Source organism: Gordonia sp. ABSL11-1, from assembly GCF_030315685.1.
In the GTDB taxonomy this organism is placed as follows: Bacteria; Actinomycetota; Actinomycetes; order Mycobacteriales; family Mycobacteriaceae; genus Gordonia.
In genome coordinates, this window is sequence record NZ_JASXSI010000022.1 from 1 (window position 1) to 86,797 (window position 86,797).

At 67.8% G+C, this 86,797-nt stretch carries 86 protein-coding genes and 3 tRNA genes; 56 read left to right on the top strand and 33 right to left on the bottom strand.

Annotated features, from left to right (window positions below; all coding sequences use genetic code 11):
- Positions 1-649, top strand: a 649-nt coding sequence (locus QSJ19_RS20565) for an endonuclease domain-containing protein (RefSeq protein WP_286322863.1), incomplete at its 5' end; no start/stop codon positions are given.
- 187 nt (positions 650-836) lie between these two features.
- Positions 837-2,186: an aminotransferase class I/II-fold pyridoxal phosphate-dependent enzyme gene (locus tag QSJ19_RS20570; RefSeq protein ID WP_286322864.1), complete on the top strand. Its 1,350-nt coding sequence runs from the start codon at positions 837-839 to the stop codon at positions 2,184-2,186.
- Between the two features lie 51 nt (positions 2,187-2,237).
- On the opposite strand, the gene QSJ19_RS20575 is transcribed toward QSJ19_RS20570, so the two are convergent.
- Genes QSJ19_RS20575 through QSJ19_RS20585 form a run of 3 tightly spaced genes read right to left on the bottom strand, consistent with a single transcriptional unit; the run spans position 2,238 to position 5,397 of the window.
- The gene (locus tag QSJ19_RS20575; RefSeq protein WP_286322865.1) at positions 2,238-3,215 is read right to left on the bottom strand and encodes an LLM class flavin-dependent oxidoreductase; all 978 of its coding nucleotides are present in this window, start codon (positions 3,213-3,215) and stop codon (positions 2,238-2,240) included.
- A complete protein-coding gene (locus tag QSJ19_RS20580) occupies positions 3,212-4,519 on the bottom strand; it encodes an NtaA/DmoA family FMN-dependent monooxygenase (RefSeq protein ID WP_286322866.1) in 1,308 nt (435 codons plus the stop codon). The genes QSJ19_RS20575 and QSJ19_RS20580 overlap by 4 nt, the downstream gene beginning before the upstream one ends.
- Complete coding sequence (locus QSJ19_RS20585) at positions 4,516-5,397, bottom strand: sulfurtransferase (protein ID WP_286322867.1); 882 nt, start codon at positions 5,395-5,397, stop codon at positions 4,516-4,518. Before QSJ19_RS20585 ends, QSJ19_RS20580 begins: the two co-directional genes overlap by 4 nt.
- 171 nt (positions 5,398-5,568) lie before the next feature.
- Between QSJ19_RS20585 and QSJ19_RS20590 the strand changes: the two genes are divergently transcribed.
- The 8 genes from QSJ19_RS20590 (at position 5,569) to QSJ19_RS20625 (ending at position 13,314) form a co-directional block, all read left to right on the top strand.
- On the top strand, positions 5,569-6,444 hold the full coding sequence (locus QSJ19_RS20590; RefSeq protein WP_286322868.1) for a sulfurtransferase: 876 nt from the start codon (positions 5,569-5,571) through the stop codon (positions 6,442-6,444).
- Positions 6,441-7,394, top strand: coding sequence for an ABC transporter permease (locus QSJ19_RS20595; protein WP_286322869.1), 954 nt, complete (start codon positions 6,441-6,443; stop codon positions 7,392-7,394). Before QSJ19_RS20590 ends, QSJ19_RS20595 begins: the two co-directional genes overlap by 4 nt.
- Positions 7,391-8,245 (top strand): ABC transporter permease, encoded by an 855-nt coding sequence (locus QSJ19_RS20600; protein WP_286322870.1) that lies wholly within the window; start codon positions 7,391-7,393, stop codon positions 8,243-8,245. Before QSJ19_RS20595 ends, QSJ19_RS20600 begins: the two co-directional genes overlap by 4 nt.
- Positions 8,242-9,822 carry an ATP-binding cassette domain-containing protein gene (locus QSJ19_RS20605; RefSeq protein WP_286322872.1) on the top strand — a complete coding sequence of 527 codons (1,581 nt, stop codon included), beginning with the start codon at positions 8,242-8,244 and terminating at the stop codon, positions 9,820-9,822. The genes QSJ19_RS20600 and QSJ19_RS20605 overlap by 4 nt, the downstream gene beginning before the upstream one ends.
- A gap of 95 nt (positions 9,823-9,917) precedes the next feature.
- Positions 9,918-11,426, top strand: a complete 1,509-nt coding sequence (locus QSJ19_RS20610; RefSeq protein WP_286322874.1) for an ABC transporter substrate-binding protein — start codon at positions 9,918-9,920, stop codon at positions 11,424-11,426.
- Between the two features lie 16 nt (positions 11,427-11,442).
- On the top strand, positions 11,443-11,604 hold the full coding sequence (locus QSJ19_RS20615) for a hypothetical protein (protein ID WP_286322875.1): 162 nt from the start codon (positions 11,443-11,445) through the stop codon (positions 11,602-11,604).
- A gap of 52 nt (positions 11,605-11,656) precedes the next feature.
- On the top strand, positions 11,657-12,646 hold the full coding sequence (locus tag QSJ19_RS20620) for an AfsA-related hotdog domain-containing protein (protein ID WP_286322876.1): 990 nt from the start codon (positions 11,657-11,659) through the stop codon (positions 12,644-12,646).
- Positions 12,643-13,314 carry an HAD family hydrolase gene (locus QSJ19_RS20625; protein ID WP_286322877.1) on the top strand — a complete coding sequence of 224 codons (672 nt, stop codon included), beginning with the start codon at positions 12,643-12,645 and terminating at the stop codon, positions 13,312-13,314. The genes QSJ19_RS20620 and QSJ19_RS20625 overlap by 4 nt, the downstream gene beginning before the upstream one ends.
- Positions 13,315-13,336: 22 nt before the next feature.
- Here the strand turns inward: QSJ19_RS20625 and QSJ19_RS20630 are convergent, their stop codons facing one another.
- Positions 13,337-14,731: an FAD-dependent monooxygenase gene (locus QSJ19_RS20630; RefSeq protein WP_286322878.1), complete on the bottom strand. Its 1,395-nt coding sequence runs from the start codon at positions 14,729-14,731 to the stop codon at positions 13,337-13,339.
- Positions 14,732-14,854: 123 nt separating this feature from the next.
- On the opposite strand from QSJ19_RS20630, the gene QSJ19_RS20635 reads away from it, so the two are divergent.
- Together QSJ19_RS20635 and QSJ19_RS20640 are read left to right on the top strand one after the other, a co-directional pair.
- Entirely contained in the window at positions 14,855-16,195 is a 1,341-nt protein-coding gene (locus QSJ19_RS20635) for an MFS transporter (protein ID WP_286322879.1), read from the top strand.
- Positions 16,192-17,406 (top strand): cytochrome P450, encoded by a 1,215-nt coding sequence (locus tag QSJ19_RS20640; RefSeq protein ID WP_286322880.1) that lies wholly within the window; start codon positions 16,192-16,194, stop codon positions 17,404-17,406. Before QSJ19_RS20635 ends, QSJ19_RS20640 begins: the two co-directional genes overlap by 4 nt.
- A gap of 41 nt (positions 17,407-17,447) precedes the next feature.
- Here the strand turns inward: QSJ19_RS20640 and QSJ19_RS20645 are convergent, their stop codons facing one another.
- Positions 17,448-17,789 carry an ArsR/SmtB family transcription factor gene (locus tag QSJ19_RS20645; RefSeq protein ID WP_286322882.1) on the bottom strand — a complete coding sequence of 114 codons (342 nt, stop codon included), beginning with the start codon at positions 17,787-17,789 and terminating at the stop codon, positions 17,448-17,450.
- A gap of 297 nt (positions 17,790-18,086) precedes the next feature.
- Here QSJ19_RS20645 and QSJ19_RS20650 point away from each other — a divergent pair, with 297 nt between their 5' ends.
- The 9 genes from QSJ19_RS20650 to QSJ19_RS20690 all read left to right on the top strand — a co-directional run bounded on the left by QSJ19_RS20650 (position 18,087) and on the right by QSJ19_RS20690 (position 26,762).
- Positions 18,087-18,956 (top strand): ABC transporter permease, encoded by an 870-nt coding sequence (locus QSJ19_RS20650; RefSeq protein ID WP_286322883.1) that lies wholly within the window; start codon positions 18,087-18,089, stop codon positions 18,954-18,956.
- The gene (locus QSJ19_RS20655; protein WP_286322884.1) at positions 18,953-19,720 is read left to right on the top strand and encodes an ABC transporter ATP-binding protein; all 768 of its coding nucleotides are present in this window, start codon (positions 18,953-18,955) and stop codon (positions 19,718-19,720) included. The genes QSJ19_RS20650 and QSJ19_RS20655 overlap by 4 nt, the downstream gene beginning before the upstream one ends.
- A complete protein-coding gene (locus QSJ19_RS20660) occupies positions 19,698-21,329 on the top strand; it encodes an FAD-binding protein (protein WP_502876293.1) in 1,632 nt (543 codons plus the stop codon). Before QSJ19_RS20655 ends, QSJ19_RS20660 begins: the two co-directional genes overlap by 23 nt.
- Positions 21,326-21,685 (top strand): 4Fe-4S dicluster domain-containing protein, encoded by a 360-nt coding sequence (locus QSJ19_RS20665; RefSeq protein ID WP_286322886.1) that lies wholly within the window; start codon positions 21,326-21,328, stop codon positions 21,683-21,685. The genes QSJ19_RS20660 and QSJ19_RS20665 overlap by 4 nt, the downstream gene beginning before the upstream one ends.
- A 113-nt stretch (positions 21,686-21,798) precedes the next feature.
- Positions 21,799-22,836: an ABC transporter substrate-binding protein gene (locus tag QSJ19_RS20670; RefSeq protein ID WP_286322887.1), complete on the top strand. Its 1,038-nt coding sequence runs from the start codon at positions 21,799-21,801 to the stop codon at positions 22,834-22,836.
- 34 nt (positions 22,837-22,870) lie between these two features.
- A complete protein-coding gene (locus tag QSJ19_RS20675) occupies positions 22,871-23,959 on the top strand; it encodes an LLM class flavin-dependent oxidoreductase (RefSeq protein WP_286322888.1) in 1,089 nt (362 codons plus the stop codon).
- 306 nt (positions 23,960-24,265) lie between these two features.
- The gene (locus QSJ19_RS20680) at positions 24,266-25,207 is read left to right on the top strand and encodes an ATP-binding cassette domain-containing protein (protein WP_286322889.1); all 942 of its coding nucleotides are present in this window, start codon (positions 24,266-24,268) and stop codon (positions 25,205-25,207) included.
- Positions 25,204-26,004 (top strand): ABC transporter permease, encoded by an 801-nt coding sequence (locus QSJ19_RS20685; protein ID WP_286322890.1) that lies wholly within the window; start codon positions 25,204-25,206, stop codon positions 26,002-26,004. The genes QSJ19_RS20680 and QSJ19_RS20685 overlap by 4 nt, the downstream gene beginning before the upstream one ends.
- Positions 26,001-26,762, top strand: a complete 762-nt coding sequence (locus QSJ19_RS20690) for an ABC transporter permease (RefSeq protein ID WP_286322891.1) — start codon at positions 26,001-26,003, stop codon at positions 26,760-26,762. The genes QSJ19_RS20685 and QSJ19_RS20690 overlap by 4 nt, the downstream gene beginning before the upstream one ends.
- A gap of 124 nt (positions 26,763-26,886) precedes the next feature.
- On the opposite strand, the gene QSJ19_RS20695 is transcribed toward QSJ19_RS20690, so the two are convergent.
- From QSJ19_RS20695 to QSJ19_RS20705, 3 genes are all read right to left on the bottom strand, one after another.
- A complete protein-coding gene (locus QSJ19_RS20695; protein ID WP_286322892.1) occupies positions 26,887-27,159 on the bottom strand; it encodes a GlsB/YeaQ/YmgE family stress response membrane protein in 273 nt (90 codons plus the stop codon).
- A 118-nt stretch (positions 27,160-27,277) separates the two neighbouring features.
- Positions 27,278-27,475, bottom strand: coding sequence for a CsbD family protein (locus tag QSJ19_RS20700; RefSeq protein ID WP_286322894.1), 198 nt, complete (start codon positions 27,473-27,475; stop codon positions 27,278-27,280).
- A 68-nt stretch (positions 27,476-27,543) separates the two neighbouring features.
- On the bottom strand, positions 27,544-28,542 hold the full coding sequence (locus tag QSJ19_RS20705) for a zinc-binding metallopeptidase family protein (RefSeq protein WP_286322896.1): 999 nt from the start codon (positions 28,540-28,542) through the stop codon (positions 27,544-27,546).
- A 289-nt stretch (positions 28,543-28,831) separates the two neighbouring features.
- On the opposite strand from QSJ19_RS20705, the gene QSJ19_RS20710 reads away from it, so the two are divergent.
- Positions 28,832-29,068 carry a hypothetical protein gene (locus QSJ19_RS20710; RefSeq protein ID WP_286322897.1) on the top strand — a complete coding sequence of 79 codons (237 nt, stop codon included), beginning with the start codon at positions 28,832-28,834 and terminating at the stop codon, positions 29,066-29,068.
- On the opposite strand, the gene menE is transcribed toward QSJ19_RS20710, so the two are convergent.
- The 5 genes from menE to QSJ19_RS20735 all read right to left on the bottom strand — a co-directional run bounded on the left by menE (position 29,065) and on the right by QSJ19_RS20735 (position 32,686).
- Positions 29,065-30,225: an o-succinylbenzoate--CoA ligase gene (gene menE / locus QSJ19_RS20715; protein ID WP_502876296.1), complete on the bottom strand. Its 1,161-nt coding sequence runs from the start codon at positions 30,223-30,225 to the stop codon at positions 29,065-29,067. The two genes, QSJ19_RS20710 and menE, sit on opposite strands and share 4 nt — an antisense overlap.
- Positions 30,222-30,617: a DUF3349 domain-containing protein gene (locus QSJ19_RS20720; protein ID WP_286322898.1), complete on the bottom strand. Its 396-nt coding sequence runs from the start codon at positions 30,615-30,617 to the stop codon at positions 30,222-30,224. The genes menE and QSJ19_RS20720 overlap by 4 nt, the downstream gene beginning before the upstream one ends.
- A gap of 113 nt (positions 30,618-30,730) precedes the next feature.
- Entirely contained in the window at positions 30,731-31,039 is a 309-nt protein-coding gene (locus QSJ19_RS20725; RefSeq protein ID WP_286322899.1) for a DUF3349 domain-containing protein, read from the bottom strand.
- 57 nt (positions 31,040-31,096) lie between these two features.
- Positions 31,097-31,375 (bottom strand): hypothetical protein, encoded by a 279-nt coding sequence (locus QSJ19_RS20730; RefSeq protein ID WP_286322901.1) that lies wholly within the window; start codon positions 31,373-31,375, stop codon positions 31,097-31,099.
- An 81-nt stretch (positions 31,376-31,456) separates the two neighbouring features.
- Positions 31,457-32,686: an inorganic phosphate transporter gene (locus QSJ19_RS20735; protein WP_286322902.1), complete on the bottom strand. Its 1,230-nt coding sequence runs from the start codon at positions 32,684-32,686 to the stop codon at positions 31,457-31,459.
- Between the two features lie 202 nt (positions 32,687-32,888).
- On the opposite strand from QSJ19_RS20735, the gene QSJ19_RS20740 reads away from it, so the two are divergent.
- Positions 32,889-33,956 (top strand): LLM class F420-dependent oxidoreductase, encoded by a 1,068-nt coding sequence (locus QSJ19_RS20740; RefSeq protein WP_286322903.1) that lies wholly within the window; start codon positions 32,889-32,891, stop codon positions 33,954-33,956.
- A 478-nt stretch (positions 33,957-34,434) separates the two neighbouring features.
- On the opposite strand, the gene QSJ19_RS20745 is transcribed toward QSJ19_RS20740, so the two are convergent.
- Together QSJ19_RS20745 and QSJ19_RS20750 are read right to left on the bottom strand one after the other, a co-directional pair.
- A complete protein-coding gene (locus QSJ19_RS20745; RefSeq protein WP_286322904.1) occupies positions 34,435-35,634 on the bottom strand; it encodes a polysaccharide biosynthesis protein in 1,200 nt (399 codons plus the stop codon).
- 31 nt (positions 35,635-35,665) lie between these two features.
- Positions 35,666-36,619: a glycosyltransferase family 2 protein gene (locus QSJ19_RS20750; protein WP_286322905.1), complete on the bottom strand. Its 954-nt coding sequence runs from the start codon at positions 36,617-36,619 to the stop codon at positions 35,666-35,668.
- A gap of 205 nt (positions 36,620-36,824) precedes the next feature.
- Here QSJ19_RS20750 and QSJ19_RS20755 point away from each other — a divergent pair, with 205 nt between their 5' ends.
- Both QSJ19_RS20755 and QSJ19_RS20760 read left to right on the top strand, forming a co-directional pair.
- Positions 36,825-38,162, top strand: a complete 1,338-nt coding sequence (locus tag QSJ19_RS20755) for an O-antigen polymerase (RefSeq protein WP_286322906.1) — start codon at positions 36,825-36,827, stop codon at positions 38,160-38,162.
- Complete coding sequence (locus QSJ19_RS20760; protein ID WP_286322907.1) at positions 38,159-39,640, top strand: tyrosine-protein kinase domain-containing protein; 1,482 nt, start codon at positions 38,159-38,161, stop codon at positions 39,638-39,640. The genes QSJ19_RS20755 and QSJ19_RS20760 overlap by 4 nt, the downstream gene beginning before the upstream one ends.
- Here the strand turns inward: QSJ19_RS20760 and QSJ19_RS20765 are convergent.
- Both QSJ19_RS20765 and QSJ19_RS20770 read right to left on the bottom strand, forming a co-directional pair.
- Entirely contained in the window at positions 39,609-41,207 is a 1,599-nt protein-coding gene (locus QSJ19_RS20765; RefSeq protein WP_286322908.1) for a glycosyl hydrolase family 28-related protein, read from the bottom strand. The genes QSJ19_RS20760 and QSJ19_RS20765 overlap by 32 nt on opposite strands.
- Positions 41,204-42,361, bottom strand: a complete 1,158-nt coding sequence (locus tag QSJ19_RS20770) for a glycosyltransferase family 4 protein (RefSeq protein ID WP_286322909.1) — start codon at positions 42,359-42,361, stop codon at positions 41,204-41,206. Before QSJ19_RS20770 ends, QSJ19_RS20765 begins: the two co-directional genes overlap by 4 nt.
- A 266-nt stretch (positions 42,362-42,627) precedes the next feature.
- Here QSJ19_RS20770 and QSJ19_RS20775 point away from each other — a divergent pair, with 266 nt between their 5' ends.
- Positions 42,628-43,755 carry a glycosyltransferase gene (locus QSJ19_RS20775; RefSeq protein WP_286322950.1) on the top strand — a complete coding sequence of 376 codons (1,128 nt, stop codon included), beginning with the start codon at positions 42,628-42,630 and terminating at the stop codon, positions 43,753-43,755.
- Between the two features lie 102 nt (positions 43,756-43,857).
- Here the strand turns inward: QSJ19_RS20775 and QSJ19_RS20780 are convergent, their stop codons facing one another.
- Positions 43,858-45,900, bottom strand: coding sequence for an Rv1355c family protein (locus QSJ19_RS20780; RefSeq protein WP_286322951.1), 2,043 nt, complete (start codon positions 45,898-45,900; stop codon positions 43,858-43,860).
- 191 nt (positions 45,901-46,091) lie between these two features.
- Between QSJ19_RS20780 and QSJ19_RS20785 the strand changes: the two genes are divergently transcribed.
- Entirely contained in the window at positions 46,092-46,808 is a 717-nt protein-coding gene (locus QSJ19_RS20785) for a hypothetical protein (RefSeq protein ID WP_286322910.1), read from the top strand.
- Here the strand turns inward: QSJ19_RS20785 and QSJ19_RS20790 are convergent.
- The gene (locus tag QSJ19_RS20790) at positions 46,784-47,962 is read right to left on the bottom strand and encodes a GGDEF domain-containing protein (RefSeq protein ID WP_286322911.1); all 1,179 of its coding nucleotides are present in this window, start codon (positions 47,960-47,962) and stop codon (positions 46,784-46,786) included. The two genes, QSJ19_RS20785 and QSJ19_RS20790, sit on opposite strands and share 25 nt — an antisense overlap.
- 269 nt (positions 47,963-48,231) lie before the next feature.
- On the opposite strand from QSJ19_RS20790, the gene QSJ19_RS20795 reads away from it, so the two are divergent.
- From QSJ19_RS20795 to QSJ19_RS20820, 6 genes are all read left to right on the top strand, one after another.
- Positions 48,232-49,620: a sugar transferase gene (locus QSJ19_RS20795; RefSeq protein ID WP_286322912.1), complete on the top strand. Its 1,389-nt coding sequence runs from the start codon at positions 48,232-48,234 to the stop codon at positions 49,618-49,620.
- 49 nt (positions 49,621-49,669) lie between these two features.
- Positions 49,670-50,890 carry an EAL domain-containing protein gene (locus tag QSJ19_RS20800; RefSeq protein WP_286322913.1) on the top strand — a complete coding sequence of 407 codons (1,221 nt, stop codon included), beginning with the start codon at positions 49,670-49,672 and terminating at the stop codon, positions 50,888-50,890.
- A gap of 176 nt (positions 50,891-51,066) precedes the next feature.
- Positions 51,067-52,332, top strand: coding sequence for a class I SAM-dependent methyltransferase (locus QSJ19_RS20805; protein ID WP_286322914.1), 1,266 nt, complete (start codon positions 51,067-51,069; stop codon positions 52,330-52,332).
- 13 nt (positions 52,333-52,345) lie between these two features.
- Complete coding sequence (locus tag QSJ19_RS20810; RefSeq protein WP_286322915.1) at positions 52,346-53,134, top strand: sugar phosphate nucleotidyltransferase; 789 nt, start codon at positions 52,346-52,348, stop codon at positions 53,132-53,134.
- Positions 53,131-53,781 carry a PIG-L deacetylase family protein gene (locus QSJ19_RS20815; protein WP_286322917.1) on the top strand — a complete coding sequence of 217 codons (651 nt, stop codon included), beginning with the start codon at positions 53,131-53,133 and terminating at the stop codon, positions 53,779-53,781. The genes QSJ19_RS20810 and QSJ19_RS20815 overlap by 4 nt, the downstream gene beginning before the upstream one ends.
- Before the next feature lie 2 nt (positions 53,782-53,783).
- Entirely contained in the window at positions 53,784-54,812 is a 1,029-nt protein-coding gene (locus QSJ19_RS20820; protein ID WP_286322918.1) for an NAD-dependent epimerase/dehydratase family protein, read from the top strand.
- On the opposite strand, the gene rfbC is transcribed toward QSJ19_RS20820, so the two are convergent.
- Positions 54,796-55,350 (bottom strand): dTDP-4-dehydrorhamnose 3,5-epimerase, encoded by a 555-nt coding sequence (rfbC, locus tag QSJ19_RS20825; RefSeq protein ID WP_286322919.1) that lies wholly within the window; start codon positions 55,348-55,350, stop codon positions 54,796-54,798. The genes QSJ19_RS20820 and rfbC overlap by 17 nt on opposite strands.
- 14 nt (positions 55,351-55,364) lie before the next feature.
- Here rfbC and QSJ19_RS20830 point away from each other — a divergent pair, with 14 nt between their 5' ends.
- From QSJ19_RS20830 to QSJ19_RS20840, 3 genes are all read left to right on the top strand, one after another.
- The gene (locus tag QSJ19_RS20830) at positions 55,365-56,480 is read left to right on the top strand and encodes a methyltransferase domain-containing protein (RefSeq protein WP_286322920.1); all 1,116 of its coding nucleotides are present in this window, start codon (positions 55,365-55,367) and stop codon (positions 56,478-56,480) included.
- Positions 56,473-57,828: a glutamate-1-semialdehyde 2,1-aminomutase gene (locus QSJ19_RS20835; protein ID WP_286322921.1), complete on the top strand. Its 1,356-nt coding sequence runs from the start codon at positions 56,473-56,475 to the stop codon at positions 57,826-57,828. Before QSJ19_RS20830 ends, QSJ19_RS20835 begins: the two co-directional genes overlap by 8 nt.
- Before the next feature lie 192 nt (positions 57,829-58,020).
- Positions 58,021-58,869: an endonuclease domain-containing protein gene (locus tag QSJ19_RS20840; protein WP_286322922.1), complete on the top strand. Its 849-nt coding sequence runs from the start codon at positions 58,021-58,023 to the stop codon at positions 58,867-58,869.
- 112 nt (positions 58,870-58,981) lie between these two features.
- On the opposite strand, the gene QSJ19_RS20845 is transcribed toward QSJ19_RS20840, so the two are convergent.
- On the bottom strand, positions 58,982-59,944 hold the full coding sequence (locus QSJ19_RS20845; protein WP_286322924.1) for a 1,4-dihydroxy-2-naphthoyl-CoA synthase: 963 nt from the start codon (positions 59,942-59,944) through the stop codon (positions 58,982-58,984).
- A 125-nt stretch (positions 59,945-60,069) separates the two neighbouring features.
- On the opposite strand from QSJ19_RS20845, the gene QSJ19_RS20850 reads away from it, so the two are divergent.
- From QSJ19_RS20850 to QSJ19_RS20865, 4 genes are all read left to right on the top strand, one after another.
- The gene (locus QSJ19_RS20850) at positions 60,070-60,255 is read left to right on the top strand and encodes a hypothetical protein (RefSeq protein ID WP_286322925.1); all 186 of its coding nucleotides are present in this window, start codon (positions 60,070-60,072) and stop codon (positions 60,253-60,255) included.
- A gap of 23 nt (positions 60,256-60,278) precedes the next feature.
- On the top strand, positions 60,279-60,938 hold the full coding sequence (locus QSJ19_RS20855; protein ID WP_286322926.1) for a PaaI family thioesterase: 660 nt from the start codon (positions 60,279-60,281) through the stop codon (positions 60,936-60,938).
- Between the two features lie 100 nt (positions 60,939-61,038).
- Entirely contained in the window at positions 61,039-62,949 is a 1,911-nt protein-coding gene (locus QSJ19_RS20860) for a hypothetical protein (protein WP_286322927.1), read from the top strand.
- A 5-nt stretch (positions 62,950-62,954) separates the two neighbouring features.
- Positions 62,955-63,239: a hypothetical protein gene (locus tag QSJ19_RS20865; protein ID WP_286322928.1), complete on the top strand. Its 285-nt coding sequence runs from the start codon at positions 62,955-62,957 to the stop codon at positions 63,237-63,239.
- On the opposite strand, the gene QSJ19_RS20870 is transcribed toward QSJ19_RS20865, so the two are convergent.
- From QSJ19_RS20870 to QSJ19_RS20880, 3 genes are all read right to left on the bottom strand, one after another.
- The gene (locus tag QSJ19_RS20870) at positions 63,164-64,513 is read right to left on the bottom strand and encodes a saccharopine dehydrogenase family protein (protein WP_286322929.1); all 1,350 of its coding nucleotides are present in this window, start codon (positions 64,511-64,513) and stop codon (positions 63,164-63,166) included. The genes QSJ19_RS20865 and QSJ19_RS20870 overlap by 76 nt on opposite strands.
- A 46-nt stretch (positions 64,514-64,559) precedes the next feature.
- Complete coding sequence (locus tag QSJ19_RS20875) at positions 64,560-65,690, bottom strand: AbrB family transcriptional regulator (RefSeq protein WP_286322930.1); 1,131 nt, start codon at positions 65,688-65,690, stop codon at positions 64,560-64,562.
- A 114-nt stretch (positions 65,691-65,804) separates the two neighbouring features.
- The gene (locus QSJ19_RS20880) at positions 65,805-66,425 is read right to left on the bottom strand and encodes a class I SAM-dependent methyltransferase (protein WP_286322952.1); all 621 of its coding nucleotides are present in this window, start codon (positions 66,423-66,425) and stop codon (positions 65,805-65,807) included.
- Between the two features lie 87 nt (positions 66,426-66,512).
- On the opposite strand from QSJ19_RS20880, the gene menD reads away from it, so the two are divergent.
- A complete protein-coding gene (gene menD, locus QSJ19_RS20885; protein ID WP_286322931.1) occupies positions 66,513-68,180 on the top strand; it encodes a 2-succinyl-5-enolpyruvyl-6-hydroxy-3-cyclohexene-1-carboxylic-acid synthase in 1,668 nt (555 codons plus the stop codon).
- A 9-nt stretch (positions 68,181-68,189) separates the two neighbouring features.
- Here menD and QSJ19_RS20890 read toward each other — a convergent pair whose 3' ends face one another.
- From QSJ19_RS20890 to QSJ19_RS20900, 3 genes are read right to left on the bottom strand one after another with little or no spacing between them, the layout of a single operon-like run.
- A complete protein-coding gene (locus tag QSJ19_RS20890; protein WP_286322932.1) occupies positions 68,190-68,531 on the bottom strand; it encodes a type VII secretion target in 342 nt (113 codons plus the stop codon).
- Positions 68,532-68,554: 23 nt separating this feature from the next.
- Entirely contained in the window at positions 68,555-68,899 is a 345-nt protein-coding gene (locus QSJ19_RS20895) for a hypothetical protein (protein WP_286322933.1), read from the bottom strand.
- A 47-nt stretch (positions 68,900-68,946) separates the two neighbouring features.
- Entirely contained in the window at positions 68,947-70,203 is a 1,257-nt protein-coding gene (locus QSJ19_RS20900; RefSeq protein ID WP_286322934.1) for an amidase domain-containing protein, read from the bottom strand.
- Positions 70,204-70,273: 70 nt separating this feature from the next.
- Here QSJ19_RS20900 and QSJ19_RS20905 point away from each other — a divergent pair, with 70 nt between their 5' ends.
- Positions 70,274-70,774: a DUF3592 domain-containing protein gene (locus QSJ19_RS20905; protein ID WP_286322935.1), complete on the top strand. Its 501-nt coding sequence runs from the start codon at positions 70,274-70,276 to the stop codon at positions 70,772-70,774.
- 223 nt (positions 70,775-70,997) lie between these two features.
- Positions 70,998-71,786: a class I SAM-dependent methyltransferase gene (locus QSJ19_RS20910; protein ID WP_286322936.1), complete on the top strand. Its 789-nt coding sequence runs from the start codon at positions 70,998-71,000 to the stop codon at positions 71,784-71,786.
- 105 nt (positions 71,787-71,891) lie between these two features.
- On the opposite strand, the gene QSJ19_RS20915 is transcribed toward QSJ19_RS20910, so the two are convergent.
- Positions 71,892-72,503, bottom strand: coding sequence for a Type 1 glutamine amidotransferase-like domain-containing protein (locus QSJ19_RS20915; RefSeq protein WP_286322937.1), 612 nt, complete (start codon positions 72,501-72,503; stop codon positions 71,892-71,894).
- A gap of 328 nt (positions 72,504-72,831) precedes the next feature.
- On the opposite strand from QSJ19_RS20915, the gene QSJ19_RS20920 reads away from it, so the two are divergent.
- From QSJ19_RS20920 to QSJ19_RS20930, 3 genes are all read left to right on the top strand, one after another.
- Positions 72,832-74,187, top strand: coding sequence for a cytochrome P450 (locus tag QSJ19_RS20920; protein ID WP_286322938.1), 1,356 nt, complete (start codon positions 72,832-72,834; stop codon positions 74,185-74,187).
- A gap of 99 nt (positions 74,188-74,286) precedes the next feature.
- Entirely contained in the window at positions 74,287-75,444 is a 1,158-nt protein-coding gene (locus QSJ19_RS20925) for a glycosyltransferase family 4 protein (RefSeq protein ID WP_286322939.1), read from the top strand.
- A gap of 59 nt (positions 75,445-75,503) precedes the next feature.
- Positions 75,504-76,202, top strand: a complete 699-nt coding sequence (locus tag QSJ19_RS20930) for a demethylmenaquinone methyltransferase (RefSeq protein WP_286322940.1) — start codon at positions 75,504-75,506, stop codon at positions 76,200-76,202.
- Between the two features lie 58 nt (positions 76,203-76,260).
- Here QSJ19_RS20930 and QSJ19_RS20935 read toward each other — a convergent pair whose 3' ends face one another.
- Positions 76,261-77,235: an oxygenase MpaB family protein gene (locus QSJ19_RS20935; RefSeq protein WP_286322941.1), complete on the bottom strand. Its 975-nt coding sequence runs from the start codon at positions 77,233-77,235 to the stop codon at positions 76,261-76,263.
- Between the two features lie 26 nt (positions 77,236-77,261).
- Positions 77,262-78,560 carry a geranylgeranyl reductase family protein gene (locus QSJ19_RS20940; protein ID WP_286322942.1) on the bottom strand — a complete coding sequence of 433 codons (1,299 nt, stop codon included), beginning with the start codon at positions 78,558-78,560 and terminating at the stop codon, positions 77,262-77,264.
- Between the two features lie 123 nt (positions 78,561-78,683).
- Here QSJ19_RS20940 and QSJ19_RS20945 point away from each other — a divergent pair, with 123 nt between their 5' ends.
- The 4 genes from QSJ19_RS20945 (at position 78,684) to QSJ19_RS20960 (ending at position 81,371) form a co-directional block, all read left to right on the top strand.
- Positions 78,684-79,703 (top strand): polyprenyl synthetase family protein, encoded by a 1,020-nt coding sequence (locus QSJ19_RS20945; RefSeq protein WP_286322953.1) that lies wholly within the window; start codon positions 78,684-78,686, stop codon positions 79,701-79,703.
- Between the two features lie 117 nt (positions 79,704-79,820).
- Positions 79,821-80,684, top strand: a complete 864-nt coding sequence (gene htpX / locus QSJ19_RS20950) for a zinc metalloprotease HtpX (RefSeq protein WP_187589943.1) — start codon at positions 79,821-79,823, stop codon at positions 80,682-80,684.
- Between the two features lie 32 nt (positions 80,685-80,716).
- The gene (locus QSJ19_RS20955; protein WP_286322943.1) at positions 80,717-80,950 is read left to right on the top strand and encodes a hypothetical protein; all 234 of its coding nucleotides are present in this window, start codon (positions 80,717-80,719) and stop codon (positions 80,948-80,950) included.
- Complete coding sequence (locus QSJ19_RS20960) at positions 80,943-81,371, top strand: TA system VapC family ribonuclease toxin (RefSeq protein ID WP_286322944.1); 429 nt, start codon at positions 80,943-80,945, stop codon at positions 81,369-81,371. The genes QSJ19_RS20955 and QSJ19_RS20960 overlap by 8 nt, the downstream gene beginning before the upstream one ends.
- Before the next feature lie 166 nt (positions 81,372-81,537).
- On the opposite strand, the gene QSJ19_RS20965 is transcribed toward QSJ19_RS20960, so the two are convergent.
- Both QSJ19_RS20965 and QSJ19_RS20970 read right to left on the bottom strand, forming a co-directional pair.
- A complete protein-coding gene (locus tag QSJ19_RS20965; RefSeq protein WP_187589929.1) occupies positions 81,538-82,029 on the bottom strand; it encodes a YajQ family cyclic di-GMP-binding protein in 492 nt (163 codons plus the stop codon).
- Between the two features lie 72 nt (positions 82,030-82,101).
- A complete protein-coding gene (locus tag QSJ19_RS20970; RefSeq protein ID WP_286322945.1) occupies positions 82,102-82,239 on the bottom strand; it encodes a hypothetical protein in 138 nt (45 codons plus the stop codon).
- Between the two features lie 131 nt (positions 82,240-82,370).
- Here QSJ19_RS20970 and QSJ19_RS20975 point away from each other — a divergent pair.
- From QSJ19_RS20975 to QSJ19_RS20995, 5 genes are all read left to right on the top strand, one after another.
- A tRNA-Tyr gene (locus QSJ19_RS20975) sits at positions 82,371-82,451 on the top strand.
- Positions 82,452-82,579: 128 nt separating this feature from the next.
- Positions 82,580-82,652 (top strand) — tRNA-Thr (locus tag QSJ19_RS20980).
- 20 nt (positions 82,653-82,672) lie between these two features.
- Positions 82,673-82,746 (top strand) — tRNA-Met (locus QSJ19_RS20985).
- A 94-nt stretch (positions 82,747-82,840) separates the two neighbouring features.
- Positions 82,841-83,008 carry a 50S ribosomal protein L33 gene (gene rpmG, locus QSJ19_RS20990; protein ID WP_003929651.1) on the top strand — a complete coding sequence of 56 codons (168 nt, stop codon included), beginning with the start codon at positions 82,841-82,843 and terminating at the stop codon, positions 83,006-83,008.
- A 264-nt stretch (positions 83,009-83,272) separates the two neighbouring features.
- Positions 83,273-84,355, top strand: a complete 1,083-nt coding sequence (locus QSJ19_RS20995) for a fused (3R)-hydroxyacyl-ACP dehydratase subunits HadA/HadB (RefSeq protein ID WP_286322946.1) — start codon at positions 83,273-83,275, stop codon at positions 84,353-84,355.
- On the opposite strand, the gene QSJ19_RS21000 is transcribed toward QSJ19_RS20995, so the two are convergent.
- Positions 84,348-85,340 carry a DMT family transporter gene (locus QSJ19_RS21000; protein ID WP_286322947.1) on the bottom strand — a complete coding sequence of 331 codons (993 nt, stop codon included), beginning with the start codon at positions 85,338-85,340 and terminating at the stop codon, positions 84,348-84,350. The two genes, QSJ19_RS20995 and QSJ19_RS21000, sit on opposite strands and share 8 nt — an antisense overlap.
- Here QSJ19_RS21000 and QSJ19_RS21005 point away from each other — a divergent pair.
- The gene (locus QSJ19_RS21005) at positions 85,339-86,769 is read left to right on the top strand and encodes an aminotransferase-like domain-containing protein (protein ID WP_286322948.1); all 1,431 of its coding nucleotides are present in this window, start codon (positions 85,339-85,341) and stop codon (positions 86,767-86,769) included. The two genes, QSJ19_RS21000 and QSJ19_RS21005, sit on opposite strands and share 2 nt — an antisense overlap.
- The last annotated feature ends 28 nt before the right edge of the window (positions 86,770-86,797 follow it).

Consider the following 86,797-nt stretch of genomic DNA (forward strand, 5'->3'; position numbering starts at 1 on the left):
CTGTGGACGAATGGCTGCGTGGTGGCAGGGCATCGTGGACACGCCGCCGCCGGTGATCACGGTGTCCGCGCCGCGCGGGCACCACGGTTCGGTGAAACCGGGAACGGTGATCATCCGCCGAACGCTGGATCCCGTCGACATCGTCATCCATGACGGACTGCGCACGACGTCGAAGGCGCTGTCGGTGCTCGACGCTGCGGTCGAGAGCGGTATGGAACCCATCGACCGCGGACTCCAAGGCGGGTTCGTGACCGTCACACAGCTGACCGAGACCTTCGAGCGCCGTCGGAAATGTGTGGGCGCGACCGAGATGGCGCGCATGGTCGCGCTCGTGGACTCCGGCGCCCGATCGGAGGCGGAACGGCTGACCGTCAACCTCTTTCGCGACGAACACATCACCGGCTGGACCGCGAACCATCCGGCTGAGGGGTACGAGATCGACTTCGCGTTCATCGCGATGATGCTGGCGGTGGAGATCGACGGGCTCGCCTTTCACCGCGACGCGGTCACCTTCCAGCGTGATCGCACCAAGCGCAACGCCCTGATCGAGGTCGGGTGGACGGTCCTGAACTTCACGTGGAGCGACCTCGTCGAGCGGCGCGAGTACGTGGCCGCGCAGGTCCGTCGCGCGTTGTCGGCGGCGGCGTGACCGGTAGATGACGGGGAACGTATCGGTGACCGTTACGTTTCGCGTCGTTTGGGTGTGGTGGTGGTGGTCGCGCGTCATCTGTGAGCTCGTCCCTGCCGGGCTATTGATCTTCAAATGACTGCAATCAAAAACTCGACCTGCGGTTACATAAGCGACATACTGGTCGGGTGAGTTCTTGGGTGGTCCGATGACCGTCGCCGATGACGCGGATCTGCTTGTCGCCTCGCTCGCGGAGTACCGACCGCGAACGTCCGACGAGGTACGCGATGTCACGGCCCGGCTGATCCGCGACGGTTCGCTGGCGGTCGGTACCCGGCTACCGCCGATCCGCGAATTGACCCGCCAGTCGGGACTGAGCACCCGGTCGATCGTGTCCGCCTGGGGTGCCCTACGACGACTCGGGCTCATCGAGACAAACCGGCGCGGTGGCACGGTCGTCGTGAACGGTGCCACGTCTGCCGCCGGGTGGGCCGACCGGGATCTGCTCACCGGAAGCCCGGATTACGACCTGCAGCCTGATCTCGCCAAGGCGTTGTCCGCGGGCCTGCGGTCCGAGCAGCTGAATCGCCCGGGTCGCGAGTACATCACCGACCGTCTGCGCGATGCGGTGATCGACGGGTGGCCGTTCCGCTCCGCGTCTTTCGTGGCGGCCAGCGGAGGCTCGGAGGGGCTGCTGCTCGCCGTCGAGGCTGCCGCAGCGCCCGGATCCCTGGTCGCGGTCGAGCAACCGGTGATGCCCGGCTTCCTCGACACCCTCGCGGAGGTCGGTTACCGGGTCGTCGGCATCGACTCCGATGATCAGGGAGCTCGTGCCGATTCGCTCGCCGAGGTGCTCCGCGACGAGCCGGCCGTGGTGGTCTTGCAGCCCGAGGGAGCTTACTCGGAGTCGGGCGCGCTCACCTCCGAACGCGCCGACGAGCTCGCTGCGGTGATCGAGAGCGCGCAGAACCGGCCGTGGATCGTCGAGGACGATGCGGTGGGGCCCCTGGCGCGGGCGCAAGCGCCGTCACTGGGCAGCTCCTTCCCGAACGAGACCGTCCGAATTCGCAGTTACTGCAAGGCGTTCGGGATGGATATCAAGACCTGCGTCATCGGTGGCAGCAACGAACTCATCGACCGGGCCATCCGATTACGCGTGCACGGGATTGCCGCGAACAGCCGGATCCTGCAGAACGCGCTCGCGCATCTGGCCACCGACCCGGACACGGACGCCGTCGTCGATACCGCACGCGCGCGGTACGGAAGCCGCCGTTCGGCGTTGGTCGACGCCCTCACCGAGCGCGGTGTCTCCGCGAGATCGGGCCCGAACAGCCTGGTCCTGTGGATCGACGTGCAGGACGAGACCGGCGCGGTGATCGAGTTGGCGCGCAAGGGCATCAATGTCGGTGCGGGAGCGCGGTCGTTCGTGCGGCCGGTCGGCCACGGATTGTTGCGGATCGCTGTGCCCCAGTTGCCCGACGAGCGTGGTGCGATCGCCGAGCTGGCCGATGCGGTCGCCGACATCGCCGGAACCGTCCACCGGGAGTTCCTGGACTGACGCAGGGAGCCCGCGGCGGACGGCTCGTCCAGCGCTGCTCGACGGTGCGGGTCAGGAGTGTGCCGGTTCCAGCGAGCGCAGGTGCGGCACGATGTCGGTCGCGATGCGCTCGAGACATTCGGTGTACCGCGGGTGATGGAGTGCGAGCGGCACGTGAAACAGCCAGTCTGTTGTCGCCGCCGGAACCGGTGAACCGAGGATCTCCGCCACCAGGCGGTCGGCCGAAGCGCAGTGGATGGAGAGTCCGCGACGGTAGGCGTCCGCCCCGCCACCCAGTTTCCCGCCGTAGTAGTCGGGGCTCAGTGTGACATCGGCGTCGAAGATGGCACGTGCGTCGTCGTCGGTGCCGCCGGGGACGAGTGCCACCGTGGAACCGATGCGCGGCACGCCGCTTCCGAGATCGGCGAGATAGGCATCGACCAGCCGGTGTGCGTCCCCGTCCTTTCCTGCCTCCGAATTGGGATGGGGGAGAAGGCCATCGCCCGCTCGGGCCACGCGACGGGCGGTTCGGGTGTTGCCGGTGGACTGCCAGACGCGGTGCCGAAGCGACGTGGGATCCGGATGGATGGGTATCCCGGGTGCTACCGTCCCCTCCTCCAGCAGTGAATGCAGGGTGGCGAGCCGAGACGCGTACAGACTCTCTCGATCATCCTGCGCGAGTCCGAATCCGGCGTACGTCGTCGCCGACAATCCGAACCCGAGGCCCTTTCCGACGCCGAGTTCCAACCGGCCTCCGCTGAGTTCGTCGGTGACCGCGGCGTCCTCGACCAACCGGACCGGGTTCTCGAACGGCAGCGCGACGACACCGCTGCCCAGACGGATGCGCGAAGTGTGCTGGGCGACCGCAGCCAACAACGGGAAGACCGTCGGAAGGGCGGCGTGGTGGGCCGCGAAGTGGCGGGTGGCGAACCAGATCGTGCCGAACCCGAGACGCTCCGCCGCGACCGCCGCCTCGATGGCCTGCCGATAGGTCTCGGCGGGCTTCGTGCCGGTTCGCACCTGGATGAACAACGACGGTGGCATGGTCATAGGCCGTAGTGCCCGCGCAGAGTGGTGGTCGCGTACTCCGTGCGGAACAGCCCGCGGCGTTGGAGAAGTGGTACCACGGTGTCGACGAAAGCCTCCAGACCGGAGGGCAATTCGTCGATCATGAGGTTGAAACCGTCGCACGCTCCGGTGCGGAACCAGGTTTCGATGTGATCGGCCACCTGCTCGGGTGCGCCGACGATGGTGTTGTGGACACCGCCGCCGGCCAGCAGGCGGGCGGCCCCGCGGGTGTCGAGATCCCGGTCGCGGACGAACTCCAGGAACACCGCCCGCTGGCCGCGTGAGCCGTCGGCGGACTCCTCCGCGGGTACCCGGTCCCAGGGGATCGGGGCGTCGAGGTCCAGGTCTTCCTCCCGCATACCGAGCCGGGCCGCGAGGTTCGCGACCTGGACATGGTCGGGAATGAGATCGGTCAGTTCGCGTTCGCGTCGGCGGGCACCCTCCTCGGTGTCGGCCAGGATGACGATCAGGCCGGGCAGTAGTTTGACGGTGTCCGGGTCGCGGCCCGCGGCAGCTGCGAGCGCGCGCACCTCGGCGCGCCGGCGTCGCGCGGAGTCGATGTCGGCGTGTGCGGTGTAGATGGCGTCGGCCGTACGTGCGCCCAACTCCACCCCGTGAGTCGATGCCCCGGCCTGGATCAGGACCGGCCTGCCGTCGTCGAGCGGCGGGGCCTTCAACGGTCCGGCCACCCGGAAGTGCTTGCCGTCGTGGGAGATCGGATGGATTCGACCGGGATCGAGGTAGCGTCCGGTGGCGCGGTCGGCGACGAGGGCGCCCGGTGACCACGAATCCCACAGCGCGGTCACGACGTCGAGGAACTCGGCGGCGCGCTCGTAGCGTTCGGGTTTTGCGGGAGCCTCGTCGAGCGAATGGTTCCGGGCGGCAGCGTCGCCCCCGGTCACCACGATGTTCCACCCCGCTCGGCCATGAGACACCGCAGCAAGTGCGGCGAACTGACGGGCAAGGTTGTACGGATCGTTGTACGAGGTGGTCGCGGTGACGATCAGACCGATCCGCTCGGTGTGCGTCGACAGCACCGACTGGGCGACGATCGGGTCGAGCAGCCGGCTGGGCGCATTCCAGTCCTTCGCCTGGATGTCCGGTGAATCGGCCAGGAAGACTGCATCCAGCAGCCCGCGCTCGGCCACCCGCGCGACGTCGGCGTAGTGCTCGACCGTGACGAAATATGCACCGTCAGAGGAGGAGCGTCGCCAAGGGCTCCCGATGGTGCCGCCGGGAATCAGATTCGCGTTGAGGATGACGTGCGGTCCCTCGGGTGTGCTCATGCGCTGATCACCGGCCCGGGTTCGACGGTCGACAGGGTCTCGCGGATGACGATCCGTGCGGGGTCGGACACCCACTGTGACAGCGACCCCGGATAGAACGCCGACTCGACACCGACGGTGGCCAGCACGAGTACCTGAAGTGCCGCGGCCACACCGCTGCCGCAGTAGGACGCGGTCGCGATGCCGGCGTCCAGGGCCCCGAGTGCGCGATACCGGGAGCGCAGCGCGGCGTCGTCGAGCACACGGCCCTCGTCGTCGAGATCGTCGAACACCGATGCGCTCACCGCGCCCGGGATGTGTCCGGACGCGCCGTTGCGACCCAGGTAGTCGTCGACGGGCCGGGCATCGAGCAACAGGCCGTCCCGTGCCAGGCGCGCGACGTCGTCGGTGCCCACCACCGGGAGGGCGCCGGGCCGGATCTCGACCGGCGCGATCTCGATGTTCTCGCGGTCCTCGGGCCGATCGCCGGTCTCCAGCGCCCCGCCGGCCCCGGTCCATGCGCGCAGTCCACCGTCGAGGACCCGGACATCGGCGATGCCGGCCCAGCGCAGGACCCACCAGGCACGGGCAGCGGCGGTCGATCTCGAATCGTCGTAGACGACCACCGGACTGGTGGGTGTGATCCCCCACCGCCGTGCGGACGCGGCAAGCCGGTCCGGATCGGGAAGCGGACGCGCCCCCGACCGTGCGGTGACCGTTCCGGCCAGATCGGCGTCGATGTCGACGAAATGAGCGCCGGGCAGATGTCCGCGTCGATAGGCGTCCCTGTCGGCGCGACCGCCTGCGTCGACGCGCACGTCGAGCACCACCGGGGCCGGGTGGCCCGAGCGTCGGAGTGTCGCGGCAGAGGAGAGGTGATCGGCTCGTGTGCCCGTCATCGATAGGCGCCCTTCGTTGTCGAGGAGGTAGTACTGCACCAAGTTATGTACTCACGATCTATGGAAACATAATTGGACCCGGCGTGATTTTTGTGTTCACGTTCGGCCGGTCCGCTGCATATGTTTCATCTGCCCGATCGGGATCCGCCCGACGCGATTCAGGAGGACTGCGTGTCCACACCCACCACCGAGGCCGGCGAGGCCAGAACCACCGCGTTCGTCAGCGCGCAGTGGCTGGAACGTCATCTGACGGATCCGCGGGTGGCCGTCATCGAGATCACCGACGACCCAGCACATGTCGACGCGCCGGGAACGATCCCGGGCGGGCGCGCGGTGTACTGGAAGAACCTGCTCTGGCATGCCGAACGTCGCGAGTTCGCCTCGGCAGCAGAACTTTCCGACCGCCTCTTGGCACTGGGCGCCGGCACGGGGCACACTCTGGTCTTCGCCGGTGAACCCACACAGTTCGCGGCCTACGCGCTGTGGGTGGCCAGGGTGGTGGGTGTCGGCGGGGACCTGCGCTACCTCGACGGCGGACTCGAGGCGTGGCGGTGGCGGGACTCCGGGTCGCCCGACACGCCTGTCGAGGCCCAGTTCATCCGCCCGTACTCCGCACTGCCGGTGTCGACGCCCCAACCCGAGCATGTGATCGATCGAGACGGCGTCCGGCAGGCACTGGACTCCGACACCGTCGTCGTCGATCTGCGGTCACCCGAGGAGTTCGCCGGCGACCGCGTGTCACCCGCGACCGAGCCGATCGATCACGGCGCCCAGCGACACGGACGGATACCGGGCGCCCGATCGCTGCACGTCCGCGAGTTGCTCGACGACGTCGGTCGAGTTCTCCCCGCCGACGCACTGCGCGAACGGATCTCGACACTCGACGCCGAGCAGGCGCCCGAGCTGGTGTTCTACTGCCGGCTCTCGCACCGTGCCGCCCTCGGGTGGCTCGTGTTCACCGACATCCTCGACGACCCGCGCGTCCGGGTCTACGACGGATCCTGGACCGAGTGGGGGAGCATCGTGGGCACCCCGATCGAGCGATGACCGCGTCGGTACGCCGGTGGGCGCCGGCCCGGCGGAGTTCGGGGGTGGCGCTCTCGGCGATCGTGATGGCCTGGGCCGCGGTCACCCTCGCCTTCCTCGCCATCCACCTCGCGCCCGGCGACCCGGTCACGGCAGTGATGGGAGAGTCGAGCAACCCGGATCTGCGTGCACAGGTCGAGCAGGACTGGGGGCTCGACCGTCCGCTGGCCGTCCAGTACGTCCGGTACCTCGGCGACCTCCTGCACGGCGACATGGGCTATTCCTACGTCCGCGGAGAACCGGTGACACACATACTCTTCGGTGATCAGCTGAGCGCGACCGCACGTCTGGCAGGCGTGGCCCTGGTGTTCGTGGCCGTCCTCGCGCCCACACTCGCCGTGCTGACCGCGGGTCGACGGAACTGGTTCTCGCGCAGCGTGAGCGGTCTGGAGCTGTCGTTCGCGTCGGCGCCGACGTTCTGGATCGGACTGATCCTGATCTGGGTGTTCGCCTTCACACTGCGGGTCCTACCGGTGACTTCCGGCAACGAGTTCCAGCGTCTCATCCTGCCCGCGCTCACCCTGGCGCTGCCCATCGCAGCAGTCCTCTCCCAGGTGATGCGCGGCGGCATCGAGAAAGCCCTCGAGCAACCCTTCGCCGTCACCGCCCGGTCACGGGGGATCGGAGAGACCTCCTTACGCCTGCGGCACGGACTGCGTCACTCGATGCTGCCCGCCGCCACACTCGCCGGATGGGCGGTGAGCGGACTGCTCACCGGCACGGTGGTCGTCGAGGAGGTGTTCGGCCGCGCCGGGCTCGGCACGGTCACCGTCGAGGCCGTGACCTACAAGGATCTGCCGGTAGTGCTCGGCGTCGCATTGCTCACGGCCGCCGTGTATCTCACGGTGACGGTGGTCATCGACATCGCCTACGTGTGGATCGATCCGCGACTCCGGGAGGCCACCCGATGACCAGCCTCACCGTCACCGGTCTCCGGCTGCGATCGCCGCTGCGGGCCCGATCGATCGGACTCCGGGTATCAGCGGTCTTTCTGCTGCTGATCGTGGTCGCCATCGTCTGGCCCGCGGTGTTCGCACCCGGCGACCCGCTGCACACCGACCTGTCCATCGCCCATCAGGCGCCGTCGATGTCGCATGTGTTCGGCACCGACCAGCTCGGTCGTGACGTGTGGATCCGCGTCGTCCACGGCGCGCGCCTGTCGGTGTTCATCGGTGTCGCGGCGACGGCAGTCGCGGTCGCGATCGGTGTCCCGCTGGGGCTGGCCGCCGGCCTCGGCAACCGTTTCCTCGACACCGTCCTGTCTCGCTTCTTCGACCTGCTCGGTGCGTTTCCGGAGATCCTGCTCGCCCTGGTCCTGATCGCCATCACCGGAACCGGCACGACCAACCTGATCATGGCCATCGGCGTGGCGTCGGCACCGCGGTTCGCTCGCGTGATGCGGGCCGAGACACGGCTGGTCGACCGCGCCGAGTTCATCGCACAGGCGGGACTGCTGACCCGCTCGCGGTGGCGGATCGTGCTGCGGCACACGCTGCCCAATGCGATCGGCACCCTGCCGGTCCTGATCACCCTCGGCCTCGGCACCTCGATCCTCGGTGCGGCCGCCCTCAGCTTCCTCGGATTCGGTCCCCAGCCGCCGACGCCGGAGTGGGGAGCGATCCTCTCCGAGGCCCGCGACGACCTCCGGATCGCCTGGTGGACGGTGTTCTTCCCCGGTGTCGCCATCACGGCGACGGTCATCGCGACCACGGTGGCCGGCCGCGAGGCGCAACGCCGATTCGAGCGAAGGACGACGACATGACGCTCGCGGCCACACCGCCGGACGAGATCACCGACACCGAGACGCTTGTCCGGGTCGAGAACCTGCGCATCGGCTTCGGCGACAAGGACGTCGTCGGCGGCGTCGGATTCGAGCTCCGTCGAGGGGAGGTCCTCGCCGTCGTCGGTGAGTCCGGCTCCGGCAAGTCGGTCACCACCCGAAGTCTCGCAGGACTGGCCGGTGCCGGGGCGCGCGTGCGGGCCGACCGGTTCGACCTCTTCGGCACCGACGCGACCGGATATGGCGAGCGGGACTGGCGACGTCTGCGCGGCAACAGGATCGGTCTGATCCTGCAGGACGCGCTGACGGCCCTCGACCCGTTGCGCACGATCACCAAGGAGATTTCCGAAGGGCTGCGCGACACCCCGCGCCGCGACCGGCCCGCCCGGGTCGATGCGCTCCTGAGAACCGTGGGCATCGACGATCCGGAGACCAGACGACGACAACGCTCCTTCCAGCTCTCCGGAGGCCAGCGACAACGCGCACTCATCGCTGCCGCCTTGGCCGGGGACCCGGAACTGCTCATCGCCGATGAGCCGACGACGGCGCTCGACGTGACAGTGCAGGCACAGATTCTCGATCTGATCGTCGGGCAGGCGCGTGCCGGTCGCGCGGTGATACTCGTCAGCCATGACCTCGCGGTCGTGTCGTCGGTCGCCGATCGTGTGCTGGTCATGAAGGACGGCAGGATCGTCGAGGACGGACCGGTCCGGCGAGTCATCGACGAGCCGGCCGCGGACTACACCCGCGAACTGATCGCCGCCGTGCCCGGTGGGGACCCACGCCCACCGCTCGCCGTCGAACCCGAGCGGGCCGAGACCGTCCTCGCCGCAGTCGGACTCACGAAATCCTACCGGGTACTGGGCCGACCGGTCGTCGCCGTCGACGACGCGTCCTTCGCCGTCGGCCGCGGCGAGGTGCTCGGCATCGTGGGGGAATCCGGCTCCGGCAAGTCGACGATCGCCCGGATGATCACCGGCCTCAGCACGCCCGACGCCGGCGAGCTGCACTTCCTCGGTGAACCACACCCGTCGTCCGACGCTCGCGCGGGCGATATCGGGCTCGTCGCACAGGATTCGGTGGCGTCGTTCGACCCGCGGTATCTCGTCGGCGAGATCATCGGCGAGGCCGTCGAGACGGTGACCGCAGATCACCCCGACCGGCCTGCTCAGATCCGGCGGCTGCTCGAGTCCGTACACCTCCCGGCCGGTGCCGCACAGCGACATCCGCGGGAACTGTCCGGCGGTCAGCGTCAGCGCGTCAACATCGCTCGGGCTCTCGCCACCCGGCCACGTCTGATCGTGTGCGACGAGCCGGTGTCGGCGCTCGACATCTCGGTACAGGCCCAGATCCTCGACCTGCTGCATGAACTGACCGAGAACGCCGACCTGTCACTGGTCTTCATCTCGCACGACCTCGCGGTCGTCCGCCGGCCGTGCCATCGGCTGGTGGTCCTGCACCGTGGACGTGTCGTCGAGGCCGGTGACGCCCGCGACGTGTTCGACGCGCCTCGCTCGCCCTACACGCGGACACTTCTCGATGCGATCCCGACGCTGTGAGGGCGACCCGGGTTCGTCCGCGCTCCACTCCATCCGACGATTCATTCACGAGAAAGCGCCCGACCTTGCGAAACACCATCACACGAGCCCTGTCCGTGCTCGTCTCCGCTCTCCTGATGCTGGCGGTCGGCGCCTGCACCGCCGATCCCGAACCCGGCAGCGGGGGTGGTGCGCCCGCCGGAAAGCCCGCGCCGGGAGGAACTTTCACCATCGCACTGGACCAGTACCCCGAACGCGGACTGAACCCGCACTACGGTTCGGCGTTCGACGCATCACAGGTTCTGCGGAACACCTACGACAGCCTGCTGTCGGAGGACGCGCAGGAGAACTTCCACCCGTGGCTGGCGTCGTCGTGGACGGTCTCCCCGGATGGCCGGGCCTACGAGTTCCATCTTCGTGACGGCGTCACCTTCCACAACGGTGAGAAGCTGGACGCCGCAGCGGTGAAGGCCAACATCGACGCGTTGCGCGACCCGCAGTACCCGTCATGGACGACGAATGGGCTGCTGCAGTACTCGAGCGTGTCCGGAGTCGACGTCATCGATCCGTTGTCCGTGCGCATCACGCTGTCCCAGCCCCGCGCCGACTTCCTGTCCACGCTGGCCGGGCTGAGCGGTGCGATCGTCGCGCCGAGCACACTGCGCGGCGACAAGGCGACGCTCACCAGCGGTGCCGGCATGGTCGGCTCCGGACCGTTCATCCTCGACCGAGCGGTCCAGGGACAGGAGATCCGCTTCCGGAAGAATCCCGCATACCGCTGGGGTCCGGCCACCGCGAAGCATCAGGGCCCCGCATACGTCGACGACGTCGTGGTCAAGTACATACCGGAGGCGTCCACCAGGGCGGGCCTGTTGCGCAGCGGTGAGGTCGACGCGATCGGGACCGTCAAGGCGACCGACATCCCGCTCTTCGACGGTGTGTCCGGGTTCCAGTACGCCCAGACGGGCTCGGCGGCGTCCACCACCGTCATCATGCTCAACCTCACCAACGGTCCGACACGTGATCCGCGGGTGCGCAGAGCGATAGCGCGCGGCGTCGACATCGGGTCGGTGGTCGACTCGGTCACCAAGGGGACGCAGAAGCAGGCGTGGAGTCTGATCTCACCGGACAGCAAGTACTTCGATCCGAAGTACGACGGCGCCGCGCCGGCCGATCTGACACAGGCTCGCGGTCTGCTCGACCAGGCGGGCTGGAAGGCGTCCGGCGACGACGGTGCGATCCGGACCGACAGCAGCGGACGGCCGTTGAAGGTCCGGCTCCTCGCGACGGTCCCGACCTACCCGCTCGACGATGTGCTCAAGGCGTGGCAGGCCGAACTCCGCCAGAACCTCGGTATCGACGTCGAGCTGAAGTACGTCGAGAACGCCCAGGTGTACGACCTGTTGGCGCAGAACGACTACGAGGCCTTCCCCCGTCAGGTCGGCGGCCTCGATCTGTCCCTCCAGCTCAACCGCGCCTTCGGTTCGACCAAGCCCGACCTGTCCTACGGCCAGATCGACGGCATCACCCTCGGATCCGATCGTCGGCGGGTCCAAGCTCGCCGACGCACAGGTCGACCGCTGGCTGCTCGACGCAACCAGGGCTACCGACCAGAACACCCGTAAGGCCTTGTTCGACAAGGTGACCGACCACATTCTCGGCAACTCGGTGGCGATCCCGCTGTTCACCGATCGCAACAGTGTGGCCGCGACCTCGACGGTACACAACCTCACCTCTCTGTTCGACCCGCCCCGAAACGTGGCGAACGGGTGGTCCTACGACATCGCCGTCCGGACCGCATGACCCGCTTCGCTCGACCAGTCCGACGAACGCAAGGCCCGACGAAAGGATCATCGTGACCCTCACACTCGAAGAACTGACGTTCGACCGCAACATCCCTCGCGGGATCGTGCACCGCGAATCCATCGCCGAGGTGTTCCTCACCGATGCTCGTCGCACCGCCGACGGCGCCGCCTTCGCAGCCCAATTGCCGCGCAACCACTCCTATTTCAGCGATCACCGCGGCACGGCGACGACCTATGACCCGCTCCTGCTGATCGAGGTGTTCCGTCAGGTGGCGATCTACTATGCGCACACCTTCCTCGGCGTCGAGCGTTCGGAGAAGTTCATCTTCGGCGCGGCCGACTTCGAGATCCTCGACGAACAGACGCTGCGGATCGGCGCCTGCCCCGGCCATTGCGTCGTGGAAGCCCACGTCGTCGGCGAAAAGGTCCGCAACGGGGTGATCGTCGGACTCACCCTGGAGATGGTCGCCTCCATCGAAGGCCGTGAGGCTGCTCGCGAGGCGATGACCTACCAGTGGATGCCGTCGTCGGTGTGGAGCAAGATCCGGGTCCGTGGGCGTGAATCATTGGGATTGCCTGCCGAGCATCATATTCCGGCGGCGAGTCATGTCGCCCGCATGCGTCCCGGATCGGTCGGGCGGCACAATCCACGAAACGCGATTCTCGCGAACCCGGAACTGGCCGCCGACGAACTGAACGCCCTCACCGTGATCGACACCAACCATCCGTCGCTCTTCGACCACGCCCTCGACCATGTACCCGGAATGCTGCAGTTCGAGGCCGCCCGGCAGGTGGCGATGGCGGCCGCCAATGCCTCGCTCGGGCTCGACACCAGCCGTATGGTGATGCACCAGTTGCAGATCGAGTTCACCAAGTTCGGTGAGTTCGAGCGCGAGACGGTGGCCCGGTCGACGGCGGAGCCCGATGGAGAGGGCGGAGCGCACGCGCAGGTGCGTCTCACCCAGGGTGCCGACGTCATCGCCGAAGGTTCGGTCCATCTCCGCCTCCTGCCGGTCGACGTGTGGACGATGGTCCAATGAGCGGGTCCGAACGTACTCCAGGGCCCTTCGTCTGGTTCGACTTCGGTGGTGTCCTCTCGCCTCCGCTGGACGAGCTGTTCGGCCGGTACGAACAGAACACCGGGATACCGGCCGCGACGTTGAAGCGGGCGATCGCGGTGGTCGGCGAGGAGTACGGCCTACCGCCGTTGGCTCCGATCGAACTGGCGCTGCTCGACGAGCGAGCGTGGGTCGCCAAACTGCACAGGGCCATCCGACTCGAGTCCCCGGACCTCGACCTGTCCCGCAGCGACCCCGACTTCGGGCGACAATGGTTCACCGGCCACGTGGTCGAGCCGGCCGTCCGGGGCCTGGCGGTCGAGCTCGCCGGCTCCGGTCTGCGGGTGGGCATCCTCAGCAACAACGTGGTGGAGTGGGAACCGTACTGGCGTCCGATGGTCGGTCTCGACGACGTCGTCACCGATCTCGTCGACTCGTGCAAGGTCGGTGTGCGCAAGCCGGATCCGGAGATCTTCGCGCTCGCGGCCCGGCGCAACGACGTCGACCCGCGGGACTGCATCCTGCTCGACGACCTCGACGAGAACTGTCGGGCGGCCGAGGAGTCCGGGTGGACGGCCATCAGATTCGTCGATGCCGATCAGGCGATCCGAGATGTCCGTGCCGCGGTCACCGAGCGTCTCGTCGCCTGATCCGGCAGAGGCGCACCGGGGTTCACGCGGTGTGCGCGAGGTAGCCGTCCGGTCGGACGAGAGCCGACACCCACGGCTGCTCCGGGGTGACCTTGCCGGTGACGACGACCTGACCGGGCTCGTCACCGGGAATGGAGATCGACTCGTCCGGACGGATGGCCACATGCCGTCCGGCCGTCAGCAGTTCGGCGAGTGTGTGTACCGCCCCGTCGTCCTCGGTGATCACCAGATCGGTTTGGAACCCCGGTTGGAACTGGCCGCTGATCACCTCGGCGACGGCGTCGTGAACGGCGGGCACACCGAGCAGCGCGATCACCGCATCCCTGATGTCGGTCGTGGCCGGGTTCATCATGCGCGACTGCAGGACGGTGTTCCCGACGACGGTCCGGGCGACCCACACCCGCTCGCGCGACCAGTCGTCGAGCACGCAGGCATCGGTGGTGCCCGCGATGACCCGGGCGAGGCGCCACCCGAGCGTGAACGCGTCCTGCATCCCGGTGTTGAGTCCCTGACCGCCCAGCGGGTAGTGGACGTGGGCGGCATCGCCGACCACCAGGAGCCGGCCTGCGCGCATCCGGGTGCGATAGCGGCCGAAGTCGCTGAACCGGGTCAGGTGCGAGATGTCGTCCAGCATGGGTGGGGTGCCCAGTATGGTGCCCAGGTCGTCGAGGTATTCACGTTCGGTGGGAGTTTCGCGGAGCTGCGCCGGACCGGAGAAGTCGAGGCCGATGATGCGGGTCGGCGCACCGGGGTTCGGGTTGTGCAGGGTCCAGCCGGTGTTCGTGGGATGCCAGCCCGGCGGTGGGAGGTCGTCGCGCGACGTTCTCGCCAACCCCGCGATCGCATTCATCGTCGCCGGGTAGGTGTGTGCGGGGAGACCGCCGTGCCGGGCCACGAGGCTACGCGCGCCATCGGCTCCGACCACGAAGCCGGCGACGATGGTCATGGCGGCGCTCCCGTCGAGTGGTTCGATGTCGACCGCTACCTCGTCGTCGGTGGTGCGGATGGCGGTCACGGTGTGGCCGCGCAGGATTCGAGCTCCCGACGAGCTCGCTCGCTGCTCGAACGCCGCCTCGAGTCGCGCCTGCGGGATGCCGGCGATCGGTGCGGGCTCCACTGCGGGCGCCGTGATCGACAGCACCGGCTGTGCGGCGAACTGGAACTGCGTTCGACGGACTGCGCCGGCGTGACGCGCGATCTCGTCCGCGCGTACCGACGGCAGGTAGCCGCGCCGGGCGAGATGCGACACCGACCTCGCGTGGACGGTGCCGGCCCGTGGGCGTTCGTCGAGGTCGGTCCTGGTCTCGATGATCGTCACCGCGGTCTTCTGGAGGGCCAGTTCGGCGGCCAGCAACATCCCCACCGGGCCGCCACCGACGATCACCACCTCTGTGCGACTGTGCTCGTCGGCCGTCATCGTGATTCCTCCTGTTGCATCGGTACCAGAGCGATGGTACCTACTAATAACATCGTATCTACCCGGACGATAGTAGCTGCGATCCGACCGTTCGATCACCGAGTCAGTCCGAAGGGAGATCCCATGTCGGCCACCACCGACGAGACCGCGTCAACCACCGGATCATCAGCCGGGGCGTCCCCGAGCAGGTGGACGCTTCCGATCGTGCTCGCGGCGCAGTTCGTCACACCGACGTCCATCGCGGGCACTGCCATCGCGCTACCGCTCATCTCGAAAGACCTCGGCTCCGATCCCACTGCGCTGCAGTGGGTCGTCAACGGATTCAATGTGTCGTTCGCGCTGGCGACCCTGCTCTGGGGCGCGCTGAGCGACCGCATCGGTCACCGGCGGACCTTCACCTATGGCGCACTCCTGGTCACCGCAGGCAGTGTGCTGAGCGCCGCGGCCCCGAACCTCGTGGTTCTCGACCTCGCACGCATCGTCGCGGGCATCGGCGCAGCCGCGATCCTCACGGGGTCGAGTTCGATGCTGTCCAACGCCTTCTCCGGAGATCGTCGCACCCACGCCTTCGCCGTCTTCGGGACCATCAACGGACTCGGGCTCGCGCTGGGGCCCACGATCTCCGGAGCGCTGATCTCCCTGGTCGATTGGCGCGGCGTCTTCGTCGTCCACGCGGTCATCCTGGCGGTCGCCGCCGCGGGTTCACGGGTCCTCCCCGGCGCCCGGCCGGCCGTCGGTCCGCGCGGCCCGATCCTGGATGTCTCGCTGTTGCGCAACCGCGAGTTCCTCGCCATGTGCCTCGTCCCCGTCGCGGGTTCGATCGGATTCGTCACGCTGTTGACGTACCTGCCGTCGGCCTTCAGCGGTATCAAGAACCTCTCTGCCGGAAACTCTGGTCTGATCATGCTGGCGATGACCATCCCGGTCCTCGTCGCGCCACTCGCGGTGGCGCAGTTGATCACCCGCGTCCGTGTGCTGACCGTCGGTGTCGTGGTCTACCTCAGTCTCGGGGCACTGCTCCTGGGCAACATCGGGATCCTGTTGCTGACCGAGGACCGGTCGATCGGGTGGCTGATCGTCCCCATGGTGTTGGTGGGACTCGGTTTCGGTCTACCCATCGGGCTCGTCGACGGCCATGCGCTGTCGGTGATCCCGGCTCAGCGCGCCGGTACGGCGGCGGGGCTGCTCAACTTCTTCCGCATCGGCAGTGAGGCGGTCTTCGTGGCCGGGTACGCGCTGATCCTGTCCACCGTGGTCGGTGCCCATCTGAGCGGTGCCGCCGCCGACGACACCTCGGCAGGACAGTTCGGTCATCCGGACGTCTACCGGATCGCCTTCGTGACGACCGTCGGCGTCCTCATCGCGTTGCTGGCGGTCCTGACGGTCGCCGTCGTCGTCGTCCGTTCACGCTCGTCCTCCGCCGAGCCCGCGGCGGAGCAGCCCCCCGAAGGAGTCTCACGATGACCAAGTCCCTCACCGCTCCCGTGCGGTTCGACCTCCGCGAGATCCCTGGCTTGCGGCCACCGTCGATGTACACCACGGTCGACGACCGCTCGGCGGGCGGCCTACCGCAGGTGCTCCTGCCGAGCGGACACACCGCGGTGCACCTGACGTCCTATGCCGATGTGCATCGAGTCCTCACCGACGTGTCGTTCGCGCGGGCCGAGACCAATGTCGACGACGGTCCGACGTTCCTGCCCACGATCATGCCGCCCGAGATGCTGCTCAACCTCGACCACCCCGATCACGGTCGTCTCAAGGGCTTCGTCGGCTCGGCCTACAGCGCGGCCACGATGCAGCGTCGGATTCCCAGCGTGCAGCGGGTTCTCGACGTGGCGGTCGCCGACCTGCGCAACAGGCAAGACACCGGCGACGCGGACCTGATCGGTGCGCTCCTCGACCCGCTGACCATCGGTGTGAACGTCGACCACCTCGGCATCCCCACCGCCGACATCCCGTACTTCCGCCATCTGTCGCGGGAGATGCAGCTGGCCCACGACACCGATGTGCCTGTCCTGCTGGAGAACTTCTGGACCCTGTATCACTACCTCGAGGATCTCGTCGCCGGTCGTCGGGAGCTGGCAGACGGTCTCATCCGTGACCTGCTCGCGGCGCGCGACTCGGTATCACCGCCGGTGACCGACGCGGAGTACGCCGCGATCCTGCTGGGGTCCCTGGTCGGTGGCGATCAGAACGTTCTCTCGGTGGTGACCAAGATCGCCTACGTGGCGCTCGCACGACCCGAACTGTGGCAGTACCTGGTCGAGAACCCCGACTCGATCCCGACGGTGCTGGAGGAGCTGTTGCGACTCCTGCCACTCGGGAGGATCTCGACCTTCCCGCGCGTGACGACCACCGAGGTGCGGGTGGACGAGGGGATCCTCCGCCCTGGCGACGTGGTCTACGCGGACGCGCATGAGGCCAACCGCGACTCGGCGGTCTACCCGGATCCGTGGACGGTCGACGTCACCCGAGACGGCCGACGGCACCTGCAGTTCGGCTACGGGATGCACCATTGCATGGGCTCGGCGTTGGCGCGTATGGAGATCACCGAGGTGCTCCGACGTCTCGTCGCCGAGTTCCCCACGCTTCGCCTCGACGCCGATCCGGACGACATCGTCTGGGAGACAGGGGTTCTCGTCCACCGCCCGGTCGCACTACCGGTCGCCTGGTGAGCCTGCCGGCCTGAGCGCCGAAGGTGTGGTGGGAAGCGTCGTCACGCCGGCCGGGTCTCCGCCCGGGCGGCGTTGTCGGCTGCCAGGATCGCGTCCAACAGGCCGGGAAAGGCGCGGTCGACGTCGTCACGACGGAGCCTGGTCATGCGCCCGTTGCCGACGTCACGCTGCCAGATGAGTCCGGCTTTGCGCAGAACGCGGAAGTGGTGGGTGCGGGTCGACGGTGCCCACGGGAGCCCGAACACGCTGCAGAACTGTTCGGTCCCTTGTGGTTCCGCGGCCAACTGCGCGATCACGCTGCGCCGGTTGTCGTCGGCGAGCGCGTGCAGGACCGTCGTCAGGTCGTACTCGTCTGGATCGGGATGCCCGTCCGCGTCGGCCATGGGGGTCACCTCTACTCTCGTGCCGTCGACATACCAGATCCATGGTACCTATCGTCGTGAATCCCTCGACGAGGTGCGCGTGTTGTGGGCGGCGCGCCGGTAGATGACGTGGAACGTATCGTCGACCGTTACGTTCTCCGTCATCTGTCGTCCGGCCGTGGGTGCGCGTGCAGGCGTGGCAGTCGTCGAGGGGGCATTTCTCCGCGGTGAGTTCAATTGTTCTCGAGTCCGGCATGCCGACGTACGGTTCGTGGAACATCAGCCCCTGCTGCAGCCCACTCACTAGGCGGACCGCTCGTGACAACCCAACTCGACCGCGTCGTTCCTGTCGACGCGGCGTTCTCGCCGACCGGCACGCCGCCGACGTCGGTGCCCGTAGGGCCGGCGACTGCGCGTCGACGCCGGCTGCGGGGCGCCACCCGCGCCCTCCGACAGTCGATCGGGCTGATCCTCGTGATCGTCATCTGGCAGCTCGGCGCGCGTTCCTGGCTGGGCGCCACCACGCCCGCTCCGACGGAGGTGATCAACGCCGGATGGGATCTCATCTCGACCGGCGAACTGTGGCATCACCTCGCGGCATCCGCACGTCGCGTGGCCATCGGACTGTCGATCGGCATCGCGATCGGCCTGGTGCTGGGTGCCGCGGCAGGGCTGTTCAAGCTCGCGGAGGACCTGGTCAACGCACCCATCCAGGTGCTGCGGATGATGCCGGCGGTCGCGCTCGTCCCGGTCTTCATCATCTGGTTCGGCATCGGCGACCCGTTCAAGATCGCGTTGATCATCGTCGCGCCGATCTTCCCGATCTACCTCAACGTCCTCGCCGGTATTCGCGGTGTCGACCAGAAGCTGATCGAAGCCGCCGAGTCCCTGGAACTCACACGTGTCGAGCTGGTGCGCTACGTCGTGCTGCCCGGCGCGCTCCCGCAGATCTTCGTCGGGCTGCGGCAGGCGCTCGGCATCGGCTGGCTGGTGCTCGTCGTCGCCGAGATGCAGACCACGCCGGTCGGTCTCGGATTCCTGATGAACGACGCGAAGGAGTACCTGCGCGTCGACCAGATCTTCCTCGTCCTCGTCATCTACGCGATCCTCGGTCTGCTCACCGACATCACCGTGCGCCTCTTGGAGCACAGGTTCCTGCGCTGGCGCAACGGATTCGAGGGACGATGACCATCACACAGGGTGTCCGCGTGCGCGGCGCGGGCCGACGTTTCGACGACCACCAGGTCCTCGTCGACATCGACCTCACCATCGAACCCGGCGAGTTCGTGGCGCTGCTCGGCGCCAGTGGATCGGGGAAGAGCACGTTGCTGCGCGGCATCGGTGGACTCGACGACGGATTCACCGGCGAGATCGTCGCGCCGGCGTCGAAAGCCGTGGTGTTCCAAGAACACCGGCTGATGCCGTGGTTGTCGGCGTGGCGCAACGTCGCGCTCGGGTTGCGTGTCGATCAGCCGCGGCCGCGCGCTCTCGCCGCGCTGGCGGAGGTCGGTCTCGCCGACAAGGCGGACGCCTGGCCGACGACCCTCTCCGGCGGCGAGGCGCAGCGAACAGCGTTGGCGCGCGCACTCGTCCGCGAACCGGAACTGCTGCTGCTCGACGAACCGTTCGGCGCCCTCGACGCACTGACCCGGATCACCGCGCAGAAACTGGTCGCCCGGCTCTGGGAGCAGCATCGTCCGGCCACACTGCTGGTCACCCACGACGTAGAAGAGGCGCTGCTCCTGGCGGATCGCGCACTCATCCTCCGCGAGGGCCGGATCGCCGAAGAGATCGTCGTCGATCTCGACCGTCCACGGGCCGTCGTCGATCCCGCATTCGTCGCTCTGAGATCGCGGTTGCTGGCCGGGCTCGGGGTCGCGACCGACACCGCCCCGCAGCGAGAGTCCCGTACCGAAACCGTCTCTGCCGATGAGGAGTTCACCCGTGTCTGACGAACTGACGCTGACCACCGACGTCCTGGTCATCGGAGGCGGTCCCGCCGCAACCTGGGCGGCGATCAACGCGCGGGATGCCGGCGCCGAGGTGATCCTCGTGGACAAGGGCTACTGCGGATCGTCGGGCACGACAGCGCCGTCGGGCACCGGCGTCTGGTACGTCGCGCCCGACCCGGCGAAGCGTACGGAGGCCAAGGCCAGTCGCGAGACCCTCGGCGGGCACCTCGCCGATCATCACTGGATGGACCGCGTCCTCGACCAGACGTACGCGAACATGCATCGGCTCGGCACCGAGGGCCGTTATCCGTTCCCGGTCGACGCCGCCACCGGCGAGCCGATGCGCACCGGACTCCAGGGCCCGGAGTACATGCGCCGCATGCGGGCGTGGGTGCAGCGACGCGGCGTCCGCATCCTCGACCACTCGCCGGTCCTCGAATTGCTGACCGACGCCGACGGCGCGGTCCGCGGCGCCGCCGGATACCAACGCCAGTCCGACCGGGACTTCTCCATCACCGCCGGCGCCGTCGTCGTGGCCACGGGTGGCTGTGCGTTCCTGTCGAAAGCGCTGGGCAGCAACGTCGACACCGGTGACGGGGCACTCATGGCGGCCGAGGTCGGCGCGTCGTTCTCCGGGATGGAATTCGCGAACGCCTACGCCATCGTGCCGAAGGGGTCGACGGTGACCAAGACCGCCTACTATGGATACGCCACCTTCTTCCACGGCGACGGACGCATCGTCGAGGGCGCCGGTTCCATGAAGGGCCGCTCGGTCATCGCGCGAACCCTGCTGAACGAGAAGGTCTACGCACAACTCGACCGTGCCGACGAGAATGTCGCCGCCAAGATGCGGCTGGGGCAGCCGAACTTCTTCCTGCAGTTCGATCGTCGCGGTATCAACCCGTTCACCGACCGTTTCGAGGTCGATCTCCTCGCTGAGGGGACGGTGCGCGGAACCGGCGGGATCGACATCGTCGACGACGACTGCTGGACCGGCGTCCCGGGCCTCTACGCCGCCGGTGATGTCGCCACGCGTGAGCGCATCTGCGGTGGATTCACCGGTGGTGGCAGCCACAATTCGGCGTGGGCGATGTCCTCGGGAAGCTTTGCGGGCGCGGCCGCGGCGCGCGCCGCCCGAACGGCCGGACGTCCGGGCGCGAGTGCGGTGTCCGGGGCCGGAACCGTGGGACTCGTGCAGCAGTCGTCGTCGGCGGTGGCTCCCGACGAGGTGGTGCGAGCCGCGCAGGCACAGCTGATCCCGTTCGACAAGAACTACCTTCGCCACGCCGACCGGCTGCGTCCGGCGCTGGCCGAGCTCGACAACGTGTGGGCGGCGATCGCCGGAGGGGCGTACGGCGCGGACACCGCAGGCGGTCGAGTCCGTGCCCGGGAGGCGGCGGCGATCACCGCCGTCGGCCGATGGATCTATCGTTCGGCTCTGGCGCGTACCGAGTCCCGGGGGATGAGCAAGCGCGACGACCATCCCGGTCTCGATCCCGCGCAACACGGGCACGTCCGGACGGGCGGGCTCGACGAGGTGTGGGTGCGTGACGCCTCGCTCGATGCCGTGACCGCGCTCGACAGCCGTAACCTGCGGGTCCCGGCATGATCGAGATCGTGGTCGCCGACGCGTGCATCGGCTGCGACAAGTGTGTCGTCGCGTGCCCGACGAACGTCTTCGATCGCGGCGCCGACGGCGTGCCGACGATCGCGCGCCAGTCCGACTGCCAGACCTGCTTCATGTGCGAGGCCTACTGCCCGACCGACGCCCTGTACGTCAGCCCGTTGTCGACGCCGCTCGCGGACTCCGACGACATCCCCGCGGACCTCATCGGCAGTTATCGGGAGCGCCTCGGCTGGGGCAAAGGGCGCGAACCGGGCAGTCGAACGGCCGTCGGACCGCCCATACCGCATGGGGACCCGCCACCACGATTGGTCGATGTCGGGCGGGCGGTCGCGCACTGACGACGGCCCCCACCCGGTAACCACCTTCACCTGCGCGGACGGCACGAGCCGCCCGCAACCGACCCATGCCCGTCGCGTCACGTGCCGTGCGCGCTCGAGAACCAGGACACATCATGCTCATTCGTCGTCACCGATCCCCGTCCCGGGTGCGCCTCGGGATTCGACTGGCCGCCACTGGTGTGGCGCTCGCCGCGGCGTTCGCGGTGGTGGGGTGCGGCTCCGACACGTCGTCGACGGCGGAGCGAGACGTCATCGACACCCTCCGGGTGGGCGTGATCGGCTCGGCCAACGTGATCTCCGGACCGATCGGATTCGCCCACCAGAGAGGCGAACTCGTCGAGGCGTTGAAGCCGCTGGGCGTCGACAAGGTCGAGGTGTTCAGCTTCCCCAACGGGCCGGACCTCAACCAGGCGCTGATCGGCGGCCGACTCGACGTGGCCAGCTACGGTGACACCCCGGCGCTCGTCGCCAAAGGCTCGGGGCTGCAGACACGGCTCCTCGCGATCTCGCAGTTCAACAACGATGCGGGTGTCGTCGCCAAGGATCCGTCGATCCGCACGCTCTCCGACCTGGCCGGCAAGAAGATCGGCGTCCCAAAGGGCTCCTACATCGATCGGTATCTGCAAGGGGCACTGCAGGAACAGGGGATCGACGCCACGTTGATCCATCTGTATCCGGCCGATCAAGAGGGGCCGCTGAATTCGGGTGAGATCGATGCAGCGGCATTGCCTGCGGTGATCCCATCGGTGTCGTTGCAGACCTTCGAGTCCAAGGGCTTCCACCTCGTCGACTCGGTGTATCGCGATCATCCCGACCTCGCGGGCACCAGCTCCACCGTCAGCAGCGAACAATTCCTCGCGAAGCATCCCGACTTCGGCGCCGCATGGCAGCAGCTACACGCCGATTCGGTGCGCTACGCCAAGGAACACTGGAACTCCTACCTCGACTTCGAGGTCGGGAACTCCAAGGCCGCACCGGAGTCGATCCGCGCCGCGGCCAACCCGGACGGCTATTCCGAGGAACCGTTCCCTGCCGCCGGCGTGAAGCTGCTCCAGGGCACGAAGGCATTCCTGGTGTCGAACAACAGTGTTCGTACCGATTTCGACCTCGACGACTGGTTCTATCGATCGTCGTCGGCCGACAAGTCCTGACCATCTGAGTTGCACAGGCATTGAGGAGACACCGATGACGGCACGTGTCAATGAGCCCCGCTTCGGCGTGTGGGCCAATGTCTACGGGACGTGGGCGTCGGCCCACCATCCCGACGATCCGGTCGATGCGTCGTGGGAACGGAACCTCGCACTCGTCCAACGGGCCGAGGACCTGGGCTATCACAGCACGCTGATCGCCCAGCACCTGATCAACCCGTTCGCGCAGGAGTGGGATCAGCTCGAGACCTGGACGGCGACAGCCGCTCTGGCGGCCGCCACGTCGAAGATCGAGCTGATCGCCGCGATCAAACCATTGCTGTTCCATCCGGTGGTCCTCGCCAAGCAGGCCGCCAACATCGAGGAGATCTCGGGAGGCAGGCTGTCGCTGAACGTCGTCAACGCGTGGTTCAAGCCCGAGATCGAGCGCGCCGGGATCGCTTTCCCCGAGCACGACGACCGCTACGGGTACGGCACGGAGTGGCTCAGCATCGTCCGAAGGCTGTTGAGCGGTGAGGTGGTCAACCACGAGGGGCGCCACTTCAGCATCGACGGTTACCGGATCAGTCCGACCGGCCGCTTCCGGGAGCGTCCGCAGATCTATGTGGGCGGTGAGTCCGATCCCGCGCGCGATCTCGTGGCCGCGCAGGGTGACGTATGGTTCATCAACGGTCAGCCGTTGGAGAATGTGAACGCTCTGATCGACAGTGTCGCAACGCGACCGCGCGTCGGCCCTGCGGTGCGCTACGGACTGGCGGCGTTCGTCATCGCGCGCCCGGATGCCGAGGCCGCACAGGACGAACTCGCGTATCACTGGTCGCTGAACGAACGCGATCAGCAGTACCTGGAGAACATCGTCGGCGGCGCGGACGAGAAGGCGGTCATGTTCCAGACGTTCGCCAAGTACCCGGCGATCGGCACCAATGGTGGGACTGCGGCCGGTCTGGTCGGCTCCTATGACGATGTGGCGGAACGGATCGTCGAGTTCCACCGTGCGGGGATCGAGACGTTCATGCTGCAGTTCCAGCCGTTCGAGGCGGAGATGGAACGTTTTGCGACAGAGGTGATCCCGAGGGTGCGGGAGCTGCTGGCGGTGCCGGTGGCGCGGTCGGTGGTCGTCGGCTGAAACCGGCCTCCGGAGCGGCCGGACGTCGGCCGAGCGACCGCAGATGACGTGGAACGTAACGGTGGTTGTTACGTTCCACGTCACCTGTGAGGCGGTCTGTCAGCGTCGGACGGCGCCGGTCTGCAGCGGCCTACACCGGGCGTTGTGGCATTCACGGAAGGTGCCCTCGCCATCGGTCGGTGAGTTTTCCGCTGGTCAGATGACATCGAGGGAGATCGGCGATGGTACCGTCCGGGGAGACCTTGTGGTAAGGGTTACCTAACTACCGAGTGTGAGAGGGCCGCAGTGATCGTCGAAGCCAGAGGCGTGTACAAGTCGTTCAAAGAGGTCGAGGCACTCCGCGGGGTCGACCTCGAGGTCGATGAGGGAGAGATCCTCGGAGTGCTGGGGCCCAACGGGGCCGGAAAGACCACGACGATCAACATTTTGACCACGTTGATGCGTCCCGACGCAGGCGAGGTGCGTGTCGCCGGTATCGACGTGCTCTCCGACCCCGGTGAGGTGCGTCCCCTGATCGGCCTGACCGGCCAGTTCGCCGCACTCGACGCAAACCTGACTGCTCGCGAGAATCTCGTGCTGTTCGGGCGGCTGTTCAAGCTCGGCGCTCGAAAGGCCATGCGACGGGCTGACGAACTGCTCGAGGAGTTCTCACTCGCGGAGGCCGCGGATCGTCGAACCGTCACCTACTCCGGTGGAATGCGCCGTCGCCTCGACCTTGCTGCATCGATGATCGGCCGCCCACGCGTGCTCTTCCTCGACGAGCCGACCACCGGACTCGATCCGCGCAGTCGCAACATGCTCTGGGACGTCGTCCGGCAACTCCGGGGTGAGGGGGTGACCGTTCTGCTGACCACGCAATACCTCGCGGAGGCCGACGAACTCGCCGACCGGATCGTCGTCATCGACAAGGGCACGGTGATCGCCGAGGGCACTCCGGCAGAACTGAAGTCACTGGTGGGTGGATCGGTGTGTGAGGTCGTGATCGGCGAGCACCTGCGAGCGCAGGTGTCGGACGTGCTCGCGCAGCGATGGGAGATCACTCAGACGGACACCAAGGTGATCGTCCCAGCCGAGAGCGCCGCAACGCTTTTCGATGTGGTGCGGACGCTCGACGCGCAGCGACTCGTGCCGGACGACATCGGTCTTCGGCATCCGACTCTCGACGATGTGTTCCTGGCGCTGACGGGATCTGCGACATCGCCGGCGGCGCCTGCGCAGGAGTCCACGAGCACGGCGGGCCCGGCATGACAGCAGTGACCGAACGAGCGCCGGTCACCGCGCGACCGGCGCTCGTCGCCGACAGTGTCGCGCTCACCGTCCGTCACCTGCGACTGATGATGCGGAGGCCGGCATCGATCGTCGGCGGTCTCGTGCTGCCGGTCATCTTCGCCGTGCTGTTCCTGACCGTCTTCGGCCGCGTGATGGACCGAGCCGGCCTCGACTATCCGCAATACATGATGCCCGCCATCGTGATCCAGTCGGCCACGTTCGCCGCGATGTCCGGATCGGTGTGGGCCGCGGAGGACGCGTCGTCGGGCATGATCAATCGTCTGCGCGCCATGCCGATCGCGCGTCCGGCACCCGTCTTCTCGCTGCTGATCGGAGAGACCGTGCGATCTGTGGTCGGAGCGATCGTCCTGCTGGCCCTTGGGTACGGCTTCGGTTTCCGGTTTCAGACCGGCCCGCTGGGCGTGCTCGCATTCCTCGGGCTGGTCATCGTGGTGACCGCGGCAATCTGTCTGCCCTATCTGGTACTCGGGTACCGGCTGGCAGACGTGGAGCCGACACAGGCGCTCGGTGGTGTCATCTACTTCCCGCTCTTGCTCGTGTCGACGTTGTTCGTGCCGAAAGCGGCTTATCCGGGATGGCTTCAACCTGTGGTCGAGTACCAACCGCTGTCGTGCTTCGCGGAGGCGTTGCGCGCGGTCTCCACCGACGGATACACGGATGCGGCCGGCACGGTCGGGCTCGCGCTAATATGGGCGGCCGGACTGCTGGTGACCTTCGGGATCATCGCACCGCGCGTCTTCGGGAGGACGTCATGACCACAGACATCGCCGCGATGACGCGGCGCGGGGTCACGCTGATGTTCCGCTCGCCGATGACGCTGTCGACGTCGGCGTTCATGCCGATCATCCTGCTGTTGCTGCTGTCGGTCTCCTTCGGCGCGGTGGTGATGCCGGCAGCGGGGGTCTCGGACTATGTACAGTTCGCGACACCGCTTTTCGTGACCATGGGCGTAGTCTTCGGAAGCATTTCCACGGCCATTGCGGCGCAACAGGATCGCATCTCGGGGTTCGACGACAGGCTTCGCACACTACCGATCTCGCCGGTCGCGCCGCTGGCCGGCCGCATCATCGCGGATGTCGGCCGCAACCTGGTGACCCTCCTGCTCGTGAGCGTCGTGGCGATGGCGATGGGCTTCCGCTTCGACAACGGGATCGTCGGCGTCGGCGTCTACGTCGTGCTGCCCCTGGTCTTCGGGTTCGGGGTCGCGTGGTTCATGGTCGCGGTCGCCATGGTGGCGGACTCGGCGGAGAGTACGGCGTCGCTGCTCAATGCGGTTCTGCTCGTGTTGTCGTTCCTCTCCACCGGGATGGTGCCGATCGATGACCTGCCGGGATGGGCCCAGCCGGTCGCGTCGGCGAATCCGATCTCGCACATCGTGGAGGCCATGCGCTCGGCGACAACATCGGGAGCGAGCGTCGTCGGAGCGGACGCGATCGTCACGGTGGCGTGGTCGGCGGGGCTGACGGTTGTGTGTGGGTATCTTGCGGTGCGGGCGTATCGGCGCGCTCGCTGAGCGGGCCGGGTCGCGCGCCAAGACGGCGGTGAACTCACCCGCTCGTGAAAGGTCTGTTCATGGAGACGCAGACACGCCGGACGGCTCCCGCACATGCGATGGCCGTCCGGTGCGTCTGCGAGGCTCAGCGTTTGACGGCTCGTCCGCGGATCGAGAGGTAGGCGGCGATCAGAGCGATGGCCACGATGACCCCGACGATGAACGGGATGACCTCCCAGCCGCCGTTGCTGTTGCTGTAGCCGACCTGGTAGGTCAGCCACGAGCCGATCAGCGATCCGAGGATGCCGAGCACGATCGTGACAATGATGCCGATGTCCTGCTTGCCCGGCATGAGCAGTCGGGCCAGGGCGCCGACGATGAGGCCGACGACGATCGCGCTGATGACGGTTCCGATCATGATTCACCTATCCAGTTGTGACGCCAGCCGCAGCCGCAACATGTCGTGTCGAACAGAGTGACGGCAGGCTGCGGATGGGGACGGTGGCCGCGGGCGGCGGCCAATTGCGTGCCGGGACTCAGTGGCCGGTCAGCTTGTCCTTCACCGTGCCGGCGGCGTCCTTCACACTCTCGACGCCGTCCTTGACGGCCGACGACGCCTGGTCGCCCTTGCCCTCGTTCTTCAGCTCGTCGTCGCCGGTGGCGCTGCCGGTCGCTTCCTTGGCCTTACCCTTCAGATCCTCGGTCTTGTTGGAGATCTTGTCGTCGAGACCCATGGTGTTCTCCTTTGTCGGGTGTCAGGTCGGAATGTGCGGATACCCGGGGGGAAGAGTTCCAAACCTCGTCAGCTCGGCATCAGTCCGTGTACGAACCGGATCTTCTCGAGGACCTTCTCCGGCAGCACGAAGGGATAGAGGTCGGGGTGGCCCATCGACCGGTTGATCTGGTTGAGCGACCAGGTCAGCGGGAGCCACCATTCGACGATCTGATCGAAGCCGACGTCGCCGGGGAGCACGCTGTCGAGCGTCGAACCGGCCGGCGCCATGGCGAAGGCGGCAGCGGTGTCGAGGGTGTCGCGGATGTGCAGATAGTGCGCGAACGTCTCGGCGAAGTCCTCGGCCGGATGCATCGTGGCGTACGACGAGACGTACTCCTGCTTCCAGCCCTCCGGGGCGCCCTCGGAGTAGTGGCGGTCCAGGGCGGCCTGGTAGTCGTCGTCGGGGTTGCCGAACAGCTCCTCGAAGCGCGGGCGGACTTTGTCGTCGATGAGGACCAGTTGGTAGTAGTGGCCGGTCTCGTGGCGGAAGTGCCCGAGCAGGGTGCGGTAGGGCTCGTCGAGTTCGACGCGGAGTTGCTCGCGGTGGACGTCGTCGCCCTCCGCGAGGTCCAGGGTGATGAGCCCGTTGTCGTGGCCGGTGATGACCGACTGCTCAGAACTCGAGAGGAGATCGAAGGCCAGGCCGGTCTCCGGGTTCTCGTCACGGCCGATGATGGGCAGGCCGAGCTCGTCGAGCTCGAGGACCAGGCGTCGCTTGGCGGTCTCCGCACGTCCGTACTCGGCGCGCGCCTCGATATCGGTCTCTGGCGGGATGGTGCGGGTGAGCCGGCAGGATTCGCAGAGGCTCGGCGTGCCGGTCCACTTCACGAGCCAGTTGCACTGTGCCACCTTGGTGTTCTTGCACCGTTCGACGAGGGTGCCGTCGACGGTGGTCTGCTCTTTGTCGTCGAGGTCGTAGATGGCCCGGGTCTCGAGCCAGAAACCCAGTTCCTTCCCGCAGTGCAGGCACTTGCTGTTCTCGAAGGACAGGCGTTGGCCGCAGTTGTGGCAGAGGAAGTCTCGCATCGTCGTCGTCGCTTTCTGGGAGCAGTGGGATGGTTGTGGAGTTCCCACTGGATCGTGGTGTCAAACCACATGATCCATGAATTCGTGGCCGGGTGCGCATGAGACGACGCGGCAGTCACATGGGGAGCTGCCCATCCACATGGGGGATCACCTGTGTGGATGTCAGCTCTCCATGTGGATGCCGTCGAGGGCAAGGGGTGGGGACGATGGCGCCGGGTGAGGTCCGCATGAGAGTCACGAGAGAGCGTCGATAAGTGGATTATCCACTTATCGGCGTTCTGAGGTGACCATGGTGCGGATCGTCGGCGGGATGGGTGGCGGGTCCCGGGAACGTGCGGACACGATCGGCGGGATTCTGGACCCGGTCGGCGAGATTCTGGGCCCGGTCGGCGGAAAGTTGGACCCGGTCGGCGGAAAGTTGGACACGATCGGCGAGATTCTGGGCCCGGTCGGCGGAAAGTTGGACCCGGTCGGCGAGGGTGGCGAGATTCTGGGGGCGATGGTGGCGGAAAGTGGGCGAGGCTAGGAGAACCGGGCTCGCAGTGCCCGCCGGTCGACCTTGCCCGGGCCGCGGAGCGGGAGTTCGGTCAGCTCGATGACCTCTCGTGGTGCGGCGTAGCGGTCGAGCCGTTCGGCGACGGCACCGCGGATGCGGTCGGCGTCGAGAGTGCTTGCGCCCGAGGGGACGACGAACACGACGACCTTCTCGCCGAGTCGGTCGTCGGGGAGGCCGACGACGGCGCACTCGGCAACAGCGGGATCCTCGACGACGACGGCCTCGACGACCTGCGGCACGATCGTCAGCCCGCCGCTGGTGATGGCCTCGTCGGCGCGTCCGACGATGGCGAGCACGCCGTCGTCGTCGACGCGGCCGAGGTCGTCGGTGCGGAACCAGCCCGGCTCGGCGAAAGCCGGATGCTCGGGACGGTTCCGGTACCCGCGCGCGACCATCGGCCCACCGAGGACGACGCGGCCCACGCCTTCGGGATTCGCGTCGTCGATGCGGATCACGACGCCGTCGAGCGGAATACCGTCGTAGACACAGCCGCCGGCGGTCTCGCTCATCCCGTAGGTGCGGGTGATCGCGACGCCGGCGTCGATCGCCCTGCGCAGCAACGGGACCGGCGTCGCCGCACCGCCGACCAGCAGGGCGTCGACCCCGCGGAGTGCCGCGGTCGCGCGGGGTGAGTCGAGGACCTTGATCAGCTGGGTGGGGACGAGGGAGGTGTAGCGGCGCGGACCGTCGAGTGCGTCGAGGGCGCCGGCGAAGACCTCGGGGTCGAAACCGTCGTCGAGGTCGAGGACGGTCGGGGTGAACCCGGATGCCAACGCACGCAACAGGACCTGGAGTCCGGCGATGTGATGGGGAGCCAGCGCGAGCAACCAGTTGCCGGGTCCGCCGAGGCGGGCGGCGGTGGCTTCGGCGGAGGCGGTGAGCGAGGCGGGGGAGTGCTGGGCGCCTTTGGGGATGCCGGTGGTGCCGGAGGTGGAGATGACGAGGGAGAGGTCGTCGGCGATGGGTTCGTCGACGTCGAGGGCACCGCGAAGGACGACGACGTCGTGCGGGTCGTCGTCGGGGACCGGGACGTAGGCGGCTGAGCCGTCGAGGATGGCGGTCAGCTCATCGCGGCGGTCGAGGACGTCCGGCCGGGCCGGGAGGTGCAGGGTGCGGAGGACCTTCAGGGTCGGTCTCCGTCGGGCTCGTCGTCGGGGTCTGTCGATTCGGACCCGGGTGCCGTCGGCGGTTCGTCGGTTGCCGTCGGCGGTACGAGGGGAGTGTCGTCGAACGGCCAGCCGGAGGCCTCGAGGTGCTTGCGGACCCGGGCGACGTCCGCTTCGTGCGGGAGCTCGTGGGTCACTTTGGTGATCGCCACACCCGCGTCGATCTTCGAGATGGGCTCGGGCGGAGGTGGCGACTTCTGGATCAGGCCCGATGAGACCTCCTGGACCTCGTCTTCACTGAGTTGTCGACGAAGCAGTGCGACGAGTGGGATGTAGTCGCCCTGAGGTACGCCGTCCGGGTAGCCGGCCCGCAACCATTCGATGATCCGATGGAGGAATTGTGGTCGATCCACGACGACAACCCCCTTGTCTCCCCGGCGGCAGGAACTGACAGTGCTGCCGCGATTGTATGTGCTCATGCCGTGGTCTCGACACCGAGCGAATGCTGGATGCGCCGAGGCGCTGTTCAGGCGTTGCTGGCGGCGAGCGGCCAGCCGACGGCGGCGAGCCGGCCGGCGACCTGGTTGATCTCGTCCGGAGTGGGGGACTCCTGCGTGACCTTCGCGATCGCCTCTCTGATCTGGTCGTCGGTCACCGGTTGCCTCACCCCGTGGTCGCGAGCCAGGTTGAGGGCCACGGTGGTGACCTCACGCTCGTCGAGGACGCGGGTCAGCAGAGCCAAGAGCGGGGGGAACTCGGTGGGCGGGACGCCTTCCGGGTAGCCCTTGCGGATCCAGTTGATCGCCGATTCGAACAGCGGTGTGCCTTCAGACATGGCGGTGTCGCGTCTCCGATGTGAGGTGGCCAGGGATGCCAGGGGTCGGTCGGATGATCACTTGTAGCCGAACGGGAAGATCTTGACGTCGAAGTAGTAGTAGATCGTCTGTCGGGTGATCCAGAGCAGAGCGGTGATGATGATCAGCGCGACGACGGCGAAGATCACGTAGCCGAGTGCTCGCTGGGCCGGATTGCCGTGCGACACAGTGCCGTCGGCGTTGGTGCCGCCGCCCTCGGCGTGGAGGCGGAGACCGACCGCGAAGAGGGCAGGAAGGCCGGCACCGAAGATCAGGCCGACGATCAGAACTTTGCCGATCGCTTCGACGATGTCCATCGGGGAGAAGTCCTTTCGTGTGTGAGCTCGGTCCGTGTCACTCCGGGGAGTGGCGTCCGAGCCTCACGAAGAATCGGGAGGTCAGGCGACTGGGGTCTTGGTGTCGGTGGCGGTGTCGGCCGGGATGATCGAGTTGGTGGACTCGTCCCATTCGGCGTTGACGTTGTTCGAGTCGACCTTGTTCTGCTGGGCGCGCCAGTACATGTAGCCCGACGCGACGATCAGGAGCGCAAAGATGGCGATCGCGCCGGCGACGTTGCCCAGGAGGTGGGCGATGAAGTACGACGCCGCGCCGACGAGCCCCGCAGCGGGGAGGGTGGTGACCCAGGCGACGGCCATGCGGCCGGCGACGGCCCAGCGCACCTGGGCGCCCTTCTTGCCGACGCCCGAACCGAGGATCGAGCCGGTCGCGACCTGCGTCGTCGAAAGCGCCATGCCTGCGGCGCTCGAGGTCAGGATGATCGCGGCCGACGACGCCTCGGCAGCCATTCCCTGCGGCGAGCTGATCTCGACGAGGCCCTTGCCGAGGGTGCGGATGATGCGCCAGCCGCCGAGGTAGGTGCCGATGGCGATGGCGCCGGCGCAGCTGAAGACGACCCAGAACGGGAGTCCGTGGCCGACCGTCGAGGCGTCGAGGTGGCCGGTGACGATCAGTGCCATGGCGATGACGCCCATGGTCTTCTGCGCGTCGCCGGTGCCGTGGGCGAGGGACACGAGCGAGGCGCTGGCGATCTGACCGTAGCGGAAGCCCTCTTCCTTCTTGCTCTCCGCGATCCTCTTGGTGATGGCGAAGACCAGCCAGGTGCCGCAGGCGGCGACGAGGCACGCGATCACCGGGGCGAGCAGGGCGGGCACGATGATCTTCGAGAACACGCCATGCCAGTTGATCCCGGACATGCCGATCGCAGCGATACCTGAGCCGATGAGGCCACCGAACAGGGCGTGCGACGAGCTCGAGGGCAGACCGAACAGCCAGGTGAAGAGATTCCAGAGGATGCCGCCGATGAGGCCGGCGAAGATGATCAGCAGGGCCGTCGTCGGGGTCAGGCCCGAGATGATGTCGCCCTTGTCGTCGCCCGAGGTCTGCTGGATGTTCAGCACGTCTTTGGTGATGGTGGCGGCGACCTCGACCGAGAGGAATGCGCCGACCAGGTTCAGGATCGCCGAGAGGCCGACGGCCACCTTGGGCTTCAGTGCGCCCGTGGCGATCGATGTCGCCATGGCGTTTCCGGTGTCATGGAATCCGTTTGTGAAGTCGAAACCCAGTGCCGTGATGACCAACAGCACCAGGATCAGCATCTCGCCGCTCATGCTCATAATCATGCGGTTCACCTGGCGGTTTCACCTAACAGACAAGTGTCCGATTCGAGCAGTTCGACCTGGGCGTTTCCTGAGACGGCGACGGTGTTCACCGATTGTTCATGTAAGCGTCCGCAACCCGTCACCGGATGCGCTGGAGCGAGCGCTCGGGCGGGCTGGTGACCGGCCGAACTCGCTGTGGAAGAATCCGGTCATGACTGCTGCGCTGAAGCTCGGGATGCCGATCAACTACGCGGGTGACTTCCGCGAGACCATCAACAATCTGGCCGATTTCGAGGCTGTGGGCGTCGACCGCATCGCGGTCCCGGAGGCCTACAGCTTCGACGCGGTGAGCCAGCTCGGCTACATCGCGGCGAAGACCGAGCGCATGGAACTGCAGACGGCCATCCTGCCGATGTTCTCGCGCACGCCGACGAACCTCGCGATGACCGCCGCCGGTCTCGACTACATCAGTGACGGGCGTGCGGTGCTCGGGATCGGCGCGTCCGGCCCGCAGGTCATCGAGGGCTTCCACGGCGTCAAGTACGACTACCCGGTCGGCCGCGCTCGCGAGCACGCCGAGATCTGTCGGCGGGTGTGGCGTCGCGACAAGGTCGACTTCCAGGGCAAGCATTACACGCTGCCGCTCGACGAGGAGCACGGCGGTTCCGGCCTCGGTAAATCGCTGAAGATCATCAATCATCCGGTGCGCGATCGCATTCCGATGCTGCTGGCGGCCATCGGCCCGAAGAACACCGAGCTGGCAGCGGAGCTGTTCGAGGAGTTCCAGCCAATCCTGTTCAACCCCGAGCAGATCCAGTCGGCCTTCGGTGAGGCGCTGGCCGCCGGCAAGGCGAAGCGTGATCCGTCGCTCGGCGAGCTCGGGATCGTCGTGCAGGCCACCGCGCGTGTCTCCGACGACGCGCAGGAGATCGAGAACGCGCTCGAACTCGTGCGCCATCATGCGGCGCTCTACATCGGCGGAATGGGTGCCCGCGGCAAGAACTTCTACAACACCCTCGCGCAGCGCTACGGCTACGTCGAGGAGGCCACGCTCATCCAGGATCTGTATCTCGACGGCAAGAAGGCCGAGGCCGCCAAGGCCGTGCCCGACGATCTGGTGCGCGCGATGTCGCTGATCGGCTCCGAGGCGGAGGTCGCCGAGCGTGCGGCCGCGTTCCGCGATGCCGGCGTCACCTGCATCCTCGCGTCGCCGGTGGCGGGCACGCACAAGGAGCGGGTGGCCGACATGGAGGTGCTGAAGGGGATCTTCGGGGGGTAGGTGTGGGCGCGCCCCGGCGTGGGTGCGCCCCGGGAACTGGGTGCGCCGGGGGGCCGGGGAGATGAGTGCGCCGGGGGGTGGGTGTGCCGGGGAGATGAGTGCGCCGGGGGGATGGGTGTGCCCGGGGGGATGGGTGTGCCCGGTGGGAATGGGTGCGCCCGGTGGGAATGGGTGCGCCCGGGGGAATGGGTGCGAGGCCGGGGGAATGGGTGCGAGGCCGGGGGGATGGGTGCGAGGCCCGGCGGGCTCGGGGCGCCCCCGGGAAAGCGCCCCGGAAATGCACCCGGGTCAGGCGTGTTGGATGTCGGCGGGTCGCGCTGATCTGGGGAAACGCCGAAGTGCTGGGCGCTTTTCCGGGCGGGCGCATTTCGTGGGCGCATCCCAGGGGCGCTTGTCCGCACCGACCGGCCCTGCCCCTGCCCCTGCCAATTGCCCCCTGCCCCTGCTCATTGCCCCATGGGGCCGCGAGCCCCGGCCGTCAGACCGTCTCCGACTCCGAATCGTCCCGACTCTTCTTGCGTTCGAAGATCGAGTGGTAGTCGGGCGCGGCCTTGCGTGCGGCGAAGTGGTACGGCAGGAACATGATCACCTCGGTGATCACGAAGGACAGGAACACCGCCGTCGCGGTGTGGAAGATGTACAGGAACGACAGGCCGAGCACCACGTAGAGGGCGGTGCTCGCGGCCCGCAGCCAGAACACCTTGGCCGTATGTCCCACGCGCCGGAGTGCGGCGAAGGGAACGGTCGAGAACAGCATCGTCGCCTTCCACAGGCAGGCGATCACCAGGGCCGGGACGAGTGAATGTGACCATGCCGGCCCGAAGATGAGGCTCCACAGGCCGAGGTACGCGGCGACCACGATCGCCCCGACGCCGGCGGCGAAGATCAGCGCGACGTGCGCGACCTCGCCTTTGTGGCCGTGGGCGAGTTGTCGAACCCGGCCGTAGGCGAGGACGGGTTCGAGAACCCCCGAGATCGTCGAGACGACACGGAATCCGACCGATGCCGCGGGACCCAGGACGACGAGGATGAACGACGTCAGGATCGGCTGGACGATGCCGACCGACGCGGTCTCGCCGGTCACCCACGCGGCGCGGCGCAGGTCCGGTGGCATCCCCGACTCGCGGTGCGCCGGCCGTGGCCAGAACCGGCACAGCACGGCCAGCATCGCGCCCGCGGCCAGGACGCGCACACAGTGGGGGTTGTCGTGGACGGCCAGCAGCAGCGCCGACAGACATCCGGCCACCAGGATGACGGCGGCCACCGCCTCGAGACGCCAGCGCCCCTGGACGACACCGATGGTGCGCGCCATCAGCAGGCCCGACGACAGGCCGAGCACACCGAGCAGGGTGATCACGGGTGCGGGCACCGTCGGGCTGACGATGAGCAGGACGCCGGAGCCGAGGGACAGCAGCGCCATCCACCAGGGCATCGAGATGTCGTGGTCGGCTTCCGGTGTGGCCAGCCGCGACTCGACGACGAACGCCGACAACAGCTGTGCGACGTAGGTGCCGATGGTCAGCGATACCGCGAGCTGACCCTGATGGTCGATCGGCGCGACGCGGGCGAACACGGCGATGAAGATCGCGGGAAAGGCGTTGAGCGCCAGACCGGCCGCGATCTGCACGACCGCCTGCAGGTGTTTGACGTCGACTTTCGACAGGACGGGAGCGAGCACTCCACCGCGCCGTGCGGTGGGTGCGTCGTGATCATCGGAGGACAGCGCGGTGGTCCCTGTCTCTGGAGAGCTTCCTGCCAAGGAGGCCCTCGGTGCGCCCGATCAGCAGTGCCAGACCGTCGCCGGCACGGAACTTCCGCCGCTTCCGCAACGGCAGCGTGGCCGCGCCGGCGAGCAGTCGGAGCTTGTCGAGCACCGGATATCCCCAACGCCGATAGATGAAGCCGGTGCCGCGACCGTAGTTGCGGAGTTTGCGACGCCGCTCGGCCGGCGTGAGGTGAGTGAAATCGGTGTGCCCGCGGACGACGATGTCGGGCGCCCAGCGAATGGAGAAATCGTCCAGCTCGGCCAGACGCAGGACGAGGTCGGTCTCGTCGCCGCTCTGCCACGGGCTGTCGGCACCCGACCCGATCGTGGAGTCGAACCCGCCGACGGTGACGTAGTCCTTGCGTCGGATCGCCATGCTGGGTACGACGACCGACCAGGCGTTACGCCGGGTGAACTCGGCGTCGGCCGGGGGAAGGGTGTTGCGGTCGCCGTCGGCGTCGATCAGCCGGGCGGCGCACACCGACGCGCTGGGGGTGCAGTGCGCGGACAGGCGTTCGAGGAAGTCGTGTTCGAGGCGGCAGTTGTCGGTGAGGAGATAGACCCAGTCGACGTCGTCGGTGAACTGCGCGACGGCCGCGTTGTGGCCCGCGGTGCTGCCGCCGTGTTTGACCACAGTCCGGATGGTCAGCACGTCCGAATACCGGTCGTGCACCTTCGTCAGGCCCTCGGCGGCGTCCATGTTGTCGTCGTAGGCAATCGACACCACGGCCGGGCGTACGGTCTGCGCGGCGAGGTCGTCGAGCAGGCGACAGATCGAATCCCACCGGCCCACCGTGGTGATGGCCATCCCGAACGACGGGGAGTCCCCGCGGTCGCCGGTGTCCCCGGTCGACGGTCTCTCGTCGCGATCCGTGGACGCGTTCCGTCCCGCCGTCATGTCACCACCGTCATGTCAGAACCCCTCGGGAGCGCGTCGGATGGCCCCCCGAATCCACCTGTCCGAACGCCCCCGCGTCTCGCGCGGCGGCCGAACTCACGCGCCATAGTGTATGGCTTACGTGCCATAGTGTATGGCACGAGAGGGTGACCTTGTGCTCGACGAACGGCTCGCCCCGAATCGACGAGGCAGGGGGCACGGGCACGTGAACGATTCCGCCCTGCCCGAATCCGCCACACCCGCGTGGTGGTTGACGCCCGCGGTGCTGATCCTCGTGCCGGTGGCTGCATCGATCTTGTCGTGGATCTCGCTGATCGCGTGGTGCTCGGCCGGTGGGTGCCCGGCCGGATCGTGGCTGCAGCTGCGCGGGTTCCTGGAGCCGTCCCCGATCACCGTCGCGGGCGTCACGCTGCTCATGGTCTGGTATGCGCTGGTCGTCGTGCTCGCCACCGTCGGCTGGCGCCTGGGGACCGGCACCCGCCCGTCGGCCGAACTCGTCACCCGGACGCGTCTGCCCGCCTTCGAACGTCGCTACTTCCTGCTGATCCTGGTGGTGGCGACGATCGGCGTCGGCTACTCCTACTACCGCATCGCCGGGACGACGTCGATCATCGACTCCCTCGTGACGCAGACGGGCAACTCCTTCACCGAGGCCCTGCCGGCGTCGGCGGGTATCCCGACCCTGCGCTACGCGACGATCCTCGCCGCACCCCTCGGCGTGCATCTGTGGCGCACCACAGTCATCGGGGCGCCGCTGATGATCGGGGCGGTGGTGCTGCTCCTGCTCAATTCGATGGTGGCGTCGCGACTCTCGCTGCTGATGGCGGTCGTGGTGTATCTGGTCATCTGGTCGGCGGCGCGGCGCAGGGCCGACGGCGGGACGCGAAAGCCGCTGCGTCCGTGGATGGTGATCGCCGGTGTGGTGGTCCTGTTCGCCCTGCTGACCACGTTGAACTACGTGCGCAACGGCAACTACTACCGCGACGCCGGGGTCTCGAATCCGGTGGCGATGAACGTCTATCAGATGGGTGCGTATCTGGCGGTGCCCGCGCAGGTCTCGCTCGGGGTGTCCGATGCGGTGATGCGCGGTAGTTTCGAGAAACCGGGCAGCGTGGGCGGATCGGTCAGTGCAGCTCTCCCGAGCTTCCTGGTGCCCGAGGACGAGACGCGTGGCAAGGAGGCGGTGGACGCCGGCCTGTACGACTTCACCGTGTCGTCGGCGCCGAACTTCACGACGAACTCCGAATTCGCCGACACCTATGCCGATTTCGGTGCCTGGGGATGGTTCTACACCCTCCTCCTGTTCCCTCTCGCCGGATACATCTCCGGCCGGTTCTCGACCTACGGTCCGGTGATCGCGGGCACCACCGGGGTCATCGCGTACTGCTTTGCCGAGGTCTGGCGCATCCAGCTCCTGACCCAGGGGATCGTCGTGTTCCTCGTGCTGCTGACCGTCGTCGGCATGGCGGTGGCGGGAGCAGGCCTGCGGACTCGCGCGGACTCCGACGACGAACGTCTGTACGAGAGAAGTGGAGTCACGTGAGCAACAGTGCAGTGGGTGTGACCTACCGTCCCGATGCGACCGGCAACGACTGGTTGCGTTCGACGGCGGGGGCGATCCGGGACCAGTGGATCGTCATCGTCGTGTGCGCTCTGGTGGGTGGTCTCGTCGGCCTCGTCCTGACCACACAGCAGACCCCGATGTACGAGTCGTCGGCGACGATCTACCAGACGCCCCGGCCTGCGGACAGCGACAGCGTGAGCCAGCAGCGGACCGAGGCCTACACCGAGCTGCTGACCTCGGACCGATTGATCGCGACCGCCCTGGCGCAGAGCGGGCTGCCGATGTCGATCGGTGAGGCACGCGATGCGACCACCGCCGGCGCCAACACGGGCAGCGCGATCCTGACCGTCACCACCCGGACGGAGAATCCGCAGACATCGGCGACGCTGGCCAACGCGCTGGCCGATGCGCTGCCCGCCACGGTGGCCGCGCTCGACGGCGACCAGCCCGCCACCCCGGTTGCCGGGGACGCCGCGAACGCAGACCAGGTGCGCCTGTCGGTGATCACGCCCGCGGTGCCCGACAGCCGCGGCGAGGGCCGAAACTTCGGACGCAACATCGCGCTCGGCATCGTCGCCGGCCTCCTGGTGGGGCTGTTCTACTCCTACGTCCGCGGCCTGCTCGGGCGACGCGTGCGTGACGAGGCAGAGGTGAGTCGATTCCTCTCCGGTCCGGTGCTCGCGACGATCCCGTCCGAGAAGTCGCTCGGGGAGTCGGGCATCGTCGATTACCACCATCCGGACAACCGTGCGGCTCGAGCACTCCGGCGACTGCGCACCACGGTGACCGGGCGGCAGTCGGGGCCGGCCACGCTGCGCTCGATCGTCGTGACCGGGGCATCGGCGGGTGACGGGTCGACGACGGTCGCGGTCAATCTGGCGATCGCGCTGGCGGACAGCGGCTCCGAGGTCGTGCTGGTCGACGCGGCGCTCGACGGGCGGCCGGCGGGGTCCCGGCACGCCCCCGACGCGGTGTCATCGCGGGACGGGCTCACCACCTATCTCGGCGGTGGAGGCAGGCTGGGGGAGTTCATCTCCCGGACCTCGCGGTCCCATCTGTCGCTGGTTCCCGCAGGCCCGGCGGTCGGCAACTCGTCCGAGCTGCTCGCCTCGCAGCGGTTGTCGGACGGCCTCACCGAATTGGCGGAGCAGTTCGATCACGTCATCGTGGACACCGCTTCCCTGCGGGAGTCGTCGGATCCGCTCGTCGTCGGTCGGATCGCCGACGCGGTCCTGGTCGTCGCGCGGTCCGGGCACACGCGATACGGCGACCTGCGCACGGCGGTCGAACGTCTCGCCCTCGCCGACGTCGCGGTCCTCGGTGTCGTGCTGAACGGTTCACCGCGCCCGGCATGGCAATTCGGCCGCGGCGTGCGTGCCGGGCGGCCTGCGGGTCAGGTGCTCGCCGACGTGCCTCCCGGAACGGCTATCGACACACCACTTCCACAGGATCGCTGAGCCGCGCGGGGGTCGTCTCGAGTTTCTCGATGGCCACCGGGTTCTCGGGCGTCGCTCCGGGCGCACAGGCCGACCGGGTGGTCGCCGAGACCGCCGTCCACGACGACGGCGCGCCCCGCCAGGTGATCTCGGCGGCGGTGATGCGACCGGTCGACTCCTGGAACGACAGGGCCGGGCCCGCCGAGTCCCGATCACGGGGTGAGCCGGTCACGGTCACCGCGATACGGTCGACCTCGAAGTCGTCGGACCTGTTGGCGGAGAACGCGATCGCCGGGGTCGTGCTCTCGATGTCGACCTCCCCGAAGGTGACTCCGCGAGTCGTCTGCAGGCCGACGATGCCGGTGCCGTCGGCGATGTCGTCGGCCGCGACGGTGAGGCCTCGCAGCGTGACGCCGGTGGCCGGCCGGGTGGCGGTCGACTCGACGAGGGCCGACCACCGTTCGCACCGTCGGACGGTGATCTCGGAGAGCTCGAAGTCGAATCGGCTGAACGTGTCGTCGGCGGCGCCTTCCGGCCGGGCCAGCACGTGCACGCCCGACTCGCCGTCCTCGACGGTGAGGCCGGTCAGTCGAATACCTTGCGAGGCAAGATATTTCCATTCGGTATCGGAGTCGGGGGCGGCGCTGTCGACGATGACCCCGGCGCCCGTACGCACACCGGTCACCGAGACGCCGGTGGCGGTGACCCGGTTCGCCCCCGCCAGGCGCACACCGTTGGCGGCACCATCGGAGACGGTGATGTCGGCGATGGTGAAGTCGGCGTCGGACCAGTCGGTCAGCGCCGACAGCGAGAACGTCTCGGCGTCGTTGTCGAAGCCGTCGGACTCCGAGTGGTAGGTGACCAGCGCGAGGCCGTCGTCGCCGGTGTTGCTGGCCGTGCAGTTGCGGACCTGGCCGCGTCGGCACGCGTTGAAGTGGATGCCGTCGGCCATGGTGTCGGTCGCGCGGACGTTGGTGACCGTGACGTCGGAGACGCCCATCATGATCACGCCCGCCTGCGGGCTCGACCGGATAGCGCAGTCCGCCAGCGTCACACCGGACACCGGGCCCTTCGAGCCGGTCCACTCGGCCGGCACCGACGATCCGTCGGACGGGTATCCGACGACCCGGATGCCGTCACCGAAGGACCGCTGCGACGGTTGGGTCGCCCACCGAATCTGCACGCCCCGCAACGAGACCTGCGACGCCGGGCCACGCACGACGAGACCGTGGCTGGTCCCGCTACCGTCGTCGGCGAGGTTGTCCATCACCAGTTCGGCGCGGGCGTCGAACTCGACACCGACCCGATCCAGGCCGGTGAGGGAGATCGCCGCGCCGCCGTCCGGATCGCGCTGGCCGTACCGATACGTACCGGCCGGGAAGTACAGGGTGTCGCCCGTTCTCATCTGGGCGACGGCTCTGCCGATCGCCGCCGAGTCGTCCTGACGGCCGTCGCCGACGGCGCCGAAATCGTGGACGTCGTGGGTCGAGCCGGACGACGAGGAGGAGCACGCCGCGAGGGCCGCCGTCGCCGGGATCATCGCCAGGAACGAGCGGCGGGACACCTGCCGCGCGGAAGGGGTTGTCATCGTGCGGCTTCCAGTTCGGAGCAGATGCGTGCGGCGGCCGCGGTGGGATCGATCGCAGCCTGTCGTCGTGTCACATGGGCGAACCCACGCTCCGCCAGCGCACGTCGGGCGTCGTCGTCTCCGCAGAGGCGGGCCAGCAGTTGCCCCAGCGCCCGCGGATCGTGCGGATCGAAGAAGTCCGCGCCGTCGCCGCAGGTCTCCCGCAGGACAGGGATGTCGGAGGCGAGGACGGCGGTCCGCGACGCCATGGCCTCCAGCGGTGGCAGGCCGGCGCCCTCGTACAGCGACGGCATGATCAGTATGTCCGCACCGGCGACCAGCGCACGCAGCCGGTCGAACGGCACCTGCCCGGTCACCTCGACGCGGGAGCCGAGCTCGCCGACGATGCGTGCGACACGGTCGTCGGCGGTGCGGAGCGTCTCACCGCCGCCGGCGATGACCAACCGATGCGGGACGTCGGCCGAGATCCGGGTGAACGCCTCGAGGAGCAGCACGAGGTTCTTGTGTCTCTTCACATTTCCGACATAGAGCAGGTATGGATGCCCGACGCCGGGATCGGGTAGGCCGTCGGTGGTGAACCAGACGTCGTCGACCGGTATCGGGGTGACGAGGACGCGCGCGGAACGGGTGGTCTCGCCGAGACGACGCGCGGTGGTGTCGGACGGCGTGAACACCGTTGCCGCTCTGCGGGCGTCGAGCCGGAGCATGGCCGCGGCATAGGTGCGTCGGGCGCGGCCCTGGTTGCTCAGCGCGGCGTCCTCGAGGTGCAGGGTGTCGTGGACGGTGGTGAACAGTCGGACGGCGCGGTCGCGGGGATTCAGCAGTGCCAACGGGAACGGGTAATGCGGCACCCACAGGGCCCGCGGCCGGCACGCGTGGAGCGCGTACTGCCAGACCCGTTGTTCGGCGGCCGTGTACATCGCGGCGTCGTGAGGGGATGCCGTGATGACGCGAGTCTCGTCGTGCACCGTCGGCGCGGAGTCGGCGTCGGTCAACACGGCCAATCGCAGCCCGCGGTCCGCGGTCACCCGCTCGAGGTGGGGGATCTGGGTGCGGATGTAGGTACCGATGCCGCTCTGACGGATGTGGCGCGCGTCGAACAAGATGTCCACGCCGTCGTCGGCCGACCGTGGGTCGTGACCGGTACCGCGCACGTCGACTGTCCTTTCCAACGATGGGCCTCTCCACGACGGGGGACGCCGACGTCACATGATGATGCGCCCGCACCCCCCTGGTGAACAGTGTGCCGAACTTTCTTCGAGATGGTACGTTTCGGCAGGCCGAGGAGTCCCGGAGTCGCGGGTGCCGCCGGCCGGGGGATCGGCCGGTCGGGGACAGGCACGACGACAACGGGAGATGCCGCGAGCGCGGGTGCTCGTGTCGCGGACGAAGACTGAGGACGGACATGACCGACCCACGAATCGCGGATCCACGAATCGCCATCGTGCACGAACGATTCACCGAGATCGCCGGCTCCGAACACGTCGTCGAGCAGCTCTCGCAGACCTGGCCGCAGGCTGCTGTGCACGTCCCCATCGCGCGTGTACAGGGCATCCCGGCCGGTCTGTCGTCGTCGCCGGTCACCACCTGGGTGGACACACCCTACGGGTGGACAGGCCGAGGTCCCTACGCGCCGCTGACACCCCTGTTCCCCCGCGCTTTCCGCGGGATGGACCTCGGCGACGTCGATGCCGTCGTCATCAGCCACCACGCGTTCGCGACCCAGGCGGCGTTCGCCACCGACGCACCCGTGATCGCCTACGTCCACAGTCCGGCACGGTGGGCGTGGGACACCGCATTCCGGGCGCAGGAAGCGGGCGGGCCGGCCGGTGCCGCGGTGCTGTCCGGGTTGTCGAGGATGGCGCGGCGTGGGGAACTCGCCGCCGTCGACCGGATCGATCAGATCGTGGCCAACTCGACCGCCGTCGCCGGACGTATCCAGCGATGGTGGGGGCGAGAGTCGGTCGTCGTGCATCCGCCGGTCGACACCAACGGCTTCACGCCCGACCATGCGATCGAGCGCGAGGACTTCTTCCTCGTCGCCGGGCGCCTGGTCCCGTACAAGCGGCCGGACCTGGCGATCCGCGCCGCCCGGGAGGCGGGTGTGCGGTTGGTCGTCGTCGGCGACGGTCGGTCGATGGAGACCTGCCGCGAACTCGCGTCCGACGACACCGTGTTCCTCGGCCGGGTGCCCCACGGCCAACTGATCGACCTGTATCGCCGGACGCGGGCATTGATCATGCCGGGCGTCGAGGACTTCGGCATCGTGCCCGTCGAAGCCATGGCCACCGGTGCACCCGTCATCGCGCTCGGCGAGGGTGGGGCGCTCGACACTGTCGTGCCGGGCACGACGGGCATGCTCGTGCCCTCCGGCGACGACGACACCGTCGTGGCCGGTCTCGCCGCCGCCATGACGTCGTTCGACCCGCGTGATCACGACCCGCGGCGCATTCGGGAGTGGGCGGAACGGTTCTCGCGGAAGAACTTCGGCACGGAGATGGTGCGGGTCGTCGACGGTGTGCTGGAGCGGGGGCGGCGGGTGGAGTAGGTGGGCTTGCGGGGCGGGTGGGGTCTCGATACGCGGGCTCGTCCCTGGGGGCTCGCTGCTCGACCGGCGGTTGGGGTTTCGCTGCTCGAGGAGCGTGATTGCCTACACCACCCTCGATATCCGCAGCGCGATCGTCATGGCCTCGTCGTCGGCGACGGGCCAGGCGTCGAGTAGTTCCCGCCGCAGCGCGACGAGGTCGTCACCATGCGCCGACGACAGCCCGTGCGCCTCGGTGTCGTCGAGCGCGTAGAAGAACGTCGGCGTCATCGGGTGGACGCGGTAGCCGAGCGACTCCGCGGCGATCCACAGCTGCTGCATCGTCTGACCTGCACGCAGGTAATCCTCGCTGTCGCAGCCCTTCTGGACGAGTATCAGGATGGCCGATGCGGAGACGAGCCGCCGTCCGGCGTCGGCGCCGAGGGCGGCGCCAACATCCCACTCGTCGAGCAGGGCCATCACGTCGGGGCGGCGCAGGACGTCGAACATCCCGGCCATCGCGGGCGGGAGGTCGAGCGAATCGACCTGGATGCCGACCGGCGTGCACGGGTCGTCGGTGAGCTCGGCGAACATCTCCTGATGCAATTCCGGTGTCAGGAAACGGATCCGGTCCGAGCGCGCGAGAATCGAGGCACACCTGGCGATCTCGTCGCGATCGGTGATCTGGATCAGTCGCGTGCGCGCGGTCGTGCCCGCCTCGCCGAGACGCACCGCGTCGTCGTCGGAGATCGGTGACGCATCGCCGGCCTCGCGACGTGTCGATCTGCTCAGGATCGACGGCAGCTCGGCGGCGTCCGCGGGATCGAAATCGTCGGTCAACACGCCGTTGTCGGTGAGCGTCACCCGCGCGGACAGCTGCTCACCGGACCCGAGGATCTCGGTCGGCCCGAGTTTCCCGCGGCTCGCGGCGGCGACCCGAGCGTTGTGCAGAGCCGCGCCGACGGCGACCAACGACGCACGGTGTCCGAGGTCGAGGGTCGAGGTCCGCTCGGGATCGAGCGCGACCGTCACGGCGCCACCCTCGGCGGTGATCGACCACGGTTGTTGATTGCCGGCCGACGGCGCCTGCTGCGCGGCGTACCGGACCAGGTCGACGTCGGAGAGCGTGTCCGGAGCGGGCCCGGCGGGTGCCTGCGTGGCCGCCGGTTCCAGGACACGTTCCTCGAGCAACGGGTCGACGAGGTCGTCGAGCCACAGGTCACGATCGAAGCGCACCCGGCCCGACGGCAGTGGACGGCCCTGCGCGAGACGGCGGACCGCCGCAGCGACGGAGGCGCCCCCGAGGAGGACGTCACCGGCGAGTTGCGGCCACGCAGTGACCGAGAATCCGAGCTCGATGGCCGAGGCGGCCATGCGGGCGGAGACCTTGGCGGGCTCCAGTACCTTGACCGCCAGAGGTGTCAGGGCGGCGCGATCGAGTCCGACGAGATCCTCGATCCGCAGATCGCCCGCGAGGCCGTGCAGGATGGGGCGCTCGGGCTCGAGGTCGAAGCGCTCGACGTCGAGGACGCCGCCATCGCTGGTTTCCATGATGACGGGGATGCCTGCTTCCCGGCATTTCTGCCGCACCAGAACCTTCACGTCGAACGAGTCACATTCCTCGACGACGAGATCGAGGCCGTCGAGAAACGCATCGATGTTGTCCGGAGTGATTCCGTCGTCGAATATTCTTGTGCTGACATAAGGATCAATCTCAGCAATTCTTCGCGACGCGACAACGGCTTTGTTGAGATCTAGATCCATCAATGTCGCCGGAATGCGGTTCATGTTGGTCAGTTCCAGAGAATCGAAATCCGCAAGATGTAATTCGCCCGCGAGACCCTCGAGGGCGAGTGTCAGGGCGATCGCGTGACCCACGCTGAGCCCGACGATCCCGATCCGCAGTGCGGACGCGCGGTCCTGCTCGGCGGCGGTCAGCTTGTGGCGGTTCCGGTCGAGGCGGAGGCGGCGATACGAGCGGGGACCGGGCACCTTCACGAGGGTGCGGCGCCACGGATACCAGGCATACGCTGGAGCTTCCGTGAGTACATCGTCCCCGGGCGGCGGTAGCAGGCTCTGCAGCGATCGAGCGGCCTGGGAAGTGGCGTCGACGACGGACACGGCGGGATCGTCGGTCAACTGTTCGGGGACCGACGACTCGGGAAACATCACGGCCGAAGCCTCTTGCGCGCTGTACACACGAGTATGGTCTCGTACTTCCCCGACCATCGCCAAGTGAAACATTTGCGGTCTAGAATTCGAATTAGCCCAACAAATGGTGCACTATGGCAACATTGGCCGTGAAGCCAGTACAGATTATCCGTTCTGTTTCACTGTGTTCTCGGAAAGGTTGAATCAGCATGACTCTCGCACTCACTTCTATTCCCACCGGCGTTCTCCGTGTGCGAAACGAACGCGACCAGGGTTACACGGTCGTCGCCGCGGACCCACGCGCCCAGCGAAGGCTATGGCGGGAGTACCTGTTCGGAGCGGAATCCGCCTACGACCGTCACGGCTGCGCGGCCGCACTCGAGCTCGATGCGGTGATCAGCGGCGAGGGGACGGCGCTGTTCTACGCGATCCTCGACGACGACAACCAGGTGGTCGGCGGCCTGCGAGTGCAACATCGATTCGACGCGGCAGCGCAATCGCACGCCCTCGAGGAATGGGCCGGACAGCCAGGGCAGGTGGACTTGGTCAACGCGATCGAATCCCGGTTGGTCGGCGGTGTGGTCGAGGTGAAGACGGCGTGGGTGGACGAGCGCTCGCCTCTCGCAGCAGATGTCGCGGGACAGCTGTCACGGTTGGGACTGGTGATCATGGAGATGTCCGGCGTCGACCACATGATGGCGACCGCGGCCGATCACGTCCTGCGACGGTGGGAGTCGGGCGGCGGACGAGTGGACGAATCGGTGTCCGCGACACCGTTCCCCGACGATCGGTATCGCACCCGGTTGATGTGGTGGGAGCGTGCCGAGCTCCAGGCGCGGACCTCACCGGAGACCTGGCGCCGCATGCGGTATGAGGCCGACATGCTGCAGACGCTGGTTCCTCAGTCGTCCAGCGTGCGCGGATAATCCACGACATCCTCGGGGCGGCGGGAGAACAGCTGATACAGGCTGTCCGGCGGAGTGGACCGCATGACGGGGTCGAGTGCGTCCGACTTGTCGCTCGGCTTGCGCCAGACGATCGGGTCCATGGACACCACGTCGACCCGATCACGACCGGACTCCTTGGCGCGGTAGACGCATCGATCCGCGCGATCGAGCAGGCGGGAGACGACGGTGTCTGTCGCCAGCGCGTTGGCACGAGTCGAGGTCACCAACGGCGCACACACGCCGCCGACGCTCAGTGTGACCGGATTGGCCTCGGCCACGGCGACCCGGAACTGCTCGGCGAGTGCGTGGAGTTCCTCTTCGTCGCGCGCGACGCAGAACACCAGGAACTCCTCACCGCCGAAGCGACTCACGACCGAACCCGAGGGAGCGGTCTCGCGGATCGCGGCGGCCACGGACAGCAGTACGCCGTCGCCCGCGAGGTGGCCGTGCCGGTCGTTGATCTGCTTGAAATGGTCGATGTCCATCAGCAGGATGCCGACCCATCCGGTGGACACCCGGGCCGCGGCGAGCAGTTGGGCCACTCGGGCGAGGAAGCCGCGCCGGTTGAACAATCCGGTGAGCGGGTCGATCCCGTTGAGGCGGGCCTGTCGGTGCAGGGTGGCCTCCAAGGACCGGCGCAAGGCGACGACGAGGAACACCGGGACGGTGATCACGCCGAGCATGGATCCGATGCCGATCATGAATGCCGGCACGGACATCGAGGTGACGGCGAGGACTGTGGTCGCGCCGGTCACAGCCAGGGCCAGCAGTGAGATCACGAGAGGCATCGAGGGCGACATCGCGGCGATGGCCGGGATGACCGCCACCAGGGCGAGTACGGCGATTCCGGGGCGAGGATTCGCCAGGATGAGCGATGTTCCGCAGATGCCGATGATGCCGAACGAACCGAGGACCGCGAACTCGCCGTCGGACAGACGTTCCCGAAACGCCGTGATGACGAACGCGGTCGCGATGAACGACCAGATCACGAGCAGCGGTGCGAGTCCGCCGGGATGCAGCGTATCCGGCGCGAGCACGGCGATGACCGGTAGTGGCAGCACGCCGCCCGTGCTGATGAGCGTCGCCGTGGATCGCGCATCGTATCGACGAAATGCCTTCTCGATGAGCTTCATGAGAATCGTTCGTCTCGGATCGACAAAGACGAGTGCGGTGCGCAAGGGGCAGGATATGTCAGGAGAAACGAAATTCGTTGCGCTGGCGATCCACTTATCGACAAAGACGACGACGATCGCTGCACGGAAAGCATATTAGCCCAGCTGAGAACATCTGGCGACACATTCGTTGCCTATGCAAACAAAACAAAAATGCCTCTGCCCTGATATTTTGTGCAAGCAGTCCGGCTCGCCTCGGGTGAGCCCCGAAATCGAGGACGAACCCGTCAATGGTCTCCACTCCCATCCGGCCCGGCGCACGCCGGTGGACGCCCGTCGTGGTGCGCAACCGGACCGACGTGATCCTGGTCGGCCTCGATGCGGTGGTGCTCACGGGCATCGCCCTGTTGGTCAACAATGACGAGAGCACGCGCGGGCGGGTCGTCGGGATCGTCGGTGTTGTCATCACCCTTCTCGTCCTCGAGATGGCGGGCCTGTACCGAGCGCGACTCACACTGTCCGCGCTCGACGACCTCCCTCGGCTCGCGGGATGGTCGATCATCACGTCGGCCGCGCTGTTCGCCGTTTCCAGGCCAGGTGTGCACATCGCCACGGTGACGGTGTACGCGGTCATCGTGTTCGCCGCATTGTTCGTCGTACGCGTCGTCTACTACGCCTACGCGCGTCACCGCCGACGGAGCTCGCCGGCCAATCGTCTGCGTACGGCCGTCCTCGGGGGTGGTGTCGTCGCGGCCGAACTGATCGCCGGTACCCGCGCGCACCCCGAGCTGGGTCTCGACATCGTGCTGGCGGTCAGTGACGACCCGATGCCCGAACTGTCCGGCACCGGTATCACGATCGAGGGTGGTCTCGTCGGCATCCGGGACAAGGTGAAGGCGCACAAGATCCACACGCTCCTGGTGGCGTTCAGCTCGGCGCCGGATTCCCGGTTGGTCACGCCGCTGCGTGAATGCGACGAACTCGACTGCGAGATCTTCATCGTGCCGCGTCTGTTCGAGTTCGTGTCGCTGACGCGCGACATGGACCGCATCCACACGATCCCGCTCGTGCGCGTCCGTAGGGACGCCATCCGCACGTGGTACTGGTCGATGAAACGCGTCTTCGATGTGACTGCGGTGTCGGTGGCGCTGCTGGTGTTCAGTCCGGTTCTGGCCGCGGTCGCGCTTGCTGTCTACCTGTCCGACCCGAGCGCGCCGATCATCTTCCGCCAGGCCAGGATCGGACGCGGCGGAGAGCTCTTCGACGTGCTGAAGTTCCGCTCGATGCGACCGGTGCCGGAGCAGGCGTCGAATTCCGAGTGGCAACCCGCCGACGTCGACCGGATCGGTCGGGTGGGGCGCATCATCCGCAAGACGTCGCTCGACGAACTCCCGCAACTGTGGAACGTCTTGCGCGGCGACATGTCCATCGTCGGGCCGCGACCCGAACGCCCGCACTTCGTCCAACAGTTCGAGACGTCGATCCCGAGTTACCGCGATCGTCATCGCGTCGACGTCGGTCTGACGGGCTGGGCGGCGGTGCACGGTCTACGCGGCGACACGAGCATCACCGACCGTGCAATCTACGACAACTTCTACATCGAGAACTGGAGCGTCTGGCTCGACATCAAGATCATCATCCGAACCATGGGCGCGGTGATCCGCGGCACCGGCAACTGACAATGTTCGAATGCTGCTCCAACGGCAGTTGAGGACATACACTCAGGCGATGCACGCTGGGCAGTTCGGGGGCTGCGACGGTTCGGAGTGGCCCGCGGCCACGATCGTGATCGCGATCTCCGCCGACCCATACCACCGCGCGGCCGTCGCGTACGGCCGCGAGGTCTCCGTGCTGATGGCCGAACGATTCGTGGAACGCGAGCTGGTGCCGATCACCCCGCACGCGACGTTCCACCGGCGCGCCGACCTCGAGTGGATCGTCACATTGACGTCCGACGGCCCTGACCTGGACGAGTTCATCACGGCGTCAAGGATTCGACTCGGCTCGCATCTCATCGACATCGATGGACAGACGACCTTCCTCGATCTGTGCATGGGCGTTGCCGTCGCCGAACAGATCCCGGATGCGTCGAGCACCGAATACCTGATTCGATGCGCTGACGCGGCACTGTGCTTCGCGTTGATCCGCCAGCATCACGTCGTGATCGCCGATGAGCAGACCATGCCGACAGTGCATACGCAGGTGGATGTCGCGAACCGTCTGGCACGTTCCGCCGAGAGTGATTTCCTGATCTACTATCAGCCGATCGTCGAGCTGGCGGGTATGGACACGGTCGGGTTCGAGGCGTTGCTGCGGTGGCGAAGTGGAACCGACATCCTGACTCCGGCCGCATTCCTGCTCGCGGCGCAGGTGACTTCCCTGATCGTGCCGATCGGTCATCACGCCGTCGCCGAGGCCGTACGCGCACTCGCGCGCGAGGTCACCCCGGCAGTCGGTCAGGATGGATTCGTGGCCGTGAACCTGTCGGGACAGCAGTTGTGGGCTGACGACATCGTCGGCCACATCGATGGCCTGTTGCGAAGCCACGACGTTGCCCCGCGCCGCTTGTGGGTGGAGGTCCGAGAGGACGAGGTGATCCGATTGGGCACGGCCGCGGCGCAGGCCATCCAGGAACTGCACGAGATCGGCTGCACGATGTGTGTCGACGATCTGGGCGCAGGCTACTCGGCCCTCCGGTACCTCCGTGACCTGCCCATCGACGTCGTCAAGATCGACCGGTCGCTGGTGAGCGGTCTGGTCGACAACCCCGCCGATCGAGCGGTCGTCAAGGCGATCTGCGAGATATCCCGGGCCTACGGCATGATTCCGCTCGCCGAGGGTGTCGAGACCGAGGAGACTCTGGCCGAACTCGCCGGGCTGGGCTTCGACATGGGGCAGGGCTATCTGTTCGGCAAGCCCGAGTCGGCCGAGGTCCAGTTCAGACACTAGCGCGCGATCGGTAACGATCCGGGGCCGATGTCCGATTCACGTCATCGGATGGGTCATTCGTCTTCGTCCGGAGAAGAGTGGCCATCTTTGTTACCCTGACTGCGGATTTCGAGGGCAAACCGTCGGGCTGCGTGGATCGGGGGCCACGCCAGGACCGCGGGAAGGATGTATCTGCGATGGAGTGTCGTCTGTGCGGGTCGGCCCGCCTGCGCAGCGTGGTCGATCTCGGTGCGACGCCCCCGTGTGAACGGTTTCTGACCGAGGCCGAACTCGACACGATGGAGCCGACGTTCCCGCTGCACCTGCGGGTGTGCGAGGACTGTCTGCTGCTGCAGATCCCGGCGCTCATCACTCCCGAGGACACGTTCACCGAATACGCCTACTTCTCGTCGTATTCCGATTCCTGGGTGGCGCACGCGCGCACCTTCGTCGACACGGCGACCGAGCGGGTCGGCCTCGATCCCGACTCATTCGTCGTCGAGGTCGCCAGCAACGACGGCTACCTGCTGCAGCATGTGATCGCCGACGGCGTCCGCTGTCTCGGGATCGAGCCGTCGGTGAATGTCGGTGCCGCAGCGCGGAAGAAGGGCGTGCCGACCGAGACCGCGTTCCTCGACGAGGAACTCGCGCAGCGCGTCCGTGCCGAGTCGGGGGCGGCCGACCTCGTCGTCGCCAACAACGTCTACGCGCACATCCCGGATCTGCTCGGCTTCACACGCGCGCTGCGCGGGCTCCTCGCCGACGACGGGTGGCTGAGCATCGAGGTGCATCACGCCCTGAACCTGGTGCGGCTCGGCCAGTTCGACACCATCTATCACGAGCACTTCCAGTACTACACGGTGCTGAGCGCGTCCCGCGCGCTCGCGACCGCGGGATTGCGCGTCGTCGACGTGGAACTGCTGTCCACCCACGGCGGCTCGATCCGGGTCTGGGCGCGACCGGTGGAGGCGGGTGCCGCGCCGAGTCAGCGGGTCGCGGACGTCCTGCAGGCCGAGCAGGACGCCGGACTGCATGACGTGTCGGGCTATCTGGATCTGCAGGCCCGCACCGATTCCGTCCGGCAGGAACTGTTGAGGTTCCTGCTCGACGAGGGGTCGGCGGGGAAGCGGATCGTCGGTTACGGGGCGCCCGGCAAGGGCAACACGCTGCTCAACTACTGCGGCATCCGGCCGGACCTGATGGAGTACACGGTCGATCGCAACCCCTACAAACACGGGCGGTACACGCCGGGCACACGGATTCCGATCCACCCGCCCGAACGGATCGACGCCGACCGGCCGGACGTGATCGTCGTCCTGCCGTGGAATCTCGAGAACGAGATCACCGCGCAGCTCGCGCACGTCGCCGAGTGGGGCGGCCGGCTCGTGTATCCGCTCCCCACACTGCATTTCGCTTCGCTCGACGCCGACGATCGAGTCGGCAGCCCCGGTGGCACGCTATGAAGGTGGTTCGGTCATGAAGGTGGTCCTGTTCTGTGGCGGCTACGGGATGCGCATGCGCAACGCGCCCGACGACGACGTCCCGAAGCCGATGCAGATGGTCGGCCCGCGACCACTGATCTGGCATGTGATGCGCTACTACGCGCACTTCGGGCACACCGAGTTCATCCTCTGCCTCGGATACGGCGCCTCGCACATCAAGGAGTACTTCCTGCGCTATGAGGAAGCCACGTCGAACGACTTCGTGATGCGTGGCGGCACGGTCGAACTCCTGCACTCCGACATCGCCGACTGGTCCATCAGTTTCATCGACACCGGCCTGGAATCGGCCATCGGCGAACGACTTCGGCGCGTGCGGTCGCATCTGGGCGACGACGAGTACTTCCTCGCCAACTACGCCGACGTGCTCACCGATGCGCCACTCAACGACATGATCGCCGAGGTCGTCGACTCCGGGGCCGCGGCGTCGATGATGATCGTGCCGCCGCAGTCGTCGTTCCACTGCGTCGACGTCAGCGACACCGGAAAGGTCAAGGCGATCACCCCGGTCTCGCAGTTCCCGATCTGGGAGAACGGCGGGTTCTTCGTCCTGACCCAGGAGATCTTCGATCACCTGCCCGAGGGTGGCGACCTCGTCGAGGACGCATGCGGCGGGCTCGCCGCGGAGGGGCGCCTGTACGCCTACAAGCACGACGGTTTCTGGAAGCCCGCGGACACGTTCAAGGAACGCGCCGAACTCGATGCCCGATTCGCCCGCGGGGATCGTCCGTGGATGGTGTGGGACGGCGACACACCCACCCCATGATCGATCTCACCACCGCGGCACTGTCCGAGATCGCTGTCCTCGGTGCCCATTGCGACGACATCGCCATCGGTATGGGCGGCACCCTGCTGACCGTGACGCGCCGCCACCCGGGCATTCGCGTGCGGGCGTTGGTGCTCACCGGCGGCGGTACCGAGCGCGAGGTCGAGGAGCGAAAGGCGTTGGACGCGTTCTGCCCCGGCGCCGACGTCGAACTCACCGTCCTCGATGTCCCCGACGGCCGGGCCCCTGCGCACTGGGATGCGGTGAAGGACGGGCTGTCGCGGTTCCGACGAGCCGTGTCGCCGGAGGTGGTCTTCGCGCCGCAGCGCCACGATGCGCATCAGGATCACCGGCTGCTGGCGGAGTTGACGCCCACCGAGTTCCGCGACCACCTGACCCTCGGCTACGAGATCATCAAGTGGGAGAACGACATCGGTCAACCGACACTGTTCCATCCGTTGACCACGGCGGTCGCCGAGGAGAAGGCCCGGCTGCTGGGAGAACACTATCCGTCCCAAGCCGACCATGACTGGTTCGACGATCTGTCGTTCCTCGGGCTGTCGCGGCTGCGCGGTGTGCAGTGCCGCCATCCCCACGCCGAGGCGTTCGTCCTGGAGAAGGCGCACCTGAACTTCGGAGGAGAATGAGCATGCGCGTACTGGTGACCGGCCATCAGGGATACCTCGGCACCGTGATGGTCCCGATGCTCCTGGCGGACGGGCATGACGTCGTAGGACTCGACAACAGCTATTTCGCGGAGTGCGTCCTGGGGCCGGTGCCGACCGACCCGCCGGCGATCGACGTCGATCTGCGCGATGTCACGGCGCGTCATCTCGACGGCTTCGACGCGGTCATCCATCTGGCCGCGTTGTCGAACGATCCGCTCGGATCGTTGGCGCCGGAGATCACCTACGACATCAACCATCATGCCTCGGTGCGGCTGGCCCGCGCTGCGAAAGATGCCGGCGTGGCGCGGTTTCTGTACGCGTCGACCTGCTCGGTGTACGGGTCGGCCGGCGACGATCTCGTCACCGAGGACGCCCCGCTCAAACCGCTGACACCGTATGCCGAGAGCAAGGTGCGGGTCGAGGACGACGCGGCGGCGATGGCCGATTCGGGTTTTGCGCCGGTGTTCCTCCGCAACGCGACGGCGTTCGGTTTCTCTCCGCGCCTGCGGGCGGACATCGTGCTGAACAACCTCGTCGGCCACGCCGTGCTGACCGGGGACGTGCGGGTGCTCTCCGACGGCACACCGTGGCGTCCGCTCGTGCACGCCCAGGACATCGCGCGGGCGTTCATCACCTGTCTGGATGCGCCCACCGAAGCGATCTACTGCGCCGCCTACAACGTCGGCACGGAGCGCAACAACCTGACCGTCGCCGACATCGCCGCGTCGGTCGTCGAGGCGGTCCCCGGATCGCGACTGCTGATCACCGGTGAGAGCGGACCCGACCCACGGTCCTACCGCGTCGATTTCTCCCGGGCACGAGAGGGACTGGGCTTCGAGGCGAGCTGGACGATCCCCGACGGCGCGCGCGAGCTGTACGAGGCCTACACCTCCTACGGACTCACCCAGGACGCCTTCGTCAATCGGTTCACCCGACTGGCGCAGCTCGAGAAACTCCGCGCGGCAGGAGATCTCGATCCGACGATGCGCCGCGTCAGCGCACGTGCCTGAGCAGCTCCTGCCAGGAGCCGGCCGCGGCATCGCGCGCCGAGACCAGGGTGACCGGCTCCGGCCAGGCGATCGCCAGATCCGCATCCGAGTGGGCCACGGCGAGATCCTCGGCCGGGTCGTGCGGCCGGTCGATCCGGTAGCAGACGTCGGCCAGGTCGGTGAGCGCCTGGAATCCGTGCAGGAAGCCGGGCGGGACGTACAGGTGTCGGAACTCGTTGTCGTCCAACCGGAATGCCTGCTGACGACCGAACGTCGGCGAGTCCGGACGGATGTCGACCAGGACGTCGTGGACGGCGCCGCGGGCGACCCGGACGAGCTTCGCCTCGCCGCGTCCCGAACGACCATGCATCCCGCGGACCACACCCCGCCGCGAACGCGACTGCGAATCCTGCACGAACGACGCCGATGCGCCGGGGCGGCCGAGGTGGTCGTCGAAGATCTCTGCGTCGAACGTCCGGGTGAAGAGTCCGCGGTCGTCGGTGAACGGTTGCGGGACGAGGACGACGACGTCGGCGAGGTCGGTCGGTTCGATACGCACGGGGACATCGTCGCATGAGCGTGTGCCGCGCATGCGGGTTCGGTCGGCCGGTCCCGGTGCTGGAACTGGGCGCGGTGCCCGCCGCCGATCATTTTCCGCAGGTGTCCGAGCCGGTGTCGTCGGCGGAGAGTTCGCATCCCGCGACGATGGTGCTGTGCGGTCGGTGCGGGCTGGCGCAACTCGCCGACGACGACACCGTCACGCAGGAGCCGCGGGGCGTCGAACCGCAGGCGCTGGTGGACCAGGCGGCCGACGCGCTGCGCGACGCCGAGGTCGCGGGGCTGTTGCGTGGATCGACGGTGACCGAGTTCGGCAGCCCGCACGGCGGGACGTGGATACCGCAGTTGGAGGCGCGGGGCTTCACCGACGTCGGCCGCGAGTACCGTGGCGGCGCCGATGTGGTCATCGACTCGATGGGCATCATGCACGAACCCGATCAGGCGGCGGCGTTCGCGCGGCGCACCGCGGCGACCGCGCCGGACGGGGTGCTGTTGGTGCAGGTCCACTCGCTGGCCGCGATCGTCGCACAGGGTCAGTGGAATGCATTGCGGCACGGTCACTTCGCCTACTACTCACTGCCGGCGATCGTCGGACTGCTGCGGGCCGCCGGCCTGCATGCGGCGACGGCCTGGCGATACGACCTCTACGGCGGGACCGTGATGATCGCCGCCACGCATCATCCGTGTGAGCCGGATGAGAACCTCTCGGCCTTGATCGATGCCGAGCAGGCCATGACCGATCCCGGGGTGGTGAGCGGACTGCAGCAGGCCGTCGACCGGCATGTACGTGGGTTGCGCGGGTGGCTGGAGGACGAGGCGGCGGCGGGGCGTCGGGTCTATGCGTACGGTGCCGCATCCCGTGCGGTGGCGGTCTTCGGGCTCGCGGGGGTGACCTCGTCGCTGGTTGCCGGTGTCGCCGACGCGTCGGCTGCCAAGCAGGGCCGCCGCATGCCGGGGTGTGACGTGCCGATCATCTCGCCGTCGGAACTCGTTGTCGCGCAGCCGGACAGCGTGCTGCTGATGGTGCCGGACCTGCTGGACGAGGTGCGTAGACGGTACCCGGAGATCGGGGATCGGTGGCGGATCGACGGTGCCGACGAGTTCGCGAGCCGGGAGGGGACACATGGTTGAGCAGGGTGTCGGCAGGCGGAGCTTCGACGAGTCCAACCGGCTGCAGGCGGCGTTGCATCGCATGGTGCCCGGCGGTGCGCACACCTATGCGCGTGGGGCCGACCAGTATCCCGACGACATGGCGCCGGTGCTGGTGCGCGGTGCTGGTGCGCGGGTGTGGGATGCCGACGGGAACGAGTACGTCGAATACGGCATCGGATTGCGTTCGGTGACACTCGGCCACGCGTACGCTCCCGTCGTCGAGGCGGCGTGTGCGGCCATCGCCGACGGTATGAACTTCAGTCGGCCGAGCGTGCTGGAGGTCGCCGCCGCGGAGGACTTCCTCGATCTGGTGCCGACCGCCGACATGGTGAAGTTCGCGAAGAACGGATCGGACGTGACGACCGCTGCGATCCGCTTGGCGCGGGCGGTCACCGGGCGGCAGAAGATCGCCATCTGCAACCACCCGTTCTTCTCCGTCGACGACTGGTTCATCGGCGGCACCGACATGGCCGGCGGCATCCCGGCCGATGTCGCCGACAAGGGCATCCGGTTCTCCTACAACGACGTCGGATCGCTCGAGGCCGTCTTCGCCGCGCATCCGGGCGAGATCTGCGCGGTCATCCTGGAGGCGGCGACCGCCACCGCCGAGCCGCAGCCCGGGTTCCTCGACGGGGTGCGTGCGCTGTGTGACACCCATGGTGCGCTGCTGATCTTCGACGAGATGATCACCGGTTTCCGCTGGTCCGAGCACGGGGCGCAGAGTCTGTACGGCGTCACCCCCGATCTGTCGTGCTGGGGCAAGGCGATGGGCAACGGGTTCCCGTTGTCGGCGTTGGCGGGCAAACGAGAGTTCATGGAGCTCGGCGGCCTCAACACCGACCGCGACCGGGTGTTCCTGCTGTCGACGACGCACGGACCGGAGACGGCGTCATTGGCCGCGTTCCGGGCGGTCGTCGAGACGTATCGCACGTCGTCGCCGGTCGAGGCGATGGAGTCGGCGGGTCGGCGCCTGGCCGAGGGCGTCAACCGCGCGGCGACCGGGTTCGGGCTCGGCGCCTACGTCGAGGTGATCGGCCGGCCTTCGTGCCTCGTGTTCGTCACCCGCGATCACGCGCACAACCCCTCACAGGCGTTCCGGACGCTGTTCCTGCAGGAACTGTTGGAACGCGGTGTCCTGGGGCAATCATTCGTGACGTCGGCGGCCCACACCGACGACGACATCGACGCCACCATCGACGCCGTCCGCGAGGCGCTGCCGGTCTACGGGCGGGCGATCGAGGCCGGTTCCGTCGACGGAGTGCTGCGTGGTCGGCCGGTCGCGCCGGCGATCCGGCGTCTCGCCGAGCCGAGGCGGCTGGGTCTTTGACAGCGGTCCGCATGAAAGTCACCTGGGAGCGTCGACAAGTGGATAATCCACTCATCGGCACTCTCAGGTGACCCTGATGCGGGCGTCTTCCCCTATCACAGGGTCGCGCGGTGATCCGGAGACATCCACAGGCGTTCAGCGACTGTGGAGAGAGGTCGGGCGCTCGCCGATCTCTCGCTGACACTGGTCGGCATGAGGTTGCGAGGGGTGTACTCGTGGGCCGAGCTGATCGAACTGGGCCTGCGGCGCAAAGACATCGAGCTGTTGGTGAAGAACAACGATCTGACGCGCCTGCGACAGGGCTGGTACGCCACCACGGACGCGAACTGGCGGGTGGTCGAGGCGGTCAAGAAGGGTGGCGTGCTCACCTGCGTGGATGCGCTTGCCCACCACGGCGTCTGGGTCCCGGAAGAGCTGACGAAGGCGGTGCACGTCCGGGGAAATGCGCGCGCGACCCGCGCCCATCCCACATTCTGTCGGCAGTACGGCCGACCCGAACCGGAGACCGGCGCGATCGACGACATCGGAATCGCGTTCCGCCACGCCGTCCGGTGCCTGTCGCCGGAGGGCATCGTCGCCGTGGGGGACTCCATTCTCAACCAGGAGTTGTTGGCGATGGCCGATCTTCGTGGCGAACTGTCGGCGGCACCCGCAGCGGTGCGTGAACTGCTCGAACGGTGCGATGCGCTGGCGGATTCGGGGGCCGAATCCTTGGTGCGCTTTCGGCTGCACTCCGTGCGGGTATCGGTTCGGGTGCAGGTCACCATCGAGGGCGTCGGGACGGTGGATCTGGTGATCGGAGACCGGCTGATCATCGAGGTCGACGGGGACCGCTATCACCGTACGAAGGAACAGATGGAGGAGGACAAACGTCGCGACCGTGCGGCCGCGTCCCAGGGCTACATCACCCTGCGGCTCACCTACGGCGCGGTCGTCGACACCTGGGATGACACGCTCGACGCCATCCTCGACATCGTGCGGCGCAAAGACCATCTGTGGCCGCGCAAGCGAGGGCCGAAGCGCGACGAGACGTCCGCATGAGGGACACCCCAGAGCATCGATAAGTGGATAATCCACTTATCGGCGCCCTGAGGTGACTTCCATGCGGACGGTGCGCGGGCGTCGCCTGGATCCGAGGACGTGGAGGCGGAGGTCAGTAGTAGTAGGGGAAGGCGTCCCAGTCCGGAGAACGCTTCTCCAGGAATGCATCTCGGCCCTCGACTGCTTCGTCGGTCATGTAGGCCAGTCGGGTGGCCTCGCCGGCGAACACCTGCTGACCCATCAGGCCGTCGTCGGTGAGGTTGAACGCGAACTTCAGCATGCGCTGCGCCGTCGGCGACTTCCCGTTGATCCTGCGACCCCACTCGATCGCGGTGTTCTCCAGATCGGCATGTGCGACAACGCGATTGACGGCGCCCATCTGGTGCATCGTCTCGGCGTCGTAGGCCTCGCCGAGGAAGAAGATCTCGCGGGCGAACTTCTGGCCGACCTGCTTGGCGAGGTAGGCGCTGCCGTACCCGGCGTCGAAGGAGCCGACGTCGGCGTCGGTCTGCTTGAACCGTGCGTGCTCGCGGGAGGCGAGGGTGAGGTCGCAGACGGCGTGCAACGAGTGTCCACCGCCGGCCGCCCATCCGTTGACGACGGCGATGACCACCTTCGGCATGGTGCGAATGAGGCGCTGCACCTCCAGGATGTGCAGTCGGCCGCCCTCGGCCTTGACCCGGTTCTCGTCGACACCGCCGGCGCCGGCCGCCGCCACGTCGGAGTCGTGGGCGGTGGCGTACTGATAGCCGGACCGACCACGAATACGCTGATCGCCGCCGCTGCAGAACGCCCACCCGCCGTCCTTGGGGCTCGGACCGTTGCCGGTCAGCAGGACCGTCCCGACGTCGGGGGAGCGGCGAGCGTGGTCGAGGGTGCGGTAGAGCTCGTCGACGGTGTGCGGGCGGAAGGCGTTGCGCACCTCCGGACGGTCGAACGCGATCCGGACGATCCCGTGGGCCCGGCCGCCGCCGACGTGCCGGTGGTAGGTGATGTCGGTGAGGTCGTCGAATCCGGGGACCGGCGCCCACTGGGCGGGGTCGAACGGCTGGGACGAATCGTTCGCGGTCGTCATCCTGCCGAGCCTACTGACCGGTGATCGGACTCCGTCAGGGCACATCCAGGACACGATTTCGTCGTGAAACGGGCGTTGTGGGCGGTTCTGATGACACTCACAGAAAGAGCAGGCACCCTGGAACCGTGCCTCTATGGGGAGTGATACTGATCGTCGTCATCGCGTGGATCGCGGTGTCGGTGGTCGTCGCGCTCGTCGTCGGGCGGATGATCAAGCTCCGGGAGAGCAGAGAGGCGCCCCGCCGACCGTCGATGCACGTCGTCGACGACCCGGACGGCAGGTCGCGCAGGAGCCCCGAACACCTGGGCTGACCGCCTTCTATACGGTGATCATCATGAATGATGGTTCCGTCGGTCCCGATACAGCGCCCGAGGTCGAGGTCGAGGATCCACACGAGGGTGGGTTCCGGGCGCACACCGCCATCACCACCGACCGCGGCGGGCCCCGCTACGGAGAGTTCAGCGAACAGGTCCGCACCCTGATGGACCGCGTCCGGTACGCGTGCCCGACACCCGAGCTGACCGATGAACTGATCGACGAGCTCGCCGCGATCAACGACAAACTCGCCGACGTCCGCATCGACGAATGGCATTCGCCCGCAGGCACCCGCATCGACCTGCCCGCGCGCGGCAACATCACCCTGCCGCCGTTCGAGGTCACCGACGTCAACGACGACGGCGTGTTCGCGACCGTCACCTTCCGCGACTATCACCTCGGCGGCAACAACGCCGCCCATGGCGGTCAGGTGGCGGTGGCCTTCGACGACCTGGGCGGATACGCGTCGGCCGTGGCCATCCAAGGCGTCAGCCGCACCGCGTACCTCACCGTCCAGTACCGGTCGATCACGCCGCTCAACACCCCGCTGCAGGCGCGGACCTGGGCTGACAGGGTCGATGGCCGCAAGGTGTACATCAAGGGCACGTTGCACGACGGCGACCGGCTCTGCGCCGAGATGGACGCTCTCTTCATCAAGCTGAATCCGGGACAGCCGTAGGCGTTTCGTAACGTTCCGCCCCTCTCGCACGATCCATCTGGTGTTCACTCCGGTTGTACGTCCGTGCCGGAATCCCTACGTCGTGGTGGTTGGGGCTTGCATGTCGAGATCGTCCGTGAAGAAGCTGGGCCTGACGCGTCGGATCGTCGCGTCGTCGGGGCTGGCGGCGGCACTGCTGGTCGCGGCGCCGGTCGCGGTGGCGGCGGCCGACGACGGAGCGGATTCGAGTGCGCCGTCGTCGAGCGGCACGGCTGATCAGGTGCAGACCGACGGGGCCACCTCCGGTTCGGGCGCAACCGGATCGGGGTCGTCCGCAGGCGACGGCACGGATGCCGAGGCGCCGGTGGGTGATGCCGGCGTCGACCCGGCCGGTGGTGATTCAGGTGCGGGTGATCCGGGTGGTGGCGAATCGAATGGTGCGGATGCCGGCGCCGGTTCCGGTGGGGCCGGTGCGGTCGAGTCGGGTGCGGGTTCGTCGGCCGAGGCGTCCGGCACGGACTCCGAAGGCGTCGCCGACCAGAGCCCGGCGACACAGACGCCCGATGCCGACGGGTCGTCGGCGCCCAACGACTCCGCCGCCGACGATTCCGCGTCGGACACCACACCGTCCTGGTCGTTCCCGTCGCCGGGACGCCACCGCGCCGATTCCGAGCCCACCGGCCGTCATCGCGCGGATGCGGAGCCGACCGGGCGTCACCGTGCGGACGCGTCGACCACTGTGTCGAGCACTGTGCCGACCACCGCGCCGACCGTCATCGAGAGCGCAGGGTCGGCGACGTCGATCGACGAGTTCGTCGGGGAGCCGGGCACAGGTGCGGCAACCGCCGACGTCGCGACCGAGCAGGCGGCGCCGGGATCCTTTTATCGTCTCGTCGACGGCCCCGGGCACAAGGGCCTGATCTTCCTCAACCAGCAGCTGACCGCCGCGGGGGTGCTGAGTCGTCGGGGCTCGCAGGACGGCAGCGACCTGCTCGGCCTGCTCGGGCCCGGAGAACGCCTCTCGGTGCCGACGCGGACCGTTGCCGAGCGGGCGCTCGGCAACGGATCGCTTGCCGAATCGTCGGCGTCGAATCTCGATCCGGCGCAAGCGTTCCTGCAGCAGGCGGTCAAGGTGCTCACCGCCAGGCTGGTGTGGGCGGGCATCGATCAGGGCAACAAGTATCTCGATCCGTCCGACTTCCAGGTGCTGATCGGCGACAACTACCGCATCCTCGACAACGACGGCATCACCTACACCTACGACGCCGACGCCGACACCATCACGTTCACCAACACGACCGACGAGGACGTCGCGATCGTCGCGGTGGATCAGTTCAACGTCCCCCATGGCGACGGCCTGTACGTGGTGCCCGCCGGGCAGTCGACGACCATCGACGCCTCCGGCGACATCTCCGGCTATGTGATGCAGGGACAACGGGATTCGGCCGGCCGGGCGATCATCTACGGGATGGTCGTCGTGCAGGACGACCAGACGCTGAGTTACAACTTCAACCCCTTCGGTGGGGCCATCCGCGACACCGCGGATGAGTTCACCGACCCCGACGACGTGTTCTGGGATCCGTCGGACGGCTTGGCGACCGGCATTCTCTGGCCGACGTTCGCCACCGGCGCCGACCCCGTCGAGGACGGCGTCTACTACACGACCGACCGCAGCGGCATGACGATCCACAATGATGGTGACGAGGACATCGCGATCGTCGTCTTCACCGGTGGCGCGGCGTCGAACACCCTGCCGCAGACCGACTTCTACGTGATCGAGGCGGGCGGCTCACACCGGATCGATCTGCCCGAGGGTGCGTACGCGGTCACATCGGTCCAGGGTGAGCGGGTCGTCGGCGGCGCGGATGCCGGCATGCCGCGGATGTACGGGACGCTGACCGCGATCGGCTCGGCGACCGGGCCCGCCATCACCGAGACCGACACCCTTCCGGGCGACGGAATCCCGTCGATCACGCGCGGACCGTCGACCCCGGCGGGCAAGGTCGACGAGGGCGTCGCGATCGTTGCCTGAGGCGGTTGGTCGTCGTCGACGGACGGGTGAACCCGATCGGCGCAAGGGCGGGCACGGTCGACGAGTTCTTGGACCCGGTCGGCGAGATCCAGGGCACACTCAGCGAGATCCAGGGCACACTCAGCGAGATTGTGGACCCGCTCGGCGAGGTCTGGGGCACGGTCGCCGAGGGGCGGGTGCCGAGGTCAGGTGCCGAGGCCGACACCGCGACCGGTCAGGTGAGTTCGACGGCGTCCAGCGTGGCGCCGGCGGCGCGGAGGCGGTCGGTCAGCACGTCGCCCATCGCGTAGGCGGGGGTGAGGACGCCGGAGCGGTTGGGCAGCCGGTCGCGCTCGAGCGCCAGCGACAGCGCGCTCTCGCCGAGCATGACCGCGGTCGCCTTGTACCCCGGATCGCCCTTCATCCGCATCTGTGACCGGTAGCGGCGTCCGGTGGTCGTCGTCGTGTACGTCTCGGTGACGAAAGAGCCCTTCTCCCTGGTCTTCTCGCTCGGACCCTCACCGGGCTTGGGCAGTACACGGTCGAGGAGTTTGCGGGTCGGGCCGAAGCTCATCGCGCCCAGGAACGCGCCGGTCCCGACGGCCACCGCACCGGCGACGACGGTGGTGACACCGGGGATCTGGCCGACCGACATCGTCTCGGCGTAGTGGAAGTCCTTGCCGTACGCACCGTCGAGCAGCGCGTCGGTGCGACGCACGACGCGCGTGTTGGAGGCGGCCATGAAGAACGGCGCCAGTGTGCCCCGCATCGACGGATCGACCTTCCTGGCGCTGATCATGCTCATGTCGCTCGGCTCCGACGAGATCGACGGACGGGGCGTGTTCCCGGGTGCACCGGACAGCGAGTGCGGATTCAGCAGGAGGCGGCGCGTCTGCGCATCCCGCGACTCCTCGGCGATGACGCGCATCGAATCGATGGTGCCGCCGGAGATCCCGCCCTTGAAGGACTTGACGACGAAGGTGGTGTCGGTGAGTTCGCCTGCGTCGTCGTCGGAGATCTTCTTCCACAGTAGGTAGGCGCCGAGATCGGATGGGACGGAATCGAATCCGCAGGCGTGGACGATCCGCGCGCCGGTGGCGACGGCGGTCTCGTGGGCCTTGTTGATGGAGAAGTGGATGAACGGGGCCTCGCCGGTGAGGTCGACGTAGTCGGTGCCGGCGCTCGCCGCGGCGACGACGAGTGCCTCGCCGTAGCGGAGGTAGGGCCCGACGGTGGTGCAGACGACGCGGGTCCGCGCGACCATCGCGTCCAGTGATGCGGGCGACGACGAGTCGGCGACGATCAGCGGCCAGTCGTGGGCGCGGGCGGGCAGCCGCTTACGGGTGGCGGCGAGTTTGGTCTCCGATCGCCCGGCGAGCGCGACCTTGGTGCCGCGCGGCGCGTGCTCGGCGAGGTACTTCGCGGTCAGTTCGCCGACGAATCCGGTGACGCCGAACACGACGACGTCGAACTCACGTGCGTCGGATCGTGTGGTCGGCTGTGGGTCGGGCGTGGTGTCGCGATCTGCGGATGATGCGACCTGGTCAGTGGAATCAGTGGCTGAAGAGCCTGCCTCCCCGTTCATGACCTCGACTCTAGACATGTGGGCACACGGGGTCGAGGTCGCGCGGTCAGCGGCTGAACCGGCGGGCGGCGGCGCGAGCGGCGAACGGCGCGACGAACAGCATCAGCAGGACGCGCAGGATCTGCGCGGCGACGACGAAGGCGACGTTGCCGCCGGCCGCGGTCGCCGCGGCGAGAACCGCGTAGATCCCGCCGGGTGTGGTCGCGAGGTAGCAGTCGAACATCGATTCACCCGTCCACACCGACAGCAGGACGCCGAGCAGGGCACACCCGACGCCGATCGCGATGATCAGTACGAGTGCGGCCGGCAGAACGCGCCCGATGGCGCGCAGCCGGGCCATCGTGAAACCGAGCCCGGCCTGCCAGCCGATGATGGCGTAGGCAATGGTCAACAGGACCGTCGAGACCGCGGCGTCGCCCGCGATGCCGGTCAGTTCGGCGATCGTGGCGAGCGCCATCGGTCCGAGGAGTCCGGCGGCGGGCAGCCGGATGAGTCGTCCGAGGGGGATCCCGACGCCGAGGCACACGGCCAGCAGGATCAGCCCGGTGCCCTGCTGGGTGAGGCCCGGCGGTGCCTCCGCCATCCCGGTCGCGTGGGCGTCGAAGACGACGGACGCGACGAGCGGGATCGTGATGGTGACGAGCGCGACCCGCAGGTACTGGATGACCGCGACCATGCGTTCGTCGCCGCCGAGTTCACGGGTGAGCGCGACGAGTCCGGATGCGCCGCCGGCGACCAGGGCGAGCGAGCCGGTGAGCGGGTCGACCAGGCGGTGCAGACCGAGGAGTGCGCCGCCGACCACCGACATCGCGAGCGTGCCCAGGCCGATGACGAGGACCGGGAACCACGACGAGCCCAGCCCGGACAGCGTCGCCGGGTCGGCCATCGTCCCGATGAACACACCGAGCACGCCCTGGGCGACGAGCATCGCGGGCCGGGGGATGGCAGGGGCGTCGCCGGCCGGTTCGGCGGGGTCGGCGGTGGCGGGGTGATCGGTGACGTCGGTGGCGGTGGTGTCCGGGCGAGCGGCGGATCGTCGTCGAGGGGCGAACCCCAGGATCGCCAGTGCTCCTGCCATCACGAGACCGGCGAAGAGCGCGGCGGCGTCCACATCGAGAAGTTCGAGGAGATACGTCGCGGCGGCGGTGAGGACGGCCAGCAGAATCCAACGACGCACTCGCTCCACCCTATGGCGGGGAAACGGGTGGGGTTCGGCGAGGGGCCGCGGGGGGCCTCGATACGCGTCGGGCTCGCTGCGCTCGCGTGTCGCTCCTGGACCGGCAGGAGGGTCCTACCCGCCGACGCGTGCGACGCCGAGGTTCATCGCGCCGAACGCCTTCGGGGTCCCCGGTTGATAAAAGCGGTCGATGCTGGTGACGGTGAGCCCGGCGTCGGCGAAGGAGCCCGGGATGTCGCGGGTGAGGTGACAGCCGCCGGCGACACGACGCTGGATCGGCTCGAGTCGTCGCTGCCAGGTCCGGACCGGCTCGTCGGGGGCGGTCCCGTGCTCGAGGAAGTGGACGGTGCCGCCGTCGCGGACCACCCGTCGCACCTCGGCGAGTGCGGCGGGCAGATCGGGGATCGTGCACATCGTGAACGTGGTGAGCGCGGCGTCGAAGGTGTCGTCGTCGAAGGGGAGGCGTTGGCCGTCGAGACCAGCGCGGTCGATCGGGACGCGCGAGGAGGCCAGACGGCCGGAGGCCAGCCGCCAGCCGCCGTCGGACGGTTCGATCGCGGCGATGCGGCTGACGGTGTCGGGGTAGACGTCGACGTTGAGACCGGACCCGAATCCGAGCTCGACGACATCGCCGGTGAGCCCCGCGCAGGTGCGTCGTCGTAGGGGCGTCAGCGCCGACATCCCGCAGGTCAGGTTGATCAGATGCGGGAGGACGCGGTCGTCGTAGAAGCCCATTTCTCGATGGTGCCGCAGCGGCGTGACGAGCACCACTGTCCGTACTCCATGCGGATGTCATCCGAACGCAGTCCTACGCTGGACTCCATGAACCCCTCGACTCTGCAGGCACGGGTCATCGTCGACGAGATGATCCGCTGCGGTGTGACCGAGGCGGTGCTGTGCCCCGGTTCGCGCAACGCCCCGCTCGCCTTCGCGCTGCATGCCGCCGACGTCGCCGGCCGATTGCGGCTGCATGTCCGCATCGACGAGCGGTCGGCGGGTTATCTGGCGCTCGGGCTGGCCGTGTCGTCGGGGCAGCCGGTGCCGATCGTGATGACCAGCGGGACCGCCGTCGCGAACATGAGTCCGGCCGTGTTCGAGGCCAACTACGCGCGGGTGCCGCTCGTCGTGGTCAGTGCCAATCGTCCGTACGAACTGCTCGGCTCGGGTGCGAATCAGACCGTCGAGCAGTTCGGCATCTTCGGGACGCAGGTGCGGGCGGCGATCAGCCTCGGTCTCGCCGAACAGGATCTGGACACCAACAGTCAGTGGCGGTCCGCGGTCGGGCGCGTGCTCGCCGCCGCCCGGGGCGCCCGGACCGGCAACGCGGGTCCGGTCCAGTTCGACATCCCGTTGCGGGAGCCGCTCGTGCCCGACCCGGTCGTCGGACCCGACGACGACCTCGGTGCGTTCACCGGGCGGTCGAACGGACTGCCGTGGACCCAGGCGCCGGTCGGCAAGCTCGACGTCCCGCTGCCCATCGACCTCTCACTCGACACCGTCGTCGTGTCGGGGCACGGTGCCGGGATGCACCCGACTCTCGCCGGCATCCCCACCGTCGCGGAACCGACTGCGCCACGGGCACATACACCACTGCATCCGTTGGCACTGGGATCGATCCGGCCCACACAGGCGATCATCTGCGGCCGCCCCACACTGCATCGCGGGGTGTCGCGGCTGCTCGCCGATCCCGAGGTGACCGTCTACGCGCTCACGACCGGCCCGCGTTGGCCCGATGTGTCCGGGAATGTCTGGGCCACCGGCACGCGGGTGGAACCGGCCGGCGAGCCCCGCGAGGAGTGGCTCAAGGAGTGCGCGGAAGTGCAGCAGCGTGTGCTCGCCGCCGTCGACACCGAGCTCGACGCGATCGACTCGACGACCGGTCTGCACGTGGCGCGGGTCGTCAGCGCAGCGGTGCGACCGGGCGATCAGCTCGTCGTCGGGGCGAGCAATCCGATCCGCGACATCGCGCTCGCCGGACGGGTGACCGACGGCGTGCGCGTGTTGTCGAACCGCGGGGTGGCCGGGATCGACGGCACCAACTCGACGGCCATCGGGGCGGCACTCGCGCTCGACCGTGCGTCGGCGGACGCCCGCACCATCGCACTGATGGGTGACCTGACGTTCATCCACGACGCCACCGGGCTGGTCATCGGCCCCGGCGAGCCGCGGCCGCGGTCTTTGCGGATCGTCGTCGCCAACGACGACGGCGGCGGGATCTTCGGGCTGCTCGAGCAAGGCGATCCACGATTCAACAGCGGGCCCTACGCGGGTGCCTACGAGCGGGTCTTCGGCACGCCGCACAGCGCGGACCTGGCGTCGTTGTGCGCGGGTTTCCGTGTGCCGCATCGGCGGGTCGCGCTGGCCGAGTTGTCGGCGGTGCTGGGTGAGGATGCGCCGGACGGCGGACTCGAGGTGATCGAGGTCATCACCGACCGGCAGGGTCTGCGTGATGTGCACGCGGCGATCGGGCGTGGGGTGGGTGCGGGTTGATCCGCAGTGTCAACCAGGCAATGGCTGGTGGCCCAGACCGTTCAGAGCGGTCACCAGTCGACTGAGCCCCTCGGCGGTGTCTCCGTCGGTCCGCTCGATCGTTTTCGCGCCGTTGACGACGTTGTGTGCGGTGTCGCTCAGATCGTCGATCGTCGTCTCGAGTTCCGAACGGAGGCTTCTCGCGAATGCGGTCAGATGTGGGCCAGTCGCAAAGCCGGGGTTGCCGTCAGCGGCGGGCCGGGCGGAGTCGAAGAGCCCCGTCAATGCTGCTCGCGCTTCGCCGGCCTCAGCATCGACACGAGAACCGGTGGCTCGCACACTTGCGGGGTCGATGGTGATTCGGTCGGTCATTCGATTCCTGTCGCTTCGATGCTTTATCCGCTGCCGCACGGCAGGCCGCTGCCGTCGACACCATCATGGGGGTCGGTAGGAGCGTCCAGAATGATCATGGCTCCATAGGCCGAGGTGAGAAGCGCTGCGACCAGCACTCCCGCCACGATGACCGTGGCCCAACTGTGCGAGCGTCGAATGTATACGGTGAGGGCGACCACAGAGATCAACGCGAGGATGACCTGCACACCGCCGAACAGAGCGGCAGAGGGGAGAGGTGTCAGGTGTTCGCACCCCGATTCGATCGTCTGTTCGTTCCATGCGTCTCGACGGACCTGCAGAATCACCGGGCAGGCAATCGACAAGCCGAGCGTGAGCAGTCCGGCCACGAGCCACGGCCATCGCGTTCGAGTTGTACGACGGAGTTCGGTGCCGGTCACCAGGACTCCTTGGGGCGCACAATGGTGATTGTTTGATCGCCCTCACCTTGTTCGATCATCGGAAGTCTGTCCTGGACACTCAAGTTAGCTGCTCCGGGTGTGTGCTGGGTGTAGAGGATCTGGCCGTCGGGTAGAACACCTGTGACGACGGCAGCATGATGGCTGTGATCGCCGGACGCGTGGGGTTGGGCGTAATTGAAGTACACGACGTCGCCGGGGCGCGCCTGCTGGGGGGTCACTTGTTCGCCACCGTGCTCGAGGAAGAACTCACGCTGAGCGTCGGAGTTGTACCAGGACTTCGTGTGCGTCTTGCCTTCGATGCCCGGAATCCAGTCGCCTTCACCGGCGGCGGACCTGCCCCAGTTGTCGTCGTCCAAAGTGCCCCAGCCGTCGAGCTTTTCGCCAAGACCACCCGCATCCAGAGAGTGGGAAACGAAGTTCGCGCAGTTGTTGCCGAAGATGTCGATGTCCTCGTTCTCGGCATTCGCCAATGCCCATCGGACGGTCTTCACCGGGTCGTATCCGCGTCCGGTGTCGGTGAGTTCCCGCTTGACGGATGCTGGTATGCCGTCGAGGTCGTGCAATTCCACCGGTATCGCTCGTCGGAGTTGTTGCTGTTGTTCGGGAGTCAGGCTTGCCCACCAGCGCTCGACCTCTGCGGGAGTCTGCCCGTCGGGCAACTGATTTCGCACCTCCTTCAACGCCGCCCGAACCGCCGTGGCTTGCGACTCGCGCGCCTGTTCGGTCGACACGTTATCCGGATCGGCCGAACAGGCGATGATGGCGTCGACACACGACTGGTCAGCCTGGGTGGCGGCCTCGACCGCGTCGTCGATCATCGATTGTGCTTCGTCACGCCACCGGGTGGCCTGATCGAATTGGTCGGTTGGTGTGCTGTCGGGAACGGATACGCGGCCGGCGTCGTCGATGGTCAAGTTGCGCGAGGTGGCAAAGGTCGATGCGGCAGACAACGCACGCTGGGCGATGCCCACCGAGTCTTCGAGGGTGTCCAAGGCGGTCGCGACGCCGCGCGCGAGGACGCCCGCGTTTGTCATTCGCTTCGCACAGGACACGAGCGTCTCTCGAGCGGCCGTGCCAGTGTGATCGGGCCACTCATCTGCCAGCGGAGCCACCCCGTTGGCGTGAATGTTGTCAGCAGTCCGCTCGGCTTGTTTGCTGATGCCGAGTACGTCGTCGGCAGCGGTCTCCCACAGGTTCGGACGCGCATCGCGCAACTGTGCGTACGTGACCATTGCTTCCCCCCGGACGATCGATCGAACCTAGGGTACTGCGTCGGCGCGACCGCCCACTACCCTGTCATTCATGAACCCGACCATCCTGCGCCGCGCACAGATCGTGCTGTTGGTGCTCGGGATGGTCGTGACGACGATGGGTCTGGTGCTGGTCGCGGGATGTCACCGCAATGACAGTCAGATCGACGACAACATGGCGACGGTCATGGCCGACGTCGTCTCGGCGGACCGGCTGCATGCCGCAGTCAACTTCCAGACCGTCGACGGTGATTTCCACAGTCCGCGTCTCGGCCTGCTGTATCCGACCGAGTTGACTCAGGGGCAACGGATCAGCGTCGAGTACGACGTCACCAACCCGGATCTCGCGCGTCCGGCGGGCCGCAATTGGACGCTGGCGATCGTTCCGGCGTTGTCGATCATGGTGGTCGGATGGCTGGTCGTCGGCGCGCTGATGGTGCTGCTGGCGGAGATCAACCGGCGGATGCTTGCGCGGGGATCCGCTCAGGCCGACGGTGATTCGGCGGATCCGGAGGTCGCCGCCGAACAGGAAGACGGGGCGATCGCCCGGTAGACGACACCGGTTGTCCGCATCAGGGTCACCAGAGAGCATCGATGAGTGGATTATCCACTCGATGGCGCGCTGAGGTGACTCTCATGCGGGCGGTCCCGTGCACGCTCGCCCGACGAGCAACCGGAGACCGACCGCGAAGTGATCGTTCGGCCGTCGCTCGGTTGCGGCACTGGATGACGACGGGTACGGCATATCGTGCGCCCACTGATACTACGCTCTGCACATGACGTCACAGATCGGCCGACTCTCACGTCGTTTCGCCAAGGCAGTGCGAGTCCGGTCCGATCGCATCGGTCGCGCCGCGCGACCTCAGGAGTTGGCCCACGAGGCGCAGGCCTACTGGACCTCGGAATCTGACGCGACCACCTGGTCGTCGGATTCGCATTGGCGCAGCGGTTTGGGTGACGAACAATGGAGGGCCGTCGGACGCGAGAACCTTCTGATCATCCAGACGCTGGCCCAGGGTCTGGGACGTGTCGATGAACTCGGCACAGTGCTCGACTGGGGGTGCGGGGGTGGAGCCAACGCGGTGGCCGTCGCGCCGTTCGCGGAGCGGCTCATCCTGGCCGATGTGGCTCCGCAGAGCGTCGCCGAGGCAGCAGATCAGGTCCGTACGGCGAGCGACGTCGTGGTGGAGACGCTGACGATCGATCTCCTTGATCCGGAACGTGCCGCCACGACCATCGAGGACACCTGCGATACGTTCATCTGCCTGTATGTCCTCGAGTTGACCGCCTCCGTGCAGGACGCGTTGCGGATCGTGCGGATCGCGAAACGAACGCTTCGCACAGGCGGCATCGCCATCTTCCAGGTGAAGTATCGATCCAGCACTCGTGCGTCGGGAACCGTGAAGCGGTCCTATCGTCGAAATCTCGCCAACATGACCATCTTCCCCATCGACGAGTTCTGGACCCATCTCGAGACGGCGGGCCTCGAGCCGCGCTTGATCACGCTGGTGCCGGAGAACGAGTTGGACCGTAATTACGCATACTTCGCCGCGACGAGGCCATGACCGAGGGAGGTTCGCCGATCGTCGCCGGCATGCGGGCGCGGACCGCGCTTGGTTCCGCCTGCACTGGATCGAGTTCAGGGGTCGTGATCGGACCGGGCGGTGCTGTCACGACGGGATGACCGAGCGCGAGTCGCCCGAGACGAGCAGCGCCTGGTCGTCGGCGAGCATGCGCAGGGTGAAGCGCTCCTCGTATCGCGCGCGCAGGTCGTCGACGACGGCCCGCCCGGACACGATGCCGTCAGCGTGCGGCACGATCACTTCGTCTATCCACCCGAGTCCTGTGGTGGATTCCAGGCCGGCGGCCTCCGAGGGGTCGTCGAGCAGGCCGAGCGGTTCGATGTCGGTACCGACGACACAGGCGCCGGCGCTCGCGCCGACATAGGGCAGGCCGGCTTCGACGCGATCGGTGAGCAGTCGATCGAATTCGGTGCGGCGCATGACCTGCAGGAGATGGAAGACGTTACCGCCGGACACGAACACGGCGTCGGCGCGATCCAGCGCGCGTGCCGCATCCCCGGAGGACGACGATTCGATGTCGAGATCGGTGACGCGATAACCGAGGCCCCGCAAGATCCGTCGGTCGAGGTCGACCCAGGCGTGGTCGGTGTGGACCGACGACGCGTTCGGAATGAATGTGACATGGACGGGGCCAGTGGTCCGTTCGGCGACAAAGGCAGGGACCGCATCGAGCCAGCGGCTCAGCAACATCAACTCCATCTCCACACCGTGCCACCCGCACCCACGCCGATCAACGGCAACGGCGGCGGATGGGCGTCGATCGAACGGACGACTCTTGACTTCGCCGGTCAAGGGATGAGACGGAGCATTCGGCTCCGCTCGCTGCGACGGACGAGGGCGGGGCCGCCCAGAGAGCCTCGAGATGTACACCGCCGGTTGATGATCACGAACATCGCTGGTGCGGCAGCGAACCCGGCGCCGTGGCGACGCCAGTCTTTCGTTAGCGCAAACAAGCGGATTGTGCCTGGTCAGCGCACCTCTCGGTACCTATCATCGGTGCAACCGACCTCAGGAGCGGAGGGCCACCATGACCACCATCCACGACATCGCGAGTCATCCACGTCCGCCGGCGGTTCCCTTGCCGCGGTGGAGGATTCTACGAGAGATGCGCCAATTCCACACGGCAAGCGAGAGATTCCGTGATCTCGCCGGCGGGGTGACGATTGTGCGTCTCGTCCCGGCGTGGTTGTCACCGCCGTTCGTCTGGGTGGCTTCTCCGCAGGGCGTGCACGATGTCCTCACCGCGCCTCGCGGAGTCATCGACAAGAGGACCACGACTCACCGGCAGTTGCAATACATCGCCGGCGAGAACCTCTTCGATCTCGACGACGCACCGTGGCAACCGCGCAGGAGGGCGCTGCAACCGGTGTTCACCAAGCAACGCGTGCATTCCTACGGCGGCGAGATGGCGGCGGCGGCGACCGGGGTGGCGGAGGGCTGGGCCGACGGCGTAACGGTCGATCTCGATCGGGAAGCACGGCACGTCACGATCGATGCTCTGGCCCGGTCGGTCCTCGGATGCCGTCTGGACCACCTGGACGAGTTGAGTCGGGACGTACGGGCCGTCATCGAGCACGCGGCCGACCGCGGTATGCGACCGTTGAATCCACCACATTGGCTACCCACCCCGGGACACCGTACGGCATACGCGGCCGTCGGTCGGGTGCGTGAGCTGGGGCGGGGCATCGTGGAGCGTTGCCGTCAGGATCCCGACGCCGAGGCCCCGCTGGTCCACGTCCTGCTGGCGGCGCGCGACCCCGACACCGGCGAGGCGCTGACCGACGAGCAGATTGTCGACGAACTGGTCGCCTTCCTCGTTGCGGGGCAGGACACCACCGCGACGCTGCTGGCATACAGCCTGTGGGCGTTGGGGCATCGCCCGCAGATGCAGGAGCGTATCCGGGAAGAGGTATCTGCTTGCGGAACAGGATGTTTGACACCGGACGACATCGACGGACTCGAGTACACCGTGCAGGTGCTGCACGAGGCGTTGCGGCTGTGCCCGCCGGCGCCGGCCGTGGCGCGGACCGCGATACGCGACCTCGTCGTCGATGGCTTCAGGGTCGAGGCGGGTAGCATTCTGATCACGTCGTTTTATGCGCTTCATCGCGATCCGGCACTGTGGGAGGAGCCGCTCACCTTCGATCCCGAGCGGTTCGGGCCTGATCGCAGGAGGTCGATCGACCGTTGGCAGTACTTGCCGTTCGGCGCGGGCCGGCGGTCCTGCGTCGGCGACCATTTCGCGATGCTGGAGGCGGCGATCGGACTGGCGAGCATCGTGCGTGACGTCGACGTCGTCTCGGCCGGCCCGGAGTTTCCGACGACGACTCCATTCACCCTGGTGGCCGACGGACCGATCGAGGCGCGCGTCCGCCGGCGGTGAGCGGTCTCCGGACATCGGAGGGACGGTGTTCATCGGCTGTTCGCGCCTGCATCATCGGGTCTCGGATCACTGGTCAGCATGTGCTGACACGATGGCGGCATGCGGGTAGCGATCGTTGCCGAGAGTTTCCTGCCGCAGATGAACGGAGTGGTCAACTCCGTACTGCGGGTGGTCGACCATATCGAGCGCACCGGGCACGAGGCCGTGGTGATCGCGCCGGGCACCCCACGCGGGGAGGCCGGGGCGCCCCGGCTCATCGGCCGCCGGACCCCGGTTCACCTGCTCCCGTCGGTGATGGTGCCGAAGGTGACGTCGTTGCCGATCGGGGTGCCGACGCCCACGCTCTACCGCGCTCTGCGCGACGTCGATCCCGATGTCGTGCACCTCGCGTCGCCGTTCGTCGTCGGCGCGGCCGGGGCGGTGGCCGCTCGTCTGCTCGACCTGCCGTCGGTGGCGGTGTTCCAGACCGACGTCGCCGGATTCGCCGCCAGCTACGGGCTGGCAGTCACGTCGCGACTGGCGTGGCGCTACACGCGGCGACTGCACGAGCTGTGCGACCGCACCTTGGCGCCGTCCACCGAGACGATGACAACCCTGGCAGCGCATGGTGTTCCGCGACTCTACCGATGGGGACGCGGCGTCGACGTCGAACAGTTCGATCCCCGGCACGCCGATCCGGTGCTGCGTGCGCGCTGGGGTACTTCGCCGGAGGGGCACCGTCGCCTTGTCGTCGGGTTCGTCGGACGGCTGGCACCGGAGAAGCAGATCGACCGTCTCGCGGGTATCGGCAACGATCCGTCGGTGCAGCTCGTCATCGTCGGCGACGGGCCGGAACGCGAACGGCTGCAGGCGATGATGCCGCGCGCGCATTTCACCGGCGAACTGCGCGGCGCGGATCTGGCGCGGGCCTACGCGAGCTTCGACGTGTTCGTCCATGCAGGCGAACACGAGACGTTCTGCCAGACGGTCCAGGAGGCGATGGCCAGCGGACTGCCCGTCGTCGGTCCCGACGCCGGGGGCCCGCGCGACCTCATCGGCCACTGCCGCACCGGCTATCTGCTCCCGCCACGTGAGTTCGCCGAGCGGCTGCCCGCCGTCATCGACGTGTTGCGCGACGACGCCCTGCGCGCCGAGTTCGGGCGCGCCGGACTCGGCGCGGTGCGTGCACGCACCTGGCCTGCGGTCTGCGACGAACTGCTCGGTCACTACCGGGCCGTCACCGGCGGCGATCAGGCGGTGGCCTCGCTGGCCGGATGACGTCGGCGTTCGACGACGCCGTCGTCGCCGGCGGGGGTACGAGGCGGTAGGTTGTGAGCATGGGAACCGGCTCGCAGGATCGTGCAACCCTCGACAAGGACCCGGCCGAGGTCGCGGCCATGTTCGACGGTGTGGCCAAGCGCTACGACCTGACCAACACGGTGCTGTCGTTCGGGCAGGATCGCGGCTGGCGACGCACGACACGCAAGGCCCTGGCGCTACGGCACGGCGACATCGTGCTCGACCTGGCGGCCGGTACCGCGGTGTCGACGGTGGAGCTGGCGACGTCGGGCGCGCACTGCATCGCCGCCGACTTCTCGCTCGGCATGCTGAAGGCCGGTGCGCACCGAGACGTGCCCAAGGTGGCGGCCGACGCCCTGGCCCTCCCGTTCGCCGACGAGTCGTTCGACGCGGCGACCATCTCCTTTGGCCTGCGCAACGTGCACGACGCCCCGAAGGCGCTGTCGGAGCTGCGGCGAGTGTTGAAACCCGGTGGCCGACTGGTGATCTGCGAGTTCTCGACGCCGACGTTCCGTGCGTTCCGCACCGTGTACATGGAGTATCTGATGAAGGCGCTGCCCGCTGTCGCGACGAAGGTGTCGAGCAACCCGGCGGCGTATGTCTATCTCGCCGAGTCGATCCGGGCGTGGCCCGACCAGACCCGGCTCGCCGCGCTGCTGCGGGACGCGGGGTTCACCAAGGTCGACTGGCAGAACCTCACCGGCGGTATCGCCGCGATCCATTCCGCGGTGCGCTGAGGGCAGGGTGGTTCCGTCGGCGTGACTTCGGTGGCCGTCGGCGGGTTTTCGGGAAGGCTCAGCCGGCGGTCTGGGTCTCGGCCCCCGAGTCGTCGGCGGCCCGATGGCGGGGGACCGGGCAGCCCGGGGCGAAGGTGCCCAACTCGCCCAGCTGGTAGCCCCTGGGGTAGCCGCGCACCTGCGACATCTGCCGCCCGTAGATCGGTTCGGGCCGGGGTGAACCGAGGTATCGGATGACCAGGCCGCGTGACTTGAGTCCGCCGCGGACGAGCACGCGTTCGACGGCGGTCGGTGTCGGGAAGCCGAAGGCGGCGAGAAGGCGCTCGTCCATGAGCGCGAACGACATCCGTCGCACGACGCGACGCGGCAGTAGCCGGTATGGCAGAAAGGTACCGAGCAGGTCGAGGGTGGCGTCGGCGACGGCGAGCGACTTCTCCTGGTACGCGAAGTGTTTCGTCTCGTAGTCGACGTAAAACTTCTCGAACTCCTCGTAGGTCTCGGGAATGTCCTTGATGGCCATGTGTTTTCCGAGGCGGCGGTAGTAGTTGGTGAGACCGGTGACCTCGTGGTGGGTCAGTCTGCGCCACTCGTAGGCGTTCACCCATTCGACCGGGCACACGACGAATGTCGCCAGGACATAGAGCATGTCGTCGTTGGAGATGTCGTACATCGCGTGCATCTGATTGATCCGCCGGATACCCGCGCGGCCGGCGGGGCTGTCGAAGCCGTGTTCGATCGGGGCGTCGAGCAGCAGGACCGTGTCGTCGTAGCGCTTCTGGGTCTGTTCGGTGAACTGCCCGGTGTCGTAGAGGAGTTCGCCGATCGACGGCACGGCGTAGGTGCGGAAGAGGGCGAAACTCAAGGCCTGGGTGATGCCCCAGGGGAACTCGTGGGTGCCGAGAAGTCGGGCGATCGCCACGGGGTCGTCGTCGGCGTCGATGCGTGCGATCTCGGCGCGCAGGCGGTGACGCGCGAGGTGGCGGTCGGCCAGGGCCCGCCGTGCACGGGTCGCGAGAGAGGCAACGTTCGACATGGAAGAAACATATCACCGAAATTGTGTCATTGAAATGGTGGGCGGTGGTCGACACGGCTGGAGACGCGACCGGTGGTACGCCAGGCGCGGGCGACCAGGTCGGCGTCGTCGGGGGTGATGAGATTGCCCATCACTCGCACGACCAGCGACATCAGCCACGCCGACCGGATGCCGGGACGCCCGAGGGTGGGGACGGCCTGCGGGACCGTCAGGACGCCGGCGAGACGGCGGGCAGCGGAGAACGCGAGCCCGTAGTGCTCGACGAGGATGTCGCGCCAGCGGCCGGTGTGGTCGGGGGAGCGGCGCGTGTCGTCGAGGAGTTCGACGGCGAGGCGGCCGGTCTCGAGCGCGTAGTCGATACCCTCGCCGTTGAGCGGGTTCACGCAGGCGGCGGCGTCACCGATCAGCATCCAGTTCGGTCCGGCGACACCGGAGACCGCGCCACCCATCGGCAGCAGCGCCGACGTCAGGCGGGAGGGGGTGCCGGTGATCGCCCACTCGTCGCCGACCATCCGGGCGTAGTACTCGAGGATGGGCCGTAATGCCATGTGTGCCGGTCGTTTCGCTGTGGCGAGCGCGCCGACGCCGACGTTGAGCACGCCGCCGGACAGATCGCCGAGCGGGCCGGGCGGGACGTCGCCCAGCGGGAACACCCAGCCGTAGCCGGGCAGCAGTGCGCCGTCGGGACCGCGGAGCTCGAGGTGGGATCCCATCCACGGGTCGTCGGCGCGCCCGGACGGGACATACGCGCGCGCCGCGACACCATAAGCGGTGTCGCGGTGCCACTCTCGCCCGAGTGCCTTGCCCAACCCCGACCGCACACCGTCGGCGACAATGACGTCGCGCACCGCGATCGGCCAACGGCCGCCGGGAGAGTCGACGACGACCTCGGCGATCCGGCCATCGCGCATCGTGACGTCGACAGCCTTGTGGCCCTGCACCATTCGTGCTCCGCGGGCGACAGCCAGCTCGCGGATCGCATCATCGAGCTCCATACGGGAGATGGCGCTGCCGTAACCCGGGAACCGGCCCGACGGCCAACGGATGTGCTGCTGCGCACCCCAGCCGTGCAGATGCAGGCCGTCGATGCGCGGGCGGTCGTCGAGGTAGGCGGCGAGGCCGAGGTGATCGAGCTCGGCGACGGCCCGCGGTGTCAGGCCGTCGCCGCACGTCTTGTCGCGGGGGAACGTGGCTGCGTCGAGCAGCACGACCTCGTGTCCGGCGGTCGCGGCATGGGCGGCCGCCGCGGACCCGCCGGGGCCCGCGCCGACGACGAGGACGTCGGCGTGCTCGGGGATCGGGCGCGGGTCGATGTCGCTACTCACCCGACCAGTATGTCGGCCCTCACCCGACCACCCTCTCGGCGCGGGTCAACGACTACGCTCGGCATCATGGCAGCCGTGCCCGATGGCCGGTTGCTCCGACGTCGAGATGGAGCGGCAGAGCGCGTGAAGTCCACATTCGCCGGGTTGGACCTGGGCACCGATGAGTTCGCCGAGACCGTCCGGGGGTCGTTGGCGCAGGTCGAGGACCTGTTGTTGACGGAGTTGTCGTCGGGCGACGAGATCATGACGGAGGCCGCCACGCATCTGGCGAAAGCCGGCGGCAAGCGGTTCCGTCCCATGTTCGCGATCCTGGCCGCCCAGTTCGGTGCGCGTCCGCAGGCGTCGGGGGTGATCACGTCGGCCACCGTCGTCGAGATGATCCACCTGGCCACGCTGTATCACGACGACGTCATGGACGAGGCCCAGCTGCGTCGCGGTGCACCCAGCGCGAACGCGCGGTGGACGAACTCGGTCGCCATCCTGTCCGGCGACTTCCTGTTCGCGCGGGCGTCGCGGCTGGTGTCGACGCTGGGACCCGACGCCGTCCGGATCATCGCGGAGACGTTCGCCGAACTGGTCACCGGGCAGATGCGCGAGACCGTCGGCGTGCGCGGGGGCGGCGACCCGATCGAGCACTATCTGCGGGTGGTGTGGGAGAAGACCGGATCGCTGATCGCGGCGTCGGGCCGATTCGGCGCGATGGCGTCGGACGCGACTCCCGACGACATCGAGCGGCTCTCGAAGCTCGGCGACATCATCGGCACCGCGTTCCAGGTGTCCGACGACATCATCGACATCAGCTCGGTCAGCGGCGACTCGGGCAAGACGCCGGGCACGGATCTGCGTGAGGGTGTGCACACGCTGCCGGTGCTGTACGCCGTGCGCGGTGACGACGCGGCGTCGAAGCGGTTGCGTGAGCTGCTCGTCGACCCCCGGACAGGTGCTGCCGTGCCGGTCACCGACGACGCCGTGGTCGCCGAGGCGATCGAGGTGCTCAACTCGTCGTCGGGCATGGGCGCCGCGCATGATCGCCTGCGGGCCTACGCCGACGAGGCGCAGGCCGTGCTCGCCGAGCTTCCCGACGGTCCCGCTCACCAGGCGTTGTCGTCGCTGGTGCGGTACACGATCGACCGCACCGGATAACCACCGCATAACGCCGGACCGCGGTCCGGAACTTCTGCCCCCGGTCGGATCGTTTGACAGAGTGATTGGGACCCAGGCGAGGGCGCCGGGTCGACCCGCTCGACAGACGAGGGACAGATGCATTTCAACGGCCTGAAGACCGCCGCGATGATGGGGCTGATGTCGGCGATCATCGTCGGCATCGGTGCGCTCTTCCGCAGTCCGACGATCTTGCTGATCGCGGTGGTCGCCGCCGTCGGCATGAACGCCTACGTCTACTTCAACTCGGCGAAACTGGCGCTGCGCTCGATGCACGCACAGCCGGTCACCGAGGTCGAGGCGCCGGTCCTGTACCGCATCGTGCGTGAGCTCGCGACGTCCGCGCGTCAGCCGATGCCGGCGCTCTACATCAGCCCCACCGAGTCGCCGAACGCGTTCGCGACCGGCCGCAACCCGAAGAACGCCGCGGTGTGCTGCACCGCCGGGATCATGCGACTGCTCGACGAGCGCGAGTTGCGTGCCGTGCTGGGGCACGAGCTGTCGCACGTCTACAACCGCGACATCCTCATCTCGTCGATAGCCGGGGCGATGGCGTCGATCATCACCGGACTCGCGAACTTCGCGTTCTTCTTCGGCGGCAACCGCGACGGCAACGGTCCGGGCCTGCTCGGCGTCCTGCTGATCACCTTCCTCGGCCCGCTCGCGGCGACGGTCATCAAGATGTCGGTGTCGCGGTCGCGCGAGTACCAGGCCGACGAGTCGGGCGCCGAGCTGACCGGTGATCCGCTGGCGCTCGCGTCCGCGCTCGCCAAGATCAGCGGCGGCATCGACCGCGCACCCCTCGCGCCGGATCCGAAGATCGAGTCGCAGTCACACCTGATGATCGCCAACCCGTTCCGCGGTGGCGGCGTCGCGAAGCTGTTCTCCACGCACCCGCCGACCGCGGATCGCATCGCCCGGCTGCAGGAGATGGCGAGGCGGGGGCCGCATTCGGGCCGGTGATGCGTGATGCGTGATGCGCTAAGGTTGCTCATATGAGGACCACTCTGGACATCGACCCTCGCGTGCTGGCAGCGGCGCGCGCACGGGTCAACGCCGGGGAGAACAAGAGTCTGGGTGAAGCCGTGTCCGACCTCGCCCTCGCCGGGCTGTCGGACGGCGACCGTGCCGCTTCGCCGACCGACAGCAATGGACTCGTGCTGTTGCCCATCACTCCCGGCCATGTCGTGACCGATGAGATGGTCGCCGACGCCCTGCTCGATGAGTGAGACCGACCTGCCGGACGTCAACGTCCTGGTTGCGCTCGTCCACCCCGGGCACGTTCACCATCAGCCCGCCCAGGAGTGGTTCGCCGATGTCGTCCGCTTTGCGACGACACCGATCACCGAAGCCGGGTTGATGCGCGTGGCGCTCAATCGCACGGTGATGGGGCGCGCCGTGCGCGGCGGGGACGCGGTTGCGACGTTGCGGTCGCTCCGTGCGCATGACCGGGCGACATTTCTGGCCGACGATTCGTCCCTGGCGGATGCAGCGATCGACCTTGCCGGACTCGTCGGCTTCCGACAGGTCACGGATCTTCATCTGGTGAATCTGGCAGCTCGCAGCGGTGCCCGACTCGTCACGTTCGACACGAAGATCGAGCCGGTGCTCGGCCCGTCCGATCGCCGACTGGTGCTCACGCTGTCCTGACAGCGATCGGGACCGTCCGTCAGCGTGTTGCGCTCTCACCGAAATCGCCGACGGCACGCACCTCATCTGTCGGGAGCCACCTTCGCAAGTGGGAAGGTGGCTCCCGACAGATGAGGTGGCTCGGTCAGCGCCTCGGTCGGCACACGATCAGCAGGGGTGAGGTCGCCTAGCGATAGTTGACGAACTGCAGGGCGATCCCGAAGTCCTCGCCCTTGAGCAGGGCGATGACCGCCTGCAGATCGTCACGCTTCTTGCTCGACACCCGCAGTTCCTCGCCCTGGATCTGAGCCTTCACGCCCTTCGGGCCCTCGTCGCGGATCTTCTTCGAGATCTTCTTCGCGTGCTCGGAGTCGATCCCCTCGACGATCTTGCCGGCGATCTTGAAGGTCTTGCCCGACGCCGACGGCTCGCCCGCGTCGAACGCCTTCAGCGAGATGTCGCGACGGATCAGCTTCTCCTTGAACACCTCGAGCCCGGCCTGGGCGCGCTCCTCGGCGTCGGAGGTGATGACGATGTTCTCCTCGCCGGACCACTCGATGCCGGTGTTGGTGCCGCGGAAGTCGTAGCGCTGCGACAGCTCCTTGGCCGCCTGATTGAGGGCGTTGTCGACCTCTTGACGGTCGACCTTGCTCACCACGTCGAACGATGAATCTGCCATGCCGGACAGGGTAGTCGGCGGGCGGTCGGGGCTGTCAGCGCAGTCGGGAAATGACGTCGGTGGCCGAAAGGGTCAGTGCACGGTCGCGGTGAGTCCGGTCACCCGACGAGACGGGTCGTCGAACGAGGATTCCGTGGCGGGCTTGTCCCAGATGACACCACAGCGGCCGGCCGTGGAGCCCGGCTCGTCGGCCGCTCGCTGCGGTGTCATTGGGGACACGGTCTGTGCGCGAGAATTCGCGCGACACCTCTGAGCAGCCGGTTTGCGCGGATATGGGATCGTCGTTGTATTCTTCACGGCGTTGTTCTTGCGGCCGTTCACGCGGCCGGAACGGACGGCACGGCAGGTTGCCCGAGCGGCCAAAGGGAGCGGACTGTAAATCCGTCGCGCAAGCTACATAGGTTCGAATCCTATACCTGCCACAACGTGGTCCCACGCTGACTTCTCGGCACTCGCCACCGGTCGCTACCAGCGATTTGGTGAGCGCCGTGGTTCGTGTGTAACCTCGTTAAGGCTCTCGAGCAGGTCAGCGAAGGACATGTTCGGGTACGCCCCCTTAGCTCAGTCGGCAGAGCGTTTCCATGGTAAGGAAAAGGTCGACGGTTCGATTCCGTCAGGGGGCTCGCTGGACCCCAGTCCACATGGCGGTGTAGCTCAGCTGGTTAGAGCGCACGACTCATAATCGTGAGGTCGAGGGATCGAGTCCCTCCACCGCTACACATCGGTGCCGACCAGCCGGGTGCCGACCGACCCAGGGCCGAGCCCCATCGGCTCCGCGCCCGCCACGTACCACCCGAAAGAAGGCAACGAAGTGGCCTCCTCAACAGATGTTCGCCCCAAGATCACCTTGGCGTGCGAGGTGTGTAAGCACCGTAACTACATCACCAAGAAGAACCGTCGCAACGATCCCGATCGTCTCGAGATCAAGAAGTTCTGCCCGAACTGCGGCAAGCACCAGGCGCACAAAGAGTCGCGGTGACGACTTCGTCGTCGGAGTCGCGGTGACGACTTCGTCGTCGGAGTCGCGCTGACGACTCGGTCGCCCCACGGTGCCGACGGCATCACCGGCGACACAACGGAATTTTCTGCGGGCTGCCTCTTCACGGGAGAGGCGGCCCGCACCCGTAGGTAGGGTGAAACGGTCTGCGGGACGGGCCGGCGACGGTCCGCGGATGAGTCGAGGACGACCGAACACGGCGGGAGACGAGCCAGTGGGGTTGGCTGAGTGAAGGAGCGAGAACCGATGACAGTGACCGAAACCGAGATTCAACAGCGGATCGATGCGTTGAGGAGCGGTGCAAAACTCACTCCGGAGGAGATCGCCGCCCACACCCGGGAGATGGTCGGGTTCAACTACACGGTCGACGACTACTACGAGGTCGGCCGCGAAGAGGTCCGCAAGCACGCCCGTGCCGTGCAGGACGACCACCCGGTGCACTGGAACGAGGCTGCCGCTCAGGAGATGGGTCATGACACCCTGATCGCGGCGCCGACGTTCGTCTCGGTGCTCGGCATCATCGCCCAGCGTCGCCTGTTCGAGGACGTCGTCACCGGTTACGACCTGTGGCAGATCATGCAGACCGATCAGCGTCTGGTGTTCCATCAGCCGATCAAGGTCGGCGACCAGCTCATCTGCGACGTCTCGCTCGACTCGTTCCGCCAGATGGCCGGCACGGACGTGATGATCACGAAGAACATCATCTGGAACCAGCGCGACGAACCGGTCATGACCACGTGGACCAGTCTCGTGGCCCGTCCCGCTGTCGAGGCCGATCCGGAGGTCCTCGACAAGCTCGAGCACGTGATGATGAAGGTCGATCGCGAGCCGGAGATGCCGCACACCGTGCACGGACCGTTCGACCGCTACGACCTCCCCGATCCCGAGGTCGAGCCGAAGGCGTACTCGGCGATCAACTTCGACGACCTGACTGTCGGTCAGGAGCTGCCGCCGGTCACCAAGACGCTGACGCGCGGCAACCTCGTCAACTACGCCGGTGTCGCCGGTGACCCGAACCCGATCCACTTCTCCGACGAGGTCGCGAAGGTCATCGGCCTGGAGACCGTCGTCGCGCACGGCATGCAGTCGATGGGGCTGGGCGCCAGCTTCATCAGTAGCTTCGTCGGCGACCCGGCCGCGATCTTCGAGTACAACGTGCGCTTCACCAGCCCGGTGTACGTGCCCGCCGAGGGCTACGCCCAGGTCGACTTCACCGGCAAGATCAAGTCGCTTGATCCGGACACCCGTCGCGGTGTCATCGCGATGGTCGCCAAGCAGGGCGACCGCAAGATCTTCGGCCGCGCGCAGGCGCACGTCCAGTTCAACTGACCTGACTCACCGGCCCGGTCCGGGCACCTGAGACGGGCGCTCCACCGGGACCCGTCGCGACGCGGCTGCGTACCGTGAACGCGGCGCACCCGATGACTGCGGCACCGCCGACGACCAGTTCCGGTGTCGGCCGCTCACCGAGCAGCAGGATCGCCCACACGACCGTCAGGACCGGCTGGATCAGCTGGACCTGGCTCACCGTCGTCATCGGGCCGATCGCCAGACCGCGATACCAGGCGAAGAATCCCAGGAACATGCTGATCGCCGCGAGATAGCCGAAGGCCGCCCACTGGCCGGCGGTGGCGTGCGGGAGGTGCCCGTCGGTGACGACGAGGGTCGTCACGAGCATCGCCGGTGAGGCCAGGATCAAGGCCCAGCAGATGGTCTGCCAGGAGCCCAGTTCGCGTGCCATCACACCGCCCTGGGCGTAGCCGACCGCCGCGAGGACGACGGCAGCCAGCAGATACAGATCGGCGATCCCCGGAGTGGTCGGGACGCCGTGACCGGCGACGGTGAAGGCGATCGTCGCGATCACGCCCAGTGCTGCGCCCACCCAGAATCGTCGGCCGGGGCGTTCATGCGTGCGGCTCACCGCGACGACGGCCGTGGCCGCCGGCAGCAGCCCGATCACCACCGCCGAATGCCCTGCCGCGGTGTCGCGCAAAGCAAGCGACGTCAGGATGGGGAATCCTGCGACGACACCGGCCGAGACGGGCGCCAGTCGCAGCCACTGCCTCGTGGTCGGCCGGCTCGCACCGCCGACGACGAGGGCGACAGCGGCCAGGCATGCCGCGACGACCGCGCGGGCACATCCGATGAACAGGGGATCGAGTCCGGCGACAGCAATCCGTGTGAACGGCACGGTGAAGGAGAAGGCGACGACTCCGACAAGCCCCCAGGCCAAGCCTGCGGACGGCGATCCGAGATGACTGCGAGGCGATAGCACTCGGGAATCATGCGCGATAGCGCTACTATGATGACTCATGTCCGACGATAGCAGTGACCGGATCGCTCGTCACCTCCGCTCAGTGGCGGCCGAGGCGGAGCCGGGCAGCAGACTGCCGTCGACGCGTGCGCTGGCCGCCCGGTTCGGGGCGGGACCGGTGACCGTCCAGCGCGCGCTGGCCCAACTGGTCGCGGCGGGTGTCGTCGAGACGCGGGCGGGCGCCGGTACGTTCGTCCGGCGACGGGTCGCGCCGTCGGCTCGACTCGACATGTCCTGGCAGACCGCCGCTCTCGGGCCCGAACGTACCGGGTCGTCGGCGGTCGGCTCGACCATGCGGCAGATTCCGCACGACACGATCGCCATGCACTCCGGCTACCCCGATCTGGATCTCATGCCGATGCGTGAGGTGCGCAGCGCGTTCGGTCGGATCACGCGTGGCGCCGGTGCCGGTGGTCGTGACCAGGTCTTCGCCCGGCCGCCCACTGCCGGCCTGCCCGACCTTCGACGGTGGTTCGTCGACGAACTCGACGTCGACGGGTGGCGCGACTCCGATGCCGTGATCGCCTCGGGAGGGCAGGCCGCCCTCGCCGCGACCTTCCGGGCGCTGGCCGCACCCGGCGACCCGATCGTGATGGAGTCACCGACCTACTGGGGAGCCATCGCGGCGGCGCGGCAGGCGGGACTGGTCATCGTGCCGGTCCCGCGTACCGGAGGTGCGCCGGCCGCGGCCGATCTCGACGAGGTGTTCGCGACGACGGGGGCGAAGGTGCTCTACGCGCAACCGAACTTCGCCAACCCGACCGGAGACGTGTGGAACGCCGCCCAACGAGACGACGTGCTCGCCGTCGTCGGCGGCCACCGGGCGTTCGTGATCGAGGACGACTGGGCGCACGACTTCGCGCTCGACATCGCGCCGCGGCCCCTGGCGTGCTCCGACACCGACGGGCACGTGATCTACATCCGCTCGCTGACCAAGAGCCTCTCGCTCACCGTCCGGGTGGCGGCACTGCTCGCGCGGGGGCCGGCTCGTGCGCGGATCGAGAACGCGCTCACCGTCTCCGACCTCTACGTCGCCCCCGTGCTGCAGGCAGTCGCGCTCGACGTCGTGTCGAGACCCGCGTGGCGTACGCACCTGCAGCGGCTGCAGCGCACACTCGCCGCACGTCGCGACAGCCTGCTCGGGGCGCTCGCCGCCGGTGCGCCGGAGCTCGACGTGGCACGTCCGCCGGGAGGCCTCAACCTGTGGGTGTCGCTGCCGACTCATCGCGCCGACGGATCGCCGATCGACGCCGACCTCGTCGCGGCCCGTACGCTGGCCCGTGGGCTGTCGATCTCCCCGGGGCGCGAGTGGTTCCCGACCGAACCGACGGGACCGTTCATCCGGCTCAACTACGCCGCCGCCTCGCCGGATCGTTACGACGAGGCGGTGTCGATCCTGAGAGCTGCGGTTCTGGACGGGACGATGTAGTCCGCACGCCGGACATCTGATCGGCTGT

Excerpts from the sequence above, each read along its gene's own strand:
- QSJ19_RS20570 (WP_286322864.1), top strand. The coding sequence starts at position 837 with ATGACCGTCGCCGATGACGCGGATCTGCTTGTCGCCTCGCTCGCGGAG.
- QSJ19_RS20575 (WP_286322865.1), bottom strand. The coding sequence starts at position 3,215 with ATGACCATGCCACCGTCGTTGTTCATCCAGGTGCGAACCGGCACGAAG.
- QSJ19_RS20580 (WP_286322866.1), bottom strand. The coding sequence starts at position 4,519 with ATGAGCACACCCGAGGGACCGCACGTCATCCTCAACGCGAATCTGATT.
- QSJ19_RS20585 (WP_286322867.1), bottom strand. The coding sequence starts at position 5,397 with ATGACGGGCACACGAGCCGATCACCTCTCCTCTGCCGCGACACTCCGA.
- QSJ19_RS20595 (WP_286322869.1), top strand. The coding sequence starts at position 6,441 with ATGACCGCGTCGGTACGCCGGTGGGCGCCGGCCCGGCGGAGTTCGGGG.
- QSJ19_RS20600 (WP_286322870.1), top strand. The coding sequence starts at position 7,391 with ATGACCAGCCTCACCGTCACCGGTCTCCGGCTGCGATCGCCGCTGCGG.
- QSJ19_RS20605 (WP_286322872.1), top strand. The coding sequence starts at position 8,242 with ATGACGCTCGCGGCCACACCGCCGGACGAGATCACCGACACCGAGACG.
- QSJ19_RS20625 (WP_286322877.1), top strand. The coding sequence starts at position 12,643 with ATGAGCGGGTCCGAACGTACTCCAGGGCCCTTCGTCTGGTTCGACTTC.
- QSJ19_RS20630 (WP_286322878.1), bottom strand. The coding sequence starts at position 14,731 with ATGACGGCCGACGAGCACAGTCGCACAGAGGTGGTGATCGTCGGTGGC.
- QSJ19_RS20635 (WP_286322879.1), top strand. The coding sequence starts at position 14,855 with ATGTCGGCCACCACCGACGAGACCGCGTCAACCACCGGATCATCAGCC.
- QSJ19_RS20640 (WP_286322880.1), top strand. The coding sequence starts at position 16,192 with ATGACCAAGTCCCTCACCGCTCCCGTGCGGTTCGACCTCCGCGAGATC.
- QSJ19_RS20645 (WP_286322882.1), bottom strand. The coding sequence starts at position 17,789 with ATGGCCGACGCGGACGGGCATCCCGATCCAGACGAGTACGACCTGACG.
- QSJ19_RS20655 (WP_286322884.1), top strand. The coding sequence starts at position 18,953 with ATGACCATCACACAGGGTGTCCGCGTGCGCGGCGCGGGCCGACGTTTC.
- QSJ19_RS20660 (WP_502876293.1), top strand. The coding sequence starts at position 19,698 with ATGAGGAGTTCACCCGTGTCTGACGAACTGACGCTGACCACCGACGTC.
- QSJ19_RS20665 (WP_286322886.1), top strand. The coding sequence starts at position 21,326 with ATGATCGAGATCGTGGTCGCCGACGCGTGCATCGGCTGCGACAAGTGT.
- QSJ19_RS20670 (WP_286322887.1), top strand. The coding sequence starts at position 21,799 with ATGCTCATTCGTCGTCACCGATCCCCGTCCCGGGTGCGCCTCGGGATT.
- QSJ19_RS20675 (WP_286322888.1), top strand. The coding sequence starts at position 22,871 with ATGACGGCACGTGTCAATGAGCCCCGCTTCGGCGTGTGGGCCAATGTC.
- QSJ19_RS20685 (WP_286322890.1), top strand. The coding sequence starts at position 25,204 with ATGACAGCAGTGACCGAACGAGCGCCGGTCACCGCGCGACCGGCGCTC.
- QSJ19_RS20690 (WP_286322891.1), top strand. The coding sequence starts at position 26,001 with ATGACCACAGACATCGCCGCGATGACGCGGCGCGGGGTCACGCTGATG.
- QSJ19_RS20695 (WP_286322892.1), bottom strand. The coding sequence starts at position 27,159 with ATGATCGGAACCGTCATCAGCGCGATCGTCGTCGGCCTCATCGTCGGC.
- QSJ19_RS20700 (WP_286322894.1), bottom strand. The coding sequence starts at position 27,475 with ATGGGTCTCGACGACAAGATCTCCAACAAGACCGAGGATCTGAAGGGT.
- QSJ19_RS20705 (WP_286322896.1), bottom strand. The coding sequence starts at position 28,542 with ATGCGAGACTTCCTCTGCCACAACTGCGGCCAACGCCTGTCCTTCGAG.
- QSJ19_RS20710 (WP_286322897.1), top strand. The coding sequence starts at position 28,832 with ATGGTGCGGATCGTCGGCGGGATGGGTGGCGGGTCCCGGGAACGTGCG.
- QSJ19_RS20725 (WP_286322899.1), bottom strand. The coding sequence starts at position 31,039 with ATGTCTGAAGGCACACCGCTGTTCGAATCGGCGATCAACTGGATCCGC.
- QSJ19_RS20730 (WP_286322901.1), bottom strand. The coding sequence starts at position 31,375 with ATGGACATCGTCGAAGCGATCGGCAAAGTTCTGATCGTCGGCCTGATC.
- QSJ19_RS20735 (WP_286322902.1), bottom strand. The coding sequence starts at position 32,686 with ATGAGCGGCGAGATGCTGATCCTGGTGCTGTTGGTCATCACGGCACTG.
- QSJ19_RS20740 (WP_286322903.1), top strand. The coding sequence starts at position 32,889 with ATGACTGCTGCGCTGAAGCTCGGGATGCCGATCAACTACGCGGGTGAC.
- QSJ19_RS20750 (WP_286322905.1), bottom strand. The coding sequence starts at position 36,619 with ATGACGGCGGGACGGAACGCGTCCACGGATCGCGACGAGAGACCGTCG.
- QSJ19_RS20765 (WP_286322908.1), bottom strand. The coding sequence starts at position 41,207 with ATGACAACCCCTTCCGCGCGGCAGGTGTCCCGCCGCTCGTTCCTGGCG.
- QSJ19_RS20780 (WP_286322951.1), bottom strand. The coding sequence starts at position 45,900 with ATGTTTCCCGAGTCGTCGGTCCCCGAACAGTTGACCGACGATCCCGCC.
- QSJ19_RS20785 (WP_286322910.1), top strand. The coding sequence starts at position 46,092 with ATGACTCTCGCACTCACTTCTATTCCCACCGGCGTTCTCCGTGTGCGA.
- QSJ19_RS20790 (WP_286322911.1), bottom strand. The coding sequence starts at position 47,962 with ATGAAGCTCATCGAGAAGGCATTTCGTCGATACGATGCGCGATCCACG.
- QSJ19_RS20795 (WP_286322912.1), top strand. The coding sequence starts at position 48,232 with ATGGTCTCCACTCCCATCCGGCCCGGCGCACGCCGGTGGACGCCCGTC.
- QSJ19_RS20800 (WP_286322913.1), top strand. The coding sequence starts at position 49,670 with ATGCACGCTGGGCAGTTCGGGGGCTGCGACGGTTCGGAGTGGCCCGCG.
- QSJ19_RS20805 (WP_286322914.1), top strand. The coding sequence starts at position 51,067 with ATGGAGTGTCGTCTGTGCGGGTCGGCCCGCCTGCGCAGCGTGGTCGAT.
- QSJ19_RS20810 (WP_286322915.1), top strand. The coding sequence starts at position 52,346 with ATGAAGGTGGTCCTGTTCTGTGGCGGCTACGGGATGCGCATGCGCAAC.
- QSJ19_RS20815 (WP_286322917.1), top strand. The coding sequence starts at position 53,131 with ATGATCGATCTCACCACCGCGGCACTGTCCGAGATCGCTGTCCTCGGT.
- QSJ19_RS20820 (WP_286322918.1), top strand. The coding sequence starts at position 53,784 with ATGCGCGTACTGGTGACCGGCCATCAGGGATACCTCGGCACCGTGATG.
- QSJ19_RS20830 (WP_286322920.1), top strand. The coding sequence starts at position 55,365 with ATGAGCGTGTGCCGCGCATGCGGGTTCGGTCGGCCGGTCCCGGTGCTG.
- QSJ19_RS20835 (WP_286322921.1), top strand. The coding sequence starts at position 56,473 with ATGGTTGAGCAGGGTGTCGGCAGGCGGAGCTTCGACGAGTCCAACCGG.
- QSJ19_RS20840 (WP_286322922.1), top strand. The coding sequence starts at position 58,021 with ATGAGGTTGCGAGGGGTGTACTCGTGGGCCGAGCTGATCGAACTGGGC.
- QSJ19_RS20845 (WP_286322924.1), bottom strand. The coding sequence starts at position 59,944 with ATGACGACCGCGAACGATTCGTCCCAGCCGTTCGACCCCGCCCAGTGG.
- QSJ19_RS20855 (WP_286322926.1), top strand. The coding sequence starts at position 60,279 with ATGAATGATGGTTCCGTCGGTCCCGATACAGCGCCCGAGGTCGAGGTC.
- QSJ19_RS20860 (WP_286322927.1), top strand. The coding sequence starts at position 61,039 with ATGTCGAGATCGTCCGTGAAGAAGCTGGGCCTGACGCGTCGGATCGTC.
- QSJ19_RS20870 (WP_286322929.1), bottom strand. The coding sequence starts at position 64,513 with ATGAACGGGGAGGCAGGCTCTTCAGCCACTGATTCCACTGACCAGGTC.
- QSJ19_RS20880 (WP_286322952.1), bottom strand. The coding sequence starts at position 66,425 with ATGGGCTTCTACGACGACCGCGTCCTCCCGCATCTGATCAACCTGACC.
- menD (WP_286322931.1), top strand. The coding sequence starts at position 66,513 with ATGAACCCCTCGACTCTGCAGGCACGGGTCATCGTCGACGAGATGATC.
- QSJ19_RS20890 (WP_286322932.1), bottom strand. The coding sequence starts at position 68,531 with ATGACCGACCGAATCACCATCGACCCCGCAAGTGTGCGAGCCACCGGT.
- QSJ19_RS20900 (WP_286322934.1), bottom strand. The coding sequence starts at position 70,203 with ATGGTCACGTACGCACAGTTGCGCGATGCGCGTCCGAACCTGTGGGAG.
- QSJ19_RS20905 (WP_286322935.1), top strand. The coding sequence starts at position 70,274 with ATGAACCCGACCATCCTGCGCCGCGCACAGATCGTGCTGTTGGTGCTC.
- QSJ19_RS20910 (WP_286322936.1), top strand. The coding sequence starts at position 70,998 with ATGACGTCACAGATCGGCCGACTCTCACGTCGTTTCGCCAAGGCAGTG.
- QSJ19_RS20915 (WP_286322937.1), bottom strand. The coding sequence starts at position 72,503 with ATGGAGTTGATGTTGCTGAGCCGCTGGCTCGATGCGGTCCCTGCCTTT.
- QSJ19_RS20920 (WP_286322938.1), top strand. The coding sequence starts at position 72,832 with ATGACCACCATCCACGACATCGCGAGTCATCCACGTCCGCCGGCGGTT.
- QSJ19_RS20925 (WP_286322939.1), top strand. The coding sequence starts at position 74,287 with ATGCGGGTAGCGATCGTTGCCGAGAGTTTCCTGCCGCAGATGAACGGA.
- QSJ19_RS20930 (WP_286322940.1), top strand. The coding sequence starts at position 75,504 with ATGGGAACCGGCTCGCAGGATCGTGCAACCCTCGACAAGGACCCGGCC.
- QSJ19_RS20935 (WP_286322941.1), bottom strand. The coding sequence starts at position 77,235 with ATGTCGAACGTTGCCTCTCTCGCGACCCGTGCACGGCGGGCCCTGGCC.
- htpX (WP_187589943.1), top strand. The coding sequence starts at position 79,821 with ATGCATTTCAACGGCCTGAAGACCGCCGCGATGATGGGGCTGATGTCG.
- QSJ19_RS20955 (WP_286322943.1), top strand. The coding sequence starts at position 80,717 with ATGAGGACCACTCTGGACATCGACCCTCGCGTGCTGGCAGCGGCGCGC.
- QSJ19_RS20960 (WP_286322944.1), top strand. The coding sequence starts at position 80,943 with ATGAGTGAGACCGACCTGCCGGACGTCAACGTCCTGGTTGCGCTCGTC.
- QSJ19_RS20965 (WP_187589929.1), bottom strand. The coding sequence starts at position 82,029 with ATGGCAGATTCATCGTTCGACGTGGTGAGCAAGGTCGACCGTCAAGAG.
- QSJ19_RS20970 (WP_286322945.1), bottom strand. The coding sequence starts at position 82,239 with ATGACACCGCAGCGAGCGGCCGACGAGCCGGGCTCCACGGCCGGCCGC.
- QSJ19_RS20995 (WP_286322946.1), top strand. The coding sequence starts at position 83,273 with ATGACAGTGACCGAAACCGAGATTCAACAGCGGATCGATGCGTTGAGG.
- QSJ19_RS21005 (WP_286322948.1), top strand. The coding sequence starts at position 85,339 with ATGTCCGACGATAGCAGTGACCGGATCGCTCGTCACCTCCGCTCAGTG.
- QSJ19_RS21000 (WP_286322947.1), bottom strand. The coding sequence starts at position 85,340 with ATGAGTCATCATAGTAGCGCTATCGCGCATGATTCCCGAGTGCTATCG.